The sequence below is a fragment of the Microbacterium sorbitolivorans genome, from assembly GCF_003327285.1.
GTDB classification, from domain to species: Bacteria; Actinomycetota; Actinomycetes; order Actinomycetales; family Microbacteriaceae; genus Microbacterium; species Microbacterium sorbitolivorans.
In genome coordinates this window covers 1-114,659 of record NZ_KZ848475.1, presented here as the reverse complement: position 1 = coordinate 114,659, position 114,659 = coordinate 1, and the positions used below count along the sequence as shown (strand labels likewise).

The window sequence follows — 114,659 nt, the reverse complement described above, 5'->3', positions numbered from 1 at the left end:
TATGGAGTGGGTCGTATTGATCGCCTCGGGAATGCTCGAGGCGGTGTGGGCCACGGCGCTGAGTGCGTCGAAGGGCTTCAAGAAAATCTGGCCGTCGGTCCTGTTCCTCGTGTCGATGACCGCCAGCATGGTCGGCCTCGCCTACGCCATGAGCGTCATTCCGACGGGCACCGCATACGCCGTGTGGGTCGGCATCGGCGCCGTGCTGACGGTGCTGCTCGCGGTGTTTCGCAAGCAAGAGCGGCTGAGCCTCGCCCGCGGCGCGCTGCTGGCGCTCCTCATCGCGAGCGTCATCGGCCTGAAGGCAGTGTCGTGATGCACTGGCTGGTTCTGTTGATCAGCGCCGTACTCGAGGCGGTCTGGGCGACCGCGCTCGGCGACAGCGACGGCTTCACCCGCCCCGTGCCGGTTGCGATCTTCCTCGTCGGCGTCACCCTCAGCATGCTCGGGCTCGGATACGCCATGCGCGACATCCCGATCGGCACGGCGTACGCGGTGTGGACGGGAACCGGCGCGGCCCTGACCGTGACGTACGCGATGGCGACGGGCGCGGAGCCCGTCACCTTCCTGCGGATCCTGTTCATCGCGGGCATCGTCGGTGCCGTCATCGGTCTGAAGCTCGTGAAGCCGAAGCCCGTCGAGGCGCCGCGTTCGCCGGCCGTCTCGGATTCAGCCGAAGATCTCGGATAACGCCAGGATCTCGTCGGGTGCCGAAGAATTCCGAGATGCTCCGCGACGTCGGCGGCAGGGACCGTTAGCCTGGCGCCATGAAGTTCTCGCTCTGGCTCCCCGCGGACCTCGCCTGGTCCGACCTGTCCGCCGCCGCACGTCACGCCGTCGACACGGGCTGGTATGGGCTCTGGATCGAAGACCACTTCATGGACAACACGGCGGAGCCCAACGACGGCCGTCGCGGCGAGTGCCTGACCCAGCTGACGGCGCTCGCCGCGACGATTCCGGACGTGCGGATCGGCTCGCTCGTGCTCGGTAACACCTATCGGCACCCGGCCATTGTGGCAAAGCAGGCGGCGGCCCTCAGCGACATCGCGGGTGGGCGTTTCGTGCTCGGCTACGGCGCCGGTTGGCAGGAGAACGAGCATCGGGCTTTCGGTCTTGAATACGGCGACGTGCCCAGCCGGATCCGCTGGTTCCGCGAGGCGCTCGAGGTCGTCACGCGCCTGCGTGACGAGGACTTCGTCGACCACGCGGGGGAGCGCTACCGCCTCGAGCACGCCTCGCTGAACCCGAAGCCGCATGCGACGCTGCCGCTCCTCGTCGGGGGATCCGGCGAGAAGGTGATGCCGAAGATCGTCGCCCGCTTCGCCGACGAGTGGAATCACTGGGCGTTGCCCGAGAGATTCGTGGCGAAGAAGGAGATCTTCGATGCCGCGCTCGAGAAAGCGGGCCGCGCGGAGGATTCGCTGTGGCGCTCGACGCAGGCCGTCGTGTTCTTTGATGACGCGGATAAGGCCGCGGCGGTCGCGGCGAAGGGGCGACCTGCGATCGGGGGATCTGACCAGGAGATCGTGGACCGGATGAACGCGTACGCGGCGGCGGGCGTCGACGAGTTCATCCTTCCCGCGACGAGCCTCAAGGACCCTGCCGCGATCGCCGACTTCGCCGACCGGTTCCGCACGGAGGTCGCGGCGCACGTTCGCTGAGGACCTCGAAAATCGCCGAGCGTCTCGGAACAGACGGGGGATCGGTCCGATCCCGGCGAAATCCGCGATGCTCGGCGAAGCGGCGCGACGGAATAGACTCGACGCGTGGTCACTCGTCTTTCAAAGCTCTTCGTCCGCACCCTCCGGGAGGATCCCTCCGACGCCGAGGTGCGTAGTCACAAGCTCCTCGTGCGCGCGGGGTACATCCGCCGCCAGGCACCGGGCGTGTTCGCCTGGTTGCCGCTCGGCCTGCGCGTGAAGGCGCGCCTCGAGCAGATCATTCGCGAGGAGATGGCTCGCGCCGACGCGCAGGAAGTGCACTTCCCGGCGCTGATGCCGCGCGACCCGTACGAGCAGACCGGCCGCTGGGACGAGTATGGCGACAACATCTTCCGCCTGCAGGATCGTCACGGCGCCGACTACCTCCTCGCGCCCACGCACGAGGAGGCGTTCACGCTGCTCGTGAAGGACCTGTACAACTCGTACAAGGATCTTCCCCTGACGATCTATCAGATCCAGGACAAGTACCGCGACGAGGCGCGCCCGCGCGCGGGGCTGCTGCGCGGTCGAGAGTTCACGATGAAGGACGCCTACTCCTTCGACGTGAACGAGGAGGGCCTCGACAAGAGCTACGAGGCGCAGCGCGACGCCTATGAGCGCATCTTCACGCGCCTCGGTATGGAGTACGCGATCGTCAAGGCCGATGCCGGCGCGATGGGTGGATCGCGCAGCGAGGAGTTCCTGCACCCGACGCCCGTCGGCGAGGACACCTTCGTGCGTAGCGCGGGCGGTTACGCCGCGAACGTCGAGGCCTACACGACGCCCGTTCCCGAGGCAATCGACTACTCGGACGCCCCGGCGCCCGTCGTCTTCGACTCGCCCGGCACCAAGACGATCGAGACCCTCGTGGCGCACGCCAACGAGGTGCTCGGCGACGCCCCCGAGGGCGGCTGGACGGCCGCGCACACGCTGAAGAATGTCGTTCTCGCGGTCGTGCACCCCGACGGTGAGCGCGAGATCGTCGTCGTCGGCATCCCCGGCGATCGCGACATCGACGAGAAGCGCCTCGAGGTAGCCTTCGCCCCCGCCGAGGCGGCGCCCGCAACGCCCGAGGATCTCGCGAAGATCCCCGCGCTCGTTCCCGGTTTCATCGGGCCCTGGAGCGCCGCTGGCGCGGTGCTCGGCGAGGAATCGACGTCGGGCGTGCGCTACTTGGTCGACCCCCGCATCGTCGACGGATCCTCGTGGATCACGGGCGCGAACGAGGTCGACAAGCACGTGCGCGGCGTGGTCGCGGGACGCGACTTCACCGTCGACGGCACGATCGAGGCGGCGAACGTTCGCGAGGGCGACCTCGCACCCGACGGATCCGGCCCCGTCACGCTCGAGCGCGGCATGGAGATCGGTCACATCTTCCAGCTCGGCCGCAAGTACGCCGAGGCTCTGGGGCTCAAGGTTCTCGACGAGAACGGCAAGCTGCAGACGGTGACGATGGGCTCGTACGGCATCGGCGTCACCCGCGTGATGGCCGCCATCGCCGAGCTGTCGAGCGACGACAAGGGCCTCATCTGGCCCGGGTCGATCGCGCCCTTCGACGTGCACGTCGTCGCGACGGGCAAGGGCCAGGAGGCCTACGACCTCGCGGCCGAGCTCATCGAGGGCCTCGAGAAGGCCCGCCTGGATGTGCTGTTCGACGACCGCCCCAAGGTGTCGCCCGGCGTGAAGTTCGGCGACGCCGAGCTGCTCGGCGTGCCGCAGCTGGTCGTCGTGGGCCGCGGCGCAGCGAACGGCGAGGTCGAGCTGTGGGATCGTCGCTCGGGCGAGCGCGAGACCATGCCGGTCGCGGAGGCGCTCGCGCGACTGACCGCGTAACCGTACCCGTCACGAGGGCTCGCCGCATCGCGCGGCGGGCCCTCGTGGTTTCTACGGGGAGTCTGGTTATTGCTCCGGCAGTGTGCCGTTTGCCGACACGTCACCTGGGCGAAATCGCGGGGCCACACGGCGTTGGGAAGTTGGGATGTCCTTCGGTTCACCCATATTCAGGAGCCAATGATGTCCAACCGGACACCACATCTACGCCGCGCAGCAGCGGCCGCATCGGTAGCCGCACTCGGCGCCGGCGTACTTGTCATCGTTCCGACGGCGGCGCAGGCGGCGCCCGACGGAACCGGCCTCGTGATCAACGAGGTCTTCGGCGGCGGCGGCAACAGCGGCGCCCCGTTCACGAACGACTTCGTCGAGCTGTACAACCCGACGGGCGCCGAGATCAGCCTTGAGGGGCTGTCGCTCGACTACAAGTCGGCGGCGGGCGGATCAGGTGGCACAGTCGCACTCCAGGGATCGGTCGCCGCTGGCGGGTACTTCCTCGTGCAGATGGCTGCGGGCGCCGGCGCGGGCGTGGCCCTGCCGACCGCCGACCAGGTTGGCACCGCCACCATGTCTGCGACGAACGGTCGGGTGTTCTTATACTCGGGCGACGGCGCATCGATCCCGACGTCGGGAAACATTGCCGGTGCCGACGGCCTCATCGACATGATCGGCTTCGGATCCGCCGCAAGCTTCGAAGGCGCCGCCGCCCCGTCGCTGAGCAACACGACGAGCGCATCGCGCACCGACGCTATCGACACCGATAACAACGGCACCGACTTCACGGCGGGCACCCCCACCCCAACGAACTCGAAGGGCGAGACGTCGGCTCCGACCGAGCCCGGCGAGCCGGAGGAATCGGAGACCCCGGTCGACCCGGGTCAGACCGTCAAGATCTCCGAGGTGCAGGGCACCGGAGAGACGTCGCCCCTCAACGGCAAGACCGTCACGGTCCAGGGTGTCGTCACGGCCGACTACCGCGACGGCGGCTTCAACGGCTTCACGATGCAGGATCCGACGGGCGACCCCAACGATGGCGCGAGCGACGCGATCTTCATCTACGGCAATTCGGCGCGCGCCGAGATCGGCCAGAGCGTCGAGGTGACGGGCGTCGTTAGCGAGTACCAGGGCATCACCGAGATCACCCCCACAGCGGTGACGGCGCTCACCGAGTCGCTCGGCGAGGTCACCCCGATCACCTCGTGGGCGGGGCTCGAGACCGACGCTGGCAAGCTCGCGCACCAGAGCGAGCTCGTTCAGTTCACCGACGCGTTCACGGTGACCGACAACTATGACGCCAACTACTACGGTTCGTTCGGCCTCGCCTACGGTGAGAACACGCTACGCCAGCCGACCGAGGTCGCGGATCCGCACGACGCGGACGCCATCAAGGCGGTCGAAGACGCCAACGCCGCGGCGCTCATCCTGCTCGACGACGGCCGCAGCACGAACTTCAACAGCGCGAGCAACAAGGGCACGCCGCTGTCGTACCTGACGCCGGAAAACCCCGTCACGGTCGGCTCGGCCGTCACGTTCAACCAGCCGTTCGTGCTCGACTACCGCTACGGCGCGTGGCAGCTCGAGCCGACGCTCCCCATCACGGGCGCGGGAACCGAGCACGTTAGCTTCAGCGATGTGCGCGCCGACAACGCCGCTCCCCAGGAGGTCGGCGGCGACATCACGATCGCCACGTTCAACGTGCTGAATTACTTCCCGACGACCGCCGCGGAGTTCGTCGACTCGGGTCTCGGAACCTGCACGACCTACAACGACCGTGCCGGCACCCCGATCGGCGCGAACTCGTGCAACCCGAACGGCCCGCGTGGCGCCGCGACGACCGAGAGCTTCGACCGCCAGGAGGCGAAGATCGTCAACGCGATCACGACCTCGGGCGCCTCGATCATCTCGCTCGAGGAGATCGAGAACTCGATCCACTACAACAAGGACCGCGACTTCGCCGTCTCGACGCTCGTCGACGCGCTCAACGAGGTCGAGGGCGCGGGTACGTGGGACTTCGTGAAGAGCCCCGCCGAGGTTCCGTCGGATGAAGACGTCATCCGCAACGCCTTCATCTACCGCCCCGCCGATGTGCAGCTCGTGGGCGACTCGCAGATCCTCATTGACGACCCGGCGTTCGGTAACGCTCGCGAGCCCCTCGTGCAGGCGTTCGCGGCTGCCGACGTCGAGGAGCCCACGGCCGAGGACGCCTTCCTCGTCGCGACCAACCATTTCAAGTCGAAGGGGTGCGGATCCGATGACGGCACGGGCCAGGGCAACTCGAACCCCGACCGCGTCGCGCAGGCGAACGCCCTCGTCAGCTTCGTCGACGAGATCTCGACCGAGTCGGGCATCGATAGCGTCTTCCTCGCCGGTGACTTCAACGCCTACACGGCCGAAGACCCGATCGTCGTCCTCACCGACGCCGGTTACATCGACCTGAACGCCGAGCTGAACGACGGCGAGCCGACGTACAACTACGACGGTCTCGACGGATCCCTCGATCACGTTCTCGCGAACGAGGCAGCTCTCGAGCTCGTCTCGGGCGTCGACGTCTGGCAGATCAACGGCCAGGAGCAGGTCGGCTTCGAGTACAGCCGCTACAACTACAACGCCACGATCCTGTATGACGATTCGGTGTACCGCGCGAGCGACCACAACCCGATCATCGTGGGCCTCGACCTCGTGGCGGATGAGGAGCCGACCGAGCCCGAGCCCGCCGTCGAGTGGCAGCGGGGCGAGGTCTACGACGAGGGCGACGTCGTCACCTACCACGGCGCAACCTTCGTCGCGCAGTGGTGGACGACCGACAAGCCCGGCACTTCGCCGTGGGGATCCTGGATGGAGCAGGGCGCAAGCGTTGCGTGCGTGGCGGGGCAGGAGACCGAGTGGACGGCATCGCAGGTCTACACCGGTGGTGAGCACGTCGCGTACAAGGGCGACGTCTACGAGGCGCAGTGGTGGAGCCGCAACGAGGTTCCGAAGAAGCCACACGGTGCATGGACCAAGCTCGGATCCTGCTGATCCGACCCGCCCGTCGCCGCGCTCGCGCATAACGCGAGACACGCCGCATCACACAAGAACCGCCTCACCATCATTTCCCGATGGTGAGGCGGTTCTTGGCGTATCTCCATGGTCGCGATCAGCCGTCTCCGGTATCGTCTGAATCGTGTCGGCACGAACGTTCGCCGACGAGAGCTGAATAGGGAGGCTGCCATGGAGATCGATCTCGCTCTGTTGCGTTCGATTGAGCGCGAGAAGGAAATTCCGTTCGACGAACTCGTGACGATCATCGAGCAGGCGGTGCTCACGGCATTCGCGAAGCACACGTCGCAGACCGGTGAGCTTCCCGAGGGCGCTCGTGCCCAGCTCGACCGCAAGAGCGGACACGTTGCCGTCCTCACCCCGGTGAAGGACGAAGACGGCGCCATCATCGGCGAGGAAGAGCAGAACCCCGAAGACTTCGGGCGTATCGCCGCCTACGCCGCCAAGCAGGTCATCAGCCAGCGCCTGCGCGACATCGCCGACGACGCCGTCATCGGCGAGTACCGCGCGAAGGAAGGCGACATCGTCTCCGGCGTCGTGCAGCAGGGCCCGAACCCCCGCATGGTGCACATCGACCTCGGCACCGTCGAGGCGATCCTGCCCCCCGAGGAGCAGGTGCCGGGCGAGGAATACCCGCACGGCGCGCGGATCCGCGTGTACGTGACGAGCGTTTCGCGCGGCAACAAGGGCCCGTCCGTCACGGTGTCGCGTACACACCCGGGGCTCGTGCGCAAGCTGTTCGCGCTCGAGGTTCCCGAGATCGCCAACGGTCTCGTCGAGATCGTGTCGCTCGCCCGCGAGGCCGGTCACCGCACGAAGATGGCCGTCATCGCGCACGACTCGTCGATCAACGCCAAGGGCGCCTGCATCGGTGAGATGGGCCGCCGCGTCCGCGCCGTGCAGGACGAGCTCGGCGCCGAGAAGATCGACATCGTCGACTTCGATGCCGACCTCGCGACCTTCGTCGCCCACGCTCTCTCGCCCGCCAAGGTCTCGTCGAGCTTCGTGCTCGACCAGAAGACCAAGGCCGTGCGTGCGCTCGTTCCCGACTACCAGCTGTCCCTCGCGATCGGCAAGGAGGGCCAGAACGCCCGACTCGCCGCGAAGCTCACGGGCGCGAAGATCGACATCCAGCCGGATTCGATCCTCGACGAGGACTAAGCCCCGTTCGGGTGTGGTCGGTAGCGCCGGCCACCCCGTGCAAGCTGAGCCTCAGCGCGTCTCGCTAAGGAAGGACGTGTAGGATGGAACCCGTCCGAATGTGCGTTGGATGTCGCACGCGTGACTCCCGATCCGCCCTCATGAGGGTTGTCGCTGTCGACTCGCGACTCGTCATTGACGAGGCCGCGTCGGCACCGGGGAGGGGCGCGTGGGTACACCCCAGCCGTACCTGCGCGGAGCTGGCCATCCAGCGCCGCGCATTCGTGCGAGCACTCCGTGTATCGGGAGCCCTCGATACGCAGACACTCGAAGAATGGCTATCAGCTATGGAAATCAAGTGAACGGCTCGAAATGAGACCCGTCCGCCTCTAGAGGTCTGCCCTGTCAGGGCAGATCTGCCCCAGACAGGAGAATTGTGGCTAAACCACGCGTACACGAGATCGCAGCCGAGCTCGGCGTTGACAGCAAGACCGCTCTCGCCAAGCTCAAGGAGCTCGGCGAGTTCGTGAAGAGCCCCTCGTCGACGATCGAACCGCCGGTCGTCCGCAAGCTGCGCGCAGCTTTCGAGGGCGAGGGCGGCAGCAAGCCTGCCGCGAAGCCCGCAGCGTCGAGCACCCCTTCGGCCGCGCCGAAGCCCGGTGCCGCGCGCCCCGGCGCACCGCGCCCGGGTGCAACCCCCGGATCCGCTGCCCCGAAGCCCGGAGCTGCGCGCAAGCCGGCCGCGGCCCCGAAGGCCGCACCCGCCGAGGCTCCGAAGGCCTCGAACGCCCCGCGTCCGGGCGCGCCCGCGCCCCGCGGTCCGAAGCCCGGATCCGCACCCAAGCCCGGATCCGCCGCGCCCAAGCCGGGCTCGTCGGCTCCCAAGCCCGGTTCGTCGGCTCCCAAGCCCGGCCAGGCTCGCCCCGGTAACAACCCGTTCGCGTCGTCGCAGGGCATGGGCCAGCGCCCCGCCGGCGCCCCGCGTCCGGGTAACAACCCGTTCGCGTCGTCGCAGGGCATGGGCCAGCGCCCGTCGCCCGCGAACATCCCGCGTCCTCCCAAGCCCCAGGCTCCGCGCCCGGGTGCCCCGCGTCCGGGCGGCCGTCCCGGTGGTGGCGCCGGTGGCCGTGGCCGTCCGGGTGGAGCAGGTCGTCCGGGTGGCGGCGCTCCGTTCCAGCAGCGTCCGGGTGCCGGTGGACCCGGTGCGGGTGCCGCTGGTGGATTCCGTCCCGGTGGCGGCGGCGGTTTCGCCGGTCGTCCCGGCCCCGGTGGTCGCCGCGGCGGCACCGCCGGTGCGTTCGGAAAGGGGGGCGGCAAGTCCAAGCAGCGTAAGTCGCGTCGGGCTAAGCGCCAGGAATTCGAAATGCGGCAGGCGCCGATCGTCGGTGGAGTGAAGGTTCCCCGCGGCGACGGAAACACTGTCATCCGCATGCGCCGTGGCGCGTCGATCGCCGACTTCGCCGAGAAGATCGAGCAGATGCACGGCATTCCGGTTCCTCCCGGAAACCTCGTGACCGTCCTCTTCCACCTCGGTGAGATGGCGACCGCGACCGAGTCGCTCGACGAATCGACGTTCGAGGTGCTTGGCGCCGAGATCGGCTACAAGATCGAGGTCGTCTCGCCCGAGGACGAAGACAAGGAACTCCTCGAGAGCTTCGGTCTGAACCTCGAGCAGGAAGAGCTCGACGAAGACGACGACGACCTCGAGATCCGTCCCCCGGTTGTCACCGTCATGGGTCACGTTGACCACGGTAAGACCCGCCTTCTCGATGCGATCCGTAACACGACCGTCATTGAGGGCGAGGCCGGTGGCATCACCCAGCACATCGGTGCGTACCAGATCTGGACCGAGCACGAGGGCCACGATCGCGCCATCACCTTCATCGACACCCCCGGTCACGAGGCCTTCACGGCCATGCGTGCACGTGGTGCCGATGTCACCGACATCGCGATCCTGGTTGTCGCGGCCGACGACGGCATCATGCCGCAGACGGTCGAGGCGCTGAACCACGCCCAGGCGGCCAACGTGCCGATCGTCGTGGCGGTCAACAAGGTCGACAAGCCCGAGGCCAACCCTGCCAAGGTTCGTCAGCAGCTTACCGAGTACGGTCTCGTCGCCGAAGAGTACGGCGGAGAGGTCATGTTCGTCGACGTGTCGGCACGTCAGGGCACGGGTATCCAGGACCTCCTGGACGCCGTTCTCCTCACCGCCGACGCAGGTCTCGACCTGCGCGCCAACCCGAACAAGGAAGCGCGCGGTATCGCGATCGAGGCGAAGCTCGACAAGGGCCGCGGATCCGTCGCGACCGTCCTCGTTCAGGGCGGTACGCTGCGCGTCGGTGACCCGATCGTCGCCGGTACGGCATACGGCCGCGTCCGCGCCATGATCGACGAGCACGGCGAGCGTGTCGAAGAGGCAGCCCCGTCGCGTCCGGTCCAGGTTCAGGGTCTGAACTCGGTGCCCCGCGCCGGTGACCTGTTCCTCGTTCCCGAGGACGACCGCACCGCCCGCCAGATCGCTGAGAAGCGTGAGGCCGTCGAGCGCAACGCCGCACTGGCGAAGGCCCGCAAGCGCATGTCGCTTGAGGACTTCACCAAGGCTCTCGAAGAGGGCAAGGTCGAGTCGCTCAACCTCATCATCAAGGGTGACGTTTCGGGTGCCGTTGAGGCGCTCGAGGAGTCGCTGCTCAAGATCGAGGTCGACGACAGCGTTCAGCTGCGCATCATCCACCGCGGTGTCGGTGCCGTGACCGAGAGCGACATCAACCTCGCCACGATCGACAACGCGATCGTGATCGGCTTCAACGTCCGTCCGGACGCGAAGGCCCGTGAGGCCGCCGCCCGCGAGGGCGTCGACATCCGCTTCTACAACGTCATCTACAGCGCGATCGACGACGTCGAGGCATCGCTTAAGGGCATGCTCAAGCCCGAGTACGAAGAGGCTCAGGCTGGTCTCGCCGAGATCCGCGAGGTGTTCCGCTCCTCGAAGTTCGGCAACATCGCCGGTGTGCTCGTCAAGAGCGGCACCATCACGCGCAACGCCAAGGCCCGCATCATCCGCGAGGGTGTCGTGGTCGCCGATGGCTTGGCCATCGAGTCGCTGCGTCGCTTCAAGGACGACGTCACCGAGGTGAAGACGGACTTCGAGGCCGGTATCGGTCTCGGTAAGTTCAACGACATCCAGATCGGCGACGAGATCGAGACCATCGAGATGGTCGAGAAGCCGCGCGACTAATCGCATACGCTGGTGCCGGGCGGTCCTCACGGGCCGCCCGGCACTGTTCTTCCCGGAAGGGGATCAACCATGGCTGGTTTCGAACGCCGCTCCCGCGTCGCCGACCGGATCCGCGTTGTCTTGTCGGAGCGCCTGCAGAAGGGCCTCCGCGACCCGCGCCTCGGCTTCGTCACGATCACCGACGTGCGCGTCACGGGTGACCTGCAGAACGCGAGCGTCTTCTACACCGTGTACGGCACCGACGAGGAGCGCGCCGGCACCGCCGCTGCCCTCAAGGCGGCGACGGGGATGCTCCGCAGCGAGGTGGGCCGCAAGCTGAACACGCGCCTCACCCCGACGCTCGAGTTCATCGCCGACGCCCTCCCCGAGGAGGCCTCAAACATCGCCGACCTTCTCCGCAAGGCCCGCGAACAGGACGAGGCGGTGCACTCTCTCGCGGCCGGTGCCCACTACGCCGGCGAGGAAGACCCGTACAAGCACGACGAGGAAGACGACGAAGAGGAGTAATTCCTCTTCCCGTTCGAAGAACTGCTGTTTAGCTCCGGCTGAACAGCAGTTTTTCGTACCTGAACACCGCCCACCCCGGTTCCGGTCGCCCAATCTGCTCTTCCCGGGGCACCGGAGTAGCAGATTGGGCGACCGGAAGGGCGGGGTTAGCGGGTCGGGAGGCCCACCAGCTCGCCGTCGGGCTCGATCAAGCCGTCGTTCTCGAGCGAAAAGAGGGCGCGCTCGCGCTGATCCTGGTCATGCCAGTCGACGAGGAGCGCGGCGCGGGGGAGTGGATCCGGTGCGGCCGCGCGGAGCGCCTTCATGACCGCGCCGCGCGCCTGGCGATCGCTGCCCTCGTACTTCACCTGCTTGCGCCGGGTGTCCTCGGTGGCGGGGGATCCCGCGGCGACCCAGGCGCAGCTGTGGCGGATGGGGCACTCGCCGCACTTGGGGCTGCGGGCCGTGCAGATGACCTGCCCGAGCTCCATGACGGCGGCGTTCATGACGGCCGACTCCGACCGGTCGGCCGGCAGTAGCGACGACATCTTGACCAGGTCGCGCTTGTGGGCGGCGTCGGGATGCGCCTTCGCGTCGAGCGCCCGCGCCATGACGCGACGCGTGTTGGTGTCGACGACGGGGTGATGGTCGCCGTAGGCGAAGACGGCGACGGCGCGAGCGGTGTAGTCGCCGATGCCGGTGAGGGCGAGCAGTTGGTCGACATCGCGCGGCACGACGCCGTCGTGACGATCGCGGATCTCGACGGCCGCGCGGTGCAGCCAGAGCGCTCGTCGCGGGTAGCCGAGGTTCGCCCAGGCCGTCACGGCCTCGCCCGGCGCCGCGTTCGCGAGGTCGGTGGGCGTCGGCCAGCGGTCGAGCCATGCCTCGAGCATGGGGATCACGCGGGCGACGGGCGTCTGCTGCAGCATGAACTCGCTGACGAGTGTTCCCCATGCGCCGAAGCCCTCGCGGCGCCACGGTAGATCGCGCGCGGAGACGCGAAACCAGGGCACGAGAACGTCGGAGAGGGGAGCGGAAGACATCCTCTCAGTCTATGGAAAAGGGATTGTGACCGAACGGTTGTCAAACCGTAGACATTCGTAACCGTGCTGTGTCCTTAGACGCGTACTCTCGAATCTGGCCCCTTCCCCAGCAGTATTCGCGGGCACTTATCGAACCGGAGAATCTATGCCCCTGGCACTCACCCATCGCATCACCGTGGCCCTTGTGGCGGTGGTGTGCGGCGTGAGCCTGCTCGGGGGCTGCACCTCGTCGGTTCCGCACCTGGCGGATCCGACCGAGACGGCCGCTCTGACGGTGTCGCCGAGCGATACGCTCACGCCGACGGCCACCCCGGAGCAGAAGCAGACGAACGACGCAGCGGATCCGGATACCTGGCTCGTCACCGAGAGCGCCATCGGCCCGATCGAAATCGGCGCCGACTTCGACAGCACCCTGACGACGATCCGCTCGACCGGCGTCGGCACGCTCGACTGCGAGGGCGTCGCATATGGCTTCGCCGCCGATAACGCCTACGACATCCTCATGATCGGCGACCGCGAGGGCGACTCCGGCGCGATCAGCGAGGTCTCGATCGGCTGGAACAGCGACACCATGGGGGTCGGCCCCCGCACGGCAGAGGCGCTCGGGCTCGGTTCCACGAAGGATCAGGTTCTCGCGGCATACGAAGACGCCGTCGAGGAAGATTCGCAGATCGTCGGCCACACCTACGTGACGATCCCGGACAAGGACGGCGTGAGCAAGCTCGTCTTCGGCTACCGCGACGGCTACGACGGCGCCGTGAGCGTCTCGGTGATCACGGGCGAAGAGCCCGCGTACGAGCCCTGCGCCTAACGCACCATCGGCACGTGGGAGATCCCGTCCTCGAGGAACTCCGGGCCGCAGGCGGTGAAGCCGAAGCGCCCGTACCAGCCCTCGAGGTGTGCCTGCGCGTCCAGCCTGATCGTGTGGCCTTCAGCGCGTCGCACGGCGTCGCGGACGAGAACGGCCGCGAGCCCCGCACCGCGGTGGCGCGGATCCGTGACGACGCGGCCGATGCGGCGGTCGTCGCCGTCGGCGAGCAGGCGCGCGTGCGCCGCGACGGCGCCGTCGATCTCGATCCACAGCATGAGGGATCCGGGTTCGAGATCGCGGCCATCGAGCTCGGGGTAGGCGCACTGCTGCTCGACGACAAACACGTCGACGCGTAGTTTCAGGATCGCGTAGAGGGTCGCGGGATCCAGCTCGCTCACGTGGGCGGCGCGGACGCGGGGCTCTGAGGAAGACAGCATCCCCGCAGAATATGCTGAATCACATGACAGCTTCCGGGATCCTCCTCGTCGATAAGCCGACCGGAATCACCAGTCACGATGTTGTCGCGAAGTCGCGCCGCGCGCGCGGAACCCGCAAGGTGGGCCACGCGGGCACGCTCGACCCGATGGCGACCGGGCTGCTGATCGTCGGCGTCGAGCAGGCGACGCGCCTGTTGACCTTCATCGTGGGCTGCGACAAGACGTACCTCGCGACGATCCGCCTCGGCCAGACGACCACGACCGACGACGCCGACGGCGACATCGACGTCGTCGCCGACGCGGCGGCCGTCGCGGCCGTGAGCGACGAGCAGATCGCGGCGGGGATCCTCGACCTCTCGGGCCCCATCTCGCAGGTCCCGAGCAAGGTTTCGGCGATTAAGGTCAACGGCAAGCGCGCCTACGAGCTTGCGCGCCAGGGCGTCGAGGTCGAGTTGAAGGCGCGCGACGTGACGATCTCGCGCTTCGATGTGACCCACACGCGCCGCGGCGACGGCTACATCGACCTCGACGTCGTCGTCGATTGCTCCTCGGGAACGTACATCCGCGCGCTCGCGCGCGATCTCGGATCCGCTCTCGGGGTCGGCGGCCATCTCACGATGCTGCGCCGCACTCGCGTGGGTGGTTTCGACGTCGCGGATGCCGTGACGATCGAGGGCCTCGAGGGTGCGGACCTTGTCGCGCCCGCCGACGTGGCGACGGCCGTGATGGGGCGGCTCGACGTCAGTGCCGAGGTCGCACGCGACCTGCGCCACGGCAAGCGCGTCGAGGCGCCCGAGAAGTTTGACGGGCAGCGGGCCGCGATCGCGCCCGACGGATCCCTCATTGGCGTCGTCGAGCGCCGCGGAACGCAGATGAAGAGCGTCATGAACATGCCCGACGAGGCAGCCAAATGATCCTGTGGTTCACGATTGCGCAGATCGCGCTCGCGGTGATCGTCGGCGTCGTCTGCATCGGGTTGGGCCTCGCGGGGCGCCGCCCGGGCGACGTTTCGGTGGGTGGCATGGCGCTGCTGCAGCTCGTACTGATCGCGCAGGTCATCGTCGCGATCGTGGCGCCGTTCGTCGGCAACTCGCCGACCGGATCCGGGCTCGAGTTCTGGACGTATCTCGTCACCGCGGCGGTACTGCCGATCGCGGGCATCATCTGGGCATTCATCGACCGAGGGCGGTGGAGCGTGGTGGTCATGGGCGTGCTCGCCCTCGCGGTCGCCGTGATGACGTATCGCGAGTGGGTCATCTGGACTGTTCAGGTCGCCTAGACCTCAGCGCGCGTAATATCTTTTGATATGTCTGACACACGCACGAGCCGCCGAGTTACCGGCGTCGGCACGGTTCTCACCTTCGTCTACGCGATTATGGCGCTCGGTGCCACGGGCCGCTCGTTCGTACAGATCGCGGAGCGCTTCAGCGACGCACCCATCCCGTACCTGCTGAGCGCCGCCTCGGCCGTCGTCTACATCCTCGCGACCGTCGCGCTGCTGCTCTCGAAGAGCCGCACCTGGTACCGGATCGCGTGGGTCGCCGTCATGTTCGAGCTCGTCGGCGTGCTCGTTGTCGGTACGCTGAGCGTGGTGTCGCCCGACATCTTCCACGCCGACGCGACCGTCTGGTCGTACTACGGCAGCGGGTACTACTGGATCCCGCTCGTCCTGCCGGTCGTGGGCCTTGCCTACCTCTACTCGCAGCGTCAGAAGGTCACCGCGTGATCGTTGTTCAGGATCCCTCCGAGCTCCCCGCAGACTTCGGCGACACGATCGTCGCGATCGGCAAGTTCGACGGCGTGCACGCCGGCCACCGCACGATCATCGACCACGTGCTCCTCGACGCGGTCGAGGCCGACGCGCGCACGGTCGCGGTGACGTTCGATCGCAACCCGCTCGCGACGATCGCGCCCGAGCACTGCCCCGAGCAGGTCGTCGGCGTCGAGCAGAAGATCGACCTGCTCGCGGCGACCGGCCTCGACGCGGCGCTCGTGTTGCGCTTCGACAAGGAGCTCGCGTCGGTGCCCGCCGAGGAGTTCGTGACGCACTACCTCGTCGAGGGGCTCCACGCGAAGCGGATCCTCGTGGGCGAGGACTTCCGCTTCGGCCGCGGCGGCAAGGGCAACCCCGAGCTGCTGCGCGAGATGGGGGAGAAGTACGGCTTCACCGTCGCCGTCATGGCCGACGTGTCGAGCGGCCGCGACCACGAGCCCGGCCGCCGGGTCTCGTCGACCTGGATCCGCGAGCTGCTCGCGGCGGGCGACGTCGAGCGCGCCGCGAAGATCCTCGGGCACGCGCACGCGGTGCGCGGCGAGGTCGTGAAGGGCCTGCAGCGCGGGCGCGAGCTCGGCTTCCCGACCGCGAACCTGTCGCGCGACCTGTCGGGCTTCGTTCCGGCAGACGGCGTGTACGCGGGCTGGGTCGCCGTCGTGCCGCCGGACGGCGAGATCGCCACGGGCGCACAGTTTCCCGCCGCGATCTCGGTGGGCACCAACCCGACCTTCGACGACGTGCCCGAGCGGGTCGTCGAGGCGCACGTTCTCGGCCGCAACGACCTCGATCTCTACGGCCGCACGGTCGACGTGTACTTCTCGTACCGGATCCGCGGGATGGTCGCGTTCGACGGCCTCGAGCCGCTCATCGCGCAGATGAAGGACGACGTCGAGACGGCCTGGACCCTGCTGCGATCGCGGCCGCGGGCTATTCGCGGCCTGATGGCGTAGACTAACCGCGTTATCCGCGGGGCACGCCGCTCGGGCTCTCGCCCAGCCTCATCGGCTGGGGCGATCGAGTTCCCTCCGACACCGTCACGCGATGCACGACCTCACGGCCCGCAGGCCCCGGCCGCGGCGAACTGGCTCAGGAGGAGCATGCCGAGCACGGCACCCGCGCGACAGCGCAAGAAGTCCTCGTCTTCCAGGCGAGACGATGAGGCGCCCATCATCCCGATCCTCGCGCGCAAGGTGCGCGAGATTGAGGCCAAGGCGCAGAAGAACAAGCTGGGACCGACGAACCGCGTCAAGTTCCAGGTCATCGCCTTCCTCGTGCGCGAAGAGCGCGCCCGCGTGAAGGAAGACCAGGCGATCGCCGACAACGCGCGCGCCGAGCTGCTGAAGCGGCTCGACGGCGTCGCAACGATCCTCGCGAAGACCGCGGCGCGCGACACCTCGCTGATCCAGCTGCTCGAGGCAGACCAGGCCACGAGCCCCGTCGCGAAGCGCATGCGCCGCGACTGGCTGCTCGACGCGGGCGTGGAGCTGCCGCCGGAGGAGCTCGTGATCGACGACGCCAAGCCAGCGGCCGCCGAGGCGATCTCACCGGTCGTGCAGTCGGAGCGCGCGGTGCGCCCCCTGCAGGTGCAGTCGCGCATCGACGCGAGCCCGTTCCGCGCCCCCTCGGCCTACCACGCCGACGGCGGCGACCAGCCCCGTCGTCGCCTCGACGGCTGGGAGCTGATGAGCCCGCTCTACAAGGCCTTCGCGCAGGGCGCGGGCGGCGGATCCGCAACGATGCCGCTTCCCGAGGTGCCCGAGTTCGATCGCGTATCGCCCAAGGGCCTGTCGATCATGAAGCACCAGTCGCGCTTCCTCGAGTCGGTCCGCGCCGGTCACCGCCGCTTCCTCCTCGCCGACGAGCCGGGTCTCGGCAAGACGGCGCAGTCGGTTCTCGCGGCGAGCATCGCCGGCGCCTACCCGCTGCTCGTCGTCGTGCCGAACGTCGTCAAGATGAACTGGGCGCGCGAGGTCGAGCGGTGGACGCCACAGCGACGCGCGACGGTCATCGCGGGTGACGGTAAGGACATCGACGCGTTCGCCGACGTGTTCATCGTCAACTACGAGATTCTCGACCGCCACATCGGCTGGTTGAGCGAGATCGGTCTCGAGGGCGTCGTCGTCGACGAGGCGCACTTCATCAAGAACCTCTCGTCGCAGCGCTCGCAGAACGTGCTCGCGCTCTCGCAGCGCGTGCGCCAGACGGCGCCGAGCGGCAACCCGCTGCTCATGGCCCTGACGGGTACGCCGCTCATCAACGACGTCGAAGACTTCGACGCGATCTGGCGCTTCCTCGACTGGACCGATGGCGTAAAGCCCGGCCCCGAGCTCATGGAGCGCCTCGACGCGACCGGCTACACCCCGGCCGACAAGGCGTTCTACCCGGCCGCGCGCCAGGCCGTGATCGACATGGGCATCGTGCGTCGCCGCAAGAAGGACGTCGCGACCGACCTGCCCGACAAGCTCATTGCCGACATGCCCGTGCAGCTCGACGACGAGTTCGGTCGTTCGATCGCCCGCGCCGAGCAGGAGCTCGCGAAGCGCCTCGCCGACCGCTACCACCGCATCATCGCGGCCCGCGGCGACCGTGGCCTCGAGCCCGGCGAGATCGACGAAGACATTGTCGACCTCGTCGCGAACGGCGAGCTCGAAGAGTCGCGTGCGGCCGGAACCGACGGCGACAACGTGTTCTCGATGGTCCGCCGCATCGGCCAGGCGAAGGCGCTCCTCGCCGCCGACTACGCGGCCCAGCTGCAACGCTCCGTCGGCAAGGTGGTCTTCTTCGCGAAGCACATCGACGTCATGGACGCGGCCGAGAAGCAGTTCGCCGAGGCCGGCGTGCGCTCGGTCTCGATCCGTGGCGAGCAGTCGACGGCGGCCCGCCAGCAGGCGATCGACGCCTTCAACGGCGACCCCGAGGTCGGCATCGCGGTGTGTTCGCTCACCGCGGCCGGTGTGGGCGTCAACCTGCAGTCGGCATCGAACGTCGTGCTCGCCGAGCTCAGCTGGACCGCGGCCGAGCAGACGCAGGCGATCGACCGCGTGCACCGCATCGGCCAGGACGAGCCCGTGACCGCGTGGCGCATCATCGCCGCGCACACGATCGACCAGAAGATCGCCGAGCTCATCGACTCGAAGGAGGGCCTCGCGGCCCGCGCGCTCGACGGTATTCAGACCGACGACGCCTCGACCGAATCGGTGCAGCTGGCGGCGCTCAAGTCGCTCCTGCGAGACGCGCTCAGCGCCTGATCCGCACCCGAAAACGGCCCCGCTCCGGCGGGGTCGTTTCTCGTGTCCGCACTGAAACGTTCCAAGGATCCGCGCCGCGCGCGAGGCGCGATACCCGTAAGGAATGACCGCCCAGGGCTAGTAGTCTCGAGGTATGAAGATCGGGATCCTGACGTCGGGCGGAGACTGCCCCGGGCTCAACGCCGTTATCCGTGGTGCCGTGCTCAAGGGCTCGCGCAAGTACGGCATAGAATTTGTGGGTATCCGGGATGGGTGGCGCGGCCTCGTCGACGCCGACTTCTTCCCGCTACAGCGCGCCGACGTGAAGGGCCTCTCGAAGGTCGGCGGCACCATCCTCGGCACGAGCCGCACGAACCCCTACGAGGGCGATCGCGGCGGCGCCGAGAACATCAAGAAGACGATGTACGGGCACAAGCTCGACGGCATCATCGCCATCGGCGGCGAGGGCACCCTCGCGGCCGCCAACCGCCTCTGGAACGACGGCGTGCCGGTCCTCGGCGTGCCGAAGACGATCGACAACGACCTGCAGGCCACCGACTACTCGTTCGGCTTCGACACCGCGGTCAACATTGCGACCGAGGCGATGGACCGCCTGCGCACGACCGGTGACTCGCACCAGCGCTGCATGGTCGCCGAGGTCATGGGCCGCCACGTCGGCTGGATCGCGCTGCACTCCGGCATGGCTGCGGGCGCGCACATCATCTGCATCCCCGAGGTGCCGCTGTCGATCGAGGAGATCTGCGAGCAGGTCGAGTCGGCCTCGGAGCGCGGCCGCGCCCCGCTCGTCGTCGTCGCCGAGGGCTTCAAGCTCAAGGGCCAGGAAGAGGCATACTCCGACAAGGGCCTCGACGCCTTCAACCGCCCCCGCCTCGGCGGTATCGGTGAGGTGCTCGCGCCGCTGATCGAGGAGCGCACGGGCATCGAGACCCGCTCGACCGTGCTCGGCCACATCCAGCGCGGCGGATCGCCGTCGGCCTTCGACCGCGTGCTCGCCACGCGCCTCGGCCTGCACGCCGCCGACGCCATCGTCGATGGCGCCTGGGGCCAGATGGTCGCCATGAAGGGCACCGAGATCGAGCGCGTGACGTTCGAGGAGGCGCTCGGCGAGCTGCACGAGGTTCCGCTCAGCCGCTACGAAGAGGCCTCGGCGCTCTTCGGTTAAGCCGCAGGAGACTAAAGGAGGGATGCGCCATGCGGCGCATCCCTCCTTTAGTCTGTGCCCCTTAGGGCAGGTCCTCCATCGCGATCACCGGGATCGCCGTGGTGGCGGGCTCGAGGCCCGTGAGGCGCTCGGGGCGGAGGCGCTTCGTGACGTCCTCGCGGCTCATGAGGCCCGCCTCGACGACGAGGTCGGCGATGTCGCGGTTCGTCAGCAGCGCGGTCTTCGCGAGCGCCGCGGCCGACGAGTAGCCGATGTAGGGCGTGAGCGCCGTGATGACGCCGACGCTCTGACCGACCATCGCGCTGAGGCGCGCGGTGTTGGCGGTGATGCCCTCGACGCAGTTGACGCGCAGCGTCTGCATGCCCTGCCGCAGCCAGATGATCGACTGGAACATCGAGTGGCCGATGACCGGCTCGAACGCGTTCAGCTGCAGCTGCCCGGCCTCGACGGCCATCGTGATCGTCAGGTCGTTTCCGGCGACCGAGAACGCGATCTGGTTTACGACCTCGGGGATGACGGGGTTGACCTTGCCGGGCATGATCGAGGATCCGGCCTGCTTCGCTGGCAGGTTGATCTCGCCGAGGCCCGCCTGCGGGCCCGACGACAGCAGGCGCAGGTCGTTCGCGATCTTCGAGAGCTTCATCGCGGTGCGCTTGATGGCCGCCGACAGCGACATGAATGCGCCGGTGTCGCTCGTCGCCTCGATGAGGTCGGTCGCCGTGCGAAGCGGCATGCCCGTGATCTCGGCGAGGTGGCGGCGCACCGACTCGGCGTAGCCGAGCGGCACGTTGATGCCGGTGCCGATCGCGGTCGCGCCCATGTTGATCTCGTAGAGCAGGCCCGCGTTGTGGGTCTGGTGCTCCCAGTCCTCGCGCATTGTCGTGGCGAAGCCGTGGAACTCCTGCCCGAGGGTCATCGGCACGGCGTCCTGCAGCTGCGTGCGACCGACCTTCACGATGTCCTGGAACTCGTTGCCCTTCGCGCGGAACGCCGCGCGGAGCTTCTCGAGTTCGTCGAGCTCGGAGACGTGCGCGAGCAGGATCCCGATTTTCAGCGCCGTCGGGTAGACGTCGTTGGTCGACTGCGAGCGGTTCGTGTGGTCGGTGGGGGAGAGGAAGGCGTAGTCGCCCTTCTCGCGCCCCGCCAGTTCGAGCGCGATGTTCGTGATGACCTCGTTCGCGCACATGTTCGTCGACGTTCCGGCGCCGCCCTGAATCACGCCGACGGTGAACTGCTCGTGGAACTCGCCATCGATCACGCGCTGGGCCGCGCGGTCGATGAGGTCCGCCCGCTTCGCGTCGAGCGCGCCGACGTCGCGGTTCGCGCGGGCCGCGGCCTGCTTTACCATCGCGAGCGCCGTGACGAGCTCCGGATACACCGAGATCTCACGCTTCGTGATGTCGAAGTTCTCCTGCGCTCGCAGGGTGTGGATCCCCCAGTAGGCGTCGGCGGGGATCTCCCGCGTGCCCAGGGAGTCGGATTCTGTGCGCGTCTTCGCGAGTGTCATGAGCCCAGGCTAGGCGCGCTTCTTCGAGAAGTGGTCGAGGCGCGCCTCCGGCGTCATCTCCTCCAGCCGCGCGTACCATTCGGGCGTGAAGAAGTCCGACGGATCCGCGGCCGCGACCGGCACGACGGTGCTCGTCACCTGGTCGTCGTACACGTGCACGAGGTGGAACGATTGCCCCGCGTCCATGCCGTTGACCTCGAGCGGCGGGCGGGCGACGTCCATCGTGTAGCAGCTCGCGGCCGCGACGTACGTCGGGATGCCGGCGAAGGATCCGCTCATCGAATAGTGAAGATGGCCCGCGAGGATCGCGCGCACATCGGATCCGCGGATCGCGTCCGCGAACGCCGGCTGGTCTTTGAGATCGAGGATGTCGAACATCGGCACGTGACTCGGCAGCGGCGGGTGGTGCAGCGCGAGGATCGTGCCGAGCGGCGCGGGCGTCGCGAGCTCCTCCGCGAGCCAGGCGAGCTGATCCGCCCCGAGCTCGCCGTGGTGCCAGCCCGGCACGCTCGAGTCGAGCGCGATGAGCCGCAGGCCGTCGAGGTCGAAGGAGTGGTGGATGGCCTTAAATGACGGATCCTCGTCGAGCAGGTCGCGGCGCATTGCGGGCCGCTCGTCGTGGTTGCCGGCGACCCAGATCACCGGGATCCCCATGCGCTCGACGACGGGCTCGACGAGCCGCTTGAGATCCCGGTATGCGTCTGGCTCCCCGAGGTCGGTGAGGTCGCCCGTGATGACGAGGGCGTCGGCGTCGCGGATCCGCTCGATGCGCTCGAGCATCGCCCTCAGATTCTCGATCGGGTCGAAGGATCCGGAGAGCGGCGTATTTCCCACGATGAGGTGGGTGTCGCTGATGTGAATGACCGTGCGGCGGGCGGGCGCGTGCTGACCGAACTGCATAGCAGAAAGGCTAACGTTGATCGGGTGACCACTGCTCCTACCCCGAAGAAGATCCCGACGACGCGAACTCACCACGGTCGCGTTTTTGTCGATAACTACGAGTGGATGCGCGAGAAGGAATCGCCCGAGGTCATTGCGCACCTCGAGGCCGAGAACGCCTTCACCGAGCAACGGCTCGCGCACCTCGCACCTCTGCGCGAGAAGATCTTCGAGGAGATCAAGGGCCGCGTCCGCGAGACCGACCTGTCGGTGCCGATCCGCCGCGGCGACTGGTGGTACTACGGCCGCTCGGTCGAGGGCAAGCAGTACGGCCTCAACTGCCGCGCGCCGATCGCGGATCCGGACGACTGGACGCCGCCGAAGCTCTCGGCCGACGCCGACGTTCCGGGCGAGCAGATCCTGTTCGACGCGAACGTCGAGGCGGGCGACAGCGAGTTCTTCTCGCTCGGCGCGTTCGGCGTCACGATGGACGGCACCCGCATGCTCTGGGGCGTCGACCTCGCGGGCGACGAGCGGTACACCGTGCGCGTGCGCGACATCGCGACGGGCGAGGCGCTTCCCGACCTCATTGAGGGAATTTCGGGCGGAGCCTCGTTCACGCCCGACGGCCGCTTCATCCTCTACTCGACGATCGACGACGCCTGGCGCCCCGACCGCGTGTGGTTGCACCGCGTGGGCGACGCCGGCCGCGAGAACGACGTCGAGGTGTTCCACGAGGAGGACGAGGGCTTCTGGGCCGGCGCCGGCTTCACCCGTAGCCACGCCTTCTTCCAGATCGCGTCGGGCTCGAAGCTCGTCGACGACGTCACGATGATCCGCACGGAGGACGTCGAGCGCCTCTTCGCGGGCGACGACGACGTCGAGAGCCTCAGCGTCTTCGACCGCGAGGACGGCGTCGAGCACTCGATCGACCACGCCGTGATCGACGGGCGCGACTGGTTCTACGTGCTCCACAACCAGGGCGCCGAAGACTTCACGCTCGTGCGGCTGCCCGTCGATGACCTCGACGCCGAGCCCGAGACCGTCATCCCGCACACCCCCGGCGTACGCCTGGAAGACGTCGACTGCCTGCGCGACTTCGCGGTCGTCGAGTACCGGTCGGGCGGTATCGCCCGCGTCGGGATCCTCGACTATGCAACCCACGAGCTGCGCGAGATCGCGTTCGACGAGCCAATCTACACCGCCGGCGCCGGCGGCAACGCCGAGTGGGCACAGCCGACCGTTCGCCTGAACTTCAGCTCGTTCATCACGCCGTCGCGAGTGCTCGACTACGACGTCGCGACGGGCGAGCTGATGCTACGCAAGCAGGCCGAGGTGCTCGGCGGGTACGACCCCGACGAGTACGGCCAGGAGCGCCTGTGGGTGACGGCCGAGGACGGCACCGAGGTCCCCGTGTCGATCGTCTGGAAGCGCTCGTTCGGCGCGCCCGGCGAGGGTGAGCGCCCGCTCTTCCTCTACGGTTACGGATCCTACGAGCACTCGATCGACCCCGGCGTGGGCGTCTCGCGCCTGTCGATGCTCGACCGCGGCGTCGTCTACGCCATCGCGCACGTGCGCGGCGGCGGCGAGATGGGCCGCGCCTGGTACGAGAACGGCAAGACGCTGACGAAGCGCAACACCTTCACCGACTTCGTCGACGTCGCCCGCCACCTCGTCGATGCCGGATACACCGCGCCCGACAAGATGGTCGCGTCCGGCGGATCCGCCGGCGGCCTGCTCATGGGCGCCGTCGCGAACCTCGCCCCCGAGCTGTTCGCAGGCGTGCTCGCCGACGTGCCCTTCGTCGACGCGCTGACGACGATCCTAGATCCGTCGCTGCCCCTGACGGTCATCGAGTGGGAGGAGTGGGGCAACCCGCTCGAAGACGCCGAGGTCTACGACTACATGGCGTCGTACTCGCCGTACGAAAACGTGCGCGAGGGCGTGACGTACCCGAAGATCCTCGCCGTGACATCGCTGAACGACACGCGCGTGTTCTACGTCGAGCCCGCGAAGTGGGTCGCGCGCCTGCGCGAGGTCGGCGCCGACGTGATGCTCAAGTGCGAGATGGTCGCCGGCCACGGCGGCGTCTCGGGCCGCTACAACTCGTGGCGCGAGACGGCATACGAGCTGGCATGGATCCTCGACACCATGGGGCTGGCCGAGTGAGGCTGCGCGCGGCGGCGGCGCTCGCGGTCGCCGCGCTGCTCCTGTCGGGATGTTCGGCCGAGGGGTCGAGCCTGGGGCTCGAGAGTCTCGGCGGATCCACCTGCGCGAACCCCCGCGAGGCGGACCTCGCGTTCGGCGTCTATCTCGACAACTCTGGCGATCGCCCCATCACGATCGTCGGCGTCGAGCCCGTTGAGATGACGGGGATGAGCACGCCAGAGTTCCGCGTCATGGACGCACCCGACGGCCCCGGAACGCGCCTCGGCCTGGCCGAGTACCCGCCGACGGGAGAGCTTGCGGATGCGTGGGCCGGCTCGCGTGACGCCGTCGGGGCGATGCTCGACCCTGGCCGAAGCTACGACCTCGTTGTGAAGGTCGAGGACACAGGGAAGCCCGGCGGCAAGTTCGACGGCGTACGCGTGACGTATGAGGAGGGCGGCCGCGAGCGCGTCGAGACCTCCCACATCTCGCTGGAGCTGGCTGCGGACACCTGCTTCTAGCCCCGGGGCATGTCCCACTTAATGCGGGAATAGCGGCGTCATTCCCGCACGAAGTGGGACATGCTGTGGGGCGTGTCCCAGTTTTGGCGGGAATAGCGGCGTCATTCCGGCACGAAGTGGGACATGCTGTGGGGCGTGTCCCAGTTTTGGCGGGAATAGCGGCGTCATTCCGGCACGAAGTGGGACATGCTGTGGGGCGTGTCCCAGTTGAGGTGGGAATAGCGGCGTCATTCCCGCACAAAGTGGGACATGCTTGAGGTGTGGAGTTATCCACAGATTCGCCGAAAGCGCGAAATCTCTCCACAATCGGGGATTTTCGTGTGGTGGTTCGGCCGCAGGAGAGACATTCTCGGGGCATGCGACCTCCTACTCCGCTTCCGCCCGAACTCATCTCCCAGCCGTTCGCCGTCGCAGACGCCGACGAGCTTGGGGTGCCGCGTACGCGCCTCCGCGCGCTTGATCTCCGCACGCCATACCGGGGTGTGCGCTCGACGGACGCCGAGGATCCGACCGACCTTCTCGCACGGTGTCTCGAATACGCGCCGCGACTTGCGCGCTGGCAGTTCTTTAATGACGCGACCGCGCTCGCATTGCTCGGAGCTCCACTACCCGCGAGGATCGATCAGGATGCAATCCACGTTGCAGCGCATCGGCCCCGACGCGAGCCGCGGATCGAGGGCGTTACGGGGCACCGCCTCCAACGCCGTGAGCCCGATTGGGTGGAGCATCCGGAAGGGTTCCGTGTCGAGTCGCCCGTTCGCGCCCTGCGTCAGGTCGGATACTCGTGGCCACTAGATTCCCTTGTGGCCGCGGCAGATTTCCTCATCCTCCCGGATCGACAGCTGTGCACGCTCGACGACCTCTGGAAAGAGGTGCAGGAAATGGGCGATATGCGCGGGCGGATCCTGGAGCGCGCGCTGCGGCTTGCGCGCGTCGGGTCAGAGTCGCCGCGGGAGAGCAAATTGCGGCTCTTGCTTGTGCGCAGCGGGCTGCCGGAACCGGAATTGAACGCCGATCTCTTCGACCGTCGGGGGACATTCCTCGCCCGACTCGACATGTCATATCCCCAGTGGAAGGTCGCGGTGGAGTACGACGGCCGACAGCACGCGTCCGACCCGCGACAGTTCGAGAAGGACGCCGACCGCTGGGAGGGGATCCGCCGCGAAGGCTGGCGGCTGGTACGGATCCTGAACCACCACATGCAGGGGCCAACACCGGAGGCACCGCAGCTCGTCGGTGAAGCCCTCTGGGAAGCAGGGTGGCGTCCCCGCACTCTCGCCCGCCTCTAGGGCCGTTATTCCCGCACGAAGTGGGACACGCCTCGGCGCGTGTCCCAGTTGTGGTCGGAATGGCGCCGTCATTCCCACCCAAAGTGGGACATGCCTCGGACCGTGTCCCAGTTGTGGCGGGAATGGCGCCCGAGTTCCCGCACGAAGTGGGACATGCCCCGGTGTGTGTCCCAGTTGTGGCGGGAATGGCGCCCGAGTTCCCGCACGAAGTGGGACATGCCCCGGTGCGTGTCCCAGTTGTGGCCGGAATAGCCCCCCTATTCCCGCACAAACTGGGACATGCCCCGGGCTAGGGGGTCGTGTGGCAGTGGGTCGTCAGCTCGCCGATGCCCTCGACGCCCACGTGCACCGTGGTTCCGTCGGCGAGGAGCACCTGCGGGGTGCGCGAGTAGCCGGATCCGCCGGGGGAGCCCGTCGAGATCAGCGTGCCCGGCAGCAGCGTGATGCCCTTCGACAGGTGCGCGATGAGCTTCGCGACCGAGCGGATCATCTGGCCCGTCGTCGCGTCCTGCAGGTAGTCGTCGCCGATGCGGGTCCAGATCTGGAGGGCCTGCGGATCCGGGATCTCGTCGGCGGTGACGACGTACGGGCCGACGGGGGTGAAACCGTCGAGCGACTTGCAGCGGCACCACTGCGCCTCGGAGTACTGGATGTTGCGGGCCGAGATGTCGTTGACGACGGTGTAGCCATACACGTAGTCGAGGGCGTCTTCCTCGGCCACGTCGCGCGCGGGCTTGCCGATGATGACGCCGAGCTCGGCCTCATAGTCGACCGACGTCGCGAGCTCCTTCGACCAGCTTGTCGTGCCCTCGTGTGGCGCGAGCGAGTTGGGCCACAGCGTGAACACGGTCGGGGTGTCGTCGCTCTTGAGGCTCAGCTCGCCGGCGTGAGCGGCGTAGTTGAGGCCGACGGCCATGATCGACGGCGGCGCGAGCACGCCCGGCGCGAAGGTGATGTCGGCGAGCGGGGTGCGGGCGCCCGCGAAAGCGGCGGCGGCGTCTTCGACGGCCGCGCGCGCGGCGGATCCGCCAGCGATCAGCTGCTCGATCGTTGCGGCACCCCCGGGGACGAGCTCGGGGACGGGCACGACGCCATCATCGGTGACGTGCACAAGAACGGGGGCGGCGGACGCGGGAAGAACCGCATGTGCGAGACGCATGCATCCACCGTACCGCCCCGAGGTACCGGTCTCCGTTTGTCGATACCCACGAGAGATCTCGGGATCCACCAGAGAAGTCGCACGCACAGGGTATTGACAGGCGAGGGGAAAAGGGAGATGGTTGTCCCATAGACCAGCACCCGCAGGTTCTCCGGCATTGCCGAGACCCGGTTGCTGGTCTTCCTTGTTGCACGAGGAAGTGCGGGCCGTTTCGCCGAGAGCGCATTCGGTGGCGAACGCGGGGCGGTCGGGGGAAGATGGAGTCATGACTTTCGATCGCACGAAGCCTGAGTTCGACGCTCCCGCGGGCGCTGCCCCCTCCGAGCTCGAGATCCACGACATCATCGTGGGCGACGGTGCCGAGGCCAAGCCCGGCGCCACCGTCACGATCCACTACGCCGGTGTTGACTTCGAGTCGGGCGAGGAGTTCGACTCGTCGTGGAGCCGCGGCGAGGCCGCGCAGTTCCCCCTTGGCATGCTCATCAAGGGCTGGCAGGAGGGAATCCCGGGCATGAAGGTCGGCGGTCGCCGCCAGCTCACGATCCCGCCGCATCTCGCATACGGCCCCGCGGGCTCGGGTCACTTCCTCGGTGGCAAGACCCTCATCTTCATCATCGACCTGATCGCGCTCTAAATAGTCTTCAGGAGAAACGGGATCCCCTCGGGGGTCCCGTTTCGTCGTCCGTGAGGCGCACAGAGCGCCGCGCGTGTGGCGCCACCCGCCGCCGTGAGGTAAGCTGTACCGGTTGCCGTAATTACGGCCGCGGATAAAGAGAGCTCGCGCATCCTGCGACGGGCGCCGCGCAACAAGACGAAAGGGGATCACTTCTATGGCACTTGAAGCTGCAGTGAAGAAGTCGATCATCGAAGAGTACGCGACGCACCCCGGTGACACCGGATCCCCCGAGGTGCAGGTTGCGATGCTGTCGCGTCGTATCTCCGACCTGACGGAGCACCTCAAGGAGCACAAGCACGACCACCACTCGCGTCGTGGCCTGTTCCTGCTCGTCGGTCAGCGTCGCCGCCTGCTCGGCTACCTCCAGCGCGTCGACATCGAGCGTTACCGCGCTCTGATCGCGCGCCTCGGCCTCCGTCGCTAAGCGACCGAAGCCAGGAGCCGAACGCAGCCAGCGTTCAATCGACTTCTCGAAAGCCCGTCCCACGGTGTGGGGCGGGCTTTCGTCGTACCCGGCGGATCCACGTACCCGGCGGATCCGCGACACGCCGCGGGAATAGATTCACATGCATGCTGTTTAACCATGTATATTCAAACGCATGGAAACGGGGAGCGATCTCATGAACGACAACACCACCTGGCAGGGCATGCAGTTCGGCCTGATGAGCGTGAGCGACGTCACGCGTAACCCGCTCACGGGCGAGACGCCCAGCGAGGCGGAGCGCATTCGTGACATCGTGACGATCGCGAAGCACGCCGAAGACGCGGGCCTCGACGTCTTCGCCATCGGCGAGCACCACAACCCGCCGTTCTTCTCGTCGTCGCCGACCACGACGCTCGCGTACATCGCGGCGCAGACCGAGCGCCTGCTTGTGTCGACCTCGACGACCCTGATCACGACGAACGACCCGGTACGCATCGCCGAGGAATACGCGATGCTGCAGCACCTGTCGGGCGGCCGCATGGACCTCATGATGGGCCGCGGCAACACCGGCCCGGTCTACCCCTGGTTCGGCAAGGACATCCGCCAGGGCCTGCCCCTCGCGATCGAGAACTACCAGCTGCTGCACCGCCTGTGGCGCGAAGATGTCGTTGACTTCGAGGGCAAGTTCCGCACGGCGCTCAACGGCTTCACGTCGACGCCGCGCCCGCTCGACGACGTCGCGCCGTTCGTGTGGCACGGATCCATCCGCACCCCCGAGATCGCAGAGCAGGCGGCCTACTACGGCGATGGCTTCTTCGCGAACAATATCTTCTGGCCGAAGGAGCACTACCAGCGCCTCATCGGCCTCTACCGTCAGCGCTACGCGCACTACGGCCACGGCGCCCCCGAGCAGGCGATCGTCGGCCTCGGTGGCCAGGCGTTCATGGCGAAGAACTCGCAGGACGCGGTCGACCAGTTCCGCCCGTTCTTCAACGCGGCGCCCGTCTACGGCAACGGACCCTCGATGGAGGACTTCACCGAGATGACGCCGCTGACGGTCGGCTCGCCCCAGCAGGTCATCGACCGCTACGCCGCGATGCGCGACTACTACGGCGACTACCAGCGCCAGCTGTTCCTCGTCGACCACGCGGGCCTGCCGCTCAAGATGGTGCTCGAGCAGATCGACTTCCTGGGTCAGGACGTCGTGCCGGTGCTGCGCCGCGAGCTGCAGAAGAACCGCCCGGAGAACGTGCCGGACGCGCCGACGCACGCCGCGCTCGTCAAGGCAAAGTACGGCGACAAGGCGCCCCGCCAGCCGCGCCCGAACGCCAACCGCGGCGACAACGTGACCGGCGGATCCCCGTACCAGGACACCGAGAGCTCGTTCGGATCGGCGGCCAACAAGTGACCCGCAAGATCGCCGTCGTCGCGGCCGGCCTCAGCGACCCGTCGTCGACGCGCATGCTCGCCGACAAGCTCGTGCAGGCCGTGTTCGCCGAGCTCGACGCCCGCGGCGTGGAGCGCGAGGCCCGCGTCTTCGAGCTGCGCGACGTCGCCCACGACATCACGAACAACCTGCTGACGGGCTTCGCCCCGAAGGCGCTCGCCGAGATGAACGACTACGTCGCGGGGGCCGACGCCCTGATCGCGGTCACGCCGATCTTCTCGACGAGCTACTCGGGCCTGTTCAAGAGCTGGCTCGACGCTCTCGACCGCGAGGCGCTCGACGGCACGCCCGTGCTGCTCGGCGCGACGGCGGGCACCGCTCGCCACTCGCTCGCGATCGACTACGCGATGCGCCCGCTGTTCACGTACCTGCACGCCGAGCCCGTCTCGACGGGCGTCTTCGCGGCGAGCAGCGATTGGGGTGCCGAGGCCGACAGCGTCGCGCCCCTGCAGAAGCGGATCGATCGCGCGGCGCGCGAGCTCGCAGACCGGCTCGCCGGATCCGCGGGCGCGGCGAAGGCGGATCCGTTCGCACCCGAGTCGTATCTCGCGGGCGGCAGCTCGTTCGAGGACCTGCTGACGAACCTGCCGACGCGGGGCTAACGCAGCGGTGCCGGGGAACCTTTCGGATCCCCGGCACCGCTCGTGATAAGCACATCGCGCGCGTCGTCGGTGTGACGAACGCGCGCGATCTGGGGTAATTCAGCCGCTCTTGCGCCGGAACTGCCGCTGCGTATGTGCGGAGTGCGCCTCGTGGACGGCCGAATCGCCGTCGAGGTGCGCCTCGCCCGCACGCTGGTGGGCGTTCTTCTTGTCGAGCGCCTCGCGGAACTTACGCTTCATCTCTTCGCTTGCAGAGACTTCCTCGTCATGACCACTCATAACCCTCAAGGCTAGTGTGCTCCCGCGGAACCGACAAGGCCGGGGGCGGGCGAATATGACGCGGCGTCGACTTTCGCGTGAACCGCCGGCGCCGGGAATGAATACTGCGCGAACAGCTCGCAAAACGGCTCGCGCGAGCCGGGTGCACGGATCATGCTGAAGCCATGCGCGTCGCGATCGTCACCGAGAGCTTCCTTCCGCACATGAACGGGGTCACGAACTCCGTCCTGCAGGTGTCACACCACCTGCGCGAACAGGGGCACGAGGTGCTCATCATCGCTCCGAAGGCGCCGGGTAGCCCGACCGATCAGCAGGCGATGTACCTCACCTCCGTCCCGCTCCCGAGCTACCCCGATGTGCGGGTCGCGATCGCCCCGGTCGTGCAGCTGAAGAAGATCCTCGCGGGCTTCGACGTCGTGCACCTGGCCTCGCCTGCGGTGCTCGGCTGGCAGGGCCTCGTCGCCGCCGATGCCCTCGGGATCCCGACGGTCGCGATCTACCAGACCGACGTCATCGCCTACACGGCGAAGTACGGCGTCGCGGGCGTCGCGGCGCTCGCCGAGGCCCACGTCGCGCGCCTCCATCGCCGCGCCACGATGTCGCTCGTTCCCTCGAGCGCGGCTGAGCGCCAGCTCGAGGCGCTCGACGTCGATCGTCTGTGGCGCTGGGGCCGCGGGGTCGACGCCGAGCGGTTCTCGCCCGAGCACCGCTCCGAGGCGTGGCGCGAAGAGGTCGCGCCCGGCGAAAAGATCATCGGCTACGTCGGCCGCCTCGCCCCAGAAAAGCAGGTCGAAGACCTGCGAGTGCTGAACAACATCCCCGGATCCCGCCTCGTCATCGTCGGCGAAGGCCCGGAGCGCGCGCGGCTCGAGCGCGAGCTACCCGGCGCCGTCTTCGCCGGTTTCCTGGGCGGCGACGACCTCGGCCGCGCGGTCGCGAGCTTCGACGTGTTCGTGCACCCGGGGGAGTCGGAGACGTTTTGCCAGACGGTGCAGGAGGCGCTCGCGAGCGGCGTGCCCGTCGTCGCCACCGGATCCGGTGGCCCGGTCGATCTCGTGCGGAGCTCGATCGACGGCTGGCTCTACACGCCCGGCGACCTCGACGACCTGCGGGCGCGCGTCGTCGACCTCCTCGGCGACGACGCGAAGCGCGCCGCCTTCGGATCCGCCGCGCGCGAGAGCGTGAAGGCGCGCACCTGGAGCGCGCTCACCGACCAGCTCGTCGGGCACTACCGCGAGGCGATCCGCCTGCAGCACTACGACCGCAACCTCGTCGTCCGCTCGGTCACGCGTCCGCTCGCCCCGGCGATCGCGGCCAGGCGGCCCCGCTGGCGGCGCTTCGTGGCCCTCGGCGACTCGCTCACCGAGGGGCTCTGCGATACCTCGCGCATGATGGACGGGCAGTACCGCGGCTGGGCCGACCGCCTCGCCACGATGCTCGCCGAGAGCGAGGGCGAAGACTTCCTCTACGCGAACCTCGCGGTGCGCAGCCGCCGCATGCGCGACCTCGCCGCCGAGCAGGTGCCGGCGGCGCTCGATCTCAAGCCCGATCTCGTGGCGATCTTCATGGGATCCAACGACCTCGTGACGCACGCGGCCGAGCCCGTTCGGCTGGCCGCGGAACTCCGCAACAACGTCCTCGCGCTACGCGCCACGGGCGCCGACGTGCTGCTCGTGACACCGTTCCTCCCGCGCCGCGCCGCAGCGCGTCCGTTCGCGAAGCGGTTCGCGCGCTTCGCGCACGAGATGCGACGCCTCGCGCGCGAGACGGGCTCGTACCTCGTCGACATCGAGGCGCTCCCCGAGCTCAGCGAGCTCGAGATGTTCGCGGAGGACAAGGTGCACCTCGCCAGCCGCGGTCACCGCCTGCTGTCCTATCGCGCCGCCGAGGTCCTCGGCATCCCCGACGCCGCGCACCTCGGCGACCTCGACGACGCGCTCCACGCGGATCCGGAGGTCGCCCCCGCGCCGTGGATCACCTCGCATGCGCTGCCGTGGATCTGGCGGCGGCTGAACGGCCGCACCGCCGGCGACGGGATCGTCGCGAAGCACAGCGACTACGTTCTGATCCCGGGCCGTCGGCGCGGCCAGCGCGCGGAGGCCTAGTCGGCTCTACCGCGCGGCCCAGAGCAGGCCGCGCTCGACGATCGTTCGCACGTTCGGATCCTGGAGCACCTCGGGGGAGTGGCCGGGCGTCGCGACGAAGATGCGGCCGTTGCCCCACAGGCGCGTCCACACGGCGGGCGACGTGATGGGGCGGTGCCACGGGTGGTACGGCTGCACCGGGTGGGTCGTGGTCGCGAGCACGTCGATCAGGTCGTCGTGCAGCACCCAATACTGCTCGGTGTGCAGCTCGAAGTCGCCGATCCCCGCCATGATCTCGTGATCCGGATCCGTTACCTTCACGGTGTAGGTGAGGTAGTTGTTCGCCGGGTCGCCCTCGGTCAGCTCGTCGGGGTGCTTCGACGGGTGGGTCGCGAACTGGCCGCCGACGAGCTGCAGGTAATCGGAGTTGTTGCGGTACGAGTCGGCGATGCCGCCGTGCCAGCCGGCGAAGCCCGTGCCGGCGATGACGGCGTCGCGCAGGCCCGCGAAGGCCTCTCGCGAGATCTCCGACATCGTCACCGACTGCAGGATGAGGTCGGTCTCGGCCATGACGGCCGCGTCGGCGTAGATCTCGTTCGACTCCTCGACGCGCACGTCGAAGCCGTTATCGGTGAGGAAGGGAATGAAAAGCTCGGTCGCGGCGACGGGCTGGTGTCCGTCCCATCCGCCACGCACGATGAGGGCCTTCTTAGCGGCCATGGAATCTCCTTTGATTTCGGGTTGCCCCTCTATTCAACCGCCCTGTTAGGCTGGAAGTGCACAATTGCATAAATTCATGGAGCAGGCTCGATAGGAGCTGGTCCCTAGAAGTGGCTTCCCGGGCGTCCCGGTGAGTTTCTCCTGGTGGCCAGCATGGCATCCTCTCCTGCTCCTTCACGTACGCCCTGTCATCAGGTAGGGCACGCACGTATATAAGGAGGGATCCCTTGGAGGGTCCAGAAATCACCGCAGCTGAGGCCGTTCTCGATAACGGTCGCTTCGGCACCCGCACGATCCGCTTCGAGACCGGCCGCCTTGCGCAGCAGGCTCAGGGCGCCGTCGCCGCTTACCTCGACGAAGAGACCATGCTTCTCTCCGCCACGAGCGCCGGCAAGCACCCCCGCGAGGGCTTCGACTTCTTCCCGCTGACGGTTGACGTCGAAGAGCGCTCGTACGCCGCGGGCAAGATCCCCGGCTCGTTCTTCCGCCGCGAGGGTCGCCCCTCGACCGAGGCCATCCTCGTGTGCCGCCTCATCGACCGCCCGCTGCGCCCGTCGTTCGTCAACGGCCTGCGCAACGAGGTCCAGATCGTCGTCACGGTGCTCTCGATCGCACCGGGCGAGTTCTACGACGCCCTCGCGATCAACGCCGCCTCGGCGTCGACGCAGATCTCGGGTCTGCCCTTCTCGGGCCCCATCGCCGGTGTGCGCCTCGCGCTCATCCCGGGCATGGGTCAGCACGACGACCAGTGGGTCGCGTTCCCGAACGCCGAGCAGGTCGACCAGGCCGTCTTCGACCTCATGGTCGCGGGCCGCGTGCTCGACAACGGCGATGTCGCCATCATGATGGTTGAGGCCGAGGCCACGGAGGGTTCGTGGAACCTCATCCGCGGCGGCGCCGTCAAGCCGAACGAAGAGATCGTCGCCGGTGGCCTCGAGGCCGCCAAGCCGTTCATCAAGCAGCTCGTCGCCGCCCAGGCCGAGATGGCCGCGTCGTCGACGCGCGCCCCGCTCGAGTTCCCCGTCTTCGCCTCGTACACCGACGAGCTCTTCGCCGTCGTGCGCGACTCGGCGCTGGAAGAGCTCAAGGGCATCTACCAGATCGCCGACAAGCAGCAGCGCCAGGACGCCGACGACGCACTGAAGGACCGCGTCAAGGCAGAGGTCGCCGCCAAGGTTGAGGCCGGCGAGCTTCCCGCCTCGGCAAACGCCGAGGTCTCGGCCGCCTACAAGTCGGTCACCAAGGAGGTCGTCCGCGGCCGCATCCTCACCGACGGTGTGCGCATCGACGGTCGTGGCCTCGCCGACATCCGCCCGCTCGACGCCGAGGTTCAGGTCATCCCGCGCGTGCACGGCTCGGCAATCTTCCAGCGCGGCGAGACCCAGATTATGGGTGTCACCACGCTGAACATGCTCAAGATGGAGCAGCAGATCGACTCGCTCTCGCCGACCACGTCGAAGCGCTACATGCACCACTACAACTTCCCGCCCTACTCGACGGGTGAGACGGGTCGTGTGGGTAGCCCCAAGCGCCGCGAGATCGGCCACGGCTTCCTCGCCGAGCGCGCCCTCGTGCCGGTCCTGCCGACGCGCGAGGAGTTCCCCTACGCGATCCGCCAGGTGTCCGAGGCCCTCGGCTCCAACGGATCCACCTCGATGGGTTCGGTCTGCGCCTCGACGCTCTCGCTCCTCAACGCCGGTGTGCCGCTGCGCGCACCCGTTGCCGGTATCGCGATGGGCCTCGTGTCGGAGGACGTCGACGGCGAGACCCGCTACGCGGCCCTCACCGACATCCTCGGCGCCGAAGACGCCCTGGGCGACATGGACTTCAAGGTCGCCGGTACCAGCGAGTTCGTGACCGCTCTCCAGCTCGACACGAAGCTCGACGGCATCCCCTCGGAGGTCCTCGCTGGCGCCCTCACGCAGGCCAAGGACGCGCGTCTGCGCATCCTCGACGTGCTGAACTCGGCGATCGACACCCCCGACGAGATGGCACCGACGGCGCCCCGCGTCATCAGCGTGCAGATCCCCGTCGACAAGATCGGCGAGCTGATCGGCCCCAAGGGCAAGACGATCAACGCGATCCAGGACGAGACCGGCGCCACGATCTCGATCGAGGAAGACGGCACCGTCTACATCGGCGCGACCGACGGCCCCGCGGCAGACGCCGCGCGCGCCCAGGTCAACGCGATCGCGAACCCGACCAACCCCGAGGTCGGCGAGCAGTACCTCGGTACCGCCGTCAACATCGCCAAGTTCGGTGTGTTCGTCTCGCTCCTTCCGGGCAAGGACGGCCTGCTTCACGTCACCGAGCTGCGCAAGCTCAACGGCGGCAAGCGCGTCGAGAACATCGAGGACGTCGTGTCGGTGGGCCAGAAGCTCCTCGTCAAGATCTCGAAGGTCGACGACCGCGGAAAGCTCTCGCTCGAGCTCGTCCAGGAAGAGGGCGCCGAGCCCGAGGCCGAGGCGACCGAAGCCTAATTTCCCATCGCTGTAATCGAGGGCCTCGCTTTCCGAAATGTCGGGAAACGAGGCCCTCGGCCGTGGCGCCGGGATAGGGTAGATGAAAGCCGCGACGCGTCAGCGCGCGGCTTTCATACTGCACACTTGCCCACACTGCGCCAGATACAGCACTGACCTCGACGAAGCGGATCACCGGTGACGCACTACATCTACCTCGTTCGCCATGGCGAACACCAAGACGCCGAATACGGTCTCGAAGACGGGCCGCTCTCACCCCGCGGCGTACGCCAGGCCGGCCTCCTCGCCGACCGCCTCTCGGGCGTCCCGTTCGACGCCGTCTGGCACTCGCCGCTCCTCCGCGCGACCGAAACCGCGAAGATCCTCGCTGAGCGCATGCCCGCGATCGACCCGCAGCCCCACGCGCTCCTCTTCGACTGCGTCCCGACCGGCATGTGCGAAGACACGCCCTCGGTCTTCGAGCCCTTCTTCGGCGGAATCACCGAGGAAGAGATCGAGGCCGGCCAGGCCCAGATGGGCGACGCCGTCAACGAATTCCTCGTCCGCAAGGCGGGCGACGTGCACGAGCTCCTCATCACCCACAACTTCGTCATCTCGTGGTTCGTCCGCGAGGTGCTCGGCGCCGAGGAATGGCGCTGGCTGACGCTCAACCAGGCCAATTGCGGCCTCACGATCCTCGCCCAGAAGAAGGGCCGGCCGTGGAGCCTCGTCAGCCACAACGACATCGCCCACCTGCCCTACGAGCTGCGCACCGGCCTCCCCGAGAACCCGCCCGTCTGATCCGCGAGGGCGGGCCTGGCAGGCCCCGTAAACTGGATCCATGACTCTCGTGGCCCTCGCCGGCGGATCCGGCAAACTCGGCAGGATCATCCGCACCGTTCTCGACGAGACGCCCGGCTACGAGGTGACCACCGTCCTCGGATCCGCGAGCTCGCCCGCCGACATCGCCGGCGCCGACCTCGTCGTCGACGCGACCAACCTCGAGGCCAGCGAGAAGATCGTCCGCGAGGCCATCGCCCGCGGCATCCCCGCGCTCGTCGCCACGAGCGGCTGGTCCGCCGAGAAGATCGCCGAGATCGCGCCGCTCGCCGACGACGCGGGCGTCGCCGTCGTCATCATCCCGAACTTCTCGCTCGGCTCCGTCATCGGATCCCGCATCGCCGCCCAGGCCGCGAAATTCTTCCCCTTCGCCGAGATCATCGAATCGCACCGCGACACGAAGATCGACTCGCCGAGCGGCACCGCGGTGCGTACCGCCGAGCTCATCGCCGCCGGCCGCACCGAGCCCGTCCAGGCGCCGAACGCCGACCAGCCCGCCCGCGGCGAGCTGACGGCCGGCGTCCCCGTGCACTCCCTCCGCCGCCCCGGCGTCATCGCCCAGCAGCAGGTCATCCTCTCCGGCCCCGGCGAGAGCCTCGTCATCCAGCACGACACCGCCGACCCGCAGGCCGCCTACGCGCCGGGCATCCGCCTCGCGCTCGCCGGCATCAACGGCACCACCGGCGTCGCCGTCGGCCTCGACAACTTCCTCGAGCTCTCCTGATGGGCACCCGCATCGGCGTCGCCGTCATGGCCGTCGTCTTCGCGCTCTACATCTGGCTGCTCGGTGGCCGCTCCGTCGCCATGATTGGCGCGGGCATCGACACTTCCGAGCCCATCGCGATCGTCATGGGCGTCGCCATGATCGTCTTCCCCCTCCTCGGCTTCTGGGCCCTCGGCCGAGAGCTCTGGTTCGGCTGGCGCGCCGACCGCCTCGCCAAGCAGCTCGGCGAGGAGGGCCTTCTGCCCTCCGAGGAGGTCGCCCTGCGGCCCTCCGGTGGCGTCGTCCGTGCCGACGCCGACGCGCTCTTCCCCGACTATCAGCGCGCCGTCGAGGCCGAGCCCGACAGCTGGCGAGCCTGGTTCCGACTCGGCGTCGTTTACGACGCCGCGGGCGACCGCAAGCGCGCCCGCGCCGCCACCCGGCAGGCGATTCGGTTGGCGCGGCGGTAGGTCTCTAGAAGAACCACGAAGCCCGCCTCGTTTTTGGCGAGGCGGGCTTCGTTCTTGTCTTGCTTAGGCGAGCGAGGCTTCGATGGTGATCTCGATGCCGGCGAGGGCCTGCGAGACCGGGCAGCCTGACTTCGCGCCGTTCGCGATCTCTTCGAACTGGGCCTCCGAGATGCCCGGGATCGTCGCCGAGACGTTGAGGTGGCTGCCCGTGATGCCGGTGCCGGGCACGAAGGTGACCGACGCCGTGGTCGTGAGCGAGGTGGGCGTGAAGCCCGCCTGGGTGAGCTCGTTCGAGAGCGCCATGTTGAAGCATGACGAGTGGGCCGCAGCGATGAGCTCCTCGGGCGTCGTCGTCGAGTCCGAGCCCTCCGAGCGGGCCTTCCAGTTGACGGGGAACGTGCCGATGCCGCTCGCGGCCGCGACGGTTCCGGATCCTTCGGTGAGCGAACCCGACCAGTTGGCGGTTGCTTCGCTGGTGATAGCCATGATGACTCCTCGGGGGTAGTGGTGAGCGGTCGGAATCAGCCTAATGGCGGCGCCGCGATGCGTCACCAGAACGCGCTCTTTCGTCGGGCTCCGTCCCGGTGGGGGAGCGTAGTCTTGAGGTATGCCTGCTGCGATCTCGACGCCCTATGAAGACCTCCTGCGCGATGTGCTCGAAAACGGATCGCACAAGTCGGATCGCACCGGCACCGGCACGACGAGCGTGTTTGGGCGCCAGATTCGCTACGACCTGGCGCAGGGCTTTCCGCTGATCACGACGAAGAAGGTGCACTTCAAGTCGGTCGCTCTCGAGCTGCTGTGGTTCCTGCGCGGCGACTCCAATGTCGAGTGGCTGCAGCAGCGCGGCGTCACGATTTGGGACGAGTGGGCCGACGAAAACGGCGACCTGGGGCCCGTGTACGGGGTGCAGTGGCGCTCCTGGCCGACGCCAGACGGCGGCCACATCGATCAGATCGCCAAGGTCGTCGAGCAGATCCGCAACACTCCCGACTCGCGCCGCATGATCGTGACCGCCTGGAACCCCGCCGAGGTCGACAACATGGCGCTTCCGCCGTGCCACGCGATGTTCCAGTTCTACGTTGCAGACGGCAAGCTCAGCTGCCAGCTGTACCAGCGCAGCGCCGATCTCTTCCTGGGGGTGCCTTTTAATATTGCGAGCTATGCCATGCTCACGATGATGATCGCGCAGCAGGCGGGGCTCGAGCCCGGCGAGTTCGTGTGGACGGGCGGCGACTGCCATATTTATGACAACCACCGCGAGCAGGTTGCCGAGCAGCTTACGCGCGAGCCGTACACGTACCCCGTGCTGAAGATCCGCCAGGCCGACTCGATCTTCGACTACAACTACGCCGACTTCGAGGTCGTGGGTTACGAGCACCACCCCGCCATTCGTGGCGCGGTCGCGGTGTGATGCTGCGCGCCATCTGGGCCGAGGCCCGCGGGCGAGTGATCGGATCCGGCGGAACGATGCCCTGGCACGTCCCCGAAGACCTGGCGTATTTCTCGGAACGCACCCGCGGATCCGCCGTCATCATGGGGCGGCGAACCTGGGAGTCGTTCCCCGAGCGCTTCCGGCCCCTGCCGGGGCGCCGCAACATCGTGATCACGCGCGACGGATCCTACGAGGCACCCGGCGGGGAGACCTGCGGATCGCTCGACGAGGCGACCCCGCTCGTGGGTTCCGACGGGTGGATTATCGGCGGCGGCCAGGTGTATCGCGAGGCGCTTCCTCGGGTCTCGGAGCTCTACGTGACCGAGATCGACCTCGATGTCGACGGCGACACCCGCGCGCCCGAGATCGGGCCCGAATGGATCCGCTCGGAGGTGGGGGAGTGGCTCACGAGCCGCACCGGCACGCGCTACCGCTTCGTGGTGTGGACACGCGATTCAGCCGCCTCGCGCTAATCTTGTTCGTATGACGCATCCCGCAAACCCCTTCGGTCAGGTTCTCGTCGCCCTCGTTACCCCGATGACCGCCGATGGTGAGGTCGATTGGGATGCGACGGAGCGTCTGATGGACGACGTCATCACCTCGGGCGCCGACGGCATCGTCGTCACCGGCACGACGGGTGAGACCTCGACGCTGACCGACGCCGAGAAGCTCAAGCTCGTCGAAGTGGGCAAGAGCGTCGCCTCGGGGCGCGCGAAGATCATCACGGGCGGTGGCTCCAACGAGACCGCCCACGCCATCGACCTCTACAAGAAGAGCGAGAAGGCCGGCGCCGACGGCATCATGGTCGTCACTCCGTACTACAACAAGCCCACCCAGGCGGGCATCCTCACGCACTTCCGTCTGATCGCCGACTCGACCGATCTGCCGGTCATCGCGTACGACATTCCGGGCCGCACGGGCGTGCCGATCAAGTACGAGACGTTCCTTCGTCTCGCCAAGCACCCCAACATCGTCGCGGTGAAGGACGCAAAGGGCGACTTCAGCGAGGTCAGCCGCGTCATGAACCAGACCGACCTCATCTACTTCTCGGGCGACGACGCAAACGCGCTGCCCGCACTGTCCATTGGCGCCTCGGGCCTGATCGGCGTCACGGCGAACATCGCCGCCGGCCCTTACCGAACCATCGTCGACGCGGTCAACCGCGGCGACCTCGCAACCGCCACCGAGCAGCACAAGAAGCTCGAGCCGCTCGTCCGCGCCGTGATGACTCACGTGCCGGGCACGGTGTCCACCAAGTACATCCTCCACGGCCTCGGCCGTATTTCGAGCCCCCGCGTGCGACTGCCGCTTGTGGGCCCCGAAGAGTGGGAGGCCGCCATCATCGAGGACGAACTCGCCCTCGTGAAGGACGTTGAAGGCGTGGACTTCTCGAACTTCCGCCCCGACCGCAACGCGGCCGCGGGCGGAGCGCTGCCCAAGGTGCCTGGCACCACACGGTGACGCAACCCCTGCGCGAATCGCGCTGAAAGGCACAATGTCCACCCCTGTCTTTGACCCGCCCGCTCTCGAGTCCGGCGCCCTGCGCGTCACCCCGCTCGGTGGCCTGGGCGAGGTCGGCCGCAACATGGCCATGTACGAGTTCGACGGCAAGATCCTGCTCGTTGACTGCGGCGTCCTCTTCCCCGAAGAGCACCAGCCGGGCGTCGACCTGATCCTGCCCGACATGGAGCCGCTGAAGGATCGCCTCGGCGACATCGTCGGCCTCGTGCTCACGCACGGTCACGAAGACCACATCGGCGGCGTTCCCTATCTCCTGCGCATGCGCCAGGACATCCCGATCTACGGCTCGAAGCTCACGCTCGCGCTCACGACGGCGAAGCTTAAGGAACACCGCATCACGCCCGTCTCGAACGTCGTGCGCGAGGGCGAGAAGCGCAAGATCGCCGGCTTCGACATGGAGTTCGTCGCCGTCAACCACTCGATCCCCGACGCGCTCGCCGTCGCGATCCGCACCGAAGCCGGCCTCGTGCTGCACACGGGTGACTTCAAGATGGATCAGCTGCCGCTCGACGGCCGCATCACCGACCTCCGCCACTTCGCGAAGCTCGGCGAAGAGGGCATTGACCTGTTCCTGCCCGACTCGACCAACGCTGACGTGCCGGGCTTCACACCGACCGAGCGCCAGATTGGCCCCGTCATCGACCAGGTGATGTCGAAGACCACCGGCCGCGTCGTCGTCGCGAGCTTCTCAAGCCACGTTCACCGCGTGCAGCAGGTCATCGACGCCGCCGTCAACAACGGCCGCCGCGTCGCGCTGCTGGGCCGTTCGATGGTGCGCAACATGACCATCGCCGAGCAGCTCGGCTACCTCAACGTGCCCGAGGGCGCGCTCGTCGACTACAAGAAGTCGCACGACATCCCCGACCACCAGATCGTGTACATGTCGACCGGCTCGCAGGGCGAGCCGATGGCCGTGCTCAGCCGCATGGCCAACCTCGACCACGCCATCACCCCCGGCGAGGGCGACACCGTCATCCTCGCCTCGAGCCTCATCCCCGGCAACGAGAACGCCGTCTACCGTGTGATCGATGGCCTCACGAAGCTCGGCGCCAACGTCGTGCACAAGGCCAACGCCAAGGTGCACGTCTCGGGCCACGCCGCCGCGGGCGAGCTGCTCTACTGCTACAACATCCTCAAGCCGAAGAACGTCATCCCCGTGCACGGCGAATACCGCCACCTCACGGCGAGCGCGAACCTCGCGCAGCAGACGGGCGTGCCCGAGGAGAACACCTTCATCGTCGAAAACGGCACGTCCGTCGACCTGAAGGACGGCGAGGCATGGGTCTCGGGTCAGCTCGACCTCGGCTTCGTCTACGTCGACGGCTCCTCGGTGGGCGAGATCACCGACGCCGACCTCAAGGACCGCCGCGTGCTCGGCGAGGAGGGCTTCATTTCGATCATCGTGGTGGTCGACTCGAAGACCGGCAAGATCGTCACGGGCCCCGAGATTCACGCCCGCGGTTTCGCGGAGGACGACAAGGTCTTCGACAAGATCCGCCCGAAGATCGTCCAGGCGCTGCAGGAGGCAGCAGAGAAGGGCGTGCGCGACAACCACGCCCTGAGCCAGGTCATCCGCCGCACGATCGGCCGCTGGGTCGGACAGCGCCTGCGCCGTCGCCCCATGATCGTGCCGCTCGTCATCGAGGCGTAAACCGCCCCGCTGAGCCGCAAACCCGGGTGATTTCGTAGGGGATCACCCGGGTTTTTGCGCGTCCTGCCTTCGTTTGTCAGGGGTCACGCGTACCTTTGAAGGCATGGCACGATCGTCCACCGCGCCCAAGAACTCCTCGGGATCCAGTCGCGGCGGCTCCTCGAAGGGGAGCGCCGCGAAGTCCGCCCCTGCGCCCAAAAAGCACATCGGCGAGCCCGACCGACCCTCGGCGCCCGTTCGCATGTGGCACGGCCTCGCGCGCGCGACCGGCGGCCTCTTCCGCGCCTTCGGCCAGGAGAACCTCGACAAGGCCGACCGCCGCGATGGTTTCCCGTTCTTCCTCGTGTTGCTCGCGATCTCGGGCGCCGTTGTCGAGTGGTTCTTCATCAATAACGCCGTCGCCGAGAACATCAGCGCCTTCACGTTTGGCGGCCTCATCGGCCGAACCGCGCTCGTCTTCCCCGTCGCGCTCGTGCTCCTCGCGGGCTGGCTCTTCCGCCACCCGTCCTCGGTGTACAACAACGGCCGCGTCGGCATCGGCGTCGCCCTGCTGACGCTGTCGGTCGCCGCGATCTGCCACATCGCGATCGTGCAGCCCGAGCCGATCGACGGGCGCCCGACGCCCGCCGAGGGCATGCCCGCGCTTAGCGGATCCGGTGGCGTGTTCGGCTGGATGATCGGCGAGCCGCTCGCGCGGCTGCTCTCGCCGATCGGCGCCTACGTCGTGCTCGCCGTGCTCATCGGGCTGAGCCTGCTGATCATCACGAAGACCCCGCCGAACCGCATCGGTCAGCGCCTCGGCGACCTCTATCGCTGGATGTTCGACGCCGAGCCCCGCGAGCCCGCCGTCGCGGCCGGCAACGCTGAGGCCGACCTCGCCGAGACGAAGGTTCTCGACGAGAAGCCCGCGCGCGCCAAGCGCTCGCGCAAGAAGAAGACCGACGACGAGACCCTGTTCGACGGCGCCGACGAGCTGCCGTGGTGGCGTCGCAACTCGACGGGCCGAGAGGAAGACGTCGAGGTGCCGACCGACACGGCGCACCTCGGGCAGCTCCTGGGCCTGCAGGACGACCCGGGCTACGACCAGGCCGTTATCGCCGACGAGGAGCCCGCGGTCGACCCGGCGACGCAGCCGGTGCAGTTCGCCGACCCCGCGCCGCGCCGCGAGCCCGAGCCGACGTACACGCCGGCCGAGCAGGCGACGCAGGTTCTCGACGACCCGGCGATGTCGCGGATCCGCGAGGAGGCCGCGGCCGGCAACTTCGGCATCGACCTGCTGGGCGACGACGAGCTCGGCCCCGACGACGAGTTCGGTGAGATCTCGGGCTTCGGAACCGACGGCCCGGGCGCGCGCGGCCCCCAGCCGCCTGAGGCGCCGTACATCCTGCCCTCGCCCGCGCAGCTCGCCGCGGGCCCGCCCGCCGTCGTGAGTTCCGAGGCGAACGACCGCATGGTCGCGCAGATCGAGCAGGTCTTCGTCGAGTTCAAGGTCAACGCGAAGGTCACCGGCTTCTCGCGCGGCCCGACCGTGACGCAGTACGAGGTCGAGCTCGGCCCCGGCGTCAAGGTCGAGAAGATCACGCAGCTGTCGAACAACATCTCGTACGCCGTCGCGTCGAACGACGTGCGCATCCTCGCGCCGATCCCGGGCAAGAGCGCCATCGGTATCGAGATTCCGAACGTCGACCGCGAGACGGTCGCCCTCGGCGACGTCCTGCGTTCCGCCGCGGCTCAGAAGTCGACGCACCCGCTCACGATCGGCGTCGGCAAGGACGTCTCGGGCGGGTTCGTCGTCGCGAACCTCGCGAAGATGCCGCACCTGCTGGTGGCCGGTTCGACCGGATCCGGTAAGTCGAGCTTCGTGAACTCGATGATCACGAGCCTGCTCATGCGCGCCAAGCCAAGCGAGGTCCGCATGGTGCTCGTCGACCCGAAGCGCGTCGAGCTCACCGCCTACGCGGGCGTGCCGCACCTCATCACGCCCATCATCACGAACCCGAAGAAGGCCGCGGAGGCCTTGCAGTGGGTCGTGAAGGAAATGGACATGCGCTACGACGACCTCGCGTCGTTCGGCTTCCGTCACATCGACGACTTCAACAAGGCCGTCGTCGGCGGAGAGCTGCAGCTGCCCGCCGGATCCGAGCGCGTGCTCAAGCCCTACCCGTACCTGCTCGTGGTGGTCGACGAGCTCGCCGACCTCATGATGGTCGCGCCGCGCGACGTCGAAGACTCGATCGTGCGCATCACCCAGCTCGCGCGCGCCTCGGGCATCCACCTGGTGCTCGCGACGCAGCGCCCCTCGGTCGACGTCGTCACGGGCCTCATCAAGGCCAACGTTCCGTCGCGCATGGCGTTCGCCGTCACGAGCGTCACCGACTCGCGAGTCATCCTCGACGGTCCCGGCGCCGACAAGCTCATCGGCCAGGGCGACGCCCTGTTCTCGCCGATGGGTTCGTCGAAGCCGTTCCGCCTGCAGGGCGCGTGGGTGACCGAGGCCGAGATCGACGCGGTCGTGAAGCACGTGACGGGCCAGGCCCGCCCGGAGTACCGTGCCGACGTCGCCGACGCGATGGAGGCACCGAAGAAGGAAATCGACGAAGACATCGGAGACGACCTCGAGGTGCTGCTCGCGGCGACCGAGCTGATCGTCTCGAGCCAGTTCGGTTCGACGTCGATGCTGCAGCGCAAGCTGCGCGTGGGCTTCGCGAAGGCGGGCCGCCTCATGGACCTGCTCGAGTCGCGCGAGATCGTCGGCCCGTCCGAGGGATCCAAGGCGCGCGACGTGCTCGTCGCGCCCGACCAGCTCCCCGCGGTCCTCGCGAAGCTACGCGGCGAGGAGCCGCCGGCTCCCGCCGCGGCACCGGCACAGCCCGCCGCCCCGGCCGTCGCCGAGGCGCCCGCCGCGGCGCCGGAGCCGGCGTACGACGACCGCTACGGCACAGACCCGATCGAGACCCAGTTCGAGGGGCTCCCGACGGTGAACGCAGACGACGAAGACGGCGAAGACGCCTGGCAGCTGACGGGACGCGACTGAGATGGCCATCCACCCCCAGCTCCCCAACGCGATCACGCTCGCGCGCATCCCGCTCGCGATCGTCTTCTTCGTCTTGCTCCTCATCGGCGGCGCGTTCGGCGACGCCCATACGGGCCTCCGCTGGACCGCGGCGATCCTGTTCATCGTCGCGATCTCGACCGACTGGGTCGACGGTTACCTCGCGCGCAAGTACGAGATCGTCAGCGACTTCGGCAAGCTGTGGGACCCGATCGCCGACAAGCTGCTCACGGGCCTCGCGTTCGTGGGGCTCGCCTGCCTCGGCGAGATGGCGTGGTGGATGGTGATCGTCATCCTCATCCGCGAGTGGGGCGTCACGGTGCACCGCCTCATGGTCCGCCGTACGCACGTCGTCGCGGCCGCCTGGCTCGGCAAGATCAAGACGGCCGTGCAGGGCGTCGTGCTCTCGTGGGCGCTCCTCCCGCTCGACGTGCTCATCGGCCGCGACGCCTGGACGATCGTGACCCTCATCGGTATGTGGGCCGTCGTCGTACTGACGGTCGTGAGCGGCATCGACTACGTCCTCGCGCAGGTGCGCGGATCCCGCACGAGCGCATGAGCCGCCAGGCCGAGCTCGTCGAGGCCCTCGCGTCGCGGGGCCTCACGATCGCGGCCGCCGAGTCGCTGACGGGCGGCCTCGTCTCCGCGGCGATCGTCGACGTGCCGGGTGCCTCGCGCGCCATGCGCGGCGGTATCGTCGCGTACGACACCCGCGCCAAGCGCGAGCTGCTCGGCGTCGACGGCGAGTTGCTCGCCGCCCGGGGCGCGGTGGATCCGCTCGTCGCGGAGCAGATGGCGCGCGGCGTGCGGCGCGCCTTCATCCTCGACGGATCCGTTACCGACGTCGGCCTCGCGACGACGGGCGTCGCGGGCCCGGATCCGCAGGACGGTCAGCCGGTCGGCACCGTCTACGTCGCCGTCGCGGTCGGCGACGACGTCGCGGTCGAGCGCTGCGCGTTCGAGGGAGACAGGGCGTCGATCCGTGCGGCGGCGGTCGATGCCGTGCTCGGGCTGGCTCTTCGCGAGCTCGGGAATAATTCGCGCTGAAAGAAGCGTTCCACCTACATATCCATTTGCCGTGAGCGACTGCTCGCGGCCGAATCTCGATTACTCTGGTATGTCAGACGAGTGGTCCGGCCTGTGCCGCGATCACCGGTACGAGATCGAAAAGACGCGAACAACGAGGGAGGGCGCCATGTTCCTGTTACGTCAAGAGATCGGCGACGTGCTTCGCGACTTCCGCCAGCAGCAGGGGCAGACGCTGCGTCAGGTTGCGAGTAAGGCGAGCGTCGCGCTCGGGTACCTCAGCGAGGTCGAGCGCGGGCAGAAAGAGGTCTCGAGCGAGATCCTGGCATCGGTGACCGACGCGCTCGGCGTTCCGATGTCGGCCGTGATGCGCCGCGTGGGCGATCGCCTCGCGGTGCTTGAGGGCCTCGAGAGCCCGTTCCCCGACGTGGTTCCCGACGAGCTGGTCGCCGAGGTCGAGCCCGAGCTGTCGCTGCGGTGAAGCGCAGCGAGTTTCTGCGCGCCGCCGAGGAGCACTTCGGCGCGCGCTCCAGCTGGATCCTCGCGGACCTGATCCTTCCGACCATCGGCCAGAGCGCCAACGACGCTCTGGCCGATGGCGTTCCCGTGCGCGCCATCTGGGAGGCGCTGTGCGTTGAGACCGACCTTCCCGAGTCTGCCCGCTACGGCCAGGGGCTGCAGGCCCCGCCGCGCTGATCGCCGACCCGGCGATCTGTTTCGAACTTCTTTTCGACACGCCGACGCGGTCTCGAATATTCGTTCTAGGCGACGTAATGTTGTCCACAACGTGGATCTGGTGCTTTTTCTCCACAGATTCGGATGACCCGCTTCGATTGTCAGTGGTTCTCCGTAGCGTGAGAAACAGGCAACAGGCCACGCGCCCTGTCGAAGAATCCGTCCCCTTGAGGCGGGTCGCGACAGCCTATGGGCGGCGGTACACGAACGAAGAAGGAGTCCATCATGGCTACAGCTACAGACCGCGAGAAGGTTCTCGAGACTGCACTCGCGCAGATTGATCGTCAGTTCGGCAAGGGGTCGATCATGCGACTCGGCAGCGAAGAGCGCGCCCCTGTCGAGGTCATCCCCACGGGCTCCATCGCGCTCGATGTCGCCCTCGGCATTGGCGGCCTTCCCCGCGGCCGCGTCGTCGAGATCTACGGTCCGGAGTCGTCGGGTAAGACCACGCTGACGCTGCACGCGATCGCCAACGCCCAGGCGGCCGGCGGCATCGCGGCATTCATCGACGCCGAGCACGCGCTCGACCCCGAGTACGCCAGCAAGCTGGGCGTCGACATCGACGCTCTCCTCGTCTCGCAGCCCGACACGGGTGAGCAGGCGCTCGAGATCGCCGACATGCTGATCCGCTCGGGCGCGATCGACCTCATCGTGATCGACTCCGTCGCGGCGCTCGTGCCCCGCGCCGAGATCGAGGGCGAGATGGGTGACTCGCACGTCGGCCTGCAGGCGCGACTCATGTCGCAGGCGATGCGCAAGATCACCGGTGGCCTGAACCAGACGAAGACCACCGCGATCTTCATCAACCAGCTCCGCGAGAAGGTCGGCGTCTTCTTCGGCTCGCCCGAGACGACCGCCGGTGGTAAGGCGCTGAAGTTCTACGCGTCGGTGCGCCTCGACATCCGCCGCATCGAGACGATGAAAGACGGCGGCGACGCCGTCGGTAACCGCACCCGCGTCAAGGTCGTCAAGAACAAGATGGCCCCGCCCTTCAAGCAGGCCGAGTTCGACATCCTGTATGGCACGGGCATCTCGCGCGAGGGCTCGCTGATCGACTTCGGTGTCGAGCACAACATCGTGAAGAAGTCGGGCTCGTGGTACACCTACGACGGTGACCAGCTCGGTCAGGGCAAGGAGAACGCGCGCCGGTTCCTCAAGGAGAACGCCGACGTCGCGCTCGAGATCGAGAACAAGATCAAGGTCAAGCTCGGTCTGCTCGAAGACGACGCGGCCCCGGCCGAGGCCCTCGAGGGCGACGACCGCGCCGCGGCCTGATCATGTCGACCTCGCACGGTGACGGGGGCGAACGTCTCGCCCCCGTCGTGCCCCTCTTCGGTGGGCCGGCGCCGGTCGCGCCGGCCCGGCCCGAAGAGAGCAAGCCCGATGCCGCCGCGGATGAGTGGCACACGACGTGGCAGGGTTCGCCCACGCGTCGCGTGACCGCTGCGGTCGCGGGGGAGGGCGATGGCGGTTGCGACGAGGCGGAATCTGACATCGAGACCCTCCCCGGCGACGCGGCTTCCGGCGATAGTGAGGCAGACGAATCGGCCGCAGAGGCCGACGAGATCGCCCGCCGCGCCGAGCAGCGCCTCGTGCGCGCGCTCGGGTCGCGGGGCCTCTCCGAGCGAGAGGCGCGTGATCGCCTTCGCCGCGATGGCGTCGAGTCCGAGATCGCGGAAGACATCATCGACCGGCTCCTGCGGGTCGGTGCGATCGACGACGACATCCTCGCGGAGCAGCTCGTCTATCAGGCGACGAACCGCAAGGGCCAGGGCCGGAAGGCCGTCGCGCAGTCCCTCGTGAAGAGGGGGCTCTCGCGCGATGCGATCGACCGCGCGATCGAGTCGCTGCCCGACGACGACGAAGAGCGCGCGCTCGAGTTTGCGCGCTCGAAGTCGGGGCCGCTGTCGCGCCTCGACCACGACACCGCGCTCCGCCGGCTGGTGGGCCAGCTCTCCCGTCGCGGCTTCGGTGGGTCGATGGCCATGCGCGTCGCGAATCAGGCGCTCGATGAGGCTCGAGGCGGCGGTATCCGCCGCGTGCGCTTCCAGTAGCGACACCGGGGCTACGCGGGCGTTCGACGAACGTTCGCGTAGCCCGTTCACACGCTTCACTCCGTAGAATGGCTCTCGCTATGACCATGCCATCTTCTGCCCCGACGCTCATCGCCCCGTCGCCCGCCGCCTTCACCGAAGACGGCCGTGCCCGCACCTACGAGGTGCGCACCTTCGGCTGCCAGATGAACGTGCATGACTCCGAGCGCATGTCCGGCTCTCTCGAGAGCGCCGGCTACGTGCGCGCCGCCACGGGCGAAGAAGCCGACGTGGTCATCATCAACACCTGCGCCGTCCGCGAGAACGCCGCCGGCAAGCTCTACGGCACGCTTGGCCACCTGAAGTCGGTGAAAGACAAGCACGCCGGCATGCAGATCGCCGTGGGCGGTTGCCTCGCACAGATGGACAAAGACACCGTCACGCAGAAGGCCCCGTGGGTCGACGTCGTGTTCGGCACCCACAACATGGGTTCGCTGCCGCAGCTCCTCGAGCGCTCGCGCCACAACGGCGAGGCCTCTCTCGAGATCCTCGAGTCGCTCGAGATCTTCCCGTCGACGCTGCCCACGAAGCGCGACTCGCACTACTCGGGCTGGGTTTCGATCTCGGTCGGCTGCAACAACACCTGCACCTTCTGCATCGTGCCGAGCCTGCGCGGTAAAGAAAAGGACCGCCGACCCGGCGACATCCTCGAAGAGATCAAGCTTCTCGTCGACGACGGCGCCATCGAGGTCACGCTGCTCGGCCAGAACGTGAACAGCTACGGCGTCGAGTTCGGCGACCGCCAGGCGTTCAGCAAGCTCCTGCGCGCCTGCGGCGAGATCGAGGGCCTCGAGCGCGTGCGCTTCACGAGCCCGCACCCCGCCGCCTTCACCGACGATGTCATCGACGCGATGGCCGAGACGCCCAACGTCATGCCGCAGCTGCACATGCCGCTGCAGTCGGGTAGCGACAAGGTGCTGAAGGACATGCGCCGGTCGTACCGCTCGAAGAAGTTCCTCGGCATCCTCGACCGCGTCCGCGAGAAGATCCCGAACGCCTCGATCACGACCGACATCATCGTCGGCTTCCCCGGCGAGACCGACGAAGACTTCGAAGACACGATGCGCGTCGTCGAGGCCGCGCGCTTCTCGAGCGCGTTCACGTTCCAGTACTCGATCCGCGAGGGCACGCCCGCCGCGACGATGCCGAACCAGGTGCCGAAGGCCGTGGTGCAGGAGCGCTACGAGCGGCTGATGGCCCTGCAGCAGCGCATCACGCTCGAAGAGAACGAGAAGCAGCTCGGGCGCACGCTCGAGGTGCTCGTCTCGACGGGCGAGGGCAAGAAGGACTCGTCGACGCACCGCCTCACGGGCCGCGCCGAAGACAACCGCCTCGTGCACTTCGAGGTGCCCGAGGGATCCGAGACCCCGCGCCCGGGCGACGTCGTTACCGTGACGGTCACGCACGCCGCGCCCTCGCACCTCCTCGCCGACAGCACCGACGGTGCGCCGCTGAAGATCCGCCGCACCCGCGCGGGCGACGCCTACGACCGCTCGCTCGTCGACAGCTGCGCCGTGCCGTCTACGCCGGGCACGGGCGATGGCAAGGTCGGCCTGGGCATCCCGACGCTCCGCATCGGGCTGTGACGACGAGCCCCGCACCGGGCGAGGCTTCGTCGTCGCTCGCCGAGATCGAGCGCGCGGCTGACGAGGCCGCGGCGCCGCGTCTCTGGGCGGTCGTCGGCGCGACCGGTACGGGCAAGAGCGACCTCTCGCTCGACCTCGCCGAGCGCCTCGGCGGGGCCGAGGTTGTCAACGCCGACGCCATGCAGCTGTACCGCGGCATGGGCATCGGCACGGCGAAGCTCCCCGTGTCCGAGCGCCGTGGCATCCCGCACCACCTCTTCGACGTGCTCGACGTCACCGAAGAGGCCGCGGTCGCGGCGTATCAGCAGCAGGCGCGCGCCGCGATCGACGACATCATCGCGCGCGGTCGCCACGCGATCCTCGTCGGTGGATCCGGGCTCTACGTCTCGAGCGTCATCTACGACTTCCGCTTCCCGCCTCGCGATAACGCGCTGCGGGCCGAGCTCGAGGCGCGCCTCGAGGCCGAGGGCGCCGGAGCGCTCTATGCCGAGCTTCGGGCGAGAGACACGGCGACGGCGGAGCGCGTGGATCCGCGCAACGGGCGCCGCGTCGTGCGCGCGCTCGAGGTGCTCGCGCAGGGCGACGCCGGCCACGGCGCGGCGCTGCCCGAGAAGCCGGTCGCCTGGCGCGACACGACGATCGTCGGGCTGCGCATGGAGCGCGAGCGGCTGGTCGAGCGCCTCGACCGCCGCGTCGACCTGATGTGGGAGCAGGGCATGCTCGCCGAGACCGAGGCGCTACGCCCGCTCGGCCTCGAGCAGGGCAAGACCGCGAGCCGCGCGATCGGCTACGCCCAGGCGCTTGCCCAACTGAAGGGCGAGAAGACCGAGGCCGAGGCGATCGCCGAGACCCAGGCGCTCACGCGCCGCTACGCCCGCCGCCAGGTCAGCTGGTTCAAGCGCTACGAGAACACGCTCTGGCTCGACCGCTGAGCGGGCTGGTTTAGCCCCGGGTGGGGAGGAACGGATCCGCGAGCGTGGGCGGCACCAGCGGGTGGCGACGCTCGGCGATCGGTCGTGGCCCCGCCCCCGACACATCGGGGATCCGGATGCCGAGCTCGCGCGCGGGGGAGCCGGCCGCGACGGCAAAGTCGTCGGCGAGTAGCGGATCCGCGTCGAGCGAATGCAGGTCGTGGCCGAGCGTCGCCCACTCGTCGTCGAGCGTCTCGGTGATGTCGAATCCGACGGATCCGTCCGCGCCCTTGGGACGCTCGGCGTTCGCCGCGCGGATGGCGCCCGGGACGGGCGCGTCGTCCCAGAACAGGTTCAGGTCGCTGTCGATGCGGTAATTCCGCACGTCGCGCGCGCCCGGGGTCCCGACGAAGCCGGGGGAGGAGTGACCGACGACGATGTTCCGCAGGAAGGTGAACGAGGTGTGATCCTCGGGGCGGGTGATCGAGATCTGTCCCTCGCGGCCGCGAGCCCAGATGTTGTCGCGCACGATGACCTCGCGGCCGTAGTGCTGGTGGTAGCACTGGCTCGACGTGTCGTGCACGACGTTGCCCTCGATCACGACGTGGCTCGAGCCCTCGTCGAGGTAGACGCCCCAGCCGCCGTAGTTCTGGCACTCGACGTCGTGAATGTGGTTGCCGCGCAAAACGGTTCCGGGGGCGATTCCCAGCAGATAGATGCCGCCCATGTCGTTGAGCCGGCCCTGCCCGAGGTGGTGGATGTGGTTGCCGACGATCTGATTTCCTTCTGAGGGGCTCGACGGGTAGTCCCACATCCAGCCGACCGAGACACCCGAGTAAGGAAACTCCCGTATCTCGTTGTGGGCGATGACGTTGTGAGATCCGTGTTGGAACAGCACGGCGACGGCGCCGCGGTACACCTGCCCGCCGCGCTCGGCGGTGCAGTCGCTGACCTCGTTAGCGCGGTTGAAGTCTGCAGCGAGTGGATCGATGCCGCCGCCCGAGCGTACGGCGCCCGCGCCGAGGTCGCGGAACGAGACGCCGGAGATCAGGTTCCCACGGGATCCGGGCCCGAGCGAGACGCCGTACCCGCCGACGCGCTCGACGGACCCGCCCGTCACGGCGCAGCCGCGGGCGAAGGAGAAGCGGAGCGCCGCCGGCACGGTCGAGGCGGCCTGCACGTCGGCGGCGTAACGGCCGTCGGCGGGAAGCTGCGGATCCTCGCGCACCCCGAACGGCGGGGTCGCGGGCGGAACGGCATCGAAATCCGCCTCGGCGAACGAGACGTTTTCGAACCGCACCTCGCGCACGGGCGCCTCGGCGGATCCGTTGACCGTCACGAAGGCATCCGCGACGGGGAAGCGCACGTCGAGCGATTCGGGCGAGACGGGGGAGGCGTAGAGAATATGCGGGCCGTCGAGCCCGGAGATGCGGCCGGTCGCATCGAGGTACCATTCGCCGTCGACCTCGCCGAGGGACTCCACGACGTTGTCGAGGTAGTAGCGGGCGAATGTCGCCGCCGCGTCGTCGCGCAGCGCGAAGATGCTCGTGAGGCTACTCGTCACGGTCCGAGAGGCGCGGTCGATCGAGGCGATCGGCATGCGTTCCTGCACCCAGTAGTGTGGAACAACGATCTCGACGGCGCGCTCCTCGGCGAGCTCGGGGATGTCGCCGTCGGCGTATCGGAACGTCGCGGATCCGTCGAAGAGGGTGCCGACGAAGCTGCCCTTCGGATCCAGCCCCTCCTGCTCTTCGACGCGGAGGAACCCCTCACGCGGGTAGCGCGGGCGCGGGGCCGCGGATCCGTCGACGTAGAGCCGTCGGCCGCTCGCGCGCGGCGCGGGGGCTGCCCACAGCTCGCGCTCGCCAACGGTGACGGGGCGCCAGCCGGTGATCCGGACGGATCCGCGGAGCACGGGCGGATCCGCGGGGTCGACCGCGACAACCGACGTGAACGAGTCGGGCGCCTCGAACGCGACGGGCTCGGCGTGCGCATACTCGCCGCCCGCCATCCAGATCACGGCCCGTTGCCCTGGCTCGCGACGCTTCCGCACGAGCGCGAGGCCGTGGGCGAGGTCGTTCGCGGGGTATCCGTGCGATCCATCGGCGAAGGGCGAACCATCGGGGGCGACGTAGACCTCGATGCGGTCGGTGCTCATTGCTCCTGGCTAACCCTTCGTGGCGCCCGCGGTCACGCCCGCGGTGATCTGACGTTGGAAGACGAGATAGACGATGATGATCGGCAGAACCGTGAGCATGACGCCGGCGATGTACGTCGGCACGTTATCGGGGTACTGCCCGCGCAATGTGCTGACGCCCACCATGACGGTGCGCTTCTCTGGCGACTGCATGAGCAACAGCGCGATCAGGATGTCGTTCCAGATGAACAGTGCGTTCAGGATACCCATCGAGATGAGCGCCGGCTTGCCGCTCGGCACCATGATGCGCCACCAGACGCCGAAGAGGCCGTTGCCGTCGACGCGCGCCGCCTCGGTCATCTCGCGGGGGATCCCCGAGTAGTACGAGGTCATGAAGTACACCGTGAACGGTAGGTATTGCGCGACGTAGGCGATGATGAGGCCGGGGAAGGTATCGATCAGGCCCATCGAGCTGAGCACCTTGATCGTGGGCACCATGATCACCTGGAACGGGATCATCATCATCGCGAGGATGATGAGGAAAGCAACCTTGCTGCCGCGGAAGGCCAGGTGGCTGAGCGCATAGCCGCACATCGAGGCAAGCACGAGCAGCAGGGCGACCGAGATCACGGTGACGATGATGGTGTTCGCGAAGTAACGGCCCATGCTGGCGTTCGTCCACGCGTCGGCGAAGTTCTGCACGTTGAAGGTCTGCGTGACGCCGAGCCTGTCGAGCACGTACCCCTTGCGGTCCTTCAGCGACACGTTGAGCGCGAAGAGCATCGGGTAGATCGTGGCGAGGGCGAGGATCATCATCGGCACGGCGATGACCCACTGGGCTGCGCGCTGGCGACGCATCATGCCTCCTTCGTGGCGCGGCGGAGCACGCGGATCTGGATGAGCCCGATGATGAGCACGATGAGCAACAGGAACACGCTGGCCGCGGACGCGAGGGCGGGCCGGGCCTCGCCATTGAGCTTCCAGATGAGGAACTCCGGCAGGTAGCTCGAGGCACCGGGTCCGCCGGCGGTCATCGTGTAGAGCAGGGCGAAGAGGCCCGTCAGCATGCCGATCGTCGTCGTCACGAAGACGAACTGAATCGTCTGGCTGAGGCTCGGGATGATGACGTGCACGATCTGCTGCCAGAGGTTTGCACCGTCGATCTTGGCCGCGTCGAGCAGCTCGGCGTCGAGCGTCGCGAAGCCGGCGAGGAAGATGGTGAAGGCCATGCCGAACGTCGCCCAGATGTGCACGACGAGAACCGTCGGTAGCGCCGTCGCGGGAAGTCCCAGCCAGTCGACGGACGGGATGCTGACGGCGCCGAGCGCCGAGTTCAGCGGGCCGTTTGCGCCGAGGATGATGTTGAAGATCGCGCCGATGATGATCGGCGAGAGCACGACGGGCAGGAAGTAGACGCTGCGATAGAACCGGTGGCCCGGCACCTTGAGGAAGATGAACGTCGCGAGGATCCCCGCGAAGAAGACCTGCACGGGCACGAACAGCAGCACGATAACGACGTTCTTCGCCGAGGCGAGGAAACGCTCGTCGTGCAGGAGATAGCTGTAATTATCGAGCCCGACGGACTGGCCGTTGAGATCGCCGTCGCCCGTGAACGAGAAGTTCACGCCGAGCACGAGCGGGTACAGGCGGAAGACGACGAGGATCGCGATGACGGGCAGCACCATGAGGTACGGCGCGAGGCGCTCGGCGTTCCACGGGCGCCGACGGCGCGGCGTCTGTGAGCCGCGCGAGCGACCCGCACCCGTGCCGGTCGTGACAAGGGTGCGGGTCGATGTTGCGTAGTTTGACAAGGCGGATCAGCCCTTTGCGGCCGCCAGCTGGGCCGTTGCGTCGTCGACCGTGACGTCGCCGTTCAGCAGCTGCTGGCCGAGGCGGTGCAGGAGGTCGAGCTCGTCGGCGCCGAGCGCCGTGTGGAGGAGCGGCTTGCTGCCGGGGAGCTCGGCGACGATCTCGTTCGCAGACGCGATGTCGGTGTCGAGCGTGATGGTCGTGTCCGACGTGATCTGGCCGCCGGCGAGCGAGTACGCGGCGAGCGCGTCGTGGTCGACGGTCGCGCGGATCCAGTCGACGCCGAGATCCTTCTTGCCTTCGTTGAGGATGCCGTAGCCGATGCCGCCCTCGGCGGGCAGGGCGATGGTCGTGCCGTCGTTGGTCGTCGGCGGCATCATGAAGCCGAGGTCGTCGCCGAGGAAGTCGTCGAACTGCTTCCAGTGCGCCGTGCCGCTCATGAGGCCGATGACCATCGCGGCGTCGCCCGCCGAGAAGAGGTCGAACGAGTCGTTGAACATGGCCGTCGAATTCGCGCCGTCGTTGTACCAGCCGTCGGCCGACGAGTCGGCCCACATCTGCAGCACCTGCGTTGCGTGCTCGCTCGTCCAGTCGCGCTCGCCGTCGATCCAGGCGTCATACTCCTCGGGGGTGAAGATGCCGGATCCGAAGCCCGAGAGGAAGAACTCGATACCGAGGCCCTCCTTGTTACCGAGCGCGAAGCACGAGGCATCGGTCTTGTCGAGGATCGCCTGGCACGCGCTCGATAGCTCGTCCCAGGTCTGCGGCGGCTGATCGGCATCGAGGCCGGCCTCCTCGAACAGCGCCTTGTTGTAGTAAATCGGGAAGCCCTGCAGGAAGGTCGGCGCGGAGTACGTCTCGCCGCCCTCCTCGAACGCCGGCCAGCCGGCGAGCTGATCCTTAAGGTCGGCGATCTCGTCGGTGATCGGGACGAGCGACGACGCGCGGCTCTTGATCTGGGTGCCGCCGTTGTAGAGCGCGAGGTCCGGGCCCGTGCCGGCCTCGATCGCGCTGCCGAGCAGCGTGTAGTACTGGTCGAAGGGCTGGTTGACGATCTTGACCGTCACGTCGGGGTGCATCTCGGCGAAGGCCGCCTTGACGTCGTCGGTGTAAGCTGCGGCGGCCTCGTCGGCGTCACCCCAGTTCCAGATCGTGAGTTCCGTGGCCGACCCGGCGGATCCGCCGTTCGGGCTCTCGGAGGAACCGGATCCGTTGGAGGTCGTCGGCGCGGCCCCGCCGCAACCGGTGAGGCTCACGAGGGCAAGACCCGCGACAGCTGTGGTGATGATTGTTCGCTTCATTGCGATCCTCTCGGGAAAATCCGCTGCGGTGCAGGAGGGTATGGCGGATGTCCCGAGAAATGTACTACGTCTGACGACTGCGCGTCAATAAACATCACATGAATGATGTTCTGGCGTTAGGGGGCCTGTGTGGGCTCGCGGCGGCGGCTCCAGGATCCGAGGATGTGCTCGCTCATTGCCGCACGCGATTCGGGGGCGTCGCCCGACGCGATCGCCTCGGTGATGCGGCCGTGCTCGGCGAGGGTGAGCTCGAACGAGTGGGCGGGGTCGTGCCCCGTGAAGAGCGCGCTTCCGACCGCGTGGCCGATGAGTACGCGGGCGATGTTTTCGGCGAGGGTGTTGCCGGAGAGCGACATGACGACGTGGTGGAAGCGCACATCCGCCTCGCGGAAGGCGGCCTCGTTGCCGATGTTGTCGGCCATCTCCTGGAGGGCGGCGCGCAGGCGCTCGAGCCCGTCGGCGTCGGCGCGCTGCGACGCGGATCCGGCCATCTCCGCCTCGAGGGCGGCGCGCACGATGCTCAGCTCGTCGAGCACCGTGAGGTTCTCGTCGTTCGCGACGAGTGCGTCGATGATGAGCGGGTCGAGCATGTTCCAGCTCGTTTGGGGGTTCACGCTCGTGCCGCGCCCCTGCGCGACGGTGACCATGCCCTTCTCCTGAAGCCGCTTCATCGACTCGCGGATGACCGTGCGGCTCACCCCAAACTCCTCGCTGAGCGCCGTCTCGGTCGGCATCGTCGACTCGGGCGGATGGACCCCGGTGACGATCTGCTCGACGAGTTCGCGCAGCACGGTCGTGCCAATGCGCTCGATGGGGGTGCGGCGGGTCGTGGTCATGGGGTCACTCTAGGGCGGATTCTGCGCAGGATCGCGATAACCCTCGGCATTCGGCATACATATGATGTATGGTCTTTCCAGATTCTGATCTCTGATTCGAGGACGATATGAAGATCACGGGGTACCGCACCCTCCGAACCGTGCACGACTGGGGCCGTCCGATCGGCGATGTCAACGGGTTCATCGCGTCGGGCGTCACCGAGGTGCCGGTCGTCATCCTGGAAACCGACGAGGGCATTGAGGGCGTCGGGATGGGCTCGCTCGCCGATCTCGATCGCATCTTTCCGGCTCTCGAGGGGCAGGATCCGCGCGCGGTGTCGTCGCTCTACGACGCGATGCTCGCCCGCGTCTTCAAGACCTCGCACGCCGGCGCGACCTACGGCGGGATCGGCGCGTTCGACACGGCCCTGTGGGACCTGAAGGCGAAGATCGCCGGCGAGCCGCTCTGGCGCCTGCTCGGCGCGGCCGATCGTTTCGTGCCCGGCTACGCGTCGGCGCTCGGCATCGCCCTCTCCGACGACGAGCTGGGTGAGATGTACGGGCGCTTCGCCGAGCGCGGCTTCACCTCGGCGAAGCTCAAGGGCGGGCGCAGCCTCGAGCGCGACCTCGAGCGCTTCGAGGTGATCCGTCAGCGGATGCCGGGTGCCGACCTCATGCTCGACACGAATGAGTCGTGGAACCTCGGCCAGGCGGTGCGCTTCATGTCGCGTCTCGAAGAGAGCATCGACCTCGCCTGGATCGAGGAGCCGCTGCGGCGCTGGGACGCCCCGGGCCACGCGCGCCTCGCCTCGTCCATCCGGGCGGCCGTCGCGACGGGGGAGAACCTGACGGGGCTCGAGCAGTACCGCCCGCTGCTCGACGCGGGCGGGGTCGGCATCGTGCAGGCGGGCGCCGTGTGGGGCATCACCCACTTCCTGCGCGTCGCGATGATGGCGCACTCGCGCGACCTCCCCGTGAGCCCCGTGGGCCTGACGGCGAACCACGCCGTCACGGCGGCCGCGGCCGCGGTGCCCAACCACCTCACGGCCGAGATTCAAGACTTCGGCCAGCCCTTCGGCCTGGCCCTCGATCAGGAATTCGCGGATGGCGGCGTCGTGCTCGGTGACGAGCCCGGGGTCGGGATCCGCGTGGACGAGGCGGCGATCGAGCGCGCCCGCATCGGCGGCGCCTGGGCGACACCCGCCGGCCCTCACGTGCGCTCGCCGCGTGCCGGGCTCAGCCTCGCCCTCGAAAACGATTGAACGGGAAGGACATCATGGAGATCAGGCCGGGACTGCACCGCATCGTCGCCCCGATTCCGCCGCGGTTCATCGCGATGCACCTCTTTACCGGGCCGCGGGGCGCGCTGCTCTTCGACACTGGGATCGATGGATCCGTCGACGGAACCCTCTTGCCGTACATGCGGCAGGCGGGCATCGACCCCGCGTCGATCCGCTGGGTCGTGAGCTCGCACTGCGACTTCGACCACACGGGCGGCAACGCCGCGCTGAAAGCCGCCGTGCCGGGCGCCGAGTTCCTGGCCGGGGCGGCCGACGAGCTCATGACCGAGAACCTCGAGGCGCTCATCGCCGGCCGCTACGGGGAGTTCGCGCGCGCCGACGGCTTCGACGATCCGCCCGAGACGACGGCCGAGATTCGCGCGTCGACGCGGCTCGTGGGCGTCGACCGCGTGCTCGCGGGCGGCGAGAGCTTCGACCTCGGCGAGGGCCGCGAGCTCGAGATCGTCGCCGTGCCAGGGCACTCGCCGGGCCACCTCGCCGTATGGGACGCGGCCCATAGCGCCCTCGCGATCTCGGACGCCGTGCTGGGCGAGACGGTGCCGACCGCATCGGGCGAGCCCGCCTTCCCGCCGACCTATCGCGACACGGCCCGCTACGTCGAGACGATCGAGCGCGTGCGCGCCTACGACGCCGAGCTCCTGCTCACGGCACACTACCCCGTGTACGAGGGGCGGGGCGTCCGCGAGTTCCTCGACGCGTCGCTCGCGTATACCGAGCGCATCGACAGCGCGATCGAGACGCACCTCGTCGGCGAGATGACCTCGCTCGAGCTGATTCGCGGAGCGGCGCCGGACCTCGGCCCGTGGCCGCCGGCCGCGGCCGACTACCTGATCTTCCCCGTGACGGGGAACCTTGAGCGTCTGGCCGCCGCGGGCCGCGTCGCGCAGGGCTGGCGCGACGGCACCCGGACCTGGCGGTGGATCCGATGAGCGCGAAGGTGCGCCTCGGCGCTATCGGCGCGGGCTGGTGGGCGACGAGCAACCACTTCCCACTGTTCCGAGACCACCCCGATGTCGAGCTCGTCGGCGTCTGCGGTATCGGCGATGATCTCGAGCGGATCCGCGAAAAGTTCGGCTTCGCGTTCGCGACCGAGGACGCCGACGAGCTCCTCGCCGCCGATCTCGATGCCGTCGTTATCTCGACGCCGCACGACCTGCACCACGACCTCGCAGCCAAGGCGCTCGACCGCGGCATGCACGTACTGTGCGAGAAGCCCATGACGCTGAAGGCCGACGACGCGTGGGACCTCGCTCGCCGCGCCGAACGGGCCGGCACCGTGTTCCTCGTGCCCTACGGCTGGAACTACAAGCCGTTCACCGTCGCGGCGAAGAAGATGCTGGCGGCGGGCGATATCGGCGACATCCAGTTCGTCTCGTGCAACATGGCATCGCCGACACGGGGGCTGTTCGGATCCGACCCGAGCTACATGCTCGAACTCTGGAACTCCGAGACCTCACCCAACCCGAGCACCTGGTCGAGCCCCGAGCACGGTGGCGGATACGCCCACGGGCAGGTCACCCACTCTTCCGCGCTGCTGTTCTGGCTCACGGGGCTCCGCGCCGAGTCGGTCGCGGGGCGCGTCTCCACCGCGGGCGCGCCGGTCGACCTCTTCGACGCCGGAGTCGTTCACTTCGAGGGCGGGGCGCTCGGATCCCTCTCGGGCGCCGCGACCCTCGCCGACGGCGACCCCTACCAAATAGACATCCGCCTCTTCGGGACCGAGGGCGTCATGATGATCGACGTCGAGCGCGAGCGCGTCACCCTGAGCCGTTACGACGGGCGCCGCGAGTCGCTCGATATCGCGCCCGGCGAGGGCGAGTACGAGTGCCTCGTGCCGCCGGTGCGCTTCATCGAGCTCATCACGGGCGCATCGACAGAGAATAACTCCGACGTGACGGTCGCGGCGCGCAGCGTCGAGCTCCTCGACGCGCTACTGCGCTCGTCCGCGGACGGCGGCACGGAGACCCACGTATGACCGACATCGCAAGGCACAGCATGACTCCTCCTTCCCGCGGCGTTCTCGACGGCTACCGCGTCGTCGACTGTTCCATCGCGATGGCCGGCCCCTTCGCCGCCCAGCGGCTCGGCGATCTCGGCGCCGATGTCATCAAGGTGGAGCCGACCGCGGGTGAATGGCAGCGCTTCACTGCGGCGGGCGGAGCGGCGGGCAACGAGATCAACGTCTCGTTCCTCTCGCTCAACCGCAACAAACGCTCGCTCGCGGCCGACCTCAAGAGCGACGGCGGGCGAAAGGTCGTCCGTGAGCTGATCGCCGGATCCGACGTGTTCCTGCAGAACTATCGCCCCGGGGTCGCGAAGCGCCTCGGCCTCGACTACGAGAGCGTCCGCGAGATCAACCCGTCGATCGTCTACGTCTCGATCTCGGGTTACGGCGAGGACGGCCCCTACGTCAACCGCCCCGGGCAGGACATGCTCCTGCAGGCGATGACCGGATCCATGCTCTCGGGCGGCCGCGACGGCGAACCGCCGCGCGCCGCGGGGCTCTTCCTCGCCGACGCCATCACGGCGTCGACGGCGTTTGAGGCGGTGCTCGCCGCGCTCCTCCACCGCGAGCGCACGGGGGAGGGGCAGCTCGTCACCGTCAACATGCTCGACGCGCTCACGACCCTGCAGATGCAGGAGCTCAGCGTCTACACGGTGGGCGGGGTGCCGCAGAAGCGCGGATCCGAGCCCAACGCGCACGTCTATATCCGCGCGCCGTACGGGGTCTTCGGCACGAGCGACGGTTACCTCGCGCTCGCCTTCGCCGACCTCGACACCCTCGGGCGGATCTTCGACGAGCCCCGGCTGCGGGGGCTGGATCCGGAGGTCGCGGGCTGGACGCACCGCGACGAGCTCTTCCGCCTCGTCTCCGAGCATCTGGCGACGCAGACCACCGAGCACTGGCTCGATACCCTCCTTGCCGCGGGGGTCTGGGTCGGGCCCGTATACGGCTACGAGGAGCTCGTGAAGGATCCGCAGGTGATCCACAACGGCACCTTCGTCGAGTACGACCACCCCACCGAGGGGCGCATCACGACGCCCGGTTTCCCCTATCGCTTCCACGCGACGCCCGCCCGGATCGACCGCGGCGCGCCGCTCGTGGGGGAGCACACGAGCGAGATCCTCGCCGAGCTCGGCGTCTCGCCCGAGGCGATCGGGCGACTGCTCGCCGACGGAGCGGTTGCGGAGAACCACGCATGACCGACTACGTGGGCCTCACCTGGGATCACCCTCGCGGCCGCGACGCGCTCGAGCGGGCATCGGGCGACCTCGGCGGCGGCGACACCATCCGGTGGGAGGCGCAGCCGCTCGAGGGCTTCGAGTCGGCGCCCATCGATGAGCTGTGCGCGCGCTACGACCTCGTCGTGCTCGACCACCCGCACCTCGGCGACGCGCTCGAGGCCGGGTGCATTCGCGCGCTCGACGAGGTCTTTGAACCGGACGACATCGCCGCGTGGCGGACGGGGGCCGTGGGGCAGGCGATCGCGTCGTACACGATGGACGGCCGTCTCTGGGCGCTGCCGCTCGACGCGGCAACGCAGGTCTCGGCGCGCCGCTCGGCGACGGTTCCGGACGCACCGACCGGGTGGGACGAGCTCCCGGAGCGCACGGCCCTCAGCCTCGCCGGCCCGCACGCGTTCCTCACCCTGTGTTCCGTCGCGCTATCGTTCGGCGGTGACCCGTTCGGCGGCGGATCCTTCGGCCGCGATACGGGGCTCGCCGCGCTCGGGATCCTGCAACGGATCGCGGAACGCGCGCCGGCCGGATCCGAGACCCTCAACCCGATCGGGCTGCTCGACCGCATGCGCGACGCGGGCGACATCGACTACATTCCGCTCGTCTTCGGCTACGTGAACTACAGCTCCGCCTCCATCCGCTTCGGCGCCCCGCCCGCGGGGGTCCGCGGCGGATCCGTGCTCGGCGGCACCGGTATCGCCCTCTCGAGCCGCGCCGAGGTCACGCCCGCGCTCGCCGGCCACCTGCGCTGGCTCCTCTCGCCGGAGGCCCAGGCGGGCTTCATCCCCGGCAACGCCGGCCAGCCCGGCCTCCGCTCCGCGTGGCGGGACCCCGCGGTCGATGAGGCCGCGCACGGCTTCTACTCCGCGACCCTCGACACGATCGAGGGCGCCTGGATCCGCCCCCGCTTCGCCGGGTACGTCCCGTTTCAGCAGGAGGCGTCGCGCATCGTGCGCGAGGCGCTCGCCGGATCCCGCCCCCACGCCGCCGCGCTCGACGACATCGACGCGCGCTACCGCGCCGCACTGAAGGAGGACGCATGAGCGTCGACGATCTGATCGTGATCGAGCAGGACGGCTACGTCGCCACGATCCGGCTGAACCGGCCAGACAAGCTCAACGCCGTGACGCAGGGCATGAGCGACGAGCTCGAGCGCGTCGCGCACACGCTGAACACTGACGAGACGGTGCGAGCCATCGTCTACACCGGCACGGGGCGGGCCTTCAGCGCGGGGAGCGACATCCGCACGCTCGACCACTACGCGACGCCGTGGCAGTTCCGCAACCGCCGCGACTATTGCGACGCGCTCCGCGAGCTGCGCAAACCCGTCGTCGCCGCCGTCAACGGGTACGCCTTCGGTGGCGGGCTCGAATCGGCACTGACCTGTGATATCCGCATCGCCGCCGACACCGCGACCTTCGCGGCCCCCGAGATCAAGCTCGGCTGGATCGGCGGCGGCGGCATGTCGGCGCTCCTCGCCCGCTCCATCGGCGCCTCCAACGCCGCGCTCATGCTCATGACCGGCGACCCCATCGACGCCCAACGCGCGCTCGCCTGGGGGCTCGTGAGCGAGGTTGTACCCGCCGACGAGGTCGTCGACCGCGCGCAACAGATCGCCCACACCATCGCCGCGAGGCCCCCGATCGCCGCCGAGACCGCGAAGGCCAATCTGCGAGCCGCCGCCAACCTTCCCCAAGACCAGGCCATCGCCTACGAGCGCGAGATGCAGGGCATCACCTTCGCGACCGCCGACGCCGCCGAGGGCCGCGCCGCCTTCGCCGAAAAGCGCGACGGCGTCTTCCACGGCCGCTGACCCCACCCACCTCCCCGAGGAGCACCCATGACCAGCTGGCTACCCCCGCTCGAGACGATCCTCCCCGCCGACGCCGACCGCGCGGTCCTCATCGGCCGCGCGCAGACCCCCGCGGGGCCGAGTGTCGTCATCGTCCGCGGCGGCGAGCTCATCGACATCACCCGCGACTTCCCGACGGTGAGCGCGCTCGCCGACCAGGCGGATCCGGCCGCCGCCGCGCTCGCCGCGGGCGGTGTCTCGCTCGGATCCCTCGACGACGCGTGGCGCAACACCGACCCCGACACCCGCGACGAGCGCCGCCCCTTCCTGCTCTCGCCCATCGACCTGCAGGTCATCAAAGCCGCCGGCGTCACCTTCCCCGTTTCGATGCTCGAGCGCGTCATCGAAGAACGCGCCCGCGGCGAGGCCGCCTCCGCCGACGGGATCCGCGCGAGCGTCCAGGCCGCCCTCGGGGGCGACATCGCCGGCCTCGTCCCCGGATCCGCCGCCGCCGCGCGCCTCAAGACCGTGCTCATCGACCAGGGGCTCTGGAGCCAATACCTCGAGGTCGGCATCGGCCCCGACGCCGAGATCTTCTCGAAGGCGCCCGTCCTCTCGTCCGTCGGCGCCGGGCACGACGTCGGCGTTCTCGCCGCGTCGGAGTGGAACAACCCCGAGCCCGAGATCGTCATCGTCGTCTCCTCAGCCTGCCGCATCGTCGGCGCCACCCTCGGCAACGATGTCAACCTCCGCGACATCGAGGGCCGCAGTGCCCTGCTCCTCGGCCGCGCGAAAGACAACAATGCATCCGCAGCCATCGGCCCCTTCGTGCGCCTCTTCGACGAGTCCTTTTCGCTCGACGACGTGCGCCGCGAGAGCGTCACCCTCCGCGTCACCGGCAACGACGGCTTCGTCCTCGATGCCTCTAGCCACATGGAACAGATCAGCCGCGACCCCGCCGACCTTGCCGTCCAGGCCGCCGGCACCCACCACCAATACCCCGACGGCTTCGTCCTCTATCTCGGCACCATGTTCGCCCCCACCGGCGACCGTGACGAGCCCGGCCGCGGGTTTACGCACCACATCGGCGACATCATCACCATCTCGTCGACCAGGCTCGGGGCGCTCGTCGGTCGCGTCGCGCATTCCGAGGATGCCCCGCCCTGGCGGTTCGGGATTCGGGAGCTCATGGCGAACCTGGCGGGGCGCGGGGTGTTGTAGCTCGGTTGCTTGCTCGCGTTCGCCGCTGCGCGACCGCGCCCCCGCCGTCGCGTCCCGCGGATCCGCTCCGCCAGGCCCGAGCCAGCGACGTCGGGGGCGCGGTCGCTTCGCTCCGCTTGTGGGGGAGCCGGGGCCCAGCTCAGTCTGTGGGTCGTGGCTATTTTGGGTCGCCAGAAAATGTCGGCTGCGGCGGGGCCGCAGCGACATTTTCTGGCGACCCTACCTAGCGGCCTACGAGGCCGGCCTCGTAGGCGATGATGACCAGCTGGACTCGGTCTCGCGCGTCGAGTTTTTGGAGGAGGCGCGAGATATGGGTTTTCACCGTCGAGATCGACAAGAAGAAGCGCGCCGCGAGTTCGTCGTTCGTGAGGCCCTCGCCGATCGCGACGAGGATCTCGTGCTCGCGCGGGGTGAGGACCTCGAGGCGGGCGTCGTCGATCGGGGCGGGGCCCTCGACGAAGGTCTCGATCATGCGCGCCGTGACGCGGGGAGCGAGCGCCGCGTCGCCCGAGTGCACCGCCCTGATGGCGCCGAGGAGCTCCGGCGGGCGCGCGTCCTTGAGGAGGAAGCCGCTCGCGCCGGCACGGAGAGCCGCGAACGCGTATTCGTCGAGGTCGAAGGTCGTGAGCACGAGAACGCGGGGCACGGATCCGGTCGCCGTGATGCGGTCGGTCGCCGCGATGCCGTCGAGGCCCGGCATGCGCACGTCCATCAGCATGACGTCGATGCCGCCGCCCGTGGCGAGCGCGACGGCCGCGTTCCCGTCGCCCGCCTCGGCGACGACCGAGATGTCGGGCTGTGCGTCGAGCACCATGCGCAGGCCCATGCGCACGAGCTCCTGGTCGTCGATGATGGCGACGCGGATGGTGTCGGTCATTTCTCTCCTGCGGGGGAATCGATGCTCAGGGTCGCGTCGACGCGCCAGCGGCCGTCGGTGCGCGGCCCCGCGGTGACGGATCCGGCGTGCATCGCGGCGCGCTCGCGCATGCCGACGAGCCCGCGCCCGGATCCGTCGGACGGCATCGGGTCGTACGTGGTGTCGTTATCGATCGTGAGGGAGATCGCGGATCCGTCGTTGCGCGTGCGCACGTCGACGCGGCGGGTGCCCGGCGCGTGGCGGAGCACGTTCGTGAGCGACTCCTGCACGATGCGGTAGGCCGCGAGGCCCACGCCTCCCTGGGGGATCGCGGGGCCGTCGTGGCGCCAGGCGACCGGCAGCCCCGCGTCGCGGAACTGCGTGACGAGGGATCCGATGCCGTCGGCACCCGGCTGCGGCGCGAGCTCGGCCTCGTCGTCCGGCGCGCGGAGCACGCCGAGCAGGCGCCGCATCTCGGCGAGCGACTCGCGGCCCGTCTCGGCGACGCGACGCATCGCGTCGGGCGCGAGATCGGATCCGGTTTCTGCCTGTGCGGCCGCGCCTTCGCTGAGCGTGATCATGACGGTGAGGCTGTGCGAGACGATGTCGTGCATCTCGCGGGCGATGCGGGTGCGCTCCTCGCCGACCGCGAGCCGCGCGCGCTGGTCGCGCTCGCGCGCGAGGTCGGCGGCCCGGTCGATGAGGGCCCTCTCGTACCGGCGGCGCGCGCCGACGGTGACCCCGATGAGGGTCGGGATCGCGAGCATGACGGAGGTCTGCACGATGTTGCCGGCGATCGCGACGATGAACGGGTCGGATCCGCTCGTCGCGAACTCGATCTGGAAGCCCGTGAACCAGAACGCGGTCGCGATCGCGAAGCCGGTCCACGCCGCGCGCGTCGACCGGAAGATTCCGATCGAGTACAGGGCGACCCACGTCGAGAGGATGCCGCTCGTCATGCCGCTATCGGGGAACAGCCCGAACGCCGACGCGACGACGAGGAGGAGGAACGGCCGCGTGCGGCGCAGGAAGGTGAGGCCGAAGCAGACGATCGCGCCGACGACCGCGACGACCACGTACCAGGCGTCTCCGGCGGCCGCGAGCACGAGGTACCCGATCGCCGGGATCCCCGCGGAGGCGACCGCGATGAGCGCGTCGATCGTGCGCGGGTGGCTGTCGATGAAGCGCCGCAGGATCCCGGGCGGGCGCGGCAACGCGAGCGCCGTGCCCGGATCCGCGGGGGATCCTGGCACGGCGTCGGGGGTAGTCATCGAGATCGAATCTACGCGTCCTTGCGGTTCATGACCGCAGCACCACCGAAGAACGCGACGCCCGCCCAGGCGAGGGTGATGACGAGGTCGATGACGTAGTCGCCCGTGAACGCCTCGATGGGGCCCGCGATCGTGCTGCCCGTGTTGAAGAGCATCACGTCGTAGACGTCGTGGGCCCACGACCAGGGCAGGGTCATGATGATGATCGGCAGCACGTAGAGCACGACGAGCGAGAACGTCACGGCCCAGGTCTCCGAGCGCAACAGGGCGCCGAGGCCGAGGGCGAAGACCGCCGTCGCCGCCGCGAAGATGCCGCCGCCGATGATGGGCAGGACGAGGTCGAAGAAGGCGTTCTCGATGCCGACGGGCAGGCCGAAGATCGAGCCGATCGCGAGGGCCGCGAGGAACGCGAGCAACAGCGCGACGACCGCCGAGACGAACACCGTCACGGCGACGACCGTGGCCTTCGCCGCGATCAGGGTGAAGCGGCGGGGCGCGGCCGTGAGCGTCGTGCGCAGGGATCCGGTCGAGTGCTCCTTCGCGATCGCGGCGGCGCCGACGAGGGCGGCGACGGCGATCGCGAACATCAGGCCCTGGCCCGACAGGTTCGCGATGCTCGGCGCCCACGGCACCTGCGAGAGGTCGCCGCTGGCACCCTGCACGTCCTTGCCGTACAGGAAAGCGAATCCGGCGGCGGGAGCCACGACGAGGAACACTCCGATAATGAGGGCGATGATGTTGCCGCGCAGGCTCGAGAGGCTGATCCACTCGGCCTTCATCATGGTCGCGAAGCCCGTGCGGGCGGAGAGGGTGTTGGTGCGTGCCGCGGGCGCGGCGAGGGTGGTAGTCATGTTCTCTTCCTCGTGACTCAGACGGCGCTGCGGTACTCGGTGGCCTCGTCCGTCAGGGCGAGGTAGGCCTCTTCGAGCGAGGCGCTGAGCGGGGTAAGCTCGTGCAACTCGAGGCCCTCGAGGGCCGCGGCACGGGCGATGAGGTGCGACGGGAGCCCCGCCACCTCGAGCGAGTCGGCGGCCGTCTGCGTGATCGTGACGCCGTCGGCGGCGAGCAGGGATCCGAGAACAGTCGCGTCGGAGACGCGCACCCGCACGTTCGGGTTCTCCGCGGCGCGGAGGAACTGGTTCAGCGGGGCATCGGCGAGCACGCGGCCCTTGCCGAGCACGATGATGTGGTCGGCCGTCTGCGCCATCTCGCTCATGAGGTGAGACGAGATGAACACCGTGCGGCCCTCCGCGGCGCGCGCGCGGGCGAAACCGCGCACCCAGTGCACGCCCTCCGGATCCAGGCCGTTGACCGGCTCGTCGAAGATGAGCACCTGCGGGTCGCCGAGCATCGTCGCGGCGATGCCGAGGCGCTGGTGCATTCCGAGCGAGAAGCCGCCGATGCGGCGGTTCGCGACATCGGTGAGGCCCGTGAGATCGAGCACGTCGGCGACGCGCTTCGCGGGGAGTCCGTTGGTTGCGGCCAGGAGGCGGAGGTGGTCGACCGCGCGGCGGCCCGGGTGGGCGGCCTTCGCGTCGAGCAGCGCGCCCGCCTGCGTCATGGGGTCGCGGTGCGACGCGAACGGCTTACCGTTGACGGTCGTGCTGCCGCTCGTGGGGCGATCGAGACCCATAATCATGCGCATCGTCGTCGACTTGCCGGCACCGTTTGGGCCGAGGAAGCCCGTCACCTGGCCGGGGCGAGCGACGAACGACACGTTGTCGACCGCGGTGTGCGAGCCGAAGCGCTTGGTGAGGTTCTCTGCTGTGATCATGATTCCATCGTCGCGAGAATTCATAGCTCGCACATCGGAGGACGGGTGGATCCTTTGTGGTGCGGGGTCATCCCTTGGTATGACATCGCCGTAGACTCGGGGGCATGCCCATCTCGTTCACAAAAGGCCACGGCACCGGCAACGACTTCGTGATCATCGCGGATCCTGACGGGCAGCTCGACCTCTCACCCGAGCAGGTCGCGGCCCTCTGCGACCGCCACTTCGGCATCGGCGCCGACGGGCTCCTGCGCGTGGTGCGCTCGGTCGCCGGCGGCTTCGACTCCGACGCCGAGTGGTTCATGGACTACCGCAACGCCGACGGATCCATCGCCGAGATGTGCGGCAACGGCGTGCGCGTCTTCGCCCGCTACCTCGTCGACTCGGGCCTCGCCTCGATTGAGGCGCCGCTGCCGATCGGCACGCGCGCGGGCACCAAGACCGTCACGCGCAGCGACGATGGTTTCCGCATCGACCTCGGCTTGTGGACGACCGACGGCGGCGAGCCCCTCGTCCGCGCCCGCGGCCTCGACGTGCCGCGCCCCGGCATGAACATTGACCTCGGCAACCCCCACACGGTCGTGGCGCTCGCGAGCGAGGCCGAGCTCGAGGCGCTCGACCTCACCGTCATCCCGCGGATTTCGCCCGAGCCCCCGCACGGCGCGAACGTCGAGTTTGTCGTTCCCGCCCCGGCGCAGGGCGGCGTCGGCCACATCCGCATGCGCGTGTTCGAGCGCGGCGTGGGGGAGACCCTCTCCTGCGGAACCGGAACCGTCGCCGCGGCCCTCGCCGTGCGCGCCTGGGCCGGCGGCACGATCGACGCGTGGCGCGTCGACGTGCCCGGCGGCACCCTCGGCGTCACGATGTTCCCCGGATCCGACGGCGAGCACGTCAGTCTCTCCGGCCCCGCCACCCTGGTCTACACGGGCGAGGTCGCGCTGGCGTAGCGTGCGTCCGCGCCGTTCCCGCGCTTCCCGCGCCGCGAGATTCTGACGATCGCGCGAGATTAGCCGTTTTCGCGATAATCGTCAGAATCTGAGCCGATCGTCAGAATCTCGGCACGCGCGGCTCGCGCGCGAGCCCCTGCGCGATCGCGGCACGGATCTGGCGCTCGACGCGCGGCCAGTCGTACACGATGTCCTGGTATGTGAAGCGAAACACCGTGTATCCCATGAGCGCGAGCTGCCTGTCATGCTCGATATCGCTCCGCCGCTGGCGCGCATCCTTGTGGAACTCGTATCCGTCGATCTGAATCACAAGGTGCGTGCCGATGAGGGCGTCGACCGGGCGCCCTGCGAGCGGCACCTGCTGCACGATCCGGATCCCCGCACGCCGGCACCGCACCGAGAACATCGACTCGACACCCGAATCCGATAGCGCGCTGACCTCCCTCGAGAGCATCGCTCCGGTCTTCGTCGTCCAGGGCATCCGCCCTAGCTCCTCCGAGGTGATGAGTTTCTGCGCAACCGCCGACTCCCACACCGCGAACGCGTCGATGTACGGCAGACGCTTGGCAATGTTGCCGAGCACGTTGGGTAGCGGAGCGACGAGCGACCGCGGCGATCGCTCGACAACCGGGCGGATCCGGTACAGCTGCACCCGCCGATCGATCGGCACGTTCGCATCGGGTGCGACGGCGACGTGGAGGAGCGGATCCGCCGCGAGCGCCGGCGGCAGCCAGAGGCCGTAATGTGCGAGCGCGCTCACGCTCGTTACCCAGCCGCCGCGCCGCGCGGCCGCGCGGAGCGCCTGATCCTTATCGGCGAAGATAGCCCACTTGCGCCGAAGCAGGTCGATCTTCTCGCGCCGTCGCGCGCGAAGTATCTCGCCCGCGCTCCATCCGCGATCGATGAGCGCCTGATAGTGGATCCAGCCGCCGTTGCCGGCGAGGATGGGAGAGAGCCGCCGCATGATGATCCTTTCGTGCTCGAATGCAGAGCACGATTCCGGATCCGGCGGCCGCCCGCTCGCGAAAACCGGCTTTTGTGGAGAACATCACCGCTTTTGGGCCCTGTGGGCACGCTGACCCACCCTCGCGACACGGCCCGCGCGGTCGCGAGACTCTGACGATCGCGCGAGATTAGCCCTTTTCCCCAGAATCGTCAGATCCTCAACTGATCGTCAGAATCTCGGCACGCGACGCGCGGTGGGACGTCGCACCGCATCAGCCGAGCGCACGGGCACGCGCGGTGGCGGTTCCGCATCACGAGACTCTGACGATCGCGCGAGGTTAGCCGTTTTCGCCAGAATCGTCAGATTCTCGACCGATTGCCAGAACCTCGGCACGCGCGCGCCGAGCGTCAGTCGAACGCGAGCACCCCGGCGAGCGCGAACATCATCACGGCGATGACGGCGTCGAGCACGCGCCACGACTTCGGCGAGCGCAGCCAGCGCGCGGCGTAGCGGGCCGCGAAGGTCAGGAACGCGAACCAGATCGCGCTGCCGAGGATCGCGCCGACCGCGAAGAACCAGCGCGCGTCGCCGTAGTTCGTCGAGATGGAGCCGAGAAGCAACACCGTGTCGAGGTAGGTGTGCGGGTTGAGCCAGGTGATCGCGATGCAGGTGAGCGCCGCGGGGAGCAGTGCCGTGCTCGCCTTCACCTTGGCGGGCGCGACGAGCGTCGCGGTCCCGGATCCGGATCCGCCGATGGGCGCCGCGAACGGATCCGCGGGCGCGGATCCGGAATCGATCGCGGATCCGCCGCGGAAGACGCGGATCGCGGCGAGCAGCCCGTAACCGCTCAGGAAGGCGACGCCGGCCCACCGCGCGACGTCGAACAGCCACGGCACCTGCTCGATGACGACGCCGAATCCGCCGACGCCAGCGGAGATGAGAACGACGTCGCTCGCGAGGCAGATCGCGGCCAGGATGATGACGTGGCGGCGGCCATCGGCCGAGTGCTTGATGCCCTCGCGGAGGAGGAAAACGTTCTGCGCGCCGGGTGCGACGATGAGCGAAAGGCACAGTCCAATACCGGCGAGCAGAGCAGTGAGCATGGCTTCCATCGTTGTCGTCGACGTGCGATGATCAAAAGCAGATGAGGATGAACGAAAGCTTGTGAAGGAACGCTTATGTGGATTTCGCCGGAGCTCGCCGAGACGGTAGCGACAATCGTCGACGAGGGATCCTTCGAGCAGGCCGCCCGTCGCCTGCGGATCTCGCCCTCGGCCGTAAGCCAGCGTCTGCGCACGCTCGAGTCACAGCTGGGACGGGTGCTCATCATCCGCTCGCGCCCCATCCGCACGACGCCGGACGGCGCGACGATCGTGCGCCTCGCGCGGCAGTACGCGGCCGTGAGTCACGAGGCGGGGGTGTCCCTCGGCCTCGAGCGTCAGGAGCGCATGCACGTGCCGATCGCCGTCAACGCCGACTCGCTCGCGACCTGGCTGCTACCGGCGCTCGAGGCCGTCACGCACGATCACGACGTGACCTTCGAGCTGCTCCGCGAGGACGAGGCGCGCACCGCCTCGCTGCTCGAATCCGGATCCGCCCTCGCGGCGATCACCTCGCAGAAGCAGCCGATCGCGGGCTGCTCGGTGACGGCCCTCGGATCCACGGAGTACATCGCGGTCGCGACGCCCGCGTTCGTAGCGCGCTGGTTCCCGCGCGGCATCACGCGGGAGGCGCTCGCCGCGGCGCCCGCGATCGAGTTCGACCGTTCCGACGACGTGCAGGCCGATTGGCTGCGGTCGCTGGGGGCGGATCCGGCGCTCGCGCCCCGGCACTATGTGCCGGCGTCGGAGGATTACGCGGCGGCGGTGCGCCTCAGCATGGGGTGGGGGATGCTGCCGCCCGCGCAGGCGCAGGCGTCGCTCGACCGGGGCACGCTCACCCGTATCGGTGGCGACGACGTGCGCGAGCCGCTGTTCTGGCAGCAGTGGAACATCGACTCGTCGGTTCTGCACGCACTGCAACAGCAGGTCGTGACGCACGCGCGGGCCGCGCTCGCGTCGTGAGATTCTGACGATCGGCCGAGATTCTGACGATTATCGCGAAATCCGCGGATCTCGGCCGAAAGTCAGAACCTCGCCGCCCGCCCACGAAACCAGAGCGACCCTCAGGCCGGCCGCCGCACCTTCAGCACGCGGAACCCCTTGCTGATCGCATGGCGATGCGTCGCTAGGTCGGGGAAGGTGTCGTCGATCCACCGCTGCAGCGAATCGCTGCCGAGGTTCTTCTGCACGACCATGTACGCGTCGCCGCCCACGTCGAGGCGGGGGAGCCAAGTCTCGAGCAGCTCGTGCAGGGCGGGCTTGCCGATGCGGATCGGCGGGTTCGAGCGGATCGTGCGGAACGACAGATCGGCGGGGATCTCGTCGGCGGTCACGGCGCGGATGTTGTCGAGCCCGAGCTCCGCGGCGTTGCGGCGCACGAGGTCGAGCGCGCGCTCGTTCACGTCGAGCGCCCAGATGCGCGCGTGGGGCGACTGCATCGCGAGGGCGAGGGAGATCGCGCCCCAGCCGCAGCCGATGTCAAGGATGTCGCCGCCGGGAGGTGCGTCGGGTGAATTCGCCAGAAGAACCTCGGTGCCCTTGTCGAGGTGACCGGGGCTGAATACACCACTTGCGGTCGTGACGTCGACCTCGCGGCCGGCGAGGGCTACGCGGATCCGTCGGAGTTCTTCGGGGCTCGAGGGCTGGGCACTGAAGTAGTGATCCGCCATGGGGTGCGAGTTTAGCGGAGCCGGCTGGGATGCAGAAGAGATAAAATAGAGGGCTAGACCTACGAAAGGCACCACTTGCCCGAAACCACAGGCACCGACGACGTCGTCGACCGGATCATTTCCCGAGACGAAGCGCACAGCACCTCGCGCGTGTTTGGCACGGCCCAGGCCCTGCAAGACAGCAACACCATCTACGACGACGGCCAGCAGTGGGATCTTCAGGATCGCCACTCGCTCCGCCGCGTCGTCGGTCTTTCGACCGAGCTCGAAGACGTCACCGAGGTCGAGTACCGCCAGGTGCGCATGGAGAACGTCGTCCTCGTGGGCGTCTACCGTGCCGGCACGCTGGAAGACGCGGAGAACTCGCTCCAGGAGCTTGCGGCGCTCGCCGAAACGGCCGGATCCGTCGTGCTCGATGGCGTGCTCCAGCGCCGCCCGAACCCGGATCCCGCGACCTACATCGGCCGCGGAAAGGCCGAGGAGCTGAAGCAGATCGTCGATTCGGTCGGTGCCGACACCGTCATCGCCGACACCGAGCTCGCGCCCAGCCAGCGCCGCGCGCTCGAGGACGTCATCAAGGTGAAGGTCATCGACCGCACCGCCGTGATCCTCGACATCTTCGCTCAACACGCCAAGACCCGCGAGGGCAAGGCCCAGGTCGAGCTCGCCCAGCTCGAGTACCTCCTGCCGCGACTGCGCGGTTGGGGTGACTCGATGAGTCGCCAGGCGGGTGGCCAGGTCGGTGCCGCGGGCGCGGGTATGGGATCCCGAGGCCCTGGTGAGACGAAGATCGAGCTCGATCGCCGACGGATCCGCGACCGCATGGCGCTGCTACGCCGCCAGATCCGCAGTTTCGCGCCGGCCCGCGAGGCCAAGCGCGCCGAGCGCGACCGCAATAAGGTTCCCTCGGTCGCGATCGCGGGCTACACGAACGCCGGTAAGTCGAGCCTCCTGAACCGCCTCACGAACGCGGGCGTGCTCGTCGAAAACGCCCTGTTCGCGACGCTGGATTCGACGGTGCGCCGCACCGAGACGGCCGACGGCCGCGTCTTCACGCTGGCCGACACCGTCGGCTTCGTGCGCAACCTCCCGCACCAGCTCGTCGAGGCGTTCCGCTCGACGCTGGAGGAGGTCGCGGGCGCCGACCTGATCGTCCACGTGGTCGACGGCAGCCACCCGGATCCGGCGAGCCAGATCCAGACAGTCCACGACGTGCTCGCGGAAGTTGACGCGCGCGCGATCCCCGAGATCGTCGTCTTCAACAAGATGGATCTCGTCTCCGACGACGACCGCCTCGTCCTGGCGGGCCTGGCGCCGAAGGCCGTCTTCGTGTCGAGCCGCACGGGCGAGGGCATCGCCGAGCTTCGCAGCATCGTCGAGGACGCGCTTCCGCTGCCCGACGTCGAGGTCTCGGCGCTCGTGCCGTACAGCCGCGGCGACCTGATCTCGCATATCCACGAGGAGGGCCAGTTCCTCGAGCAGCGCCACGAGGCCGAGGGCACGTTCGTGCGCGTCCGCGTCAACGCGCGACTTGCCGCCGAACTCGAGGCCTTCGCCGCCTGACCGGGGAGTTTCCCCACGGTTACCCGAGGTCGGCTAAGGTATGCGGCCAGCGGCCGAGGGGCCGCCTCACCAGCAATTGAGGACAGAGCCCACGATGCAAGACACGTTCGATCGTTCGCACGCGACGCCCGAACCCCGCACCCTCTTCGACGTCATTCGGGAGTCGGCCACGGCCCACCCATCGGCCTCGGCGCTGGAGGATGAGCGGGGCGCGCTGAGCTACGAAGAGCTCCTCTCGCTCGTCGAGCAGACGGCCGGGCGCCTGACGGCGCTCGGCGTCCGCCGCGGTGACAAGGTGGGCGTGCGCATGCCGTCCGGCGACCGCGAGCTGTACATCGTGATCCTCGGCATCATGGCCGCGGGCGCGGCGTACGTGCCGGTCGACGCCGATGACCCGCAGGAGCGCGCCGACCTCGTCTTCGGCGAGGCGCACGTGCGCGGCATCGTCCGCGACGGCGGAATCTTCGTGCCGCAGGGCGACGCCGTCGCCGGCGACCTGTTCTCGGACGACGCGCCGTCGGACGTCCCCGACGAGCCGACCCCGACCGACGACGCGTGGATCATCTTCACCTCCGGATCCACGGGTGTGCCGAAGGGCGTCGCCGTCTCGCACCGCTCTGCGGCCGCGTTCGTCGACGCGGAGGCGCGCCTGTTCCTGCAGGACGCCCCGCTCGGCCCCGGCGACCGCGTGCTCGCCGGCCTCTCGGTCGCGTTCGACGCGTCGTGCGAGGAGATGTGGCTCGCGTGGGCGCACTCGGCCTGCCTCGTGCCGGCGCCGCGCGCGCTCGTGCGCTCGGGCGAGGACCTCGGCCCGTGGCTCGTGGGCCACGGCATCACGGTCGTGTCGACGGTTCCGACCCTCGCGGCCCTCTGGCCCGAGGACGCCATCGAGAACCTTCGCCTGCTGATCTTCGGCGGCGAGGCGTTGCCGCCCGAGCTGTCGAACCGCCTCATCAGCTCCGAGCGCGAGGTCTGGAACACCTACGGCCCGACCGAGGCGACGGTCGTCGCGTGTGCCGCGAAGATGGACGGCACGACGCCGATCCGCATCGGCCTGCCCCTCGACGGCTGGGAGCTCGCGGTCGTCGATACCGACGGCAACCGGGTCGCCGAGGGCGAGTCCGGCGAGCTGATCATCGGTGGCGTCGGCCTTGCCCGATACCTGGATCCGGCGAAGGATGCCGAGAAGTACGCCCCCATGCCGTCGCTCGGCTGGGACCGCGCGTACCGCTCGGGCGACCTCGTGCGGCTCGAGGAGGCGGGCCTCGTCTTCCAGGGCCGTGCCGACGACCAGGTGAAGATCGGCGGCCGCCGCATCGAGCTCGGCGAGGTCGAGGCGGCCCTGCAGAACCTCTCGTCCGTGACGGCGGCGACCGTCGCGGTGCGTCACTCCGAGGGCGGCATGGCGATGCTTGTCGGCTACGTCGTGCCGGCGGACGAGAACTTCGACCGCGGCGCCGCGCGCGCCGAGCTCTCCGAGTCGCTGCCCGCGCCCCTCATCCCGGTGCTCGCGGTGATGGAGAGCCTCCCGGTGCGAACCTCCGGCAAGGTCGACAAGGCGGCCCTCCCGTGGCCGCTCGTCGGATCCGATGACGAGACCTCGTCGCTGTCCGGCACGGCCGCCTGGCTGGCTGAGCAGTGGGCCGCGGTGCTCGGCATCCGCCCCAACGACGACAAGGCCGACTTCTTCGAGCTCGGCGGCGGATCCCTCGCCGCGGCGCAGCTCGTGTCGCGGATCCGAACCCGCGCGGCCGAGTTCACGATGGCCGACATCTACGACCTGCCCCGCCTCGGCAAGATGGCCGAGGCGATCGGCGACGAGGAAGACGCGACGGGCGAGGCGAACTACCACTCGTCGACCCCGACGCCGCGCCGCATGCAGTGGGTGCAGACGATCCTCGGCGTGCCGCTGTTCATCCTGACGGGCGCCCGCTGGATGACCTGGCTGCTGACGGCGAGCTGGATCCTCGGCCTCGTTCCGGGCTTCGAGGCGCTGCCCTCGGCGCCCGTCGGCGTGATCATCGCGGGCCTCGTGCTCTTCGCGACCCCGTTCGGCCGCATGGGCATTTCGGCGCTCGCGGCCCGGATCCTGCTCGCGGGGGTGCGCCCTGGCGACTACCCGCGCGGCGGCGGTGTGCACTTGCGCATCTGGCTCGCCGAGCAGATCTCGCACCAGGTGGATCCGGTCGGCCTCGTCGGCGCACCCTGGGTCTCGTACTACGCCCGCGCCCTCGGGGCGACGATCGGCCGCGACGTCGACCTGCACACCCTCCCGCCCGTGACCGGCTTCCTCGAGGTCGGCGATGGCGCGTCGATCGAGCCCGAGGTCGACCTGTCCGGCATCTGGATCGACGGCGACACCGTGCGCGTCGGCGGCATCCAGATCGGCGCTGGCTCGACCGTCGGCGCGCGCAGCACCCTGGCCCCCGGCGCGAAGATCGGCCGCGGCGCGGAGGTAGCCCCCGGATCCGCGATCTTCGGTCGCGTGAAGGCGAACCAGCGCTGGGCCGGATCCCCCGCCGTTCGCGTCGGCGCCGCGCGCGATGACGTCGCCCGCCCGCCCGCGCCGACGCGCTGGCTCTGGGCGTACGGCCTATCGTCGGTCGTGCTCGGCCTGCTCCCGTTCGTCGCCTTCTCGGCGGGCGGTCTCGTGATCGCCGCGGGGATCCGCGGGGCGCGCGACCTCGGCGAGGCGATCCCGGGCGCGCTCATCTGGCTCGTCCCGGCCGTGCTCGTCGCCGGCCTCGTCTTCGCGCTCTGCGTCATCCTCCTCGTGCGGCTCCTCGCGATCGGCCTGAAGCCCGGCACGTACCCCGTGCGCAGCCGCGTCGCCTGGCAGGCGTGGACGACCGAGCGACTGCTCGACTCGTCGCGCACCCTGCTCTTCCCGATCTACTCAAGCCTCTTCACAGCCACCTGGCTGCGCATGCTCGGCGCGCGCGTCGGCCACGACGTCGAGGCCTCGACCGTTCTGCTGATCCCCGCGCTCACGCGCATCGACGACGGCGCCTTCCTCGCCGACGACACGATGGTGGCCACTTACGAGCTGCACGGCGGCTGGATGCACCTCGCGAAGGCCCGCATCGGCAAGCGCGCGTTCCTCGGCAACTCGGGCCTCGCGGCCGCGGGCCACACGGTTCCGAAGAACTCACTCGTCGCGGTGCTCTCGGTCGCGCCCGACAAGGCAAAGTCCGGATCCAGTTGGCTCGGCTCGCCGGCCGTGCGCCTGCGCCGCGTCGTCAACGAGTCGGACATGGAGCGCACCTACCGCCCCCGCAAGGGCCTGCGCGTGGCGCGCACGCTTTGGGAGCTGTGCCGCATCGTTCCGGTCTTCGTGACCTGCGCCCTCGGCCTCGTCGTCATGGGCACCCTGACCGCGATGATCGACAACTGGGGCGTGCTGATCGCGTGCCTGCTCTCCGGCGTCGTCATGATCGTCGCCGGCGCGATCGCTGCGGCCATCGCGACGATCGCGAAGTGGGTTTTCGTCGGCGTGATTCGCCCGGGCGAGCACCCGCTGTGGTCGAGCTTCGTGTGGCGCACCGAGGTATCGGACGTCTTCACCGAGATGCTCGCGGCGCCCTGGTTTGCCAACGCCGCGGCGGGAACGCCGGCCCTCGCGATGTGGCTGCGCTCGCTCGGCGCGAAGATCGGTCGAGGCGTCTGGACCGACAGTTACTGGCTGCCGGAACCCGACCTCGTGACCCTCGGCGACGGTGCGACGGTGAACCGCGGATGTGTGGTTCAGACGCATTTGTTCCATGATCGAGTGATGAGCATCGACACCGCCGTCCTCGAAAAGGGGGCAACGCTGGGGCCGCACAGCGTGATCCTGCCGGCCGCAACCATCGGAGCCGACGCGACTGTCGGGCCCGCCTCGCTCGTCATGCGCGGCGAGACGGTTCCCGTCGGCAGCCGCTGGAGCGGTAACCCGATCGGGCCGTGGCGCGCCGTCAAGGTCCGCGCATACCAGGAGGACGCCGAGTGAGGTCCCGCGCACGGCATACGAGCGCAGACGACTACACCCCTGGCGTCGGCGACGACCGTTTCTCGACGACGCACGTTGACCTCGACATTGCCTACAAGGTGTCGAACAACCGGTTCTCGGCGCGTGCCGAGATCACGGGAACGGCCCTCGAGGCCACGTCGGAGATCGCCTTCGACCTCTCGAACCTCAAGGTCAGCCGCGTCAAGGTCGCGGGCGACCGCCGCGCCCGGTTCGCGCAGCGCCGCGACCGCCTCATAATCACGCTGTCGTCGGAGCTCGCGGCGGGCGACGAGTTCGTCGTCACGATCGACTACGCGGGCTCGCCGAAGCCGCGCCGCTCGCCGTGGGGGCCGCTCGGATGGGAGGAGCTGGAGGACGGCGCGACCGTCGCCTCGCAGCCCAACGGCGCCTCGACGTGGTTCCCCTGCAATGACCACCCGCGCGACAAGGCGACGTACGCGATCCGGATCCAGACCGAGACGCTCTACGACGTCGTCGCGGGTAGCCGGCGCGAGAACCGCCCCCGCGGCGGCACCCGCGCGTGGGCCTTCGCTCTCGACCAGCCGACGGCGGCCTACCTTGTGCCGTTGCAGATCGGGCGCTACACGAGCGAGAGTGTCGAGCTCGACGGCGTGCCGGGCGAGCTGCACTATCCGCCGATGCTCGCCCAGCGCGTGCGGAAGGACTTCGGCCGCCTGGGCGAGATGGTCGCGGTGTTCCAGGAGACGTTCGGGCCGTACCCGTTCGACGACTACACGGTCGTCGTGACGGCCGACGAGCTCGAGATTCCGCTCGAGATGCAGGGCGGCGCCGTCTTCGGCGAGAACCTCATCGACGGCAAGGGCACCTTCGACCGCCTCGTCGCCCACGAGCTCGCCCACCAGTGGTTCGGCAACTCGGTCGGCCTCACGGTCTGGCGCGACATCTGGCTGAACGAGGGGCCAGCCTGCTATGCCGAGTGGGTGTGGGCCGAGGCCTCGGGCGGCGAGACCGCGCACGCCCTCGCCCTCGCACACTACAAGCGGCTGGCGGCACGCGACCAGGATCTCGTGCTCGTGGATCCGGGCGCCGACGAGATGTTCGACGACCGCGTCTACAAGCGCGGCGCGCTCATGCTGCACTCGCTGCGCCTCACGTTCGGCGACGAGACGTTCTTCGAGATGATGCGGCAGTGGACGCAGCGCTTCGCCCACCGGACCGCGACGACGCACGACTTCGTGCGCCTGGCGGAGGAGATCTCGGGCCGCGACCTGAGCGACTTCTTCGAGGCGTGGCTCTCGCAGAAGAAGCTCCCGTCGCTGCCGAAGACGAAGCTGCCGAACAAGCCGGCGACCGACCTGGGCGTCGAGGTCTAACGCGCGAACGCGAGCGTCGCGGTGTAGCCCGCGGGCGCGCCCGCGTCGCGCACCTCGAGGGGATCCGCGCGGCCGGGCACGACCGCCCGGTCGGCTGCGATCGCGACGCGCTCGGGCGAGACGTTGAGCCCCCGACCGTCGGCCTTCACGGCGGCCTCGATCGCCGTCCAGCGGCGCCGGGTCGGCGGGGCCGAGGGCGCGAAGAGGGCGACGAGGTCGCCCAGGACCTCGTCGGGCGGTCCGGCCTCGACATCGATCCCGAGCGCGGCGACGACCGCCGAGGGGGCCGCCGCGGCCGCGACGAGACCGCCGCTGTAGCTGAGGCTCACGACGACGGGTGCCGCGGTCGCGCGCGGTGCCCCGTGATCCGTGGATCCGCACCGCTCGCAACGCGCCTCGATCGCCGGATCCGCGCCCGGGGCGATCGCGGAGACGAGCTCGCGGAGGATACGGCGCCCTTCGACGAAGCGCGTGCGGCGGACGCCCTCGAGGCGCGCGGCGCGCTCGAGCTCGCGCGCCGAGAGCCACGGGGCGTCGGCGGGGGACGCGCCGGCCAGGGCGTACGCGACGAGCGCGTCGCCGATGCGGATCATCGCGAGAGGTCGAGCCCGTCGATGCCCGGCGTCTCGAAGCCGAGCACCTGCCCGAGGAACGACAGCTCGCTCTCGAACGATCGCACAATCGTCTCGGCCTGGCGGAAGCCGTGGCTCTCGCCCTCGAAGAGCAGGTACGCGTGGGGCACTCCGTTGGCGGCGACGGCGTCGCGGAGCGACTCCGACTGCGACGGCGGCACGACGGGGTCGTCGGCGCCCTGCAGGATGAGCAGCGGCGTCTGCAGCTTCTCGGGATGGGAGAGCGGCGAGCGGTCGATGTACTCCTGCTCGGCCTCGGGGTAGGGGCCGACGAGCGAGTCGAGGTAGCGCGCCTCGAAGTCGTGCGTCTCGGCGAGCAGCAGGCGCAGGTCGGCGACGCCGTACCGGCTGATGCCCGCCGCGAACACGTCGGTGTCGGCGAGGGCGCACAGCACCGTCCACCCGCCCGCGGATCCGCCCTTGATGGCGATGCGCTCGGGGTCGGCGAGGCCCTCGGCGACGAGGCCGCGCACAGCGGTCGCGACGTCCTGCACGTCGACGATGCCCCAGCCGCCCGCGAGGCGCTCGCGGTAGGGGCGGCCGTAGCCGGACGAGCCACCGTAGTTGACGTCGAGCACGCCGATGCCGCGGCTCGTGAAGAACGCGGCGTTCTGCGAGAGGTCGCCGGTGACGTGGCCCGTCGGCCCGCCGTGCACGAGCACGAGCACTGGGGGCAGCTCGTCCGCAAGGCCCTGCAGATCGCCGTTCTTCGGCGGGTAGTAGAACGAGTGCACGGGGCCGAGCGGTCCCTCGGAGGTCTTCGGCTCGGCGACCGAGTGCACGCCGGCCGACAGGTCGACCTCGCCGCCGCGCAGCGCGCGGAGCGACCGCGCCGACACATCGAGCTCCCACAGCCCGCCCGGCACCGCGGATCCGGCGCCCGTGAGCAGCGCGCGGCGGCCGCGCACGTCGTGGATTTGCACGTCGCCCGTCAGCGGCGTCTCGAGCTCGGCGACGGCGCCGGAGACGGGATCGATGAGCATGAGGCGCGAGCGGCCATCGGTGATGACGGCGACGATGTTGCCGTCATCGAGCGGGGCGTACCAGCGCGAGCCGAGGCTCCAGAGCGGGCCGCCGGTGTCGCCGTCGACCGCGTGGATGGGCTCGGGGGCCGCGTGCGCGAGCCCGTCGTCGAAGCGGATCCGGAAGAGGTTCCAGCGCGAGGTCCACGAGCGATCGGCGCGCGCGGCGGCCGACGGCGGATCCTGCGTGAACAGCAGCTCGTCGTCGCTCAGCCACTCGGGCTGCAGCACCGAGACGTTCTGCCCGCGCGAGGCGGCGCGGCCGCCGGCGACCCGCACCCACTCGGCTACGGATCCGTCGTCACCGAGCGTGCCGACGCGCAGCTCGGCCGCGTCCCAGGGCATGTCGGGGTGATCCCACGCGATCCAGGCGATGCGCCCGGCGCGCGGGGCGGGGTAGGCGAGGAAGTCGCTGCCCGCGACGACGACGGTGACGGCCGCGGCGTCGTCCGACGCGGATCCGTCGATAGGGATCCGGACGATCTCGCGCAGCGGCGTGCCGTGCGCCTCGATGTGCGTCTCGCGCACGCCCCACAGGGCGCCCTCGGCCCAGACGAGGTCTCCGTGCGCGAACCGCGCATCGGCGGGGGTGAGCGGGGTGGGCTCGGAGCCGGGCACTGCGCGGTACACGCGCTGATCGCGCTGCTCGACGAAGGCGAAGCTCTCGCCCTCGAGCATCACCCACGCGCCGCCGCCGTACTCGTGCACCCGCGACCGCGAGCTCCACGGGGCAGGGAGGACCGGGGTCTCTCCGGAACCGCGCATGATCGCGGTGCGACCGCGCTCCGCGGGAACCGATTCGGCCCACCACACCTCGTCGCCGACGTACTGCGCGTGACCGAGGCGCAGCGAGCCCGTCGGCATGTCGGCGGGGGCGATCGGTGAGGGCCAGGATCCGTAGGGGAGGCGGTCGTTGGTGCTCATACCCCCACGCTATGCCAGACCCCCGACACGCGCACCAGGAGCGCGGGACGGGGTGTCGCTTAGACGGCTCGCATGACGGCGACGACGCGGCCGAGAATGACCGCCTCATCGCCGAGGATCGGCTCGAACGCCGAGTTGCGGGGGAGGAGCCACACGTGGTTGTCGCGCTGGCGGAACGTCTTGACGGTCGCCTCACCGTCGAGCATGGCCGCGACGATCTCGCCGTTCTCGGCGGTGTGCTGCGTGCGCACCACGACCCAGTCGCCGTCGCAGATGGCCGCGTCGATCATCGAGTCGCCGGCGACCTTGAGCATGAAGAGCTCCCCGCCACCGACGAGCTGGCGGGGCAGGGGGAAGATCTCCTCGACCTGCTGCTCGGCAGTGATCGGCACACCCGCCGCGATGCGGCCGACGAGCGGCACCATCGCCGCGTCGCCCACGGCCGGGGCGGAGTCGGACGGGTTCTCGGTCGACATGCTGGGCAGGTCGACGAGCACCTCCATCGCGCGAGTCTTGCCGGGGTCGCGGCGCAGGTAGCCGCTCAGCTCGAGCTGGCCGAGCTGGTGCGTGACGCTCGAGAGCGACTTGAGGCCGACGGCGTCGCCGATCTCGCGCATGCTCGGCGGGTAGCCGTTGACCTGGATCGATCGCTGGATGACCTCGAGGATCGCGAGCTGTTTCTCGCTGAGGCTCTTGCGTCGGCGGTTCTTCGTTGCCGGCTGCGGGGACGTGGCGCTCATCCGCTCGCTCCTTCGAATGTCAGTGGTTGCTGATGAAGTGATCAGCGTCTCGAACAACGGTACCGGAAGTCATCGGATCTTCGACAGATTTGTTCGAGAGTGTCGTTTTTGAACAGGAAAAAGTTTCGAATTGCCTCTTGACAGGTTCGAAGATTCGAAGATAGATTCGGAACATCACTACGAGAGAAGGTTGCGTGATGAACACCATCACTCCTGCGGCGTCTTCGCACCAGGTTTCGACCCCTTCGGGTCAGGCCACGCGCACCCGCCTGCGTATTACCCGTCGCGGCCGCCGGGTCGTGGCAATGCTCGCTGCGACACCGCTGGTGGCGGCCGCGGCGATCGCGATCATCAACGGGGGCGCCGCCCTCGGTTCGAATGAGCAGGGCGTGTCCGCCGACGCGTTCGATTCGGTCACGGTGATGCCGGGCGACACCCTCTGGTCGATCGCCGAAGACGTCGCGCCCCAGGAAGACCCCCGCGACGTCGTCGACGAGATCTCTGACCTCAACCGCCTGTCGTCGTCGACCGTCGACACGGGCCAGCGTCTGTTCCTCCCGATTGCGTACTCGGCGGGGCACTGAGTTCCGCGGTCGGTAGCATGGGACTGTGACCGTATCTCTTGACGATTTGCCCATCCGCGACGATCTTCGCGGACAGAAGCCCTATGGCGCGCCCCAGGTGCCGCTGCCTATCGCTCTGAACGTCAACGAGAACACCCATCCGATCCCGGCCGATGTCGCGGAAGACATCGCCGATTCGGTCGCGCGGGCGATCACTGGCCTCAACCGTTACCCCGACCGCGAGTTCACCGAGCTCCGCGAGTCGTTCGCCGCCTACCTCGGCCACAACCTCTCGGCCGAGCAGATCTGGGCTGGTAACGGCTCGAACGAGGTGCTGCAGCACCTCCTCCAGGCCTTCGCAGGCCCCGGCCGCACCGCCTTCGGCTTCGCCCCGACCTACTCGATGTACTCGCTCCTCGCGCGCGGCGTGGGGTCGGAGTGGATCGCCGGAACGCGCGGCGCGCGCTTCGAGATCACGCCCGACGACGCCGCACGCCAGGTGCGCGAGGCCGATCCCGACGTGATCTTCCTCTGCTCGCCGAACAACCCGACCGGCACCCCGATGTCGCTCGACGTCATCGAGGCCGTCTACGAGGCGAGCCGCGGCATCGTGATCGTTGACGAGGCCTACCACGAGTTCGCGTCGGCAGACACGCCGTCGGCGCTGACCCTCCTGCCCGGCCGCGAGCGCCTCGTTATCTCGCGCACGATGAGCAAGGCCTTCGCCTTCGCGGGTGCCCGCGTCGGCTATCTCGCCGCCGACCCCGCCGTGGTCGACGCGTTGCGGCTCGTTCGCCTGCCGTACCACCTGAGCGCCGTGACCCAGGCGGCCGCGACGGCCGCGCTGCGCCACAGCGAGACGATGCTGCGCACGGTCGCCGAGATCGTCGAGCAGCGCGACCGCATCTCCGCGACGCTCGCGGCCCTCGGTTACGACCCGTACGAGTCGGGCAGCAACTTCGTGCTCTTCGGCGGCGTCGCCGACCCGCACGAGACGTGGCGCCGCCTGTGCGATCAGGGCGTCCTGATCCGAGACATCGGCATCCCCGGCCACCTGCGCGTCTCCGCCGGAACCGAAGAAGAGACCACCGCCTTCCTGGACGCGCTGGCGCGCCTCCGCGACGAATAGGAACCACAGTCATGACCACTGCGCGCACCGCGTCCCGCACCCGCTCGACCAGCGAGTCGTCGATCGAGCTCTCGCTCAACCTTGACGGCACGGGCAAGAGCAACATCTCGACCTCGGTCCCGTTCTTCGACCACATGCTGACGGCGTTCGCGAAGCACTCGCTGACCGACCTCACCGTGGTCTCGACGGGCGACACCCACATCGACGTTCACCACACTGTGGAAGACACGGCGATCGTTCTCGGCCAGGCCATCCGCGAGGCGCTGGGCGACAAGTCCGGCATCTCGCGCTACGGCGACGCCCTCGTGCCGCTCGACGAGTCGCTCGCTCAGGCGGTCGTCGACATCTCCGGCCGCCCCTACCTCGTCCACACGGGCGAGCCCGCCGGCTTCGAGATGCACCTCATCGGCGGCCACTTCACGGGCTCGATGGTGCGCCACGCGTTCGAGGCGATCACGTTCCACGCGGGCCTCACCGTCCACGTCAACCTCATCGCCGGCCGCGACCCGCACCACATCGCCGAGGCCGAGTTCAAGGCCTTCGCGCGCGCGTTCCGCCAGGCGAAGGCGCTCGACCCGCTCGTCGACGGGATTCCGTCGACCAAGGGTGCCCTCTAATGGCGGATAAGCCGACAGTCGCGGTCCTCGACTACGGCTCGGGCAACGTCCACTCGGCCGTCAAGGCGCTCGAGAGCGCCGGCGCCGAGGTCACGCTGACGCGCGACCGCCAGGCCGTCATGGACGCCGACGGCCTGCTCGTTCCCGGCGTCGGCGCGTTCGGCGCGGTCATGGAGCAGCTGAACGCCATCCGCGGCGGCGAGCTCATCGAGCGCCGCCTCGCCGGCGGCCGCCCCGTGCTGGGCATCTGCGTCGGCATGCAGGTCATGTTCGAGCGTGGCGTCGAGCGCGGCAATGACATCGAGGGCCTCGGCGAGTGGCGCGGCACGGTGCGCGAGCTCGAGGCGCCCGTCGTCCCGCACATGGGCTGGAGCACCGTCGAGGTCGGCGAGGGCTCGCGCCTGTTCGCGGGCCTCGAAGACGAGCGCTTCTACTTCGTGCACTCGTTCGCGGCGCAGGACTGGACCCTCGAGGTCGACAAGCCCTTCCGCGAGCCCGCGGTGACGTGGTCGACCCACGGCAGTCGCTTCATCGCGGCGGTCGAGAACGGCCCGCTCTCGGCGACGCAGTTCCACCCCGAAAAGTCGGGGGAGGCCGGAATCGCGCTGCTTCGCAACTGGCTCGGCACCCTCTGACCGCGCCGCCGGAATTGGCACCCGCGCCGATCCGGTCTAGCCTTATCGCTTGTGTGCCTCGTGGGAGGGTCCCGCGGCCACAACTGGAGAGATGAACGACTTCGCATCGACACCCCGTCTGACCCTTCTTCCCGCGGTGGACGTCGCCGGCGGCAAGGCCGTGCGCCTGACGCAGGGCGAGGCCGGCAGTGAGACCAGCTACGGTGACCCCATCGAGGCCGCCGAGCAGTGGCGCGACCAGGGCGCCGAGTGGCTCCACCTGGTCGACCTCGACGCGGCCTTCGGTCGCGGCCAGAACACGGCCGTGATGCGTAAGGTCATCAAGCACATGAAGGGCGTGAGCGTCGAGATCTCGGGTGGTATCCGTGACGACGCTTCGCTCGAGGCCGCACTCGAGTCGGGCGCCACGCGCGTCAACCTCGGCACGGCTGCCCTCGAGAACCCCGACTGGACCGAGGCCGTCATCGCCCGCTACGGCGAGGCCGTCGCAGTGGGCCTCGACGTGCGCGGCACGACGCTCTCGGCCCGCGGCTGGACGCAGGACGGCGGCGACCTCTGGGACGTGCTGGCACGCCTCGAGAAGGCCGGCTGCGCCCGCTACGTCGTGACCGACGTGACGAAGGACGGCACGCTCAAGGGCCCGAACCTCGACCTGCTTCGCCAGATGGCCGAGCGCACCGACCGGCCGATCGTCGCCTCGGGTGGCGTGTCGAGCCTCGACGACATCGCCGCGCTGCGCGATCTCGTTCCGCTGGGTGTCGAGGGCGCGATCGTCGGAAAGGCTCTCTACGCGGGCGCCTTCACGCTCGCCGAGGCCCTGGATGTCGCCGCACTCTGAACAGGACGGAGTTCCCCGCGAGCTGCCAGCGCACCTCGCGGGGAACGTCGCCGACTCCGCCGGTCAGGCGTGGGAGGGGCGTACCTTTACGCCCAACCCCGCGGCCGGCGATGACGGATCCGCGGATCCCGCGCTCTGGGACGCGCTCACCCGCTTCCGCGCGGGGGAGGGCGACCAGGTAGCGGTCGTCGACGCGCTCCGGCGCGCGCGCGTGCTCGTGCCGCTCGTGGCCGAGAAGGGTGACGAGGGCGTGGGCCCGACGGGCCTCGCCGTCGACAAGACGCAGGAGCTGTCGATCGTGACGGTCGCGGCCCCCGACGGCCGCAAGGTCCTGCCCGCCTTCACCTGTGTCGAGACGATGCAGGCCTGGAACCCGCTCGCGCGACCGATCCCAGTCGCGGGCACCCGCGCCGCGCTCGCGGCGGCGGGGGAGGACACCGACCTCGTCGTCGTGGATCCGACCAGCCCGACCGAGTTCGTCGTGCGCCGCCCCGCCGTGTGGGCGATCGCGCAGGAGCAGGGCTGGGTGCCCGCGTGGCTGAGCCCCGAGGTCGCGACGGCGTTCCACGAGTCGATCGGATCCGAGCTCGCGGTGCACGACATTCAGCTCGCCGCGGGCGACCCTGCGGCGCGGCTCCAGGGCCCCGAGCTCACGGTCATCCTCACCCTCACGACGGGCCTCGAGCGCGACGAGCTCGACACGGTTCTGGGGCGCCTCGCGCGCCGCTGGGCCGCCGACGACCGCATCGCGGTGCTCGTCGACAGCATGCAGGTCAGCCTGCGCTGAAGTAGGCACAAGAAGAATGGGGCACCCGAGGTGCCCCATTCCCTGCGCTGAAGAAAGCACAAGAAGAATGGGGCACCCGAGATGCCCCATTCCCTGCGCTGAAGAAAGCACAAGAAGAATGGGGCACCCGAGGTGCCCCATTCTTCGTGCCCCATTCTTCGTGCGACTTAGATGACCGAGCCGGTGTACTTCTCGCCCGGGCCCTTGCCGGGCTGGTCGGCGATCGTCGAGATCTCGCGGAAGCGCAGCTGGAGCGAGCGCAGGCCGTCGCGGATCGGGCGGGCGTGCATGTCGCTGATCTCGGGGGCCGCGGCGGTCACGAGGCCCGCGAGGGCGTTGATGAGCTTGCGCGCCTCGTCGAGGTCGGTGAGCTCCTCGGCGTCGGAGCCCTCGCCGAGGCCGAGCTTGACGGCGGCGGCGCTCATGAGGTGTACGCAGGCCGTTGCAATGACCTCGACGGCGCCGACGTCTGCGATGTCGCGGGTGGCGTCGACGGCGGCAGAAGCGCGCTCCTGCTCCTCCCACTTGGCGTGACGCTCGGTGTCGAACGAGTGGGCGTGATCTGACGAGGTGTTGCTCATGAATAACTTTCTGCTAGACTATGTCGGGCTCCGGGCATTGGCTCGGACGAAAGAGGATTTTCATCCCACCCGCGCTTGCCGCTCTAGGCTACCGGGTCAAGCACACTCCGCCCTCTGAAAAGGGGGTTGGGGCGAACGTAGGTTCGCTCGTAGGGTGGTGACACGCGATTGTTCATGCGTGACACGTGCGGATGTTGAAGATTCTCCCGCCCGCGTCGCGTACCTCGCGTCGCGGTGGCTACCGACTACCGCACCATTAGGAGTTCCGCATCAGCGATCCCCGCATCAACGAGCGCATTCGCGTGCCTGAGGTCCGTCTTATCGGTCCCGGCGGCGAACAGATCGGTGTTGTCCGCAGCGAGGTTGCACTTCGCCTCGCCCAGGAGCAGGACCTCGACCTCGTCGAGGTTGCTCCCGACTCGCGTCCTCCCGTAGCCAAGATCATGGACTACGGAAAGTTCAAGTACGAGACCGCACAGAAGGCCAAGGAAGCACGTCGCAACCAGGCCAACACGGTTCTCAAGGAGGTTCGCTTCCGCTTGAAGATCGACCAGCACGACTACGACACCAAGCGCAAGCGTGCTGAGGGCTTCCTCAAGGCCGGAGACAAGGTCAAGGCAATGATCCTGTTCCGCGGCCGCGAGCAGCAGCGCCCCGAGATGGGCGTCCGCCTGCTGATGAAGTTCGCCGAAGAGGTCGCGGAGCTCGGCTCGGTTGAGTCGCGCCCCAAGATCGACGGTCGCAACATGGTGATGATCATCGCGCCGGTGAAGAACAAGTCGGAAGCCAAGGCTGAGCAGAACGCTCAGCGTGCGGCGACCAAGCAGGCAGCTCGCGACGCGAAGAGCGCGAGCAAGGAACCTGTCGCCGAATAGTCGGTAACTGAATCACTTCCCGTCCGACGGACGGGTAGCACCCATGTCGCCCCCGGAGGGCGCACACGTCAAGGAAAGAACAATGCCGAAGCAGAAGACCCACTCGGGCGCCAAGAAGCGCTTCAAGATCACCGGCAGCGGCAAGATCAAGAAGCAGCAGTCGGGCATGCGCCACAACCTCGAGGTCAAGTCGAGCCGTCGCACGCGTCGTCTGAACCAGGACCAGCTGGTCTCGGGCAACGACATGAAGACCGTCAAGAAGCTGCTCGGTCGCTGAGCGACTCGACATCTCGAACTTTTAAGGAAACACACTCATGGCACGAGTAAAGCGGGCAGTAAACGCCCACAAGAAGCGTCGCACAATCCTCGACCGCGCCTCGGGTTACCGTGGTCAGCGTTCGCGCCTTTACCGCAAGGCTAAGGAGCAGGTCACTCACTCGCTGGTCTACGCGTACCGCGACCGCCGCAAGCGCAAGGGCGACTTCCGCCGCCTGTGGATCCAGCGCATCAACGCTGGCGCCCGCGCCAACGGCCTGACCTACAACCGCTTCATCCAGGGCCTGAACCTGGCCGGCGTGACGGTCGACCGTCGTATGCTCGCCGAGCTCGCGGTCAACGAGCCCGCGACGTTCGCGACGCTGATTGAGGTCGCGAAGGGCGCTCTGCCCGCCGACGTCAACGCGCCGAAGGCTGCGTAAGCACGTTCTCCGCTGAAGGCGGGTGCCCCGATGGGGTGCCCGCCTTCAGCCGTTTCCGGGCACGCCGGATCCGATCTTGCGTCGTTTACCGTGAACGTGTTTGCTGGGGAGGTGGCCCACACGCTTCCTGCGCGCGCCGATTCCCGGCCGACGATCACGGTCGTCATCCCCGCCTTCAACGAGGCGCATATCATCCGTCGCTGCCTCGCCGCGCTCGCGGCGCAGAGCGACCCCGCCGACGAGATCATCGTGGTCGATAACGCCTCGACCGACGGCACCGTGGCGGTCGCCTCGAGTTTCGCGGGCGTGCGCGTGATCTCCGAGCCGCGCGCGGGCGTGACCTTCGCCCGCACGGCCGGCTTCGACGCGGCGCGCGGCGACGTGATCGCGCGCATCGACGCCGACTCGCTCGTCACCCCCGATTGGATCCGCCGGTTGCGGTGTGCGTTCGACAGCTCGGATCTCGACGCGATCGGCGGCGGCGCCGGCATCGCGGAGCTCTCGCCCGGCCAGCTCTGCTGGTTCGGCTGGTGGTATCGCGGCTTCCGTTTCTGGCACGAGCGCGCCATCGGCGTGCGGCCCATGCTCTACGGCTTCAACTCGGCGATGCGCCGGGAGGCCTGGGAGCGGGCCCGCACCCTCGTCGCCGCGGATGACGAACTGGTGAGCGACGACGTCGACGTGACGATCGCGCTCCTCCGTACCGGACACCGCCTGCGCTTCGACCCGCGCATCGGGGTGCGCGCGAAGCTCTTCCGCTCGATCGACCGCGAGAAGCTGGCGCGCTACTACCGCACCGACGGCATCACCCTCGCTCGGCACCGCTTCGGCCGCCGCTCGCGGTGGATCGAGAGCGACGTATGAAATGGCCGTCGTTTAAGACCTGGATCAGCATCATCACGGCCGTTCTCGTCGCCGTGATTATCTGGCAGGCGTGGCCCAACGTCGTAGACGCGTGGCACAGCCTGTCGCAGGTCAACCTATGGATCTTCGCGCTGCTGCTCCCGGTGCAACTCGCGAGCTACGCCGCGACGGGGGAGTCGCTGTTCTCGTTCCTCCGCGCGCGCGGCGAGCTGCGCGGCATGCACCCGCTGACGGCCATGCGCATGTCGCTCGAGTTCAACTTCGCGAACCATATGCTGCCCTCGGGCGGCGCCGCGGGCATCGCCTACACGTCGTGGAAGCTCTCGACGCTCGGCATCGCGGCCAGCCGCGGCACGATCGCGCAGCTGGCGAAGTTCGGCGTGACCTTCCTCTCGTTCAGCATCATGCTCGCGGTCGCGGGCATCCACCTCCTGATCTCCGGAGGGGGGAGCACGAGCGTGCTGTGGGCGGCCGCCGGAATCGGCGTTCTCGCCCTCGTCGGCGTCACGCTCGGCGTGTGGATCTTCGGGCGCCGGCGCCTGCTGCACCGCGCGGCGGGCGTGGTGCTTCGCGTCGCGCGCTGGGGCATGCGCGTGCTCCGGATCCGCAAGACGCTCGAGGCGGTGACGCTCGTCCGCTTCGTCGACGGCCTGCACCTTGAGGTGCGCGAGATCATCGCGCAGCCCCGCACGCTCGTCACGCCGTTCCTGTGGTCGTTCGTCGTCAATGCGTGCGATGCGGCGCTCTTCTGGATCGCGCTCGCGTCGTTCGGCGTGTACCCGGATCCGGCGCTCGTGTTCGTCGCCTACGGCGTGGCGACCGTCGCGAGCATGATCATCGTCACGCCCAACGGCGTGGGCGCGTACGAGGTCGTGATGGTCGCGACCTTCGTCTCCGGAGGGCTGGATCCGTCGATCACGATCGCGGCGATTGTGCTCGCCCGCGCGGTGCTGCTGCTCGGCACGATCGTTTTCGGCTGGGGCTTCTACCAGCACAGCGTCGTGACCGCGAAGGCCCCGGGGCTTTCCCGGCGCGGCACAGTAGCCTAGAGCCATGCTCGATAACCCCCGCGCCGCACGCGTCAAGACGATCCGCAAGCTCTCGCAGCGCAACGAGCGCCGCGACACGGGGCGCTTCCTGCTGGAGGGCCCGCAGGCCGTCCGCGAGGCCCTGACCTACCGTCCCGAGCTCGTCGAGCAGCTGTTCGCGACGCCGACGGCGCTCGAGAAGCACGGCGACATCCGCACCCTCATCACCGACGCGCAGACGCAGAACCCCGACCTCGAGTGGGACTACGCCGACGAGGCCGTCATCGACGCGATGTCCGACACCGTGACGCCGCAGGGCTTCGTCGCGGTCGCGCGCCAGAACCCGACGGCGCTGAAGGACATCTTCGGCAGCGAGCCGAAGCTCGTCGTCGTGTGCGAGGAGGTCCGCGACCCGGGAAACCTCGGCACGATCATCCGCGCGGCCGACGCCGCGGGCGCCGACGCCGTTATCCTCACGGGCCGTACGGTCGATCCCTTCAACCCGAAGGTCGTGCGTTCGACGACTGGCTCGCTGTTCCACGTTCCGTTCGCGGTCGACGCCGACCTCGCCGACGTGATCGGCCGCGCCCGCGGCGCCGGCGTTCAGGTGCTCGCCGCCGACGTGAAGGGCGACGACATCCTCGAAGCTCGCGGCTCGCTCGCGAACCCGACGGCCTGGGTCTTCGGCAACGAGGCCCGCGGCCTGACCGACGAGTCGCTCGCACTCGTCGACCGCGCCCTGAAGCTCCCGATCTACGGCCACGCCGAGTCGCTGAACCTCGCGACCGCCGCGAGCGTGTGCCTCTACGAGACGGCCTTCGCGCAGCGCAGCGTCTAAACGAAAAACAGCGCACAGCCTCAGAAAAACGCGAAAGCCGCGCCCGGGATTTTCCGGTGCGCGGCTTTCGTATTGCGGTGAGAAAGCTGGGAAATACAACATAAGCGTTCGATAACACCATCGAACGATCGTGTTTCAAGGCTAGCGCCGGGCTGAAATCACTGGCTAGAGTTCCTGCATGGCAGAGGCACTAGTAGTCATCGATCACGTGCAGAAACACTACGGCGAGTTTCACGCGCTGAAGGACATCAATCTGACGGTCGACCGCGGTGAGGTCGTCGTCGTGATCGGCCCCTCGGGATCCGGCAAATCTACGCTGTGCCGCACGATTAACCGCCTGGAGACGATCACGAGCGGATCGATCTCGATCGACGGCAAGGAACTGCCGAGCGAGGGCAAGGCGCTCGCGGCCCTCCGCGCCGACGTCGGCATGGTCTTCCAGTCGTTCAACCTCTTCAGCCACCTGACGATCCTCGACAACGTCACGCTCGGCCCGATCAAGGTCAAGGGCGCGAAGAAGGCCGAGGCCGAGACCGAGGCGCGTCGGCTGCTCGACCGGGTCGGCATCGCGCACCAGGCCGACAAGTACCCGGCACAGCTCTCGGGCGGCCAGCAGCAGCGCGTGGCGATCGCCCGCGCGCTCGCGATGCACCCGAAGGTGATGCTGTTCGACGAGCCGACCAGCGCGCTCGACCCCGAGATGATCAACGAGGTGCTCGACGTCATGGTCGACCTCGCGAAGGAGGGCATGACGATGGTCGTCGTGACCCACGAGATGGGCTTCGCCCGCAAGGCCGCCGATCGCGTCGTCTTCATGGCTGACGGCGAGATCGTCGAGCAATCGGATCCGGAATCGTTCTTCACGAACCCGCAATCGGGGCGCGCGAAGGACTTCCTCTCGAAGCTGCTCACCAAATAAATCCCCCGAAACGCGCCCGCGGTTTCGCGGGCGCGGACCGAATCCCACCAGGAGGACATCATGCGAAAGTTTCGGAACATCGCGGCGGCGACCCTCGCGACGGGAGCGATCTTCGCGCTCGCCGCGTGCAATAGCGGATCCCCGACAGGCTCCTCAGACGGGGACACGGCACCGGAGCCGGAGGTCGCGGAGGACGTGGTGCTCGAGGGTAGCCCGACCTACGACAAGATGGTCGAAAACGGCGGCCCCGTCATCGGTGTGAAGGAAGACCAGCCCGGCCTCGGCTACCTCGACGTCGCGACGGGCGAGCGTAGCGGCTTCGACATCGAGATCGCCCGCTGGGTGGCGGCGTCGCTCGGGTTCTCCGAGGACGAGATCACATACAAGGCGGTCGCCTCGGCGAACCGCGAGCAGGAGCTGATCGCCGGCAACATCGACTACTACGTCGGCACCTACTCGATCACCGACAAGCGCAAGGAAGAGATCTCCTTCGCCGGCCCGTACTTCATCACCGGCCAGGGCTTCCTCGTCACGACCGACAGCCCGATCACCGAGGTGACCGATGAGTCGACCTTCAACGGCAAGACGGTGTGTTCGGCGACCGGCTCGACGCCGATCCAGAACATCACCGAGAACTTCCCCGAGGTCAAGACGCAGGAGTACGACATCTACTCCAACTGCGTCGAAGACCTCCTGAGCGGAAAGGTCGACGCGGTCACGACCGACGCGGCGATCCTCATCGGTTACGCGGCCGAGCGCCCGGACGAGCTGAAGGTGTTGCCGGACGCCGAGGGCAACGACCCGGGCCTGTTCACGGAGGAGCGCTACGGCATCGGCATCCCGAAGGACGACACCGTCCTGCAGGAGTTCATCAACACGATGCTGACCGATGGCAACGCCGAGTGGCAGGAGATCTTCGACTCGACCCTCGGCAAGTCGGGCGTCGAGATCGAGCAGCCCGCCGTCGATCCCGTTAGCTGATTCCACGGCGCGGGGCCGCGAGGCCCCGCGCCGTCCGCTCATATTCGAAGGAGTGTGACGAGTGGACGCCATCACTGGCAACCTCGATCTCTGGCGACAGGGCATCGGCTACACGCTGCTGCTTTTCGCGTGCGGCGGCGTCATCGCGCTGGTTCTCGGGACCATCGTGGGTGCGATGCGCGTCTCGCCGGTGCCGATCGCGCGGGCGGTCGGCGCGCTGTACGTCAACCTGGTGCGTAACACGCCCCTGACCCTCGTGTTCTTCTTCTTCGTGTTCGGTTACTCGGCGCTCGCGCTCCCGACGCTTCCGAACACGATCCTCGGCATCTTCGCCATTGGGGTCTATACCGCGACGTACGTCGCCGAGACCCTGCGCGCCGGCATCAACACCGTGCCGGTCGGGCAGGCCGAGGCGGCGCGCGCGATCGGGCTCCCGTTCGGGCAGGTCATGACGCAGGTGGTGTTGCCGCAGGCGTTCCGCTCGGTTGTGCCGCCCATGATGAGCGTGCTCATCGCGCTGCTGAAGAACACCACCGTCGCGGCCGGATTCTCGATCGCGGTGCTGCCGCGCCTGCAGCAGACGATCTCGAACTCGCACACCCGCCCCGGCTCGTCGATGGAGATCCTGATGTGGGTCGCGCTGTTCTTCGTCGCGGCCGTGATGCTTCTGACCCTGGCGCAACGAGCGCTCGAGAAGAAGTGGAGGATCGCGCGATGACTTCCGTGCTGTATGACGTCCCCGGCCCCCGCGCGCGGGCGCGCAACCGAATCCTTGCGGTCGCGACGATCGTCGTGGTGCTCGCGGTCATCGGGTTCGTGCTGTGGCGCTTCTCGATTTCGGGCCAGTTCACGGCCGCGAAGTGGAGCGTGTTCACCTACACGAACGTGTGGATGACGATCGGCGAGATGCTGCTCAACACGTTGCGGGCCTTCGCGCTCGCCGCCGCGCTGAGTCTCACGCTCGGCTTCGCGCTCGCGATCGGCCGCCTGTCGAACCACGCGTGGGTCCGGATCCCGGTCATGGTCGTGACCGAGCTATTCCGCGCGGTGCCCGTGCTCGTCATGATGATGATCTTCTACTACGGCCTGCCGACGTTCGACGTGACGGTCACGCCGTACTGGGCCGTGGTGCTGGGCCTCACGCTCTACAACGGGTCGGTGCTCGCGGAGGCGCTCCGCGCCGGAGTCGAGTCGCTCCCGCGCGGGCAGAGCGAGGCGGGCTACGCCATCGGCCTGCGCAAGAGCAACGTCATGATGCTGATCCTCCTGCCACAGGCGATCCGGGCGATGCTCCCGGTCATCATCGCGCAGCTCGTGGTGACGCTGAAGGACACGGCGCTTGGCTTCATCATCACCTACCCCGAGCTGCTGTACTACACGAAGCTGCTCAGCGCGCAGGCGCGACTCGGTAGCCCGATCCTGCAGTCGGCGATCGTTATCGGTGGCATCTACATCGTGATGTGTCTGCTGCTGTCGTGGCTCGCGCACTGGATCGAGAAGCGCGGGCGTCGATCGGCCAAGCGCGCCGGCGCTGGACCGCACGAGCCCGCGGCCGACGACGAGGCCACGCTCACCGAGGTCATCTCGATGCAGGCGGGCCCCGGAAACATCACGAAATAGCGGCATCACCGAGGGGCCGCCCGGAGTGGATCCGGGCGGCCCCTGCTGGCACACTGGAGACCATGCCGCGCCCCACCGCACTCCGCTCGAAGCTCGCCCTCGTTCTGGGCGTCCTCGCGCTCGCCGCCGCGACACTCGTTCCGTCGGCCGCGGTCGCCGACGATGCGTCCGAGATCCCGCTGCCCGAATCGGGCGACTATCTCGGATCCACGACGCTCGACGAGGCGGATCCGGGGGAGGCGTCGGCGACCGCGGAGACGGAGGCGATCTCGCTGCGGAACTTCGATGCCGGCAACCTCATCTCCGATAAGCAGATGTACACGTCGGGCACGATGACGGCGAAGCAGATCCAGTCGTTCCTGAACGCCAAGGTGCCGACCTGCCAGAAGGGCTACACCTGCCTGAAGAACTTCACGCAGAAGACCGTGACGAAGAAGGCGAACTCGTACTGCTCGGGCACCTACACGGGCTCGTCGAAGGAGTCGGCGGCATCGATCATCTCGAAGGCCGCGAAGGCGTGCGGCGTCAGCGAGAAGGTACTGCTGGTGATGCTGCAGAAGGAGCAGGGGCTCGTCACCCACACGTGGCCGAGCGCCTTCCGCTACGACAAGGCGATGGGCTTTGCCTGCCCCGATAACGCCGCGTGCGACCCGCAGTTCTTCGGCTTCCAGAACCAGGTCTACATGGCCGCGCAGCAGCTGCGCCGCTACTCGATCGACCCGTACTTCAGCTGGTACCCGGTGGGGAAGAAGAGCCAGGTGCGCTACCACCCGAACGCCGCCTGCGGAACCGCGGCCGTGACGATCAAGAACAAGGCGACCGCGGCGCTGTACTACTACACGCCGTATCAGCCGAACAAGGCCGCGCTCGCCGCGGGCTACGGCACGGGCGACTCGTGCTCGTCGTACGGAAACCGCAACTTCGTGAACTACTACACCGATTGGTTCGGCGGATCCGGCGGCGGCAGCACGGGCCCGAACGCGAAGGATGCGAAGCCGGTCGCGCGCTTCTGGTCGTCGAAGTTCGATAACGCGCACTTCTACACGCTGAACGCGAGCGAGGCGAACACCCTCAAGGCGAACGACCCCAATTGGGCCTACGAGGGAACGGGCTTCCGCGCGTGGGCGACGACGAACGGATCCTGCCGCGCCGGCACGATCCCCGTCTACCGCTTCTGGTCGTCGAAGTTCGAGTCGCACTTCTACACGACGAACTCCGCCGAGATGCAGAAGGTGCGTGACACCGATAAGAACTGGGCGTACGAGGGCACCGCGTTCTGCACCGCCGCGAAGTCGTCGTCCACGACGACGCCCGTGTACCGGTTCTGGTCGGAGAAGTACGGCAAGCACTTCTACACCTCGAACGCCGCCGAGTCGCAGAACCTGCGCAACAACGACCCGAACTGGTCGTACGAGGGCGTCGCGCTGTACGCGCCGAAGTAAACGGCCGTCCAGGCGCGGCCATTAGGATGGGGCCTCGTGTCTGACGTACCCGAGATCACCCCAGAAGCGGTCGATGCCGCCGTCGCCGACGCGCTCGCCGCGGTCGCCGCGGCCGCCGATACCGCCGCGCTGAAACAGGCCCGTGCCGCCCACCAGGGCGAGGGCAGTCCGCTCGCGACGCTGAACGCGCAGATGCGCCACGTCGCCAAGGAGAAGAAGGCCGAGGCGGGCAAGCTCGTCGGCGGCGCCCGTGGCCGCGTGAACCAGGCGTTTACGGCCCGCGAGGAAGAGCTGAAGGCGATCGAGGATGCCGAGAAGCTCGAGGCCGAGCGCCTCGACATCACGGCGATCGCGAGCCGCACCCGCTCGGGCGCGCGCCACCCCGTCGTGCTGATGCAGGAGGCCATCGCCGACCTGTTCGTCGGCATGGGCTGGGAGATCACGGAGGGCCCCGAGCTCGAGCACGAGTGGTTTAACTTCGACTCGCTCAACCTCGACGAGGACCACCCGGCGCGCCAGGAGCAGGACACGTTCTACGTGGATCCGGCCAACCGCCACCTCGTGCTGCGCACGCAGACGAGCCCCGTCCAGATGCGCACGATGCTCGAGCGCGAGGTGCCGATCTACGTGCTCTCGCCGGGCAAGGTCGCACGCACCGACGAGTTCGATGCGACGCACCTTCCGGTCTTCACGCAGGCCGAGGGCCTCGTGGTCGACAAGGGCATCACGATGGCGCACCTCAAGGGCACGCTCGACCACATCGCGAAGCAGCTGTTCGGCGCCGAGGCGAAGACGCGCCTGCGCACGAACCACTTCCCGTTCACCGAGCCGAGCGCCGAGTTCGACCTGTGGCACCCGACCTTCAAGGGCGGCGCGCGCTGGATCGAGTGGGGCGGCTGCGGAATGGTCAACCCTAACGTGCTTCGCGCGGCGGGCATCGACCCCGAGGTGTACAGCGGTTTCGCATTCGGAATCGGCATCGAGCGAGCGCTGATGTTCCGCAGCGATGTACAAGACATGCGCGACATGGCCGAGGGCGATGTCCGTTTCAGCGAGCAGTTCGGGATGGTGGTCTGATGCGCGTTCCGCTTTCGTGGCTCCGCGATTTCGTCGAGATGAGCGACGAGGCGACGACGGATGACGTCTTCGCCTCGCTCGTATCGGTCGGCTTCGAGGAAGAAGAGGCCCTGGGCTTCGACGTGACGGGCCCCGTCGTCGTCGGTCAGGTCGTCTCGTTCGACGTCGAGCCGCAGAAGAACGGCAAGAACATCCGTTGGTGCCAGGTCGATGTCGGCGCGGCAAACGGCGGCGTGCGTGGCATCATCTGCGGTGCCCAGAACTTCCACCCCGGCGACAAGGTCGTGGTCTCGCTTCCCGGCGCGGTGCTCCCCGGCCCGTTCCCGATTTCGGCGCGCAAGACCTATGGACACACGTCCGATGGCATGATCGCCTCGGCCAAGGAGCTGGGCCTCGGCGACGACCACGACGGCATCATCCGCCTCGTCGAGTGGGGTCTCGACCCCGAGGTCGGCACCGACGCGATCGCCCTCCTGGGCCTCGACGGCGAGGCCGTCGACGTCAACGTCACGCCCGACCGCGGCTACGCGCTGTCGATCCGCGGCATGGCGCGCGAGTACGCGCTCGCGACTGGCGCATCGTTCACGGATCCGGCGGCCCGCCCCGCGACCGAGGTCGCCGCGGGCAGCGGATTCGCTCTCGCGATCGACGACCAGCGCCCGATCCGCGGCAACCACGGCGTCAAGCAGTTCGTCGTGCGCACGGTGAACGGTGTCGACGCGTCGCGCCCGACGCCGCCATGGATGCGCTCGCGCCTGCAGCTCGCGGGCGTGCGCTCGCTTGGCCTGCTGATCGACATCACGAACTACGTCATGATCGAGCTCGGCAACCCGATCCACGGTTACGACGCCGACCGCCTCTCGGGCGGCATCACGGTGCGTCGCGCCGACAAGGGAGAGAAGCTCACTACGCTCGACGGCGCCGAGCGCACGCTGAGCGACGAAGACCTGCTGATCACCGACGAGTCGGGCCCCATCGGTCTCGCCGGCGTGATGGGCGGTGCCTCGACCGAGCTGAACGACGAGACGGCCAACGTCGTCATCGAGGCCGCGGCCTTCGAATCGGTGTCGATCGCCCGCACGGCCCGCCGCCACAAGCTCCCCAGCGAGGCGAGCAAGCGCTTCGAGCGCGGCGTGGATCCGCTCATCGCGCACGCGGCCGCGCAGCGCGTGGTCGACCTGATGGTCGAGCTCGCGGGCGGAACCGCCGGATCCGTCGGCGCCGAGCTCGAGTACGCCTTCCAGGGCGAGACGATCGAGCTGCCCGAGGGCTTCGCGGGCGGCCTCGTGGGCGTCGAGTACGACGCCGTGCTGCAGCAGGAGATCCTCGAGAAGATCGGCTGCACCGTCACCCGTATCGATGGTGGATTCAGCGTCGTGACGCCCTCGTGGCGACCCGACCTCACCGACAAGTGGACGCTCGTCGAGGAGATCGCGCGCGTCGACGGCCTCGACAAGGTGCCGTCGATCCTGCCGACCGCCCCCGCGGGCCGCGGCTACACGCGCGAGCAGTCGTCGCGCCGCCGCGTCGCCGACGCGCTCGCCGCGACGGGCCTCGTCGAGACGATCGCGTTCCCCTTCGTGTCCGAGGCGGCGAACACGCTGTACGGATCCGCATCGGGGGAGAAGGTCGCGATGGTTCGCCTCGCGAACGCGCTCGACCAGACAGCGCCGTTCCTGCGCCGCTCGCTCGTTCCCGGCCTCGTCGCCACGGCGCACCGCAACCTGGCGCGCGGCACGACCGACCTGTCGCTGTTCGAGATGGGTAGCGTCTTCCTCCCGGAGGAGGGCATGACGTACGGCACCGACGTGAACTACGCACGCGCCCAGCGTCCGACCGACGCGCAGCTCGCCGAGATCCACGCGTCGATCCCGCCGCAGCCGCGCCACGTGGCGATGCTGTTCGCCGGTGACATCGCGTCGAAGCAGCCGGGGCGCGCGGCCGAGGCCGCGGGTCTCGACGCCGCCCTCGACGCCGTGCGCACCGTCGGCGAGGCCGCCGGAATCACCATCGAGGTGGAGCAGACGAAGCGCGCCGCCCTGCACCCGGGGCGCGCGGGCAAGCTCGTCGCCGCGGGCGTCGAGATCGGCTACGTGGGCGAGCTTCACCCCGACGTGTCGAAGGAGGCCGACCTGTTCGGCCGCGTCACCGTCGCCGAGCTCGACCTCGATCGCCTCATCGCGCTCGCGGGCGAGCGCGTCACCGTGGCGCACCTCTCGACCTACACCGCCGCGACGCAGGACGTGTCGCTCGTGGTGGGCCAGGACGTTGCCGCGGCTGAGGTGCGCGCCGCACTCGTCGAGGGCGCGGGCGAGCTCCTCGAGAGCACCCGCCTGGTCGACGACTACCGCGGCCAGGGCTTGGAGGACGGGCAGAAGTCGCTCACCTTCGCCCTGCGTTTCCGCGCCGCCGACCGCACCCTGACGGCCGCCGAGGCGACCGAGGCGAAGCTCGCGGGCGTCGCCGTCGCGGAGGAGCGCTTCGGCGCCCACATCCGCGACTGAGCACGCGCACGACCCTGAGGGGGCGAGGGATCCACGGATCCCTCGCCCCCTTTCGATATACATCTCGCGAACGATGTCGATCACCGGCCGTTCCGGAACAATAAGACGCATGACGACGAAGAGAAGGCCTCCGCGTTATCTGTCGACCGTGCTCCTGGGCGCTGGCGCGTTGCTGCTGGTCGCTGCCGCGGCCGCGGCCATTGCTGAGGGCTACGCGGCGGATGCGCAGGCACGGGGCGGGAACATCATTCCGGCACTGGTCATTGCCGGCCTCGGCATTGCGTCGGCGATTGTCGGACTCGTGTTGCCGCCGGCTTCGCCTCGGTCGGCGGACCCGTCCGATGAAGCGCACGAGAGAAATAGCCCGTTGTAGAGCAGGCGGCGGGGAACTAGCGCCCCTCCGCCAAGATAAGCGGGTGCGGGTTCTCGGAAGCATCATTCTCACCATCGTCGCGACGCTGGCCGGGCTTTTCGGCGTCATGATGCTCGGTTTGTCAGGCCTAACCCTTGCGGGGCCGGGCCTCATGATCATCGACTACCCGGACTCGGACGACTTCGAGAGAATGATCGGTATTGTGATGGGCCTCGTCTCGCTGGCAGGCTGGCTCGTCCTGCTTCTCGCCGCGGCGTTCGTTGGGCTACGAGGCGAGCGCAGCACGCGTGCGCGACGCGCCGCTCTATGGACCAGCGCCGGACTGAGCACGGTTCTGGTCTTGGCGGGCCTGACCTTCGTGCTGTCAACGGCCCCGCGTTCCCTCGTCTAAGGGCATTTGTACAGGCGACACGAGACAATGAACCGTGCTCGAAGCCCTGAATCTCCCCACGTCCGTGTTTGCGCACGACACCGAGGTGGTGATCCGCAGGGCTACGCGCGACGATCTTCACGAGCTCATGAGGCTACTGTCCGACGACCCCATCAGTGCGGGTCGCGGTGACCGCGCTCGTGATGCTGACCAACCCGCCTACGAGGTCGCGCTCGACCGTATTATTGGCGACCCAAGCAACGAAATCATCGTCGTCACGGATGCCGGAGGGGCGATGGTAGGCACGCTCCAACTGACGCTCATACCGGGCATGGCCCGGCGCGGGAGCACGCGGTTACTCGTCGAAGCGGTTCGCGTCGCGAGCACCGAGCGCGGATCCGGAATCGGTTCAGCGCTCATGCGCTGGGTGATGGATGAGGCCGCAACCGAACTCGGCGCGGCCCTGGTCCAGCTCACGTCGGACGCCGCCCGCGAGGACGCGCACCGCTTCTACACGCGCCTCGGTTTCGTCGACTCGCACATCGGCTTCAAGTACTACGTGAAGCCAGGCCTGTAGCGCGCGGAGGAATCGAGGTCAGGAATGGGACGCACAAGCGTTGTGCTCGGAGCGGGGATGCTTGTATCGCGCGTCACGGGTTTCGTCCGAACGATCATCCTCGCGGCTATCATCGGCAGCGTCCAGTCGTCCGCAGCGGACGCGTTCTCGGTCGCCAATCAGCTGCCGAGTGCGGTCTTTAACCTGATCTCGGCGGGGACCTTACGGCGGTGCTCGTGCCGCAGATTGTCAGAGCGAGCACGCATCAAGATGGTGGCAACCTCTTCATCTCGAAGGTCTTCACGATCGGGCTCGTTGTGCTTGCGGCGATCACGGTGCTGTTGTTCGTCGTGTCGCCACTGATCGTGACCGTGCTTCTCCGAGAAGCGCACGATCCGGTGCAGACTGAGCTCGCAGTCCGCCTTGGCTACTGGTGTGCTCCACAGATCTTCTTCTACGGGGCGTTCGCGCTCATAGGCGAGACGATGAACGCGAGGCGCGTGTTCGGGCCATACACCTGGGCGCCGGTGGTGAACAACGTCGTATCGATCGCGGGCTTCCTCCTTATCGGGGCGCTGTTTCAGGGCGATCTGACGGAGTCCTCCAGCTGGACGCCGGGTATGTCGGCGATGCTCGGCATTATCGCGACACTGAGCGTTGCCCTGCAAGCCGCGGCGCTCGCACTCTTCTGGCGCAAGACTGGCATACGGGTGCGTCTCGATTTCCGGTGGCGCGGCGGCGGTCTTGGTGAACTCGGTAGAGCCGGCACGTGGACCTTCGTTATGGCGCTCGCGGCGATGCTGGCCGGTTTTTACCAGACGTCCGTGACGCTCGCCGCATCCGGTGATGCTTCGTCGGTCACCGTGCTGAACAACGCGTGGTTGTTGTTCATGCTCCCGTACGCGCTCATCGTCTTCTCTATCGGGACTCAGTACTTCACGAGAATCGCTGAGGGCGCCGCGGCGGGCGATCACCGACGTGTTCAGCGGGATGTCTCCCAGAGCATCCGCACGCTCGGCTTCTTCGTCATCGGCGCGGCGGCCGCGGTCGCGGCCGCATCCTGGCTCGCGCGTGCGGGCGCATTGCCTGTTGAGTACCTCGCCGCAGCGGTCGCGCTGGGCCAATCAATCTCGTTTATCGTGCAGACAGTGATCGCCACAACCCTGCTCCGCCGGCGTCTGGGGCGGATCGGTGCACGGACCTGGGCCCGTTCGCTCGCTCTCTTCCTCGCGTCCGCGCTCCCCGCAGGGGCGTGCGGAGTCGGGCTATACCTGCTCTGGGATGGATCCCACGGATGGATGTCGTCGAGCGTGATCGCCGGCGGGTGCGGCGCGGCCGGGATCGGTGCGACGGTGTTACTTGTCTATGTTGCGATCCTGCTCGTCTTTGGAGCGGAGCATGCGCGCGCGCTCGTGTCCGTCCTGATGAAGCGCCGCTCCTAGCGTGCTATTCTCGCTTCCATGTCCCGCGCTTTTGAGCTCCGTCGCGGCCGCCGAATCTCGGCGGGCCGCCGGTCTGCGCGCGCATAGTTTGCGTCGCGTGAGCGGTCCGCCGTCACGGATATCTGCTCCTCGCGCAATAAGGTAGAAAACATGACGTATTCGGTCGCCGTTTCCGGCGCCTCTGGCTATGCGGGTGGCGAGATTCTTCGCCTTCTTGCTCAACATCCTGATGTCGAGATCACGACGGTCACGGCGCACTCGAACGCGGGCGATCCGCTGATCGCACACCAGCCGCACCTGCGCAGCCTCCGTCACCTCGAGTTAAAGCCGACCTCGCCCGAGGTGCTCTCGGGTCACGACATCGTCTTCCTCGCCCTTCCCCACGGGCAGTCGGGTCAGTACACCGACGCACTCACGAACGTGGGCCTCGTCGTCGACGCCGGAGCCGATCACCGGCTCACGAGCAAGGACGCGTGGGATCAGTTCTACGGGGGCGAGTTCCACACTCCGTGGACGTACGGCGTGCCCGAGCTGCTCGTCGACGGGAAGAAGCAGCGCGAGAACCTCGTCGGCGCAACGCGCATCGCGGCCCCGGGCTGCAACGCCTCGACCGTCTCGCTCAGCCTCGTTCCGGGAATCGCGGCGGGCGTGATTAAGGCCGACGACATCGTGACGGTTCTCGCGGTAGGCCCGTCGGGTGCCGGCAAGTCGCTCAAGACGCACCTGCTCGCGAGCGAGATGCTCGGATCCGCGAGCGCGTATGGCGTCGGCGGCACGCACCGCCACATCCCCGAGATCCAGCAGGCGCTCCGCGGCGCGGGCGCCGTGGATCCGCGGGTCTCGTTCACGCCAGTGCTCGTGCCGATGGCGCGCGGCATCCTCGCGACGACGACCGCCCGGATCGCGGACGGCGTCACCGACGCCGAGATCCGCGCCGCGTGGGAGAGCGCGTACGGCGACGAGGTCTTCGTCAACCTTCTTCCCGAGGGCGTGCAGCCGCGCATCTCGGACGTCGTAGGCGCAAACACCGCGCTGATGAGCGTCGCGATCGATCGCGCGGCGGGCCGCGTCATCATCACGGCGGCGGTCGACAACCTCGCCAAGGGCACCGCGGGTGCCGCCATTCAGTCGATGAACATCGCGCTCGGTCTCAACGAGACGACGGCGCTGACCGTGAACGGAGTTGCGCCGTGAGTGTGACAGCAGCACAGGGATTCGAGGCGGCCGGTGTCGCCGCAGGCCTGAAGTCGACGGGCAAGCCCGACGTCGCGCTCGTGGTGAACCGCGGGCCGCAGAAGACGGGCGCCGCGGTGTTCACGTCGAACCGCGCCAAGGCCAACCCCATCATGTGGTCGCAGCAGGTCGTAAAGGACGGCGTCGTTGAGGCGGTCGTGCTGAACTCCGGCGGCGCGAACTGCTTCACCGGATCCTTTGGCTTCCAGACCTCGCACCTCACGGCCGAGAAGGTCGCCGAGAAGCTGGGCGTCTCGGCCGGCGACGTCGTCGTCTGTTCGACCGGCCTGATCGGGACGGGCGACGAGGTCTTCCGCCAGAAGGTGCTCGACGGCGCGACGGCCGCGGCCGAGGAGCTCTCGGACGACGGCGGCGAGCACGCGGCACACGCGATCATGACGACCGACACGATCCCGAAGCAGGCGGTGCGCGAGCGCGACGGCTGGACGATCGGCGGAATGGCCAAGGGAGCGGGCATGCTCGCACCGGGGCTTGCGACGATGCTCGTCGTCATTACGACCGACGCCGTGCTGACGGCCGAGCAGGCCGACGCGGTGCTCCGCGGCGCGACGCGGGTGAGCTTCGACCGCCTCGACTCCGACGGCGCGATGTCGACGAACGACCAGGTCACGCTCCTCGCGAGCGGCGCGACGGGCATCGAGCCCAACCTCGAGGCGTTCGAGGCAGAGCTCGCGGCCCTGTGCCTCGACCTTGCCGAGCAGCTCATGGGTGACGCCGAGGGCGCGAGCCACAACATCCGCATCGAGGTGCGCCGCGCCGCGACCGAAGGCGACGCGGTGACGGTCGCCCGTTCGGTCGCCCGCAACAACCTCTTCAAGACGGCGATCTTCGGCAACGACGCGAACTGGGGCCGCGTGCTCGCGGCGATCGGCACGACCGACGCCGAGTTCGACCCGTACAACGTCGATGTCTCGATGAATGGCGTCCGGGTGTGCTCGGAGGGCGGCCCCGACCGCCCGCGCGAGGAAGTTGACCTGACCCCGCGCGACACCCACGTCGTGATCGATCTCCTCGTTGGCGAGGCGACGGCGACGATCATGACCAACGATCTGACCCACGCCTACGTCCACGAGAACAGCGCTTATTCCTCATGACACCGATAGATCTTCAGAAGACGAGCCCCGAAGAGGCCGAGTTCAAGGCCTCGACGCTGATCGAGTCGCTCCCGTGGCTCAAGCAGTACCGCGACGAGATCGTCGTCGTGAAGTACGGCGGCAACGCGATGATCTCGGAGGAACTGCAGGACGCGTTCGCGGAGGACATCGCGTACCTCCGCTACGTCGGCATTAAGCCTGTCGTCGTGCACGGCGGCGGTCCGCAGATCTCGAACATGCTCGATCGCCTCGCGATCCCGAGCGAGTTTAAGGGCGGCTACCGGGTCACCTCGACCGAGGCGATCAGCGTCGTGCGCATGGTGCTGACGGGCCAGATCAACCCGCAGCTCGTGTCGAAGATCAACTCGCACGGCCCGTTCGCGGTCGGCATCTCGGGCGAGGACGCGGCGCTGTTCGGCGGCCGCCGACGCGGCGTCATGATCGACGGTGTCGAGGAGAGCCTCGGCCGCGTCGGCAACGTCGTGAAGGTCGACCCGAAGCCGGTGCTCGATCACCTGCGCGCCGACCGGATCCCCGTGGTCGCGGGCGTCGCACCCGACCTCGACAACCCGGGCCACACGCTCAACATCAACGCTGACGCCGCGGCCAGCGCTCTGGCGCAGGCGCTCGGTGCCAAGAAGCTCGTGATCCTCACGGACGTGCCCGGCCTCTACGCCGACTGGCCGAACCGCGACTCGCTCGTGTCGCACCTGACGGCCGACGAGCTGACCCAGCTCATGCCGAACCTCGAGTCCGGGATGATCCCCAAGATGCAGGCTTGCCTCGACGCCGTGCAGAACGGCGTGAAGAAGGCCTCGATCATCGATGGCCGGGTGCCCCACTCGGTCCTCGTCGAACTTTTCACAAGCAATGGAATCGGAACGGAGGTCTCGGCAACATGACGAACGACTGGAAGGACGAGGCCGGCCGCGACCTCATGAGCCTGGGCGGACGCCTCGCGAACCTCGAGCGCGGTAAGGGATCGCACGTCTGGGACACCGAGGGCAACCGCTTCCTCGATTTCCTCGGCGGCATCGCCGTCAACGCGCTCGGTCACGCGCACCCCGTTTTTGTTGAGGCCGTGACGCAGCAGGCCCAGCGCCTCGCGCACGTCTCGAACTACTTCGCGACCCCGCAGCAGCTCGAGCTCGCCGCGCGCCTCAAGCGCCTCGCGAAGACGGGCGACGCGGGCCGCGTCTTCCTGGCGAACGCCGGAACCGAGGCGAACGAGACGGCGCTCAAGCTCGCCCGCCTGCACGGAAATAAGCACGGCAAGGGCACGATCCTGTGCCTGAACGGCGCGTTCCACGGCCGCTCGACGGGCGCGCTCGCGCTGACCCCGAAGGCCGCGTACCAGGATCCGTTCGCGCCCCTTATGCCCGGAATCGTCGCGATCGACCCGACGATCGAGGCGCTTGAACAGGCGTTCACAGACGACGTCGCGGCGATCTTCGCCGAGCCGATTCAGGGCGAGGCGGGTGTCGTCCCGCTTCCGGACGGCTTCCTGGCCCGCGCCCGCGAGCTCGCGACGGAGCGGGGCGCGCTGCTGATTCTTGACGAGGTGCAGACCGGATCCGGTCGCACGGGTGAGTGGTTCGCGCACCAGGCGCTTGGGGTCACCCCCGACGCCGTGACGCTCGCGAAGTCGGTCGCCGGCGGATTCCCGCTCGGCGCGATGATCACCTTCGGCGTGGCGAGCGAGCTGTTCTACCCGGGCACGCACAACTCGACGTTCGGCGGCAACCCGCTCGCGAGCGCCGTGGCGAACGCGGTGCTCGAGTACGTCGAAGACGAGAACCTGCTCGAGAATGTCACCGCTCGCGGCGCCGAGCTTCGCGAGAAGGTGCAGGGTCTGCCGCTGGTGTCGCACACGCGCGGCGCGGGCCTCCTCATCGGCATCGTCCTCGATAAGCCGGTCGCGGCCGATGTCGCGGCGGCAGCCCTCGAGCGCGGCCTGATCATCAACGCCCCCGCGGCCGACGTGATCCGCCTGGCTCCGGCCTACACGATTGGCGACGACGAGATCGCCGAGTTCCTCGACCTCTTTAGCGCGTCTCTCGACGCTGTCGCCACCAGCCAGGAGAACGCCTCATGACCCGACACTTCCTTCGCGATGACTCGATCACCCCTGCCGAGCAGGCCGAGATTCTCGACCTCGCCGCGCAGCTGAAGAAGGAGCGCTGGAGCGAGAAGCCGCTCGAGGGCCCGCAGACCGTTGCGGTCATCTTCGACAAGTCGTCGACCCGCACGCGCGTCTCGTTCGCCGTCGGCATCGCCGACCTCGGCGGCATCCCGCTGATCATCTCGACGGCGTCGAGCCAGCTCGGCGGCAAGGAGACCCCGGCCGACACGGCGCGCGTTCTCGAGCGCCAGGTCTCGGCGATCGTCTGGCGCACCTACGCGCAGGCGGGCCTCGAGCAGATGGCCGATAACTCGCGGGTTCCGGTCGTCAACGCGCTGAGCGATGACTTCCACCCCTGCCAGCTGCTCGCCGACCTCCTCACGATCCGCGAGCACAAGGGATCGACGCAGGGGCTCACGATGAGCTTCTTCGGCGATGGCGAGTCGAACATGGGCCACTCGTACGTGCTCGCGGGCGCGATGGCGGGCATGCACGTGCGCGTCGCGAGCCCCGAGGGCTACCAGCCCCGCGAGGACGTCGTCGCCGACGCGCGCGCGATCGCGGAACAGACCGGCGGATCCGTCACCGTCACGGCCGACGTCGAGGCGGCCGCCTCGGGTGCCGACGTGATGATCACCGACACCTGGGTGTCGATGGGCAAGGAAGAGGAAAAGGCGGGTCGCCTCGCGGCCCTCCGCTCGTACAAGGTGACGACCGACCTGATGAAGCTCGCGGCGGACGACGCGATCTTCATGCACTGCCTGCCCGCCGACCGCGGCTACGAGGTCGACGCCGACGTGATCGACGGCGACCAGAGCGTCATTTGGGACGAGGCGGAGAACCGCCTGCACGCCCAGAAGGCGCTGCTCGTCTGGCTTCTTCGCCAGCAGTAAGTGCGCGCGGGGTCGATATGGCCTCCGGCTTCGCACGTTCCACCGGTTAGGCTGGAGCGCGTGAGTACGACGGATTCCGCATCGACCCCGCACGGCACGAACGAGGGCGCCCTCTGGGGCGGCCGATTCGCGTCGGGCCCCAGCCCCGCGCTGCAGGCGCTGAGCAAGTCCACCCATTTCGACTGGAAGCTCGCGCTGTATGACATTCGCGGATCCCACGCGCATGCCACCGCGCTGGAAGCCGCCGGTTATCTGTCGACCGATGACGCCCGCGAGATGCACGCCGGCCTCGACCGCCTCGCCGAGAAGGTTCGCTCCGGCGAGCTCCTCCCGCGCGAGAGCGACGAAGACGTTCACGGCGCGATGGAGCAGGCGCTCCTCGCCGAGGTGGGCGCCGAGCTCGGCGGCCGCCTCCGCGCGGGCCGCAGCCGCAACGATCAGATCGCGACGTTCGTGCGCATGTACCTGATCGACCACGCCGGCGTCATCGCCAACGGCGTGCTCCAGCTGATCGACGCGCTCGTCGCGCAGGCTGAGGCGCACGAGTCCGCGATCCTGCCGGGCCGCACGCACCTGCAGCACGCGCAGCCGGTGCTCCTCGCGCACCACCTCCAGGCCCACGCCTGGCCGCTCGTGCGCGACCTCGAGCGGTTGCGCGACTGGCGCGCCCGCGCGGGCGTCTCGCCCTACGGCGGGGGAGCGCTCGCAGGCTCGACCCTCGGGCTGGATCCGGCTCTCGTGGCGCGCGAGCTCGGCCTCGACCGCCCGGCCGAGAACTCGATGGACGCCACGGCCTCGCGCGACGTTGTCGCAGAGTTCGCCTTCATCGCGGCGCAGATCGGCATCGACCTGTCGCGCCTGTCGGAGGAGATCATCCTCTGGAACACGCGCGAGTTCGACTTCGTGACGCTCGACGACGGCTACTCGACGGGTTCGAGCATCATGCCGCAGAAGAAGAACCCCGACATCGCCGAGCTCGCGCGCGGCAAGGCCGGCCGCCTGATCGGTAACCTCAGCGGCCTGCTCGCGACGATCAAGGCGCTGCCGCTCGCGTACAACCGCGACCTGCAGGAGGACAAGGAGCCGGTGTTCGACTCGGTCGAGACGCTCGAACTCGTCCTCCCCGCCTTCACCGGCATGGTCGCGACCCTGCGCTTCAACACCGAGCGCATGGCGCAGCTCGCTCCTGAGGGCTTCTCGCTCGCGACCGACGTCGCCGAGTGGCTCGTCAAGCAGGGCGTTCCGTTCCGCGACGCACACGAGATCTCTGGATCCCTCGTGCGCGCCTGCGAGGAGCGCTCGATCGGTCTCGAAGACGCCGACGACGCGCTGCTCGCGTCGGTCTCCGAGCACCTCACGCCCGGCGTCCGCGAGGTCCTCTCGATCGAGGGATCCGTCGCGAGCCGCGCCGGCGCCGGCGGAACCGCGCCCGTCCGCGTCGCGGAGCAGCGCGCAGAACTTATTGAACGCGCCCAGCAGGCGATCGCCGCGCTGGGTGGAAAGTAGAAACGACGATCATGACGACTTCCGACCTGACCGTGGCCGAACAGAAGCTCGACGCCTCTTTCGACACCCTGTGGGACGAGCTCAACTGGCGTGGGCTCATCCACGTCTCGACCGACGCCGACGAGCTGCGGCAGCTCCTGGCCGGCGACCCGATCGTCTACTACTGCGGCTTCGACCCGACCGCCCCGAGCCTGCACTTGGGTAACCTCGTGCAGCTGCTCACGATGCGCCGCCTGCAGCTGGCGGGCCACCGCCCGCTCGGCCTCGTCGGCGGATCCACGGGTCTCGTTGGCGACCCGCGCCCGACCGCGGAGCGCACGCTCAATACGCGCGAGACCGTGAACGAGTGGGTCGCGAAGCTCCGCGCGCAGATCGAGCGCTTCCTGAGCTTCGAGGGCGACAACGCCGCCCGCATGGTGAACAACCTCGACTGGACGGCGCCCCTGTCGGCGATCGACTTCCTGCGCGAGATCGGTAAGCACTTCCGCGTCGGCACGATGCTGAAGAAGGACGCGGTGAGCGCGCGCCTCAACTCGGACGCGGGCATCAGCTACACCGAGTTCAGCTACCAGATCCTGCAGGGCCTCGACTACCTCGAGCTGCACCGCCAGTACGGCTGCGTGCTGCAGACGGGCGGCAGCGATCAGTGGGGCAACCTCACGAGCGGGACCGACCTCATCCACCGCGTCGAGGGAACGAGCGTTCACGCGTTCGGTACGCCCCTCATCACGAACAGCGATGGCACGAAGTTCGGTAAGAGCGAGGGCAACGCGATCTGGCTCGACGCCGAGATGTGCAGCCCCTACGCGATGTACCAGTTCTGGCTGAACACCGATGACCGCGACGTGATCGAGCGCCTGAAGGTGTTCACGTTCATGACGCGCGACGAGATCGCCGAGTACGAGCGCCTCGTGGCAGAGGAGCCGTTCCGCCGCGCGGCGCAGAAGCGCCTCGCGCTCGAGGTGACCGCGACGGTTCACGGCCTCGAGACGACGGCTAACGCCATCGAGGCGTCCGAGGCGCTCTTCGGCAAGGGAGAGCTTGCCTCGCTCGACGCCGCGACGCTCGCATCCGCGCTCGGTGAGCTTCCGCACGCGACGGTCGCCGCCGGATCCTCGGTCGTCGACGCGCTCATCGCGACCGAGCTCGTGAAGTCGGCCTCGGAGGCCCGGCGCGCGATCGCCCAGGGCGGCGTCTCTATCGACGGCGAGAAGGTCGTGAACGACGATGCACAGGTGACGGGTAGCCTGCCCGGCGGCGTCTCGGTGCTCCGACGCGGCAAGAAGGCGCTAGCCGGCCTGTTCATCGGCTAAGGCGGACGGGTATCGTCTGGCGTAAGCGGTAACAGGGGAGATTCAACGATGAGTAACAAGAACCAGAAGCCGCAGCGCCCGGCGGCACCCGTCGGCGCCGACGCACCAAAGGGTGGCGTCACACAGATGATCCGCGAGCGCCTCGAGAAGACGGCCGCTCCGCACGGCGTCGAGATCCCGGAGACCATCGTCGACGATCTCGGATCCGCCGAGGGCCGCCGCCGCACCATGGAGACCATGGGCGGCGATGCCGGCGCACAGCTCGCCCAGAAGTACGGGGTCGACGCCGACGCGGCGAAGGTCGTCGAGACCGCCACGTCGCTCACCACCGACGAGGGTCGACGCGCGGCGATGAAGGAACTCGGCGTGCACATGTCGGGCAAGCTCGCCGAGAAGTACGGGGTCGAAGACGCCGAGGCCTCGAAGTTGCTCGAATCGTCCCGCGCGCTGCGCACCCGCGAGGGCCGCCAGAGCATGCTCGCCCAGTACGGCGGCAACATCGACGCCGAGAACCTGATGGCGAAGCTGCACGACAGGGGGCTGTCGATCGAAGACCGCCGCGAGCTCGTGAACTCGATGCTGAAGAACGACAAGGTCACCGGCTCACTGAAGAAGGCCGGCAAGGGCCTCGTCATCGCGGCGATCGTGCTGCTGATCGTCCTGGCCGTCGTCGTGATCGGCGCCGTCGCCCTGTTGAGCTGGCTGTTCCAGCTCGGGGGAGGGGACACACAGGCGCTCGCCGACGCGATCGCGACACGCCCGGTGTGGGCTCCGTTTGCTGGGGCCCCGGGATCCGCGTAATGTAATCCCTTGTCGCCGCCAAGCGGTGAGGTTGAGCCGACAGGCTCCCATCCCAAGACGGCGACACGAAACATAGCTCTTCTTAATTGAAGACAGTGATTCGGAAGAGATTCTCTTCAGGTTTCATTCAGAATGAGCCGGTAAGTTTATCTCTTGTCGCCGAAACGAGAAATCGTCTAAAGCGGCACAGTGAAGTTGCCCCGGAGGGCTCGCCTTGATTGGTGAGGGCCGGGTGCGTCTGATCCTTGAGAACTCAACAGCGTGCACTTGTCAAATGCCAATATGTCCTCGGGCTAGGGGTAACCCTAGTTTTGAGAGATTCCTTTGGATCAATTTGATGTCAGTTGACATTACTTTTGGTCAGTTTCAAACTCGCAGCTCACACGTTTTCCCGTGTGGGTGTGCATTTTTTCTTT

108 protein-coding genes are annotated in these 114,659 nt (G+C 68.5%); 84 read left to right on the top strand and 24 right to left on the bottom strand.

Translation table 11 applies throughout. The annotated features are described in order from the left end of the window. The first annotated feature begins 1 nt into the window (after nt 1). From DTO57_RS09470 to rbfA, 9 genes are all read left to right on the top strand, one after another. The gene (locus tag DTO57_RS09470; RefSeq protein ID WP_114117996.1) at nt 2-316 is read left to right on the top strand and encodes a DMT family transporter; all 315 of its coding nucleotides are present in this window, start codon (nt 2-4) and stop codon (nt 314-316) included. After that, complete coding sequence (locus tag DTO57_RS09465) at nt 316-690, top strand: DMT family transporter (protein WP_114117995.1); 375 nt, start codon at nt 316-318, stop codon at nt 688-690. Before DTO57_RS09470 ends, DTO57_RS09465 begins: the two co-directional genes overlap by 1 nt. A gap of 77 nt (nt 691-767) precedes the next feature. Further along, nucleotides 768-1,661 carry an LLM class flavin-dependent oxidoreductase gene (locus DTO57_RS09460; protein ID WP_114117994.1) on the top strand — a complete coding sequence of 298 codons (894 nt, stop codon included), beginning with the start codon at nt 768-770 and terminating at the stop codon, nt 1,659-1,661. 105 nt (nt 1,662-1,766) lie between these two features. Next, the gene (locus DTO57_RS09455) at nt 1,767-3,533 is read left to right on the top strand and encodes a proline--tRNA ligase (RefSeq protein WP_114117993.1); all 1,767 of its coding nucleotides are present in this window, start codon (nt 1,767-1,769) and stop codon (nt 3,531-3,533) included. A 180-nt stretch (nt 3,534-3,713) separates the two neighbouring features. After that, complete coding sequence (locus tag DTO57_RS09450; RefSeq protein ID WP_162785725.1) at nt 3,714-6,548, top strand: ExeM/NucH family extracellular endonuclease; 2,835 nt, start codon at nt 3,714-3,716, stop codon at nt 6,546-6,548. Between the two features lie 192 nt (nt 6,549-6,740). Next, nucleotides 6,741-7,730, top strand: coding sequence for a transcription termination factor NusA (nusA, locus tag DTO57_RS09445; protein WP_114117991.1), 990 nt, complete (start codon nt 6,741-6,743; stop codon nt 7,728-7,730). Nucleotides 7,731-7,813: 83 nt separating this feature from the next. Then, nucleotides 7,814-8,071 carry a YlxR family protein gene (locus DTO57_RS09440; RefSeq protein ID WP_114117990.1) on the top strand — a complete coding sequence of 86 codons (258 nt, stop codon included), beginning with the start codon at nt 7,814-7,816 and terminating at the stop codon, nt 8,069-8,071. Between the two features lie 74 nt (nt 8,072-8,145). Beyond that, on the top strand, nt 8,146-10,944 hold the full coding sequence (gene infB, locus DTO57_RS09435; protein ID WP_114117989.1) for a translation initiation factor IF-2: 2,799 nt from the start codon (nt 8,146-8,148) through the stop codon (nt 10,942-10,944). Between the two features lie 69 nt (nt 10,945-11,013). Continuing rightward, nucleotides 11,014-11,451 carry a 30S ribosome-binding factor RbfA gene (gene rbfA, locus DTO57_RS09430; RefSeq protein ID WP_114117988.1) on the top strand — a complete coding sequence of 146 codons (438 nt, stop codon included), beginning with the start codon at nt 11,014-11,016 and terminating at the stop codon, nt 11,449-11,451. A gap of 146 nt (nt 11,452-11,597) precedes the next feature. On the opposite strand, the gene DTO57_RS09425 is transcribed toward rbfA, so the two are convergent. Next, nucleotides 11,598-12,473, bottom strand: a complete 876-nt coding sequence (locus DTO57_RS09425) for an HhH-GPD family protein (protein WP_114117987.1) — start codon at nt 12,471-12,473, stop codon at nt 11,598-11,600. Between the two features lie 145 nt (nt 12,474-12,618). On the opposite strand from DTO57_RS09425, the gene DTO57_RS09420 reads away from it, so the two are divergent. Continuing rightward, a complete protein-coding gene (locus DTO57_RS09420) occupies nt 12,619-13,284 on the top strand; it encodes a hypothetical protein (RefSeq protein ID WP_114117986.1) in 666 nt (221 codons plus the stop codon). On the opposite strand, the gene DTO57_RS09415 is transcribed toward DTO57_RS09420, so the two are convergent. Then, nucleotides 13,281-13,721, bottom strand: coding sequence for a GNAT family N-acetyltransferase (locus tag DTO57_RS09415; RefSeq protein ID WP_114117985.1), 441 nt, complete (start codon nt 13,719-13,721; stop codon nt 13,281-13,283). The two genes, DTO57_RS09420 and DTO57_RS09415, sit on opposite strands and share 4 nt — an antisense overlap. Before the next feature lie 23 nt (nt 13,722-13,744). Here DTO57_RS09415 and truB point away from each other — a divergent pair, with 23 nt between their 5' ends. The 6 genes from truB (at nt 13,745) to DTO57_RS09385 (ending at nt 19,905) form a co-directional block, all read left to right on the top strand. After that, entirely contained in the window at nt 13,745-14,635 is an 891-nt protein-coding gene (gene truB, locus DTO57_RS09410) for a tRNA pseudouridine(55) synthase TruB (RefSeq protein WP_114118353.1), read from the top strand. After that, entirely contained in the window at nt 14,632-15,000 is a 369-nt protein-coding gene (locus tag DTO57_RS09405) for a hypothetical protein (protein WP_114117984.1), read from the top strand. Before truB ends, DTO57_RS09405 begins: the two co-directional genes overlap by 4 nt. 27 nt (nt 15,001-15,027) lie before the next feature. After that, nucleotides 15,028-15,447, top strand: coding sequence for a hypothetical protein (locus DTO57_RS09400; protein ID WP_114117983.1), 420 nt, complete (start codon nt 15,028-15,030; stop codon nt 15,445-15,447). After that, complete coding sequence (locus tag DTO57_RS09395) at nt 15,444-16,445, top strand: bifunctional riboflavin kinase/FAD synthetase (protein ID WP_114117982.1); 1,002 nt, start codon at nt 15,444-15,446, stop codon at nt 16,443-16,445. The genes DTO57_RS09400 and DTO57_RS09395 overlap by 4 nt, the downstream gene beginning before the upstream one ends. Nucleotides 16,446-16,592: 147 nt before the next feature. After that, entirely contained in the window at nt 16,593-18,743 is a 2,151-nt protein-coding gene (locus DTO57_RS09390; protein WP_114117981.1) for a DEAD/DEAH box helicase, read from the top strand. 133 nt (nt 18,744-18,876) lie between these two features. Continuing rightward, the gene (locus DTO57_RS09385) at nt 18,877-19,905 is read left to right on the top strand and encodes a 6-phosphofructokinase (RefSeq protein ID WP_114117980.1); all 1,029 of its coding nucleotides are present in this window, start codon (nt 18,877-18,879) and stop codon (nt 19,903-19,905) included. 61 nt (nt 19,906-19,966) lie between these two features. On the opposite strand, the gene DTO57_RS09380 is transcribed toward DTO57_RS09385, so the two are convergent. Both DTO57_RS09380 and DTO57_RS09375 read right to left on the bottom strand, forming a co-directional pair. After that, the gene (locus DTO57_RS09380) at nt 19,967-21,412 is read right to left on the bottom strand and encodes an aspartate ammonia-lyase (protein WP_114117979.1); all 1,446 of its coding nucleotides are present in this window, start codon (nt 21,410-21,412) and stop codon (nt 19,967-19,969) included. Nucleotides 21,413-21,421: 9 nt separating this feature from the next. Continuing rightward, the gene (locus tag DTO57_RS09375; RefSeq protein ID WP_114117978.1) at nt 21,422-22,312 is read right to left on the bottom strand and encodes a phosphodiesterase; all 891 of its coding nucleotides are present in this window, start codon (nt 22,310-22,312) and stop codon (nt 21,422-21,424) included. A 24-nt stretch (nt 22,313-22,336) separates the two neighbouring features. Between DTO57_RS09375 and DTO57_RS09370 the strand changes: the two genes are divergently transcribed. The 3 genes from DTO57_RS09370 to DTO57_RS14380 all read left to right on the top strand — a co-directional run bounded on the left by DTO57_RS09370 (nt 22,337) and on the right by DTO57_RS14380 (nt 26,249). Further along, entirely contained in the window at nt 22,337-24,460 is a 2,124-nt protein-coding gene (locus tag DTO57_RS09370) for a S9 family peptidase (protein ID WP_114117977.1), read from the top strand. Continuing rightward, entirely contained in the window at nt 24,457-24,960 is a 504-nt protein-coding gene (locus DTO57_RS09365) for a hypothetical protein (RefSeq protein ID WP_114117976.1), read from the top strand. Before DTO57_RS09370 ends, DTO57_RS09365 begins: the two co-directional genes overlap by 4 nt. An 803-nt stretch (nt 24,961-25,763) precedes the next feature. Beyond that, complete coding sequence (locus DTO57_RS14380) at nt 25,764-26,249, top strand: DUF559 domain-containing protein (protein ID WP_162785724.1); 486 nt, start codon at nt 25,764-25,766, stop codon at nt 26,247-26,249. Nucleotides 26,250-26,538: 289 nt separating this feature from the next. On the opposite strand, the gene DTO57_RS09355 is transcribed toward DTO57_RS14380, so the two are convergent. After that, entirely contained in the window at nt 26,539-27,408 is an 870-nt protein-coding gene (locus DTO57_RS09355; RefSeq protein WP_114117974.1) for a fumarylacetoacetate hydrolase family protein, read from the bottom strand. 265 nt (nt 27,409-27,673) lie between these two features. Here DTO57_RS09355 and DTO57_RS09350 point away from each other — a divergent pair, with 265 nt between their 5' ends. The 4 genes from DTO57_RS09350 to DTO57_RS09335 all read left to right on the top strand — a co-directional run bounded on the left by DTO57_RS09350 (nt 27,674) and on the right by DTO57_RS09335 (nt 30,557). Next, nucleotides 27,674-28,042 (top strand): FKBP-type peptidyl-prolyl cis-trans isomerase, encoded by a 369-nt coding sequence (locus DTO57_RS09350; protein ID WP_114117973.1) that lies wholly within the window; start codon nt 27,674-27,676, stop codon nt 28,040-28,042. 196 nt (nt 28,043-28,238) lie between these two features. Then, complete coding sequence (rpsO, locus tag DTO57_RS09345; RefSeq protein WP_114117972.1) at nt 28,239-28,508, top strand: 30S ribosomal protein S15; 270 nt, start codon at nt 28,239-28,241, stop codon at nt 28,506-28,508. A 223-nt stretch (nt 28,509-28,731) separates the two neighbouring features. Then, a complete protein-coding gene (locus tag DTO57_RS09340; protein WP_373285644.1) occupies nt 28,732-29,916 on the top strand; it encodes an LLM class flavin-dependent oxidoreductase in 1,185 nt (394 codons plus the stop codon). Nucleotides 29,917-29,969: 53 nt separating this feature from the next. Further along, a complete protein-coding gene (locus tag DTO57_RS09335) occupies nt 29,970-30,557 on the top strand; it encodes a CE1759 family FMN reductase (protein ID WP_229730410.1) in 588 nt (195 codons plus the stop codon). Nucleotides 30,558-30,656: 99 nt separating this feature from the next. Here DTO57_RS09335 and DTO57_RS09330 read toward each other — a convergent pair whose 3' ends face one another. Next, entirely contained in the window at nt 30,657-30,836 is a 180-nt protein-coding gene (locus DTO57_RS09330; protein ID WP_114117969.1) for a DUF5302 domain-containing protein, read from the bottom strand. A gap of 164 nt (nt 30,837-31,000) precedes the next feature. Here DTO57_RS09330 and DTO57_RS09325 point away from each other — a divergent pair, with 164 nt between their 5' ends. Further along, entirely contained in the window at nt 31,001-32,941 is a 1,941-nt protein-coding gene (locus DTO57_RS09325; RefSeq protein ID WP_114117968.1) for a GDSL-type esterase/lipase family protein, read from the top strand. A 6-nt stretch (nt 32,942-32,947) separates the two neighbouring features. Here DTO57_RS09325 and DTO57_RS09320 read toward each other — a convergent pair whose 3' ends face one another. Continuing rightward, nucleotides 32,948-33,640: a ThuA domain-containing protein gene (locus DTO57_RS09320; RefSeq protein WP_114117967.1), complete on the bottom strand. Its 693-nt coding sequence runs from the start codon at nt 33,638-33,640 to the stop codon at nt 32,948-32,950. Nucleotides 33,641-33,867: 227 nt separating this feature from the next. Here DTO57_RS09320 and DTO57_RS09315 point away from each other — a divergent pair, with 227 nt between their 5' ends. The 4 genes from DTO57_RS09315 (at nt 33,868) to DTO57_RS09300 (ending at nt 38,112) form a co-directional block, all read left to right on the top strand. Beyond that, complete coding sequence (locus DTO57_RS09315; protein WP_114117966.1) at nt 33,868-36,120, top strand: polyribonucleotide nucleotidyltransferase; 2,253 nt, start codon at nt 33,868-33,870, stop codon at nt 36,118-36,120. 177 nt (nt 36,121-36,297) lie between these two features. Then, nucleotides 36,298-36,900 carry a histidine phosphatase family protein gene (locus DTO57_RS09310; RefSeq protein ID WP_114117965.1) on the top strand — a complete coding sequence of 201 codons (603 nt, stop codon included), beginning with the start codon at nt 36,298-36,300 and terminating at the stop codon, nt 36,898-36,900. Between the two features lie 40 nt (nt 36,901-36,940). After that, a complete protein-coding gene (dapB, locus tag DTO57_RS09305) occupies nt 36,941-37,663 on the top strand; it encodes a 4-hydroxy-tetrahydrodipicolinate reductase (protein ID WP_114117964.1) in 723 nt (240 codons plus the stop codon). Then, entirely contained in the window at nt 37,663-38,112 is a 450-nt protein-coding gene (locus DTO57_RS09300) for a tetratricopeptide repeat protein (protein WP_114117963.1), read from the top strand. The genes dapB and DTO57_RS09300 overlap by 1 nt, the downstream gene beginning before the upstream one ends. A 63-nt stretch (nt 38,113-38,175) precedes the next feature. On the opposite strand, the gene DTO57_RS09295 is transcribed toward DTO57_RS09300, so the two are convergent. Further along, a complete protein-coding gene (locus tag DTO57_RS09295) occupies nt 38,176-38,598 on the bottom strand; it encodes an OsmC family peroxiredoxin (RefSeq protein WP_114117962.1) in 423 nt (140 codons plus the stop codon). A 121-nt stretch (nt 38,599-38,719) separates the two neighbouring features. Here DTO57_RS09295 and DTO57_RS09290 point away from each other — a divergent pair, with 121 nt between their 5' ends. The 13 genes from DTO57_RS09290 to miaA all read left to right on the top strand — a co-directional run bounded on the left by DTO57_RS09290 (nt 38,720) and on the right by miaA (nt 52,143). Continuing rightward, on the top strand, nt 38,720-39,526 hold the full coding sequence (locus tag DTO57_RS09290; protein ID WP_114117961.1) for a thymidylate synthase: 807 nt from the start codon (nt 38,720-38,722) through the stop codon (nt 39,524-39,526). Beyond that, a complete protein-coding gene (locus DTO57_RS09285; protein ID WP_114117960.1) occupies nt 39,526-40,020 on the top strand; it encodes a dihydrofolate reductase in 495 nt (164 codons plus the stop codon). Before DTO57_RS09290 ends, DTO57_RS09285 begins: the two co-directional genes overlap by 1 nt. 10 nt (nt 40,021-40,030) lie before the next feature. After that, a complete protein-coding gene (gene dapA, locus DTO57_RS09280; RefSeq protein WP_114117959.1) occupies nt 40,031-41,008 on the top strand; it encodes a 4-hydroxy-tetrahydrodipicolinate synthase in 978 nt (325 codons plus the stop codon). 34 nt (nt 41,009-41,042) lie between these two features. Continuing rightward, nucleotides 41,043-42,719: a ribonuclease J gene (locus tag DTO57_RS09275; RefSeq protein WP_114117958.1), complete on the top strand. Its 1,677-nt coding sequence runs from the start codon at nt 41,043-41,045 to the stop codon at nt 42,717-42,719. 103 nt (nt 42,720-42,822) lie between these two features. Further along, nucleotides 42,823-45,753: an FtsK/SpoIIIE family DNA translocase gene (locus tag DTO57_RS09270; RefSeq protein ID WP_114117957.1), complete on the top strand. Its 2,931-nt coding sequence runs from the start codon at nt 42,823-42,825 to the stop codon at nt 45,751-45,753. Nucleotide 45,754: 1 nt separating this feature from the next. Continuing rightward, nucleotides 45,755-46,330: a CDP-diacylglycerol--glycerol-3-phosphate 3-phosphatidyltransferase gene (gene pgsA, locus DTO57_RS09265; RefSeq protein ID WP_114117956.1), complete on the top strand. Its 576-nt coding sequence runs from the start codon at nt 45,755-45,757 to the stop codon at nt 46,328-46,330. Continuing rightward, nucleotides 46,327-46,818 carry a CinA family protein gene (locus tag DTO57_RS09260; protein WP_114117955.1) on the top strand — a complete coding sequence of 164 codons (492 nt, stop codon included), beginning with the start codon at nt 46,327-46,329 and terminating at the stop codon, nt 46,816-46,818. The genes pgsA and DTO57_RS09260 overlap by 4 nt, the downstream gene beginning before the upstream one ends. Before the next feature lie 148 nt (nt 46,819-46,966). Further along, nucleotides 46,967-47,278: a helix-turn-helix domain-containing protein gene (locus DTO57_RS09255; RefSeq protein ID WP_114118352.1), complete on the top strand. Its 312-nt coding sequence runs from the start codon at nt 46,967-46,969 to the stop codon at nt 47,276-47,278. Then, nucleotides 47,275-47,493 (top strand): DUF3046 domain-containing protein, encoded by a 219-nt coding sequence (locus tag DTO57_RS09250; RefSeq protein WP_114117954.1) that lies wholly within the window; start codon nt 47,275-47,277, stop codon nt 47,491-47,493. Before DTO57_RS09255 ends, DTO57_RS09250 begins: the two co-directional genes overlap by 4 nt. Before the next feature lie 264 nt (nt 47,494-47,757). Beyond that, nucleotides 47,758-48,807: a recombinase RecA gene (recA, locus tag DTO57_RS09245; RefSeq protein ID WP_114117953.1), complete on the top strand. Its 1,050-nt coding sequence runs from the start codon at nt 47,758-47,760 to the stop codon at nt 48,805-48,807. A 2-nt stretch (nt 48,808-48,809) separates the two neighbouring features. Next, on the top strand, nt 48,810-49,586 hold the full coding sequence (locus DTO57_RS09240; protein ID WP_114117952.1) for a regulatory protein RecX: 777 nt from the start codon (nt 48,810-48,812) through the stop codon (nt 49,584-49,586). An 80-nt stretch (nt 49,587-49,666) separates the two neighbouring features. Then, nucleotides 49,667-51,211 (top strand): tRNA (N6-isopentenyl adenosine(37)-C2)-methylthiotransferase MiaB, encoded by a 1,545-nt coding sequence (gene miaB, locus DTO57_RS09235; protein WP_114117951.1) that lies wholly within the window; start codon nt 49,667-49,669, stop codon nt 51,209-51,211. A 44-nt stretch (nt 51,212-51,255) separates the two neighbouring features. Further along, complete coding sequence (gene miaA / locus DTO57_RS09230) at nt 51,256-52,143, top strand: tRNA (adenosine(37)-N6)-dimethylallyltransferase MiaA (RefSeq protein WP_114118351.1); 888 nt, start codon at nt 51,256-51,258, stop codon at nt 52,141-52,143. A gap of 10 nt (nt 52,144-52,153) precedes the next feature. Here miaA and DTO57_RS09225 read toward each other — a convergent pair whose 3' ends face one another. From DTO57_RS09225 to DTO57_RS09205, 5 genes are all read right to left on the bottom strand, one after another. After that, nucleotides 52,154-54,280 carry a right-handed parallel beta-helix repeat-containing protein gene (locus DTO57_RS09225; protein WP_114117950.1) on the bottom strand — a complete coding sequence of 709 codons (2,127 nt, stop codon included), beginning with the start codon at nt 54,278-54,280 and terminating at the stop codon, nt 52,154-52,156. Nucleotides 54,281-54,289: 9 nt separating this feature from the next. After that, complete coding sequence (locus tag DTO57_RS09220) at nt 54,290-55,120, bottom strand: carbohydrate ABC transporter permease (RefSeq protein WP_222843255.1); 831 nt, start codon at nt 55,118-55,120, stop codon at nt 54,290-54,292. Next, complete coding sequence (locus tag DTO57_RS09215) at nt 55,117-56,070, bottom strand: carbohydrate ABC transporter permease (protein ID WP_222843254.1); 954 nt, start codon at nt 56,068-56,070, stop codon at nt 55,117-55,119. The genes DTO57_RS09220 and DTO57_RS09215 overlap by 4 nt, the downstream gene beginning before the upstream one ends. Before the next feature lie 6 nt (nt 56,071-56,076). After that, complete coding sequence (locus DTO57_RS09210; RefSeq protein WP_114117948.1) at nt 56,077-57,369, bottom strand: ABC transporter substrate-binding protein; 1,293 nt, start codon at nt 57,367-57,369, stop codon at nt 56,077-56,079. A gap of 116 nt (nt 57,370-57,485) precedes the next feature. After that, nucleotides 57,486-58,205 (bottom strand): FadR/GntR family transcriptional regulator, encoded by a 720-nt coding sequence (locus tag DTO57_RS09205; protein WP_114117947.1) that lies wholly within the window; start codon nt 58,203-58,205, stop codon nt 57,486-57,488. Between the two features lie 107 nt (nt 58,206-58,312). On the opposite strand from DTO57_RS09205, the gene DTO57_RS09200 reads away from it, so the two are divergent. From DTO57_RS09200 to DTO57_RS09170, 7 genes are read left to right on the top strand one after another with little or no spacing between them, the layout of a single operon-like run. Beyond that, nucleotides 58,313-59,446 carry a mandelate racemase/muconate lactonizing enzyme family protein gene (locus DTO57_RS09200; RefSeq protein WP_114117946.1) on the top strand — a complete coding sequence of 378 codons (1,134 nt, stop codon included), beginning with the start codon at nt 58,313-58,315 and terminating at the stop codon, nt 59,444-59,446. A 14-nt stretch (nt 59,447-59,460) separates the two neighbouring features. Then, on the top strand, nt 59,461-60,414 hold the full coding sequence (locus DTO57_RS09195) for an MBL fold metallo-hydrolase (protein WP_114117945.1): 954 nt from the start codon (nt 59,461-59,463) through the stop codon (nt 60,412-60,414). Beyond that, nucleotides 60,411-61,460: a Gfo/Idh/MocA family protein gene (locus DTO57_RS09190; RefSeq protein WP_114117944.1), complete on the top strand. Its 1,050-nt coding sequence runs from the start codon at nt 60,411-60,413 to the stop codon at nt 61,458-61,460. The genes DTO57_RS09195 and DTO57_RS09190 overlap by 4 nt, the downstream gene beginning before the upstream one ends. A gap of 20 nt (nt 61,461-61,480) precedes the next feature. Next, the gene (locus DTO57_RS09185; protein ID WP_114118349.1) at nt 61,481-62,689 is read left to right on the top strand and encodes a CaiB/BaiF CoA transferase family protein; all 1,209 of its coding nucleotides are present in this window, start codon (nt 61,481-61,483) and stop codon (nt 62,687-62,689) included. Next, nucleotides 62,686-63,768: a type 2 periplasmic-binding domain-containing protein gene (locus DTO57_RS09180; RefSeq protein ID WP_114117943.1), complete on the top strand. Its 1,083-nt coding sequence runs from the start codon at nt 62,686-62,688 to the stop codon at nt 63,766-63,768. The genes DTO57_RS09185 and DTO57_RS09180 overlap by 4 nt, the downstream gene beginning before the upstream one ends. Beyond that, on the top strand, nt 63,765-64,538 hold the full coding sequence (locus DTO57_RS09175) for an enoyl-CoA hydratase/isomerase family protein (RefSeq protein WP_114117942.1): 774 nt from the start codon (nt 63,765-63,767) through the stop codon (nt 64,536-64,538). Before DTO57_RS09180 ends, DTO57_RS09175 begins: the two co-directional genes overlap by 4 nt. 27 nt (nt 64,539-64,565) lie before the next feature. Continuing rightward, nucleotides 64,566-65,738: a fumarylacetoacetate hydrolase family protein gene (locus DTO57_RS09170; protein ID WP_114117941.1), complete on the top strand. Its 1,173-nt coding sequence runs from the start codon at nt 64,566-64,568 to the stop codon at nt 65,736-65,738. Between the two features lie 223 nt (nt 65,739-65,961). Here the strand turns inward: DTO57_RS09170 and DTO57_RS09165 are convergent, their stop codons facing one another. Genes DTO57_RS09165 through DTO57_RS09150 form a run of 4 tightly spaced genes read right to left on the bottom strand, consistent with a single transcriptional unit; the run spans nt 65,962 to nt 69,639 of the window. After that, entirely contained in the window at nt 65,962-66,615 is a 654-nt protein-coding gene (locus tag DTO57_RS09165) for a response regulator (protein ID WP_114117940.1), read from the bottom strand. Next, nucleotides 66,612-67,865, bottom strand: a complete 1,254-nt coding sequence (locus DTO57_RS09160; protein WP_114117939.1) for a sensor histidine kinase — start codon at nt 67,863-67,865, stop codon at nt 66,612-66,614. Before DTO57_RS09160 ends, DTO57_RS09165 begins: the two co-directional genes overlap by 4 nt. A gap of 11 nt (nt 67,866-67,876) precedes the next feature. Next, nucleotides 67,877-68,716, bottom strand: coding sequence for an ABC transporter permease (locus DTO57_RS09155; protein ID WP_114117938.1), 840 nt, complete (start codon nt 68,714-68,716; stop codon nt 67,877-67,879). A 17-nt stretch (nt 68,717-68,733) separates the two neighbouring features. Beyond that, the gene (locus DTO57_RS09150) at nt 68,734-69,639 is read right to left on the bottom strand and encodes an ABC transporter ATP-binding protein (protein ID WP_114118348.1); all 906 of its coding nucleotides are present in this window, start codon (nt 69,637-69,639) and stop codon (nt 68,734-68,736) included. A 104-nt stretch (nt 69,640-69,743) separates the two neighbouring features. On the opposite strand from DTO57_RS09150, the gene dapF reads away from it, so the two are divergent. Further along, nucleotides 69,744-70,583, top strand: coding sequence for a diaminopimelate epimerase (dapF, locus tag DTO57_RS09145; protein WP_114117937.1), 840 nt, complete (start codon nt 69,744-69,746; stop codon nt 70,581-70,583). Nucleotides 70,584-70,683: 100 nt separating this feature from the next. Here dapF and DTO57_RS09140 read toward each other — a convergent pair whose 3' ends face one another. Together DTO57_RS09140 and DTO57_RS09135 are read right to left on the bottom strand one after the other, a co-directional pair. Next, the gene (locus DTO57_RS09140) at nt 70,684-71,547 is read right to left on the bottom strand and encodes an endonuclease domain-containing protein (protein ID WP_114117936.1); all 864 of its coding nucleotides are present in this window, start codon (nt 71,545-71,547) and stop codon (nt 70,684-70,686) included. A gap of 389 nt (nt 71,548-71,936) precedes the next feature. After that, complete coding sequence (locus DTO57_RS09135) at nt 71,937-72,632, bottom strand: LysE/ArgO family amino acid transporter (RefSeq protein ID WP_114117935.1); 696 nt, start codon at nt 72,630-72,632, stop codon at nt 71,937-71,939. A 75-nt stretch (nt 72,633-72,707) separates the two neighbouring features. Here DTO57_RS09135 and DTO57_RS09130 point away from each other — a divergent pair, with 75 nt between their 5' ends. Continuing rightward, entirely contained in the window at nt 72,708-73,592 is an 885-nt protein-coding gene (locus DTO57_RS09130; protein WP_114117934.1) for a LysR family transcriptional regulator ArgP, read from the top strand. Nucleotides 73,593-73,693: 101 nt separating this feature from the next. On the opposite strand, the gene DTO57_RS09125 is transcribed toward DTO57_RS09130, so the two are convergent. Then, complete coding sequence (locus DTO57_RS09125) at nt 73,694-74,299, bottom strand: class I SAM-dependent methyltransferase (RefSeq protein ID WP_114117933.1); 606 nt, start codon at nt 74,297-74,299, stop codon at nt 73,694-73,696. Nucleotides 74,300-74,374: 75 nt separating this feature from the next. On the opposite strand from DTO57_RS09125, the gene hflX reads away from it, so the two are divergent. From hflX to DTO57_RS09110, 3 genes are all read left to right on the top strand, one after another. Then, nucleotides 74,375-75,862 carry a GTPase HflX gene (hflX, locus tag DTO57_RS09120; protein WP_114117932.1) on the top strand — a complete coding sequence of 496 codons (1,488 nt, stop codon included), beginning with the start codon at nt 74,375-74,377 and terminating at the stop codon, nt 75,860-75,862. Nucleotides 75,863-75,956: 94 nt separating this feature from the next. Further along, complete coding sequence (locus DTO57_RS09115; RefSeq protein WP_114117931.1) at nt 75,957-79,850, top strand: Pls/PosA family non-ribosomal peptide synthetase; 3,894 nt, start codon at nt 75,957-75,959, stop codon at nt 79,848-79,850. Continuing rightward, on the top strand, nt 79,847-81,205 hold the full coding sequence (locus DTO57_RS09110; protein ID WP_114117930.1) for a M1 family metallopeptidase: 1,359 nt from the start codon (nt 79,847-79,849) through the stop codon (nt 81,203-81,205). The genes DTO57_RS09115 and DTO57_RS09110 overlap by 4 nt, the downstream gene beginning before the upstream one ends. On the opposite strand, the gene DTO57_RS09105 is transcribed toward DTO57_RS09110, so the two are convergent. Genes DTO57_RS09105 through lexA form a run of 3 tightly spaced genes read right to left on the bottom strand, consistent with a single transcriptional unit; the run spans nt 81,202 to nt 84,523 of the window. Next, nucleotides 81,202-81,798, bottom strand: a complete 597-nt coding sequence (locus tag DTO57_RS09105; protein ID WP_114117929.1) for a 4'-phosphopantetheinyl transferase family protein — start codon at nt 81,796-81,798, stop codon at nt 81,202-81,204. The two genes, DTO57_RS09110 and DTO57_RS09105, sit on opposite strands and share 4 nt — an antisense overlap. Beyond that, complete coding sequence (locus DTO57_RS09100) at nt 81,795-83,783, bottom strand: alpha/beta hydrolase family protein (RefSeq protein ID WP_114117928.1); 1,989 nt, start codon at nt 83,781-83,783, stop codon at nt 81,795-81,797. Before DTO57_RS09100 ends, DTO57_RS09105 begins: the two co-directional genes overlap by 4 nt. 59 nt (nt 83,784-83,842) lie before the next feature. After that, nucleotides 83,843-84,523, bottom strand: a complete 681-nt coding sequence (lexA, locus tag DTO57_RS09095; protein WP_114117927.1) for a transcriptional repressor LexA — start codon at nt 84,521-84,523, stop codon at nt 83,843-83,845. Between the two features lie 197 nt (nt 84,524-84,720). Here lexA and DTO57_RS09090 point away from each other — a divergent pair, with 197 nt between their 5' ends. The 6 genes from DTO57_RS09090 to DTO57_RS09065 all read left to right on the top strand — a co-directional run bounded on the left by DTO57_RS09090 (nt 84,721) and on the right by DTO57_RS09065 (nt 89,092). Continuing rightward, a complete protein-coding gene (locus tag DTO57_RS09090; RefSeq protein ID WP_114117926.1) occupies nt 84,721-85,107 on the top strand; it encodes a LysM peptidoglycan-binding domain-containing protein in 387 nt (128 codons plus the stop codon). Nucleotides 85,108-85,132: 25 nt separating this feature from the next. Further along, nucleotides 85,133-86,215, top strand: coding sequence for a histidinol-phosphate transaminase (locus DTO57_RS09085; RefSeq protein ID WP_114117925.1), 1,083 nt, complete (start codon nt 85,133-85,135; stop codon nt 86,213-86,215). 11 nt (nt 86,216-86,226) lie between these two features. Further along, a complete protein-coding gene (hisB, locus tag DTO57_RS09080; RefSeq protein ID WP_114117924.1) occupies nt 86,227-86,832 on the top strand; it encodes an imidazoleglycerol-phosphate dehydratase HisB in 606 nt (201 codons plus the stop codon). Continuing rightward, complete coding sequence (hisH, locus tag DTO57_RS09075; RefSeq protein ID WP_114117923.1) at nt 86,832-87,467, top strand: imidazole glycerol phosphate synthase subunit HisH; 636 nt, start codon at nt 86,832-86,834, stop codon at nt 87,465-87,467. Before hisB ends, hisH begins: the two co-directional genes overlap by 1 nt. A gap of 91 nt (nt 87,468-87,558) precedes the next feature. Then, complete coding sequence (gene priA / locus DTO57_RS09070) at nt 87,559-88,305, top strand: bifunctional 1-(5-phosphoribosyl)-5-((5-phosphoribosylamino)methylideneamino)imidazole-4-carboxamide isomerase/phosphoribosylanthranilate isomerase PriA (RefSeq protein ID WP_114117922.1); 747 nt, start codon at nt 87,559-87,561, stop codon at nt 88,303-88,305. After that, nucleotides 88,289-89,092, top strand: coding sequence for an SseB family protein (locus DTO57_RS09065; RefSeq protein WP_114117921.1), 804 nt, complete (start codon nt 88,289-88,291; stop codon nt 89,090-89,092). Before priA ends, DTO57_RS09065 begins: the two co-directional genes overlap by 17 nt. Nucleotides 89,093-89,259: 167 nt before the next feature. Here the strand turns inward: DTO57_RS09065 and DTO57_RS09060 are convergent, their stop codons facing one another. Then, nucleotides 89,260-89,673, bottom strand: coding sequence for a DUF1844 domain-containing protein (locus tag DTO57_RS09060; protein WP_114117920.1), 414 nt, complete (start codon nt 89,671-89,673; stop codon nt 89,260-89,262). 269 nt (nt 89,674-89,942) lie between these two features. Between DTO57_RS09060 and infC the strand changes: the two genes are divergently transcribed. From infC to DTO57_RS08935, 25 genes are all read left to right on the top strand, one after another. After that, nucleotides 89,943-90,548 (top strand): translation initiation factor IF-3, encoded by a 606-nt coding sequence (gene infC, locus DTO57_RS09055; RefSeq protein WP_114117919.1) that lies wholly within the window; start codon nt 89,943-89,945, stop codon nt 90,546-90,548. Nucleotides 90,549-90,630: 82 nt separating this feature from the next. Beyond that, nucleotides 90,631-90,825, top strand: a complete 195-nt coding sequence (gene rpmI, locus DTO57_RS09050; RefSeq protein WP_114117918.1) for a 50S ribosomal protein L35 — start codon at nt 90,631-90,633, stop codon at nt 90,823-90,825. 37 nt (nt 90,826-90,862) lie between these two features. Then, nucleotides 90,863-91,246, top strand: coding sequence for a 50S ribosomal protein L20 (gene rplT / locus DTO57_RS09045; protein ID WP_114117917.1), 384 nt, complete (start codon nt 90,863-90,865; stop codon nt 91,244-91,246). Nucleotides 91,247-91,357: 111 nt separating this feature from the next. Next, complete coding sequence (locus tag DTO57_RS09040; protein WP_162785723.1) at nt 91,358-92,110, top strand: glycosyltransferase family 2 protein; 753 nt, start codon at nt 91,358-91,360, stop codon at nt 92,108-92,110. Beyond that, entirely contained in the window at nt 92,107-93,159 is a 1,053-nt protein-coding gene (locus DTO57_RS09035; protein WP_114117915.1) for a lysylphosphatidylglycerol synthase transmembrane domain-containing protein, read from the top strand. Before DTO57_RS09040 ends, DTO57_RS09035 begins: the two co-directional genes overlap by 4 nt. 4 nt (nt 93,160-93,163) lie before the next feature. Beyond that, nucleotides 93,164-93,976 (top strand): TrmH family RNA methyltransferase, encoded by an 813-nt coding sequence (locus tag DTO57_RS09030; protein WP_114117914.1) that lies wholly within the window; start codon nt 93,164-93,166, stop codon nt 93,974-93,976. 178 nt (nt 93,977-94,154) lie between these two features. Then, nucleotides 94,155-94,895: an amino acid ABC transporter ATP-binding protein gene (locus DTO57_RS09025; RefSeq protein WP_114117913.1), complete on the top strand. Its 741-nt coding sequence runs from the start codon at nt 94,155-94,157 to the stop codon at nt 94,893-94,895. Between the two features lie 60 nt (nt 94,896-94,955). Further along, the gene (locus tag DTO57_RS09020; RefSeq protein WP_114117912.1) at nt 94,956-95,876 is read left to right on the top strand and encodes a glutamate ABC transporter substrate-binding protein; all 921 of its coding nucleotides are present in this window, start codon (nt 94,956-94,958) and stop codon (nt 95,874-95,876) included. Nucleotides 95,877-95,937: 61 nt separating this feature from the next. Next, nucleotides 95,938-96,594, top strand: coding sequence for an amino acid ABC transporter permease (locus DTO57_RS09015; protein WP_114117911.1), 657 nt, complete (start codon nt 95,938-95,940; stop codon nt 96,592-96,594). Next, entirely contained in the window at nt 96,591-97,496 is a 906-nt protein-coding gene (locus DTO57_RS09010; RefSeq protein WP_114118347.1) for an amino acid ABC transporter permease, read from the top strand. Before DTO57_RS09015 ends, DTO57_RS09010 begins: the two co-directional genes overlap by 4 nt. 62 nt (nt 97,497-97,558) lie before the next feature. Further along, nucleotides 97,559-98,938, top strand: coding sequence for a hypothetical protein (locus tag DTO57_RS09005; protein WP_114117910.1), 1,380 nt, complete (start codon nt 97,559-97,561; stop codon nt 98,936-98,938). A 36-nt stretch (nt 98,939-98,974) separates the two neighbouring features. After that, complete coding sequence (gene pheS, locus DTO57_RS09000) at nt 98,975-100,015, top strand: phenylalanine--tRNA ligase subunit alpha (protein ID WP_114117909.1); 1,041 nt, start codon at nt 98,975-98,977, stop codon at nt 100,013-100,015. After that, on the top strand, nt 100,015-102,519 hold the full coding sequence (gene pheT, locus DTO57_RS08995) for a phenylalanine--tRNA ligase subunit beta (RefSeq protein ID WP_114117908.1): 2,505 nt from the start codon (nt 100,015-100,017) through the stop codon (nt 102,517-102,519). Before pheS ends, pheT begins: the two co-directional genes overlap by 1 nt. Nucleotides 102,520-102,628: 109 nt before the next feature. Further along, nucleotides 102,629-102,892 carry a hypothetical protein gene (locus DTO57_RS08990; RefSeq protein ID WP_162785722.1) on the top strand — a complete coding sequence of 88 codons (264 nt, stop codon included), beginning with the start codon at nt 102,629-102,631 and terminating at the stop codon, nt 102,890-102,892. A 43-nt stretch (nt 102,893-102,935) separates the two neighbouring features. Further along, on the top strand, nt 102,936-103,283 hold the full coding sequence (locus DTO57_RS08985; RefSeq protein WP_114117906.1) for a hypothetical protein: 348 nt from the start codon (nt 102,936-102,938) through the stop codon (nt 103,281-103,283). Between the two features lie 34 nt (nt 103,284-103,317). Further along, nucleotides 103,318-103,839, top strand: a complete 522-nt coding sequence (locus tag DTO57_RS08980) for a GNAT family N-acetyltransferase (RefSeq protein ID WP_114117905.1) — start codon at nt 103,318-103,320, stop codon at nt 103,837-103,839. A gap of 209 nt (nt 103,840-104,048) precedes the next feature. Next, nucleotides 104,049-105,260, top strand: a complete 1,212-nt coding sequence (gene murJ / locus DTO57_RS08975) for a murein biosynthesis integral membrane protein MurJ (protein ID WP_229730378.1) — start codon at nt 104,049-104,051, stop codon at nt 105,258-105,260. A 150-nt stretch (nt 105,261-105,410) separates the two neighbouring features. Further along, the gene (gene argC / locus DTO57_RS08970) at nt 105,411-106,454 is read left to right on the top strand and encodes an N-acetyl-gamma-glutamyl-phosphate reductase (protein WP_114117904.1); all 1,044 of its coding nucleotides are present in this window, start codon (nt 105,411-105,413) and stop codon (nt 106,452-106,454) included. After that, nucleotides 106,451-107,608, top strand: a complete 1,158-nt coding sequence (argJ, locus tag DTO57_RS08965) for a bifunctional glutamate N-acetyltransferase/amino-acid acetyltransferase ArgJ (protein ID WP_114117903.1) — start codon at nt 106,451-106,453, stop codon at nt 107,606-107,608. Before argC ends, argJ begins: the two co-directional genes overlap by 4 nt. Beyond that, complete coding sequence (gene argB / locus DTO57_RS08960; protein ID WP_114117902.1) at nt 107,605-108,510, top strand: acetylglutamate kinase; 906 nt, start codon at nt 107,605-107,607, stop codon at nt 108,508-108,510. The genes argJ and argB overlap by 4 nt, the downstream gene beginning before the upstream one ends. After that, a complete protein-coding gene (locus DTO57_RS08955; RefSeq protein ID WP_114117901.1) occupies nt 108,507-109,703 on the top strand; it encodes an acetylornithine transaminase in 1,197 nt (398 codons plus the stop codon). Before argB ends, DTO57_RS08955 begins: the two co-directional genes overlap by 4 nt. Next, a complete protein-coding gene (gene argF / locus DTO57_RS08950) occupies nt 109,700-110,623 on the top strand; it encodes an ornithine carbamoyltransferase (protein ID WP_114117900.1) in 924 nt (307 codons plus the stop codon). The genes DTO57_RS08955 and argF overlap by 4 nt, the downstream gene beginning before the upstream one ends. A gap of 60 nt (nt 110,624-110,683) precedes the next feature. Further along, nucleotides 110,684-112,129, top strand: a complete 1,446-nt coding sequence (gene argH / locus DTO57_RS08945; protein WP_114117899.1) for an argininosuccinate lyase — start codon at nt 110,684-110,686, stop codon at nt 112,127-112,129. Nucleotides 112,130-112,140: 11 nt separating this feature from the next. Continuing rightward, complete coding sequence (tyrS, locus tag DTO57_RS08940) at nt 112,141-113,442, top strand: tyrosine--tRNA ligase (protein ID WP_114117898.1); 1,302 nt, start codon at nt 112,141-112,143, stop codon at nt 113,440-113,442. Between the two features lie 48 nt (nt 113,443-113,490). Continuing rightward, nucleotides 113,491-114,243, top strand: coding sequence for a hypothetical protein (locus tag DTO57_RS08935; RefSeq protein ID WP_114117897.1), 753 nt, complete (start codon nt 113,491-113,493; stop codon nt 114,241-114,243). Nucleotides 114,244-114,659 lie beyond the last annotated feature (416 nt).

Coding starts and splice junctions, on each gene's coding strand:
- hisB (WP_114117924.1), top strand. CDS start 86,227: ATGACCACTGCGCGCACCGCGTCCCGCACCCGCTCGACCAGCGAGTCG.
- DTO57_RS09260 (WP_114117955.1), top strand. CDS start 46,327: ATGAGCCGCCAGGCCGAGCTCGTCGAGGCCCTCGCGTCGCGGGGCCTC.
- DTO57_RS09175 (WP_114117942.1), top strand. CDS start 63,765: ATGAGCGTCGACGATCTGATCGTGATCGAGCAGGACGGCTACGTCGCC.
- DTO57_RS09210 (WP_114117948.1), bottom strand. CDS start 57,369: ATGAAGCGAACAATCATCACCACAGCTGTCGCGGGTCTTGCCCTCGTG.
- dapB (WP_114117964.1), top strand. CDS start 36,941: ATGACTCTCGTGGCCCTCGCCGGCGGATCCGGCAAACTCGGCAGGATC.
- DTO57_RS09275 (WP_114117958.1), top strand. CDS start 41,043: ATGTCCACCCCTGTCTTTGACCCGCCCGCTCTCGAGTCCGGCGCCCTG.
- dapA (WP_114117959.1), top strand. CDS start 40,031: ATGACGCATCCCGCAAACCCCTTCGGTCAGGTTCTCGTCGCCCTCGTT.
- DTO57_RS09005 (WP_114117910.1), top strand. CDS start 97,559: ATGCCGCGCCCCACCGCACTCCGCTCGAAGCTCGCCCTCGTTCTGGGC.
- DTO57_RS09350 (WP_114117973.1), top strand. CDS start 27,674: ATGACTTTCGATCGCACGAAGCCTGAGTTCGACGCTCCCGCGGGCGCT.
- DTO57_RS09130 (WP_114117934.1), top strand. CDS start 72,708: ATGTGGATTTCGCCGGAGCTCGCCGAGACGGTAGCGACAATCGTCGAC.
- DTO57_RS09030 (WP_114117914.1), top strand. CDS start 93,164: ATGCTCGATAACCCCCGCGCCGCACGCGTCAAGACGATCCGCAAGCTC.
- DTO57_RS09385 (WP_114117980.1), top strand. CDS start 18,877: ATGAAGATCGGGATCCTGACGTCGGGCGGAGACTGCCCCGGGCTCAAC.
- priA (WP_114117922.1), top strand. CDS start 87,559: ATGAACGACTTCGCATCGACACCCCGTCTGACCCTTCTTCCCGCGGTG.
- DTO57_RS09470 (WP_114117996.1), top strand. CDS start 2: ATGGAGTGGGTCGTATTGATCGCCTCGGGAATGCTCGAGGCGGTGTGG.
- nusA (WP_114117991.1), top strand. CDS start 6,741: ATGGAGATCGATCTCGCTCTGTTGCGTTCGATTGAGCGCGAGAAGGAA.
- DTO57_RS09335 (WP_229730410.1), top strand. CDS start 29,970: ATGCTCGCCGACAAGCTCGTGCAGGCCGTGTTCGCCGAGCTCGACGCC.
- DTO57_RS09255 (WP_114118352.1), top strand. CDS start 46,967: ATGTTCCTGTTACGTCAAGAGATCGGCGACGTGCTTCGCGACTTCCGC.
- DTO57_RS09010 (WP_114118347.1), top strand. CDS start 96,591: ATGACTTCCGTGCTGTATGACGTCCCCGGCCCCCGCGCGCGGGCGCGC.
- DTO57_RS09325 (WP_114117968.1), top strand. CDS start 31,001: ATGCGCGTCGCGATCGTCACCGAGAGCTTCCTTCCGCACATGAACGGG.
- rplT (WP_114117917.1), top strand. CDS start 90,863: ATGGCACGAGTAAAGCGGGCAGTAAACGCCCACAAGAAGCGTCGCACA.
- truB (WP_114118353.1), top strand. CDS start 13,745: ATGACAGCTTCCGGGATCCTCCTCGTCGATAAGCCGACCGGAATCACC.
- DTO57_RS09185 (WP_114118349.1), top strand. CDS start 61,481: ATGACTCCTCCTTCCCGCGGCGTTCTCGACGGCTACCGCGTCGTCGAC.
- rpmI (WP_114117918.1), top strand. CDS start 90,631: ATGCCGAAGCAGAAGACCCACTCGGGCGCCAAGAAGCGCTTCAAGATC.
- DTO57_RS09135 (WP_114117935.1), bottom strand. CDS start 72,632: ATGCTCACTGCTCTGCTCGCCGGTATTGGACTGTGCCTTTCGCTCATC.
- DTO57_RS09160 (WP_114117939.1), bottom strand. CDS start 67,865: ATGACTACCCCCGACGCCGTGCCAGGATCCCCCGCGGATCCGGGCACG.
- DTO57_RS09290 (WP_114117961.1), top strand. CDS start 38,720: ATGCCTGCTGCGATCTCGACGCCCTATGAAGACCTCCTGCGCGATGTG.
- lexA (WP_114117927.1), bottom strand. CDS start 84,523: ATGAGCGCCACGTCCCCGCAGCCGGCAACGAAGAACCGCCGACGCAAG.
- DTO57_RS09165 (WP_114117940.1), bottom strand. CDS start 66,615: ATGACCGACACCATCCGCGTCGCCATCATCGACGACCAGGAGCTCGTG.
- DTO57_RS08935 (WP_114117897.1), top strand. CDS start 113,491: ATGAGTAACAAGAACCAGAAGCCGCAGCGCCCGGCGGCACCCGTCGGC.
- DTO57_RS09465 (WP_114117995.1), top strand. CDS start 316: ATGCACTGGCTGGTTCTGTTGATCAGCGCCGTACTCGAGGCGGTCTGG.
- DTO57_RS09420 (WP_114117986.1), top strand. CDS start 12,619: ATGCCCCTGGCACTCACCCATCGCATCACCGTGGCCCTTGTGGCGGTG.
- DTO57_RS09415 (WP_114117985.1), bottom strand. CDS start 13,721: ATGCTGTCTTCCTCAGAGCCCCGCGTCCGCGCCGCCCACGTGAGCGAG.
- DTO57_RS09155 (WP_114117938.1), bottom strand. CDS start 68,716: ATGACTACCACCCTCGCCGCGCCCGCGGCACGCACCAACACCCTCTCC.
- DTO57_RS09035 (WP_114117915.1), top strand. CDS start 92,107: ATGAAATGGCCGTCGTTTAAGACCTGGATCAGCATCATCACGGCCGTT.
- rpsO (WP_114117972.1), top strand. CDS start 28,239: ATGGCACTTGAAGCTGCAGTGAAGAAGTCGATCATCGAAGAGTACGCG.
- DTO57_RS09025 (WP_114117913.1), top strand. CDS start 94,155: ATGGCAGAGGCACTAGTAGTCATCGATCACGTGCAGAAACACTACGGC.
- DTO57_RS09225 (WP_114117950.1), bottom strand. CDS start 54,280: ATGAGCACCGACCGCATCGAGGTCTACGTCGCCCCCGATGGTTCGCCC.
- DTO57_RS09060 (WP_114117920.1), bottom strand. CDS start 89,673: ATGAGCAACACCTCGTCAGATCACGCCCACTCGTTCGACACCGAGCGT.
- DTO57_RS09190 (WP_114117944.1), top strand. CDS start 60,411: ATGAGCGCGAAGGTGCGCCTCGGCGCTATCGGCGCGGGCTGGTGGGCG.
- rbfA (WP_114117988.1), top strand. CDS start 11,014: ATGGCTGGTTTCGAACGCCGCTCCCGCGTCGCCGACCGGATCCGCGTT.
- pgsA (WP_114117956.1), top strand. CDS start 45,755: ATGGCCATCCACCCCCAGCTCCCCAACGCGATCACGCTCGCGCGCATC.
- DTO57_RS08990 (WP_162785722.1), top strand. CDS start 102,629: ATGACGACGAAGAGAAGGCCTCCGCGTTATCTGTCGACCGTGCTCCTG.
- DTO57_RS09320 (WP_114117967.1), bottom strand. CDS start 33,640: ATGGCCGCTAAGAAGGCCCTCATCGTGCGTGGCGGATGGGACGGACAC.
- DTO57_RS09125 (WP_114117933.1), bottom strand. CDS start 74,299: ATGGCGGATCACTACTTCAGTGCCCAGCCCTCGAGCCCCGAAGAACTC.
- hisH (WP_114117923.1), top strand. CDS start 86,832: ATGGCGGATAAGCCGACAGTCGCGGTCCTCGACTACGGCTCGGGCAAC.
- DTO57_RS09330 (WP_114117969.1), bottom strand. CDS start 30,836: ATGAGTGGTCATGACGAGGAAGTCTCTGCAAGCGAAGAGATGAAGCGT.
- DTO57_RS09065 (WP_114117921.1), top strand. CDS start 88,289: ATGTCGCCGCACTCTGAACAGGACGGAGTTCCCCGCGAGCTGCCAGCG.
- DTO57_RS09180 (WP_114117943.1), top strand. CDS start 62,686: ATGACCGACTACGTGGGCCTCACCTGGGATCACCCTCGCGGCCGCGAC.
- DTO57_RS09170 (WP_114117941.1), top strand. CDS start 64,566: ATGACCAGCTGGCTACCCCCGCTCGAGACGATCCTCCCCGCCGACGCC.
- miaB (WP_114117951.1), top strand. CDS start 49,667: ATGACCATGCCATCTTCTGCCCCGACGCTCATCGCCCCGTCGCCCGCC.
- DTO57_RS09440 (WP_114117990.1), top strand. CDS start 7,814: ATGGAACCCGTCCGAATGTGCGTTGGATGTCGCACGCGTGACTCCCGA.
- DTO57_RS09375 (WP_114117978.1), bottom strand. CDS start 22,312: ATGCAGTTCGGTCAGCACGCGCCCGCCCGCCGCACGGTCATTCACATC.
- recA (WP_114117953.1), top strand. CDS start 47,758: ATGGCTACAGCTACAGACCGCGAGAAGGTTCTCGAGACTGCACTCGCG.
- DTO57_RS09300 (WP_114117963.1), top strand. CDS start 37,663: ATGGGCACCCGCATCGGCGTCGCCGTCATGGCCGTCGTCTTCGCGCTC.
- DTO57_RS09240 (WP_114117952.1), top strand. CDS start 48,810: ATGTCGACCTCGCACGGTGACGGGGGCGAACGTCTCGCCCCCGTCGTG.
- argB (WP_114117902.1), top strand. CDS start 107,605: ATGACACCGATAGATCTTCAGAAGACGAGCCCCGAAGAGGCCGAGTTC.
- argC (WP_114117904.1), top strand. CDS start 105,411: ATGACGTATTCGGTCGCCGTTTCCGGCGCCTCTGGCTATGCGGGTGGC.
- DTO57_RS09390 (WP_114117981.1), top strand. CDS start 16,593: ATGCCGAGCACGGCACCCGCGCGACAGCGCAAGAAGTCCTCGTCTTCC.
- DTO57_RS09400 (WP_114117983.1), top strand. CDS start 15,028: ATGTCTGACACACGCACGAGCCGCCGAGTTACCGGCGTCGGCACGGTT.
- pheT (WP_114117908.1), top strand. CDS start 100,015: ATGCGCGTTCCGCTTTCGTGGCTCCGCGATTTCGTCGAGATGAGCGAC.
- DTO57_RS09140 (WP_114117936.1), bottom strand. CDS start 71,547: ATGCGGCGGCTCTCTCCCATCCTCGCCGGCAACGGCGGCTGGATCCAC.
- argF (WP_114117900.1), top strand. CDS start 109,700: ATGACCCGACACTTCCTTCGCGATGACTCGATCACCCCTGCCGAGCAG.
- DTO57_RS09450 (WP_162785725.1), top strand. CDS start 3,714: ATGTCCAACCGGACACCACATCTACGCCGCGCAGCAGCGGCCGCATCG.
- DTO57_RS09285 (WP_114117960.1), top strand. CDS start 39,526: ATGCTGCGCGCCATCTGGGCCGAGGCCCGCGGGCGAGTGATCGGATCC.
- DTO57_RS08955 (WP_114117901.1), top strand. CDS start 108,507: ATGACGAACGACTGGAAGGACGAGGCCGGCCGCGACCTCATGAGCCTG.
- DTO57_RS09115 (WP_114117931.1), top strand. CDS start 75,957: ATGCAAGACACGTTCGATCGTTCGCACGCGACGCCCGAACCCCGCACC.
- DTO57_RS09220 (WP_222843255.1), bottom strand. CDS start 55,120: ATGATGCGTCGCCAGCGCGCAGCCCAGTGGGTCATCGCCGTGCCGATG.
- DTO57_RS09460 (WP_114117994.1), top strand. CDS start 768: ATGAAGTTCTCGCTCTGGCTCCCCGCGGACCTCGCCTGGTCCGACCTG.
- DTO57_RS09405 (WP_114117984.1), top strand. CDS start 14,632: ATGATCCTGTGGTTCACGATTGCGCAGATCGCGCTCGCGGTGATCGTC.
- DTO57_RS09425 (WP_114117987.1), bottom strand. CDS start 12,473: ATGTCTTCCGCTCCCCTCTCCGACGTTCTCGTGCCCTGGTTTCGCGTC.
- DTO57_RS09090 (WP_114117926.1), top strand. CDS start 84,721: ATGAACACCATCACTCCTGCGGCGTCTTCGCACCAGGTTTCGACCCCT.
- DTO57_RS09205 (WP_114117947.1), bottom strand. CDS start 58,205: ATGACCACGACCCGCCGCACCCCCATCGAGCGCATTGGCACGACCGTG.
- DTO57_RS09020 (WP_114117912.1), top strand. CDS start 94,956: ATGCGAAAGTTTCGGAACATCGCGGCGGCGACCCTCGCGACGGGAGCG.
- DTO57_RS09270 (WP_114117957.1), top strand. CDS start 42,823: ATGGCACGATCGTCCACCGCGCCCAAGAACTCCTCGGGATCCAGTCGC.
- tyrS (WP_114117898.1), top strand. CDS start 112,141: ATGACGACTTCCGACCTGACCGTGGCCGAACAGAAGCTCGACGCCTCT.
- DTO57_RS09340 (WP_373285644.1), top strand. CDS start 28,732: ATGCAGTTCGGCCTGATGAGCGTGAGCGACGTCACGCGTAACCCGCTC.
- DTO57_RS09200 (WP_114117946.1), top strand. CDS start 58,313: ATGAAGATCACGGGGTACCGCACCCTCCGAACCGTGCACGACTGGGGC.
- DTO57_RS09380 (WP_114117979.1), bottom strand. CDS start 21,412: ATGACACTCGCGAAGACGCGCACAGAATCCGACTCCCTGGGCACGCGG.
- DTO57_RS09355 (WP_114117974.1), bottom strand. CDS start 27,408: ATGCGTCTCGCACATGCGGTTCTTCCCGCGTCCGCCGCCCCCGTTCTT.
- DTO57_RS09295 (WP_114117962.1), bottom strand. CDS start 38,598: ATGGCTATCACCAGCGAAGCAACCGCCAACTGGTCGGGTTCGCTCACC.
- DTO57_RS09100 (WP_114117928.1), bottom strand. CDS start 83,783: ATGAGCACCAACGACCGCCTCCCCTACGGATCCTGGCCCTCACCGATC.
- DTO57_RS09195 (WP_114117945.1), top strand. CDS start 59,461: ATGGAGATCAGGCCGGGACTGCACCGCATCGTCGCCCCGATTCCGCCG.
- dapF (WP_114117937.1), top strand. CDS start 69,744: ATGCCCATCTCGTTCACAAAAGGCCACGGCACCGGCAACGACTTCGTG.
- DTO57_RS09105 (WP_114117929.1), bottom strand. CDS start 81,798: ATGATCCGCATCGGCGACGCGCTCGTCGCGTACGCCCTGGCCGGCGCG.
- DTO57_RS09150 (WP_114118348.1), bottom strand. CDS start 69,639: ATGATCACAGCAGAGAACCTCACCAAGCGCTTCGGCTCGCACACCGCG.